Annotated in this window: 92 protein-coding genes and 1 pseudogene (2 of these 93 only partly in view); 60 read left to right on the forward strand and 33 right to left on the reverse strand. The window is 73.6% G+C overall.

The genetic code is table 11. From position 1 onward, the window contains the following. From NFS20_RS18025 to NFS20_RS18040, 4 genes are all read left to right on the forward strand, one after another. Positions 1-772: the 3' portion of a sugar kinase gene (locus NFS20_RS18025; protein ID WP_251153186.1), read on the forward strand. It extends 374 nt beyond the left edge of the window; 772 of the gene's 1146 nt are visible here — the last part of the coding sequence; the start codon falls outside the window, past its left edge; its stop codon occupies positions 770-772. 120 nt (positions 773-892) lie between these two features. Then, entirely contained in the window at positions 893-1285 is a 393-nt protein-coding gene (locus NFS20_RS18030; RefSeq protein ID WP_251153187.1) for a DUF8817 family protein, read from the forward strand. 98 nt (positions 1286-1383) lie between these two features. Then, entirely contained in the window at positions 1384-1821 is a 438-nt protein-coding gene (locus NFS20_RS18035) for a TFIIB-type zinc ribbon-containing protein (protein ID WP_251153188.1), read from the forward strand. Between the two features lie 37 nt (positions 1822-1858). Next, complete coding sequence (locus NFS20_RS18040; RefSeq protein ID WP_251153189.1) at positions 1859-2860, forward strand: bile acid:sodium symporter family protein; 1002 nt, start codon at positions 1859-1861, stop codon at positions 2858-2860. A gap of 73 nt (positions 2861-2933) precedes the next feature. Here the strand turns inward: NFS20_RS18040 and NFS20_RS18045 are convergent, their stop codons facing one another. The 4 genes from NFS20_RS18045 to NFS20_RS18060 form a co-directional block, all read right to left on the reverse strand. Next, positions 2934-7619, reverse strand: a complete 4686-nt coding sequence (locus tag NFS20_RS18045) for a ThuA domain-containing protein (protein ID WP_251153190.1) — start codon at positions 7617-7619, stop codon at positions 2934-2936. A 219-nt stretch (positions 7620-7838) separates the two neighbouring features. Next, positions 7839-8297 (reverse strand): SufE family protein, encoded by a 459-nt coding sequence (locus NFS20_RS18050; protein WP_251153191.1) that lies wholly within the window; start codon positions 8295-8297, stop codon positions 7839-7841. 127 nt (positions 8298-8424) lie between these two features. After that, positions 8425-9336: a sulfurtransferase gene (locus NFS20_RS18055; RefSeq protein WP_251153192.1), complete on the reverse strand. Its 912-nt coding sequence runs from the start codon at positions 9334-9336 to the stop codon at positions 8425-8427. A 138-nt stretch (positions 9337-9474) separates the two neighbouring features. Then, positions 9475-10833, reverse strand: a complete 1359-nt coding sequence (locus tag NFS20_RS18060) for an aspartate aminotransferase family protein (RefSeq protein WP_251153193.1) — start codon at positions 10831-10833, stop codon at positions 9475-9477. A 129-nt stretch (positions 10834-10962) separates the two neighbouring features. Here NFS20_RS18060 and NFS20_RS18065 point away from each other — a divergent pair, with 129 nt between their 5' ends. Further along, positions 10963-11970 carry a LysR family transcriptional regulator gene (locus NFS20_RS18065; RefSeq protein ID WP_251153194.1) on the forward strand — a complete coding sequence of 336 codons (1008 nt, stop codon included), beginning with the start codon at positions 10963-10965 and terminating at the stop codon, positions 11968-11970. On the opposite strand, the gene NFS20_RS18070 is transcribed toward NFS20_RS18065, so the two are convergent. Next, positions 11967-12266: a hypothetical protein gene (locus NFS20_RS18070; protein WP_251153195.1), complete on the reverse strand. Its 300-nt coding sequence runs from the start codon at positions 12264-12266 to the stop codon at positions 11967-11969. The two genes, NFS20_RS18065 and NFS20_RS18070, sit on opposite strands and share 4 nt — an antisense overlap. Before the next feature lie 609 nt (positions 12267-12875). On the opposite strand from NFS20_RS18070, the gene NFS20_RS18075 reads away from it, so the two are divergent. Continuing rightward, positions 12876-14069 carry a Fic family protein gene (locus NFS20_RS18075; RefSeq protein ID WP_251153196.1) on the forward strand — a complete coding sequence of 398 codons (1194 nt, stop codon included), beginning with the start codon at positions 12876-12878 and terminating at the stop codon, positions 14067-14069. 116 nt (positions 14070-14185) lie between these two features. Here the strand turns inward: NFS20_RS18075 and NFS20_RS22320 are convergent. The 3 genes and pseudogenes from NFS20_RS22320 to NFS20_RS18085 form a co-directional block, all read right to left on the reverse strand. Continuing rightward, a pseudogene (locus NFS20_RS22320) lies at positions 14186-14482 on the reverse strand (HepT-like ribonuclease domain-containing protein); the annotation flags it as partial. Next, the gene (locus NFS20_RS18080) at positions 14392-15141 is read right to left on the reverse strand and encodes a hypothetical protein (RefSeq protein WP_251153197.1); all 750 of its coding nucleotides are present in this window, start codon (positions 15139-15141) and stop codon (positions 14392-14394) included. The pseudogene NFS20_RS22320 and the gene NFS20_RS18080, both read right to left, overlap by 91 nt. Further along, positions 15138-16007, reverse strand: coding sequence for a hypothetical protein (locus NFS20_RS18085; RefSeq protein ID WP_251153198.1), 870 nt, complete (start codon positions 16005-16007; stop codon positions 15138-15140). Before NFS20_RS18085 ends, NFS20_RS18080 begins: the two co-directional genes overlap by 4 nt. 318 nt (positions 16008-16325) lie before the next feature. On the opposite strand from NFS20_RS18085, the gene NFS20_RS18090 reads away from it, so the two are divergent. Then, positions 16326-17189: a phosphotransferase gene (locus tag NFS20_RS18090; RefSeq protein WP_251153199.1), complete on the forward strand. Its 864-nt coding sequence runs from the start codon at positions 16326-16328 to the stop codon at positions 17187-17189. Between the two features lie 59 nt (positions 17190-17248). Here NFS20_RS18090 and NFS20_RS18095 read toward each other — a convergent pair whose 3' ends face one another. After that, the gene (locus tag NFS20_RS18095; protein ID WP_251153200.1) at positions 17249-19027 is read right to left on the reverse strand and encodes a SulP family inorganic anion transporter; all 1779 of its coding nucleotides are present in this window, start codon (positions 19025-19027) and stop codon (positions 17249-17251) included. 21 nt (positions 19028-19048) lie between these two features. On the opposite strand from NFS20_RS18095, the gene NFS20_RS18100 reads away from it, so the two are divergent. After that, entirely contained in the window at positions 19049-20248 is a 1200-nt protein-coding gene (locus NFS20_RS18100; protein WP_251153201.1) for an aromatic acid exporter family protein, read from the forward strand. Between the two features lie 130 nt (positions 20249-20378). Here NFS20_RS18100 and aceB read toward each other — a convergent pair whose 3' ends face one another. After that, positions 20379-22145 carry a malate synthase A gene (gene aceB / locus NFS20_RS18105; RefSeq protein ID WP_251153202.1) on the reverse strand — a complete coding sequence of 589 codons (1767 nt, stop codon included), beginning with the start codon at positions 22143-22145 and terminating at the stop codon, positions 20379-20381. 132 nt (positions 22146-22277) lie between these two features. Continuing rightward, on the reverse strand, positions 22278-23747 hold the full coding sequence (aceA, locus tag NFS20_RS18110) for an isocitrate lyase (protein WP_251153203.1): 1470 nt from the start codon (positions 23745-23747) through the stop codon (positions 22278-22280). 191 nt (positions 23748-23938) lie between these two features. Between aceA and NFS20_RS18115 the strand changes: the two genes are divergently transcribed. Continuing rightward, positions 23939-25432 carry a helix-turn-helix domain-containing protein gene (locus NFS20_RS18115; RefSeq protein WP_251153204.1) on the forward strand — a complete coding sequence of 498 codons (1494 nt, stop codon included), beginning with the start codon at positions 23939-23941 and terminating at the stop codon, positions 25430-25432. Between the two features lie 73 nt (positions 25433-25505). After that, positions 25506-26072 carry a DUF3060 domain-containing protein gene (locus NFS20_RS18120; RefSeq protein ID WP_251153205.1) on the forward strand — a complete coding sequence of 189 codons (567 nt, stop codon included), beginning with the start codon at positions 25506-25508 and terminating at the stop codon, positions 26070-26072. A 63-nt stretch (positions 26073-26135) separates the two neighbouring features. Here NFS20_RS18120 and NFS20_RS18125 read toward each other — a convergent pair whose 3' ends face one another. From NFS20_RS18125 to NFS20_RS18155, 7 genes are all read right to left on the reverse strand, one after another. Further along, on the reverse strand, positions 26136-27896 hold the full coding sequence (locus tag NFS20_RS18125; protein ID WP_251153206.1) for an alpha/beta hydrolase: 1761 nt from the start codon (positions 27894-27896) through the stop codon (positions 26136-26138). A gap of 100 nt (positions 27897-27996) precedes the next feature. Then, positions 27997-29220: an acetyl-CoA C-acyltransferase gene (locus NFS20_RS18130; protein ID WP_251153207.1), complete on the reverse strand. Its 1224-nt coding sequence runs from the start codon at positions 29218-29220 to the stop codon at positions 27997-27999. A 91-nt stretch (positions 29221-29311) separates the two neighbouring features. Further along, on the reverse strand, positions 29312-29971 hold the full coding sequence (locus NFS20_RS18135) for a CoA transferase subunit B (protein WP_285821152.1): 660 nt from the start codon (positions 29969-29971) through the stop codon (positions 29312-29314). Between the two features lie 3 nt (positions 29972-29974). Beyond that, positions 29975-30901, reverse strand: a complete 927-nt coding sequence (locus NFS20_RS18140; RefSeq protein ID WP_251153208.1) for a CoA transferase subunit A — start codon at positions 30899-30901, stop codon at positions 29975-29977. 158 nt (positions 30902-31059) lie between these two features. Further along, positions 31060-32355 (reverse strand): Na+/H+ antiporter NhaA, encoded by a 1296-nt coding sequence (gene nhaA / locus NFS20_RS18145; protein WP_251153209.1) that lies wholly within the window; start codon positions 32353-32355, stop codon positions 31060-31062. Between the two features lie 142 nt (positions 32356-32497). Next, positions 32498-33076, reverse strand: coding sequence for a DUF1697 domain-containing protein (locus NFS20_RS18150; protein WP_251153210.1), 579 nt, complete (start codon positions 33074-33076; stop codon positions 32498-32500). Next, a complete protein-coding gene (locus NFS20_RS18155) occupies positions 33073-34617 on the reverse strand; it encodes an amidase (RefSeq protein ID WP_251153211.1) in 1545 nt (514 codons plus the stop codon). The genes NFS20_RS18150 and NFS20_RS18155 overlap by 4 nt, the downstream gene beginning before the upstream one ends. A 148-nt stretch (positions 34618-34765) precedes the next feature. On the opposite strand from NFS20_RS18155, the gene NFS20_RS18160 reads away from it, so the two are divergent. Together NFS20_RS18160 and phoH2 are read left to right on the forward strand one after the other, a co-directional pair. Further along, positions 34766-36343, forward strand: a complete 1578-nt coding sequence (locus NFS20_RS18160) for a DHA2 family efflux MFS transporter permease subunit (protein ID WP_251153212.1) — start codon at positions 34766-34768, stop codon at positions 36341-36343. Positions 36344-36604: 261 nt separating this feature from the next. Then, positions 36605-37963 (forward strand): RNA 5'-3' helicase PhoH2, encoded by a 1359-nt coding sequence (gene phoH2, locus NFS20_RS18165; protein WP_251153213.1) that lies wholly within the window; start codon positions 36605-36607, stop codon positions 37961-37963. Here phoH2 and NFS20_RS18170 read toward each other — a convergent pair. Further along, complete coding sequence (locus tag NFS20_RS18170) at positions 37896-39380, reverse strand: FUSC family protein (protein ID WP_251153214.1); 1485 nt, start codon at positions 39378-39380, stop codon at positions 37896-37898. The genes phoH2 and NFS20_RS18170 overlap by 68 nt on opposite strands. Positions 39381-39454: 74 nt before the next feature. Between NFS20_RS18170 and NFS20_RS18175 the strand changes: the two genes are divergently transcribed. Together NFS20_RS18175 and NFS20_RS18180 are read left to right on the forward strand one after the other, a co-directional pair. Next, positions 39455-39943, forward strand: a complete 489-nt coding sequence (locus NFS20_RS18175) for a MarR family winged helix-turn-helix transcriptional regulator (RefSeq protein ID WP_251153215.1) — start codon at positions 39455-39457, stop codon at positions 39941-39943. Between the two features lie 191 nt (positions 39944-40134). Beyond that, positions 40135-41646, forward strand: coding sequence for an MFS transporter (locus NFS20_RS18180; protein ID WP_251153216.1), 1512 nt, complete (start codon positions 40135-40137; stop codon positions 41644-41646). Positions 41647-41833: 187 nt separating this feature from the next. On the opposite strand, the gene NFS20_RS18185 is transcribed toward NFS20_RS18180, so the two are convergent. Beyond that, complete coding sequence (locus NFS20_RS18185; protein WP_251153217.1) at positions 41834-43273, reverse strand: class II fumarate hydratase; 1440 nt, start codon at positions 43271-43273, stop codon at positions 41834-41836. Positions 43274-43369: 96 nt separating this feature from the next. Then, positions 43370-44038, reverse strand: coding sequence for a carbonic anhydrase (locus NFS20_RS18190; RefSeq protein WP_251153218.1), 669 nt, complete (start codon positions 44036-44038; stop codon positions 43370-43372). Between the two features lie 127 nt (positions 44039-44165). Here NFS20_RS18190 and NFS20_RS18195 point away from each other — a divergent pair, with 127 nt between their 5' ends. The 4 genes from NFS20_RS18195 to NFS20_RS18210 are packed head-to-tail and all read left to right on the forward strand — an operon-like array spanning position 44166 to position 48595. Further along, positions 44166-45458, forward strand: a complete 1293-nt coding sequence (locus NFS20_RS18195; RefSeq protein WP_251153219.1) for an extracellular solute-binding protein — start codon at positions 44166-44168, stop codon at positions 45456-45458. Positions 45459-45493: 35 nt separating this feature from the next. Then, positions 45494-46444 (forward strand): carbohydrate ABC transporter permease, encoded by a 951-nt coding sequence (locus tag NFS20_RS18200; protein ID WP_251153355.1) that lies wholly within the window; start codon positions 45494-45496, stop codon positions 46442-46444. Then, positions 46444-47295, forward strand: a complete 852-nt coding sequence (locus tag NFS20_RS18205; RefSeq protein ID WP_251153220.1) for a carbohydrate ABC transporter permease — start codon at positions 46444-46446, stop codon at positions 47293-47295. Before NFS20_RS18200 ends, NFS20_RS18205 begins: the two co-directional genes overlap by 1 nt. A 46-nt stretch (positions 47296-47341) precedes the next feature. After that, a complete protein-coding gene (locus tag NFS20_RS18210) occupies positions 47342-48595 on the forward strand; it encodes an ABC transporter ATP-binding protein (protein WP_251153221.1) in 1254 nt (417 codons plus the stop codon). A gap of 39 nt (positions 48596-48634) precedes the next feature. On the opposite strand, the gene NFS20_RS18215 is transcribed toward NFS20_RS18210, so the two are convergent. The 3 genes from NFS20_RS18215 to xseA all read right to left on the reverse strand — a co-directional run bounded on the left by NFS20_RS18215 (position 48635) and on the right by xseA (position 51334). Beyond that, the gene (locus tag NFS20_RS18215) at positions 48635-49612 is read right to left on the reverse strand and encodes a carbohydrate kinase family protein (protein WP_251153222.1); all 978 of its coding nucleotides are present in this window, start codon (positions 49610-49612) and stop codon (positions 48635-48637) included. Then, positions 49609-49917 (reverse strand): exodeoxyribonuclease VII small subunit, encoded by a 309-nt coding sequence (locus NFS20_RS18220; protein WP_502800834.1) that lies wholly within the window; start codon positions 49915-49917, stop codon positions 49609-49611. The genes NFS20_RS18215 and NFS20_RS18220 overlap by 4 nt, the downstream gene beginning before the upstream one ends. Before the next feature lie 112 nt (positions 49918-50029). Beyond that, positions 50030-51334, reverse strand: a complete 1305-nt coding sequence (xseA, locus tag NFS20_RS18225; protein WP_251153224.1) for an exodeoxyribonuclease VII large subunit — start codon at positions 51332-51334, stop codon at positions 50030-50032. A 169-nt stretch (positions 51335-51503) separates the two neighbouring features. Here xseA and NFS20_RS18230 point away from each other — a divergent pair, with 169 nt between their 5' ends. After that, positions 51504-52574, forward strand: coding sequence for a 4-hydroxy-3-methylbut-2-enyl diphosphate reductase (locus tag NFS20_RS18230; RefSeq protein ID WP_251153356.1), 1071 nt, complete (start codon positions 51504-51506; stop codon positions 52572-52574). Between the two features lie 4 nt (positions 52575-52578). Here NFS20_RS18230 and NFS20_RS18235 read toward each other — a convergent pair whose 3' ends face one another. Continuing rightward, a complete protein-coding gene (locus NFS20_RS18235; RefSeq protein ID WP_251153225.1) occupies positions 52579-54111 on the reverse strand; it encodes a DNA recombination protein RmuC in 1533 nt (510 codons plus the stop codon). Between the two features lie 87 nt (positions 54112-54198). Here NFS20_RS18235 and NFS20_RS18240 point away from each other — a divergent pair, with 87 nt between their 5' ends. The 19 genes from NFS20_RS18240 to NFS20_RS18330 all read left to right on the forward strand — a co-directional run bounded on the left by NFS20_RS18240 (position 54199) and on the right by NFS20_RS18330 (position 83978). After that, the gene (locus NFS20_RS18240) at positions 54199-55098 is read left to right on the forward strand and encodes an ABC transporter ATP-binding protein (RefSeq protein WP_251153226.1); all 900 of its coding nucleotides are present in this window, start codon (positions 54199-54201) and stop codon (positions 55096-55098) included. Then, entirely contained in the window at positions 55080-56666 is a 1587-nt protein-coding gene (locus NFS20_RS18245; RefSeq protein WP_251153227.1) for a hypothetical protein, read from the forward strand. The genes NFS20_RS18240 and NFS20_RS18245 overlap by 19 nt, the downstream gene beginning before the upstream one ends. A 61-nt stretch (positions 56667-56727) precedes the next feature. Continuing rightward, positions 56728-57813: a redox-regulated ATPase YchF gene (gene ychF, locus NFS20_RS18250; protein WP_251153228.1), complete on the forward strand. Its 1086-nt coding sequence runs from the start codon at positions 56728-56730 to the stop codon at positions 57811-57813. 395 nt (positions 57814-58208) lie between these two features. Then, complete coding sequence (locus NFS20_RS18255) at positions 58209-60014, forward strand: ABC transporter family substrate-binding protein (protein ID WP_251153229.1); 1806 nt, start codon at positions 58209-58211, stop codon at positions 60012-60014. A 196-nt stretch (positions 60015-60210) separates the two neighbouring features. After that, on the forward strand, positions 60211-61731 hold the full coding sequence (locus NFS20_RS18260; protein ID WP_251153230.1) for an ABC transporter permease: 1521 nt from the start codon (positions 60211-60213) through the stop codon (positions 61729-61731). 111 nt (positions 61732-61842) lie between these two features. Beyond that, entirely contained in the window at positions 61843-62841 is a 999-nt protein-coding gene (locus tag NFS20_RS18265; protein WP_251153231.1) for an ABC transporter permease, read from the forward strand. After that, positions 62841-64664, forward strand: coding sequence for an ABC transporter ATP-binding protein (locus tag NFS20_RS18270; RefSeq protein ID WP_251153232.1), 1824 nt, complete (start codon positions 62841-62843; stop codon positions 64662-64664). The genes NFS20_RS18265 and NFS20_RS18270 overlap by 1 nt, the downstream gene beginning before the upstream one ends. A 73-nt stretch (positions 64665-64737) precedes the next feature. Continuing rightward, positions 64738-67968, forward strand: coding sequence for an FtsX-like permease family protein (locus tag NFS20_RS18275; RefSeq protein WP_251153233.1), 3231 nt, complete (start codon positions 64738-64740; stop codon positions 67966-67968). Continuing rightward, entirely contained in the window at positions 67965-70781 is a 2817-nt protein-coding gene (locus NFS20_RS18280) for an FtsX-like permease family protein (RefSeq protein WP_251153234.1), read from the forward strand. Before NFS20_RS18275 ends, NFS20_RS18280 begins: the two co-directional genes overlap by 4 nt. A gap of 1 nt (position 70782) precedes the next feature. Next, entirely contained in the window at positions 70783-71823 is a 1041-nt protein-coding gene (locus NFS20_RS18285) for an ABC transporter ATP-binding protein (RefSeq protein ID WP_251153235.1), read from the forward strand. After that, entirely contained in the window at positions 71820-72551 is a 732-nt protein-coding gene (locus tag NFS20_RS18290; protein ID WP_251153236.1) for an ABC transporter ATP-binding protein, read from the forward strand. The genes NFS20_RS18285 and NFS20_RS18290 overlap by 4 nt, the downstream gene beginning before the upstream one ends. Before the next feature lie 43 nt (positions 72552-72594). Next, positions 72595-74340, forward strand: a complete 1746-nt coding sequence (locus NFS20_RS18295; protein WP_251153237.1) for a BCCT family transporter — start codon at positions 72595-72597, stop codon at positions 74338-74340. Positions 74341-74576: 236 nt separating this feature from the next. Further along, entirely contained in the window at positions 74577-76487 is a 1911-nt protein-coding gene (gene typA, locus NFS20_RS18300) for a translational GTPase TypA (RefSeq protein ID WP_251153238.1), read from the forward strand. Positions 76488-76495: 8 nt separating this feature from the next. Continuing rightward, positions 76496-77596, forward strand: coding sequence for a PIG-L family deacetylase (locus NFS20_RS18305; RefSeq protein WP_251153239.1), 1101 nt, complete (start codon positions 76496-76498; stop codon positions 77594-77596). Between the two features lie 9 nt (positions 77597-77605). Then, on the forward strand, positions 77606-78031 hold the full coding sequence (locus NFS20_RS18310; protein WP_251153240.1) for a DUF6113 family protein: 426 nt from the start codon (positions 77606-77608) through the stop codon (positions 78029-78031). An 89-nt stretch (positions 78032-78120) separates the two neighbouring features. Next, complete coding sequence (locus NFS20_RS22325) at positions 78121-81048, forward strand: VanW family protein (RefSeq protein ID WP_502800835.1); 2928 nt, start codon at positions 78121-78123, stop codon at positions 81046-81048. 25 nt (positions 81049-81073) lie between these two features. Beyond that, complete coding sequence (locus NFS20_RS18320) at positions 81074-82039, forward strand: ACT domain-containing protein (protein WP_251153241.1); 966 nt, start codon at positions 81074-81076, stop codon at positions 82037-82039. Further along, positions 82036-82983, forward strand: a complete 948-nt coding sequence (locus tag NFS20_RS18325; RefSeq protein ID WP_251153242.1) for a prephenate dehydratase — start codon at positions 82036-82038, stop codon at positions 82981-82983. The genes NFS20_RS18320 and NFS20_RS18325 overlap by 4 nt, the downstream gene beginning before the upstream one ends. Further along, positions 82980-83978, forward strand: coding sequence for a prephenate dehydrogenase (locus NFS20_RS18330; RefSeq protein WP_251153243.1), 999 nt, complete (start codon positions 82980-82982; stop codon positions 83976-83978). Before NFS20_RS18325 ends, NFS20_RS18330 begins: the two co-directional genes overlap by 4 nt. Positions 83979-84037: 59 nt before the next feature. On the opposite strand, the gene NFS20_RS18335 is transcribed toward NFS20_RS18330, so the two are convergent. Continuing rightward, on the reverse strand, positions 84038-84361 hold the full coding sequence (locus NFS20_RS18335) for a hypothetical protein (protein WP_251153244.1): 324 nt from the start codon (positions 84359-84361) through the stop codon (positions 84038-84040). Between the two features lie 174 nt (positions 84362-84535). Here NFS20_RS18335 and fdxA point away from each other — a divergent pair, with 174 nt between their 5' ends. From fdxA to NFS20_RS18350, 3 genes are all read left to right on the forward strand, one after another. Then, on the forward strand, positions 84536-84853 hold the full coding sequence (gene fdxA, locus NFS20_RS18340) for a ferredoxin (RefSeq protein ID WP_251153245.1): 318 nt from the start codon (positions 84536-84538) through the stop codon (positions 84851-84853). Between the two features lie 14 nt (positions 84854-84867). Beyond that, positions 84868-86016: a succinyldiaminopimelate transaminase gene (gene dapC, locus NFS20_RS18345; protein ID WP_251153246.1), complete on the forward strand. Its 1149-nt coding sequence runs from the start codon at positions 84868-84870 to the stop codon at positions 86014-86016. Positions 86017-86130: 114 nt separating this feature from the next. Further along, entirely contained in the window at positions 86131-87429 is a 1299-nt protein-coding gene (locus NFS20_RS18350; protein WP_251153247.1) for a citrate synthase, read from the forward strand. Between the two features lie 811 nt (positions 87430-88240). On the opposite strand, the gene NFS20_RS18355 is transcribed toward NFS20_RS18350, so the two are convergent. Together NFS20_RS18355 and dapD are read right to left on the reverse strand one after the other, a co-directional pair. Further along, positions 88241-89206 carry a hypothetical protein gene (locus NFS20_RS18355; protein ID WP_251153248.1) on the reverse strand — a complete coding sequence of 322 codons (966 nt, stop codon included), beginning with the start codon at positions 89204-89206 and terminating at the stop codon, positions 88241-88243. A gap of 32 nt (positions 89207-89238) precedes the next feature. After that, complete coding sequence (dapD, locus tag NFS20_RS18360) at positions 89239-90231, reverse strand: 2,3,4,5-tetrahydropyridine-2,6-dicarboxylate N-succinyltransferase (protein WP_251153249.1); 993 nt, start codon at positions 90229-90231, stop codon at positions 89239-89241. 36 nt (positions 90232-90267) lie between these two features. Here dapD and dapE point away from each other — a divergent pair, with 36 nt between their 5' ends. The 6 genes from dapE (at position 90268) to NFS20_RS18390 (ending at position 96481) form a co-directional block, all read left to right on the forward strand. After that, positions 90268-91419, forward strand: a complete 1152-nt coding sequence (gene dapE / locus NFS20_RS18365) for a succinyl-diaminopimelate desuccinylase (RefSeq protein ID WP_502800836.1) — start codon at positions 90268-90270, stop codon at positions 91417-91419. Between the two features lie 9 nt (positions 91420-91428). Next, positions 91429-92295: an LOG family protein gene (locus tag NFS20_RS18370; RefSeq protein ID WP_463105865.1), complete on the forward strand. Its 867-nt coding sequence runs from the start codon at positions 91429-91431 to the stop codon at positions 92293-92295. Then, positions 92292-93230, forward strand: coding sequence for a dihydropteroate synthase (folP, locus tag NFS20_RS18375; RefSeq protein ID WP_502800839.1), 939 nt, complete (start codon positions 92292-92294; stop codon positions 93228-93230). Before NFS20_RS18370 ends, folP begins: the two co-directional genes overlap by 4 nt. After that, a complete protein-coding gene (locus NFS20_RS18380) occupies positions 93227-94471 on the forward strand; it encodes a putative hexosyltransferase (protein WP_251153251.1) in 1245 nt (414 codons plus the stop codon). Before folP ends, NFS20_RS18380 begins: the two co-directional genes overlap by 4 nt. 171 nt (positions 94472-94642) lie before the next feature. Further along, positions 94643-94810 carry a DUF3117 domain-containing protein gene (locus NFS20_RS18385; RefSeq protein ID WP_069387794.1) on the forward strand — a complete coding sequence of 56 codons (168 nt, stop codon included), beginning with the start codon at positions 94643-94645 and terminating at the stop codon, positions 94808-94810. Continuing rightward, a complete protein-coding gene (locus NFS20_RS18390) occupies positions 94811-96481 on the forward strand; it encodes a leucyl aminopeptidase family protein (protein WP_251153252.1) in 1671 nt (556 codons plus the stop codon). A gap of 10 nt (positions 96482-96491) precedes the next feature. On the opposite strand, the gene NFS20_RS18395 is transcribed toward NFS20_RS18390, so the two are convergent. Beyond that, positions 96492-97145: an O-methyltransferase gene (locus tag NFS20_RS18395; RefSeq protein WP_251153360.1), complete on the reverse strand. Its 654-nt coding sequence runs from the start codon at positions 97143-97145 to the stop codon at positions 96492-96494. A 262-nt stretch (positions 97146-97407) separates the two neighbouring features. Between NFS20_RS18395 and sigE the strand changes: the two genes are divergently transcribed. From sigE to NFS20_RS18430, 7 genes are all read left to right on the forward strand, one after another. Then, entirely contained in the window at positions 97408-98031 is a 624-nt protein-coding gene (sigE, locus tag NFS20_RS18400) for an RNA polymerase sigma factor SigE (protein WP_251153253.1), read from the forward strand. After that, the gene (locus NFS20_RS18405; protein WP_251153254.1) at positions 98028-98954 is read left to right on the forward strand and encodes a zf-HC2 domain-containing protein; all 927 of its coding nucleotides are present in this window, start codon (positions 98028-98030) and stop codon (positions 98952-98954) included. Before sigE ends, NFS20_RS18405 begins: the two co-directional genes overlap by 4 nt. Next, positions 98951-100489 (forward strand): S1C family serine protease, encoded by a 1539-nt coding sequence (locus NFS20_RS18410; RefSeq protein ID WP_251153255.1) that lies wholly within the window; start codon positions 98951-98953, stop codon positions 100487-100489. Before NFS20_RS18405 ends, NFS20_RS18410 begins: the two co-directional genes overlap by 4 nt. Before the next feature lie 9 nt (positions 100490-100498). Continuing rightward, positions 100499-100840, forward strand: coding sequence for a twin-arginine translocase TatA/TatE family subunit (locus NFS20_RS18415; RefSeq protein ID WP_251153256.1), 342 nt, complete (start codon positions 100499-100501; stop codon positions 100838-100840). 86 nt (positions 100841-100926) lie between these two features. After that, positions 100927-102012 (forward strand): tryptophan--tRNA ligase, encoded by a 1086-nt coding sequence (gene trpS / locus NFS20_RS18420; RefSeq protein WP_285821153.1) that lies wholly within the window; start codon positions 100927-100929, stop codon positions 102010-102012. Continuing rightward, on the forward strand, positions 102009-102572 hold the full coding sequence (locus NFS20_RS18425; RefSeq protein ID WP_251153257.1) for a 2'-5' RNA ligase family protein: 564 nt from the start codon (positions 102009-102011) through the stop codon (positions 102570-102572). Before trpS ends, NFS20_RS18425 begins: the two co-directional genes overlap by 4 nt. 9 nt (positions 102573-102581) lie before the next feature. Then, complete coding sequence (locus tag NFS20_RS18430) at positions 102582-103697, forward strand: YihY/virulence factor BrkB family protein (protein WP_251153258.1); 1116 nt, start codon at positions 102582-102584, stop codon at positions 103695-103697. Between the two features lie 102 nt (positions 103698-103799). Here the strand turns inward: NFS20_RS18430 and NFS20_RS18435 are convergent, their stop codons facing one another. The 4 genes from NFS20_RS18435 to sdhC form a co-directional block, all read right to left on the reverse strand. After that, the gene (locus NFS20_RS18435) at positions 103800-104576 is read right to left on the reverse strand and encodes a succinate dehydrogenase iron-sulfur subunit (protein ID WP_251153259.1); all 777 of its coding nucleotides are present in this window, start codon (positions 104574-104576) and stop codon (positions 103800-103802) included. Further along, complete coding sequence (gene sdhA / locus NFS20_RS18440; RefSeq protein WP_251153260.1) at positions 104576-106408, reverse strand: succinate dehydrogenase flavoprotein subunit; 1833 nt, start codon at positions 106406-106408, stop codon at positions 104576-104578. The genes NFS20_RS18435 and sdhA overlap by 1 nt, the downstream gene beginning before the upstream one ends. Positions 106409-106482: 74 nt before the next feature. Beyond that, on the reverse strand, positions 106483-106941 hold the full coding sequence (locus NFS20_RS18445) for a succinate dehydrogenase hydrophobic membrane anchor subunit (RefSeq protein ID WP_251153261.1): 459 nt from the start codon (positions 106939-106941) through the stop codon (positions 106483-106485). Then, on the reverse strand, positions 106941-107324 hold the full coding sequence (gene sdhC / locus NFS20_RS18450; protein WP_081772373.1) for a succinate dehydrogenase, cytochrome b556 subunit: 384 nt from the start codon (positions 107322-107324) through the stop codon (positions 106941-106943). The genes NFS20_RS18445 and sdhC overlap by 1 nt, the downstream gene beginning before the upstream one ends. Positions 107325-107558: 234 nt before the next feature. Here sdhC and NFS20_RS18455 point away from each other — a divergent pair, with 234 nt between their 5' ends. The 6 genes from NFS20_RS18455 to NFS20_RS18480 all read left to right on the forward strand — a co-directional run. After that, positions 107559-108728, forward strand: coding sequence for a mannose-1-phosphate guanylyltransferase (locus tag NFS20_RS18455; protein ID WP_251153262.1), 1170 nt, complete (start codon positions 107559-107561; stop codon positions 108726-108728). Further along, a complete protein-coding gene (locus NFS20_RS18460; RefSeq protein WP_502800837.1) occupies positions 108725-109948 on the forward strand; it encodes an amidohydrolase in 1224 nt (407 codons plus the stop codon). Before NFS20_RS18455 ends, NFS20_RS18460 begins: the two co-directional genes overlap by 4 nt. Before the next feature lie 262 nt (positions 109949-110210). Then, positions 110211-111305: a BMP family lipoprotein gene (locus NFS20_RS18465; RefSeq protein WP_251153263.1), complete on the forward strand. Its 1095-nt coding sequence runs from the start codon at positions 110211-110213 to the stop codon at positions 111303-111305. 114 nt (positions 111306-111419) lie between these two features. Beyond that, positions 111420-113021: an ABC transporter ATP-binding protein gene (locus NFS20_RS18470; RefSeq protein ID WP_251153264.1), complete on the forward strand. Its 1602-nt coding sequence runs from the start codon at positions 111420-111422 to the stop codon at positions 113019-113021. A gap of 11 nt (positions 113022-113032) precedes the next feature. Continuing rightward, complete coding sequence (locus NFS20_RS18475; protein WP_502800840.1) at positions 113033-114343, forward strand: ABC transporter permease; 1311 nt, start codon at positions 113033-113035, stop codon at positions 114341-114343. Continuing rightward, positions 114340-115343 carry the 5' portion of an ABC transporter permease gene (locus NFS20_RS18480; RefSeq protein WP_251153266.1) on the forward strand. It continues 304 nt past the right edge of the window, so 1004 of the gene's 1308 nt are visible here — the first part of the coding sequence; its start codon is at positions 114340-114342; the stop codon falls past the right edge of the window. The genes NFS20_RS18475 and NFS20_RS18480 overlap by 4 nt, the downstream gene beginning before the upstream one ends.

The following is a 115343-nucleotide window of genomic DNA, read 5'->3' on the forward strand; positions in this document are numbered from 1 at the left end:
CGAGCGCGGCTTCGGCGTGCGCGGCGCGGTCGGCGTCTCCGACCGCGGCAACACCGCGATCGCCCAGCTCCGGCCCGACGACGTCGACTGGGACGCGCTGTTCGGGCGCGGCGTGCGCTGGTTCCACACGGGCGGCATCTTCGCCGCGCTGTCGGAGTCGAGCGCCGACGTCGCCGAGGCCGCGATGGCCGCCGCACGCCGCCACGGCACGATCGTGTCCTACGACCTCAACTACCGCCCGTCGCTGTGGCAGGGGATCGGCGGCGTCGAGCGCGCGCAGGAGGTCAACCGTCGCCTCGCGCGCTACGTCGACGTGATGATCGGGAACGAGGAGGACTTCACGGCGTCGCTCGGCTTCGAGGTCGAGGGCGTCGACGAGAACCTCACCGACCTCGACACGGGGGCGTTCCGAGCGATGATCGGCCGCGCTGCCGAGGAGTACCCGAACTTCCAGGTCATCGCGACGACGCTGCGCGGCGTGAAGACCGCGACCGTCAACGACTGGGGCGCCATCGCGTGGTCCCGCGTGCAGGGCTTCGCCGAGGCGACGCACCGCCCGGGCCTCGAGATCCTCGACCGCGTCGGCGGCGGCGACTCGTTCGCGTCCGGCCTCGCGTACGGACTCATGGAGCTCGGGTCGATCGCGGAGGCCGTCGAGTACGGCGCCGCGCACGGCGCGCTCGCGATGACCACGCCCGGCGACACGTCGACGGCGTCGCTCGCCGAGGTCCGCAAGCTCGCCTCGGGCGGCAGCGCGCGCGTCCAGCGCTGACCTCGCGTCCACCGTCGGGCCGGTCCGGGACGTCGTCCCGGGCCGGCCCCACGCGTTCGGGCTGCCGGCAGGAACCACCCGGTCTAGGGTGGTCGGGCTGTCGAGGCTCGGAGGTGCGGCGTGGCTGGTGAGGCACCCCTTCCCGGGCTGCCGCGCCGTCGTGCCGCGGAACCGCCCGACCTGGCGCGCGCCGTCGAGCACGCGCGGATCCTGCGCGGCGCGGGGGACGCGGTCGGGGCGGCGCGCGTCCTGGACGAGGCGTTCGCGGCCGAGGGGGTCCGCACGCGCACCGTCTCCGAGCGGGTGCGCTTCCGCGCGCTCGTGCTCCGCGCGGACCTGGCGCTCGCACTGCACGACGACGTCGCCGCCGCACGGTTCCTCGAAGGGGTCGAGTGGTTCCTCGCGGGTGCGGACTTCCTGCCCCGCGTCGCGGAGGCGCTCGCGTCGCTCGACGACGAGCGCCACCGCGTCGAGGAGCTGCGCGAGCACCTCGTGCCCGACGACGCGACGTGAGGCGCGCGGGAACCATCCCGGGCCGGCCGGCGTTGGACTCCGCAGCATCCCGGCCACACGTCCCGGCCATACGTCCCGGTCATACCAGGAGGACCCGCATGCTGTGCCCGACCGACCAGACCGTGCTCGTGATGACCGAGCGCAAGGGCGTCGAGATCGACTACTGCCCGACGTGCCGTGGCGTGTGGCTCGACCGTGGTGAGCTCGACAAGATCATCGACCGTTCCGTCGAGGGCGAGATCGCGGCCGAGGCCGCGGGGCCGGCGGCGACCGCTGCTCCAGCCCCTGCACCCGTGCCGCCCGGACCCACGGCGTACCCGGCCGCGCAGCCGGCCGACTACGGGTCACCGCGGGGCTACGACGACCGCCGCGACGACCGCTACCGGGACGAGCGCCGCTACGACGACCGGGACCGCCGGTACGACGGCGACCGCCGGTACGACGGCGACCGTCGCTACGAGGGTGACCGCTACGACCCGCGCTACGCCAAGCGCAAGAAGAAGGAGTCGTGGCTCGGGGACCTCTTCGACTTCTGACCGGGGCCCCGCGGGTCGCGCCCTAGACTCGACCCTCGTGCGCGCAGTCCTGAGCCGGTGGGTCGACCCGTTCGTCGTGACGCTGCTGGTCGTCCTCGTCCTCGGTCTCGTCGTGCCGGTGGGCCCGGACGCGCAGCGCGTCGTGGACGTCGTCGCCGACGTCGCGGTCACGGTCCTGTTCCTCGTCTACGGCATGCGGCTCTCGACCCGGGAGGTCTGGGCAGGGCTGCGGAACTGGCGGCTGCAGGGCGGGATCCTCGCCTCGACGTACGTGGTCTTCCCGCTGCTCGGCCTCCTCGTCGCGTGGGCCGTCGCACCGGTGGTCGGGGAGGGGCTCGCCGTCGGCGTGCTCTTCCTCGCGCTCCTGCCGTCCACGGTCCAGTCCTCGGTCGCGTTCACGTCCGTGGCCCGCGGCAACGTCGCGGGCGCGATCTGCGGCGCGACGGTGTCGAACGTGCTCGGGATGGTCGTCACCCCGCTGCTCGTGCTGTGGCTGCTCTCCGACGCGTCGGGCGCCACGGCCGGCGCGTCCGGCGGTGCCGACGACGGTGCGCTCGGCGGGCTGGGCGGTCTGCGGACGGTTCTCCTGCAGCTCCTCGTCCCGTTCGTCGTCGGCCAGCTCCTGCAGCCGTGGGTCGGCGACTGGATCCGCGCGCGGCGCTGGCTCACGCTCGGCGTGGACCGGGGCACGATCCTCGTCGTCGTGTTCGGCGCGGTCGCGGCGGCGACGTCGGCGGGCGTGTGGTCCAGCGTGTCGGGGTGGGCGATCGTCGCGCTGCTCGGCGTGAGCGCGCTGCTCCTCGCGGCGATGCTCGCCATCACGTGGTGGGGCGGGGCGGCCCTGCGGCTGTCGACCGAGGACCGCGTCGCGCTGCTCATGTGCGGCTCGAAGAAGTCGCTCGCGACCGGCCTGCCGATGGCCAGCGTGCTCTTCCCGGTCGCCGTGGCGGGCGTGGTCGCCGTCCCGGTGATCGTCTTCCACCAGCTGCAGCTCGTGGTGTGCGCGGTGCTGGCCCGGCGCCTCGCCCTGCGCGACTGAGTGGGCGCGCGGGTGAGGCCCGGGAGGCGACGTCGGACGGCCGCCTCCCGGGCCTCACCTCAGGACGGTGACGTCACCCGCAGGACACCGCCGCGTGCTCGACGTCGGCCGCGAACGTGCGACCCTCGCCCTCCGCGCTCACCTGCGCCGTCCCTGCCGGGACCGAGGCCGACCGGGTGGCGAACGCCTGGTAGGCGCTCTTGCCCGGCGCGACGTCGGCGACCGTGCGGGTCCCGAACGGCGTCGTGAGGGTGATGTCCGCCGGGACGGTGTCGTCGTTCGTCGCCCGCACCGCCACGTAGACCTTGCCCGCGAGGCAGCGCGGCTCGACCACGGTCGAGATCGCGAGCTCCTCGGGGGCCGGCTCGGTGGAGACGCCGTCCCCGACGAGCTCGAACAGGTTGACGTTGGCGATGTAGTGCGTGCCCGTCGCCCGGAACACCAGGACGAGCGTGTTCGGGCCGCCCGGGTCGGTCACCGGCACCTCGAACCACTGGTACGACTGGCCGCCGCCCGTGTTCGTGATCGGGACCGAGCCGATCAGCGCCCCGCTCGCCGTCCCCGCGCGCAGCTCGAGCGTGCCGCCGATGCTGCTCGACGCCATCCGGAAGCGGATCGTCGAGATCCCCGCGAGGTTGACGTCCTCGTAGCTGATCGTGGCGTTGTCACGCAGCCAGCCGACGTTGAGACCGCCGCCGATCGAGTCGCCGGTCGGCTCGGTCCGGACCGTCGAGTCGGCGTGCTCCGCCTCGATCAGCGCCGGCTGCAGCCTCACGGTCGCGCGCGCCTGCGCGAGGTTGCGGACCTCGCCGTCGTGACCGCCGCGGGCGTACAGGACCTCGAGCTCGTAGCGCAGGCGGTCCGTCGGGCCGGCGTCCGCCGGGCGCTCCATCGTGACGAGGCCAGTGCAGCCGTCGGTCGGCTCGCCGCGCCAGACCTGGTCGCCGCGCGTGACGACGAGCCGGGCCCGGACGTCGGCGCAGTCGGCGGACGGGTCCGCGACCGCGGCCTCGTACCGCACGGCCTTGCCGAACGGGACGACGCCCCCGAGCGGCGGGTCGCTCAGCGAGATCTCCGGGCGCTGCCCGCTCGGGCTCTCGAACCGGACAGTCTCCCACGGCTCGACGTTGCCGGCGGCGTCGGAGGTGCGGAACTCGACGCTGTGGTCGCCGTCCCCGCTCACCGTGAACGCGCCGTCGTAGGCGACCTCGTCGCCACCGTCGACCCGCACCGTCGTCGCGTCGACGCCGGACGTGGCGTCCGTCGCCTCCAGCACGACCGAGACGTCGCCCGTGAAGGTGTCACCCTCGGTCAGGGCGGTCAGGGCGGTCAGGGCGGTGAGGTCGGCGGTCGTCGTCGGCGCCGTGCCGTCGACCTGGACCACGACGCTGCCCCGGTTGGACGTGCTCTCGCCCCGCACCGCCCGGAAGGCGACCTCGTAGCGGCCGTCCTCGGTGAACGGCACGGGAGCCGTGTAGGGCGTCCACGCACCGGTGGGGCCCACCTGGTACTCGATGGCGTCGTCCTCCTCGGCGGTGAGCGACAGGCTGACCGCGTCGTGGTACCAGCCGCTCTCCTCCGGCTCGGCCGGCGAGAGCTCGGCGGTCGGCGTCGGCACGACGAGCGGCGGACCGCCCGCGGCGCCGTCGCCCACGACGTCGAACCAGTTGAGGTTGAGCAGGTACCCGTCGGCGCCGCGGAACAGCAGGACGAGGTCGAACGTGTCCCCCGGGTCGTCGACGGCCGCCTCGACCCAGTCCCAGGCCTGGAAGCCACCGGTGCGCGGCACGGCGGCGGTCCCGAGGAGCTCGCCGTCGGCCGTGTCCTTCCGGATCTCGATCCGGCTCGTGTCGTTCGGCGACGCGACCCGGAAGCGCAGGGCGTCGACGTTGGCGAAGTTGAAGTCCTCGTACGTCATCGCGCTGTTGTTGCGGATGAAGCCGACGTTGAGGTCCCCGCCGAGCGGGTCGGCCGTCGCCTCGGCACGGACCTCGGTCCCGAGGGTGTAGTGCTCGGCCTGCTTGCGTGACGGCTGCATCGCGACGACGTCGCGGCCGGTGAGCGGCGCGACGACGCCCGCGGGGGAGCCGTCGTCGGTGTACCGGGCCTCGATCGCGTACGTGATGCGGTCGGTGTCCGTGTGGCCGCTGTCGGGCTCGAGGACGAACGAGCCGGTGCAGCCGGTCGCCTCCTTCATCGGGTGACCGTGGTCGTCGTGGCCGAGGATGAGCTCGACCGTGACGTCCGCGCAGTCGATGTCGCCCGCGGCCGTGGAGCCCTGCTCCGCGTCGGTCACGGACACCTCGAAGTCGACCGTGTCCCCGTAGGTGAAGACCGTGCCGTTCGCGGGCCACAGGATCTCGACCTCGGGCTCGGTGTTGCCGACCGAGATCGTCGCGTTCGCGGTCCCCGTCCGTCCCTGGACGTCGGACACCGTCAGGACGGCGGTGTAGTCGCCCTCGGCGGTGTAGGTGTGCGTGGGGTTCGGCTCCGTCGACGTGCCGCCGTCACCGAAGTCCCACGCGTACGTCAGGTCGCCGCCCTGCGGGTGCGCCGTGCCGGCGCTGGAGAACTCCACGACGAGCGGGACGCCGCCCGACCGCGGGGTCGCGGACACCTTCGCGAGCGGCCGGTCGTTGCCGCCGGTGTAGTCGATGCGCACGACCTGGGCGTCGGGGTTGTTCCCGCCGAAGCCCGAGCCCCACTCGATGAGATACATCGCGCCGTCGTGCTCGCCGAAGACCATCGCGTGCGGCCGCGTGAGCTGCATCGAGGCCAGGACCCGCGTGATGTCGGCCTTCGCGCCGTCCTCGTCGAGGTGGAGCTGGTAGAGGCGGTTCTGACCCCACTCGTAGAAGAAGGGCTTGTCCGCCATCGAGCGCGGCCACTTGCGGTCGGACTCGAGCTCCTCGTCGAACGTGTACGCCGGGCCGCCCATCGGCGCGCCGCCGGTGCCGACGTCGGGGTCACGCAGCGAGCGGCCGTAGGAGGTCAGCGGCTCGATGACCGGGGGCAGGGTGGTGACGCCGGTGTTGTTGGGGGAGTCGTTCACCGGGCCGGAGCAGTCGAACTCGGCGCCGGGCTGGTTCGTCGCGTAGTCGAAGTCGACGTACGCGCCACCGCCGTGGCAGTAGGGCCAGCCGTAGTTGCCGGGCTCGGTGATGACGTTCCACTCGACGCGACCGTCGATGCCGCGCTGGTCCGCGACGCTCGCGTCGGGGCCGTAGTCACCGAGGTAGACCGCTCCGGTGGTCTGGTCGACGGCGAAGCGGAACGGGTTGCGCAGCCCCATGGCGAAGATCTCGGGCCGGATCTTGCTCGTGTCCTGGCCCGCGGCCCACTCCGTGTCGACGAGGTTGCCCTCCGGGACCGTGTAGGAGCCGTCGTCGGTCGGGGTGATCTGCAGCAGCTTGCCGCGCAGGTCGTTCGTGTTGCCCGACGAGCGCTGGGCGTCGAACGCCTCGCTGCCCGGGCGCTCGTCGATCGGCGCGTAGCCGCCCGGGGCGCCGCCGGGCGACGTGTCGTCCCCGACGGAGACCCAGAGGTCGCCCTCGGCGTCGAAGTCGAGGTAGCCCCCGGAGTGGCAGCACTCCACGCGCTGGTGCGGGATCTGGAGGAGGATCTGCTCGCTCGCGAGATCGAGCGTGTCGCCCTCGAGAGTGAAACGCGAGAGGCGCTGGTGGGGCTCGTCGACGAGGTCGCCGTGCGGCGTGTAGAAGAGGTAGACCCAGCCGTTCTCGGCGAAGTCGGGGTCGAGCTCGATGCCCAGCAGGCCGTTCTCCTGCGCGGTGTGGACCTGGAGGCGGCCGACCGTGGACGTCGTCGAGGTGTCGGGGTCGATGACGCGGACCTGGCCGGCGCGCTCGATGTAGAGCACGCGCCCGTCGTCGGCGACCTGGAGGCCCATGGGGCTCGCGACCTCGTCGTCGAGGACGACCTTCTGGTAGTTGGCGTCGACCGTGCCGCCGCAGTCGTCCGACGCCGCGCCGGTCGCCCAGAGGACGCCCCCGGTGAGGTGCTCGACGAAGGCCGGCTCGACGAAGCTCTCGGGCGTGTGGCCGAGCCCGGTGTACCAGGACCGCCCGCCCTCGTGGTACTGGCACCACGCGATGGGGTGGTCGGCACCCATCCCGCCGCCCTGGTACGAGGTCTCGTCGAGCGTCATGAGGACGTGGACGTCACCGCGCGGGTTCTCGCCGAAGTTGTACCACTCGTCCGTCCGCTCCCAGCGCTGGGGGAGGTGGGACGTCGACGGGTGCGTGCGGTCCTCGACGTGGATCCCGGCCTCCTGCACCGCCGGGTGGCCGCTGAAGTAGGCGCCGACGAGCTCGCCGTACCAGGGCCAGGTGTACTCGGTGTCGCTCGCCGCGTGGACGCCGACGTAGCCGCCGCCCCCGCGGATGTAGTCCTCGAACGCGGCCTGCTGGCCGTCGTCGAGGACGTCGCCGGTCGTGGACATGAAGACCACCGCGTCGTACGTCGCGAGGTTCTCGGGCGTGAAGGCCGCCGCGTCCTCGGTCGTGTCCACGACGAGGCCGTGCTGGTCGCCGATGGCCTGGACGGCCGCGATGCCCTGCGGGATCGAGCCGTGCCGGAAGGCCGCCGTCTTCGAGAAGACGAGCACGCGCCCGCTCTCCTCCTCGACGGCGGGTGGTGGTGGGGGATCCTCCGCGGCGGACGCCGGGGGCGCGAGGAGCGCGCCGACGGCCACGAGCGAGATGGCCGTGGTCAGGGAGAGCAGACGCCGGACAGGAGACATGCGATCGACACCTTTGTGATCGAGCGAGTCGGACGCCCCGATAATGTCAATCGGCTGAACTATCGACAAGAGGCATTCTGCGCAACGGGCGAACTATTTGTGCGATAACGATGTCGAATTCTGATCGATATCGATGTCGAGCCGTTCCTGCGAGGTCGACGGCGTCGGCCCGGGCGGGTTGCGACGCTGTATCACGCGCGGTTCGGACGCGCGGAGCGCTCAGCCGCGCGCGCTGACCTGCTCGCGCACCTGGCGCTTGGCACGCGTGAGCATGCCGTTCATCCCGCCGATGCGCAGCGGGCTCACGGCCCGCGTGAGCCCGATCGACATCGGGAAGTCGTCCGGGACGTCGAGGACCTCCTGCACGGTCAGGCCCGACAGGCCCTGCGCGAGGATCGACGCGAACCCGCGCGTCGTCGGCGCCTCGGCCGGAGCCGTCGCGTAGAAGTGCACGACGCCGTCGCCGTCCACCTCGGCGAAGGCCCGGACGGGGGACTGGCACTCCTCGATCCGTTCGAGCATGCCGGGGGCGCTCGCGTAGCGCTCCGGCAGGTCCGGCAGCTCGTTCGCGAACTCGAGCAGGAGCTGCAGGCGCTCGCGCTCGGGGAGCGCGAGGAAGTCCTCGCGGATCTCCGCGAGGGTCGCGGGGAGTGCGGCGTCAGGGGTAGGAGCGCTCATGGTTCCGATCCTCGCACCGTCGCGCGGCTGGTGGCACTGCGGTCCCAGCGTGCGGAACGACGACGGCGCGTGGCCCGGTCCCCGTCCAGGGAGACCCGGCCACGCGCCGTCGGGCACAGGCGTCCGGTCAGTTGAGCGACGCGGGCGCCTCGCCCGGCTGGTCGCCCTTGACGATGGGCACGCGCACCGCGTTGCCCCACTCGGTCCACGAGCCGTCGTAGTTGCGGACCTTGTCGAAGCCCAGCAGGTAGGTCAGCGCGAACCAGGTGTGGCTCGAGCGCTCGCCGATGCGGCAGTACGTGACGACCTCGTCGTCCGCCGCGAGGCCGAGGCCGCCCTCCTGGTAGATCGCCTCGAGCTCGGCGCGCGACTTGTACGTGCCGTCCTCGGCGACCGCGGTCGCCCACGGGACGTTGCGCGCCGTCGGGATGTGGCCGCCGCGCAGCACGCCCTCCTCCGGGTAGTCCGGGATGTGCAGGCGCTCGCCCGTGAACTCCTGCGGGGAGCGGATGTCGACGAGCGGGCCGTTGCCGATGTGCGCGAGGACGTCCTCCTTGAAGGCGCGGATCGTCACGTCGTCGCGCTCGACGACCGGGTACTCGACGGCGTCGGGCGCCGGCACGTCGGTCGTCGTCTCGCGGCCCTCGGCGATCCACTTGCCGCGGCCGCCGTCGAGCAGGCGCACGTCCTCGTGGCCGAACAGCGTGAACACCCACGCGGCGTACGCGGCCCACCAGTTGTTCTTGTCGCCGTAGACGACGATCGTCGTGTCGCGGCCGATGCCCTTCGAGCCGAGCAGCTGGGCGAAGCCCTTGCCGTCGATGTAGTCGCGCGTGTCCGGGTCGTTGAGGTCCGTGTGCCAGTCGATCTTCACGGCGCCGGGGATGTGACCGGTCTCGTAGAGCAGCACGTCCTCGTCGGACTCGACGACGACGACGCCCGGCTGGCCGAGGTGCTCCGCGAGCCAGTCGGTGCTGACGAGACGGTCGGGGTGGGCGTACTGCGTGATCTTCTCGGTGGTGTCGAGCGGTGCGGGCATGGTGTCCTCCAGGGGCTGGCGTGCCGGGGTGTGCGCGCGACAGGCCGCGCGGCTCTCCGCTCGTCAGGCTAGGCGGCGTGTCCGGTCCGTGGAAGGGCCGTTGCGCATGCTGAGACGGTGTTACACCGGGTGTCACCGCTACCCCAGGAGCTCGCGCGTCGCTTCCGCAAGGGCCTCGTCGAGGAGCTGCAGGCCGAGGTCGAGCTCGTCGTCGGCGATCGTCAGCGGCGGGGCGATGCGGAAGACACCGCCCATGCCGCGGAGCTGCACCACGTTCATGTGCAGGCCGCGCTCGAGGGCGCGGCGGGTCACGAGAGCGCCGAGCGCGTCGGCGCCCTCCTTCGTCCCGCGGTCGAGCACGAGCTCGATGCCTTGCAGCAGCCCGCGACCGCGGACGTCGCCGACGACCTCGTGCCGGGACTGCAGCGCGAGGAGCCCGGTACGCAGGCGGTCGCCGAGGACGCGCACGCGGGCGTCGAGCTGCTCGGCCTCGAGGACGTCGAGCACGGTGCTGCCCACCGCGGCGACCAGGGGGTCGGACACGTGGGTCGTGAAGAACAGGAAGCCGCGCTCGTGCGCACGCTCCTCGATCTCCGCGCTCGTGACCACCGCGGCGAGCGGAAGCCCCGCCCCGAGCGTCTTCGAGAGCGTGAGGATGTCGGGGACCACCGGCTCCTCGCCGGGCCGTCCCTCGAACGCGTACCAGGAGCCGGTGCGGCACAGCGCGGTCTGCGCCTCGTCGAGGATCAGCAGCATCCCGCGCTCGTGGCACTTGTCCCGCAGCGCCGCGAGGTAGCCCTGCGGGAGCTCGACGATCCCGCCCGAGCTGAGGATCGGCTCGACGATGCACGCCGCGAGGCTCCCCGTCGACTGCACGTCGACGAGGTCGAACGCGAGGTCGAGCTGACGACGCCAGTCGTGCCCGCCGTCGGGCGTGAGGTGGTCGGGACGGTAGGCGTTCGGCGCCGGGATCACGACGTTGCCGGGTGCCGTCGGGCCGTAGCCTCGTCGCCCCGCACTGTTGGTCGCCGCAGCCGCGGCGTGCGTCATCCCGTGCCACGACCCCGCGAGGGAGACGATCTCGTGCCCGCCCGTGACGAGCTTCGCCATCCGGATCGCGGCCTCGTTCGACTCCGCACCCGTCGTGAGGAGCAGGACCCTCTCCAGCGGGTCGGGGAGCGTGCCCGCCAGACGTCGCGCGAGGTCGACGACCGGTCGCGAGAGCATCCCGCTGAAGAGATGGTCGAGCGTGCCGATCTGCCGCCGCACCGTCTCGACGACGGCGGGGTGGCCGTGCCCGAGGATCGCGCTCATCTGACCCGACGTGAAGTCGAGGATGCGCCGTCCCTCAGCCGTCGTGACGTAGCTGCCCGACGCGCTCTCGACGATCTCGGGCGTGAACGGACCGCCGTAGCGCACGAGGTGACGGTCGGCGTCGGCCCAGAACCGGGCGGCGTCCTCGGCGGGGACGGTGGCGGAGGACGGGGCGGCGGTCATGTGCCGAGCCTAGGGACGAGCGTTGTGCGCGTACAGCACGAGTTCTCGTACAGTCTGTGCGGAGGAACCGCACAGCACCGCACAACGCCGTAGGGCGCCGCCCCACGCCCGCCGACCCCGGAGGAGCCCGTGCTCAACGCCGCCCGGCTGCAGGTCCTGGCCCGGCTCGACGGCCTCGGCACCGTGCGCGCCGTCGGCGCCTCCCTGCACCTCAGCCCTTCCGCGGTCTCGGCACAGCTCGCCGCGCTCGAGGCGGAGACCGGTGCTCGTCTCCTCGAACGGACCGGGCGGCGCGTGCGGCTCACCCCCGCGGGCCGCGCCCTCGCCCGGCACGCGCGGGTCATCCTCGACCAGATGGCGCTCGCGGAGGCGGAGCTCGCGCACCCCGACGGGCAGCCGGCCGGGGTCGTCCGCGTCGCCGCGTTCTCCAGCGCGGTGCGTGAGCTCGTGATCCCCCTGACGCTCCGGCTCGCGACCGAGCACCCTCGCGTCGAGGTCGACGTCGTCGAGCTCGACCCGCGGGAGAGCGGTCCGGCACTGCGGCGCGCAGACGTCGACCTGGCCGTCACGGCCGACCTGCTCGACGGCGCGCCGCTCGCCGGTCCTGACGTCGCGACCGTGCCGCTGCTCGAGGACCCGGTCGTGCTCGTGACCCCGGCTGCGACGTCGAGGGACGGCGCCGCCGGCGCGCCGTCGCACGGCGTTGCCGACGCGCCGCCGCCGGCCTCGTCCGGTCCGGTGGACCTCGCGGGCCTCGCCGACGCGCGCTGGGCGGCGGACCTGGCCGGGACCTACCTGTCGACGCTCCTGGACGGCGCCTGCCGCGACGCGGGGTTCGAGCCCCGCGTCGTTGCCCGCCTCCCGAGCTACGAGCTCCTGCTCGCGCACGTCGAGGCCGGGCTCTCCGTCGCGCTCCTGCCCGGGCTCGCCGTCGACCGCCGGTACGACGTCGCGGTGCGACCCCTGACGGCACCCCGGACACGCCAGGTCTACGCCGCCGTGCGGCGCGGAGCACCGCCGACCGCGGCCACCGCCGCGGTCCTGGGAGCGTTGCGCCGGGTCGCGAGCGAGCGGGGTTCCGACGAGGGCGCCGTGGCCTCCGAGGGGCAGCCCGTTCGCGCCGTCGACGTGGACTAGAAGGTCCACGCGTCCTGGACCGTCGTGTAGACGACGTCGACGTGGTCGAAGTCGACGGACACGTTCATCGTGAGGTCTGCCGGGTCGTTGACGCCGAACCCCTGCTTCCACGTGATCGACTGTCCGGGCAGCACCGGCGCGTCGGGCGCCCCGCCGTAGCCCTGCTCCGAGTCGTACACCTCGTCACCGGCGACGCGGGCGCTCGTGATCTGCGTGGAGCTGAACGACGTCCACGTCGTGGTCGTGCCCTTCGTGACCGTGAACGTGAAGCCGAGGTAGGTGGGGAACTCACCCACCGACGCCCACTCGCCGGGCGTGAACGGCCCGTCGCTCGTGGCTCATGTCGGGCCGGCTGCGAGCTCGCGACGCCGTGGCGTCTGTCAGGGCGTCGGGGTTGTCCAACGCCTCGACAGTCTCGGACTGGCGTCGTCGGGAAGGCCTCGCCCAGCGGGAATGTCAGGGCCTCGCCCGTGCCCCGCGTGCGGGCGCCGGCTCGCACCGAGCCTGGACGGTTCGTGCCGCCGCATCTGAGCGCTGCAGGCACCTCGCCATGCGGCGGCGCCGGGCGACGCCGGGCACCTGCCGACACCGCGCCGTCGGGCACTGTCGAACGTGAGGCACGCGCGGAGACGCCACGCCGTCGCGGCGAGGACCGGCCGTCGTACCTCGAGCGCGTGAGTCGCGCTTTCGCGAGCGCGCGCTGCTCGACCTCGAGGACGCTCCGGCCGCCGAGGACCTCGACGACACGCTCTACCGCGCCAGCGAGTCCCGCGGCGGTCTCCCCACCCTCCGCCGGGGGCGCCGCTGATCGAGACGGGAAGCGACGACCGCGAACCGCCGATCAACCGAGGCGACATCCCGGCGTTAGCATCGAATATTACTATTTCCAATGCTAACGTGGTCGCGTGGCTTCGGAAGCGGAGTGGCCGACGTTCGGGTCGGAGGTGCTCGTCTGGGAGCCCTCGGATGCCGAGTACGGACCTCGTGCGGGCCGGAGCCGCCGCCGGGGATCCTTTGAGGCCGCCGTGCCGGCTCGTATCGCGCGGGCGGAGCTCCGGCTCGACGGCTCGACGATGGCTCTGGTCGCCGAGGCGAGTGCCGAGATCGCCCGCCTCGACGGCGAGTCGCTGGGCTCCCCGATGTCGTACGCGTCGTTGCTGCTCCGGACCGAAGCCGCCTCGTCGTCGCAGATCGAGAACCTGACCTCGTCGCCAAGAGCCATCGCCCTTGCCGAGCTTGGTCGCCGAGGCAGAGCCAACGCGGACGAGATCATCGCGAACGTCGCCGCCATGAAACGGGCGCTCGACGGCTCCGAAAGGTTGGACGCTGACGCCGTCCTGGCCATGCATCAGGTCCTGATGCGCGACCACATGCCCGGTGCTGCGGGACGGTGGCGCGACTCGGCGGTGTGGATCGGCGGTTCGGCGCAGAGTCCGCACGGGGCCGACTACGTGGCGCCACGAGCCGGGCTGGTGCCGCAGGCCATGGACGATCTCGCAGAGTTCATGGCCCGCGACGACCTGCCGGCCCTGGCGCAGACGGCGGTCTCGCACGCACAGCTCGAGAACATCCACCCCTTCCCTGACGGCAACGGGCGCACCGGGCGCGCGCTGATGCACGCTCAGCTCCGCCACGCGGGTCTGACCCGCCACGTCGTCGTCCCGATCTCCGCCGGCCTCCTCGCCGAGACCGAGAGGTACTTCGCAGCCCTCACGGCGTACCGCTCGGGGGACGACCCGCAGCCCATCGTGGTGCAGGTGTGCGAGGCGGTATTTCCCGCGCTGCGCAACGCCCGCACCTTGATCGCCGAGGTCTCCGAGGCGCGTGACCGGTGGGCGGGGGCCATCCGCGCACGCCGGGGTGCGTCGGCGTGGCGCCTCGCGGACCTCCTCGTCGAGCGTCCGGTCCTCGACGCGCGGCTCGCGGCGGAGCGCCTCGGCGTCACGACGGCGAACGCCCAGGTCGCGATCGACCGGCTGGTCGAGGACGGCGTCCTCGACCAGATCGGCAGAGGGGCTCGCGATCGCGTCTGGCAGGCGGTCGAGGTCATCGAGGCGATGGAACGGTTCGCCGAGCGCTCCCACCACCGCATCGTGTGACGGCTGATCGTGCACGCCGCGGCCTTCTGCGATAACTCCTGACGTGGATGCGTCACCCGTCGTCGCACTCGGCGTCGGGGCTCATCGGCCGCGCCACCGAGCCGCTCGAACAGATCGGGAAGATGGATCCGCAGGGTGTCCCAGACGATCTCGTCGCCGACGCCGTCGTCCTGGTGCGCGATACGGTTCCGCGTCGCGCGGATCTCTCGCCACGGGACGTCGGGTTTGCACTGACACGAAGGCTGCGGGGAACCTGTCGGCGGCCGCCGCAACGTCGATGATGACGCTGCGACCCGCGGCGCAGGATCTCGTCGTCGGCGCCTCAGCCGTCGTCGACCGCGAGGTACACCGGTTCGACGGCACCGGACGTGAGCCGCCACGTGCCGTCGGCCCTGGCGGGAACGGCGACGCACAGGTTCCCGACCAGGGTCGCGCCGACCGGGACCCGACCCACCGTGAGCAGCTCCCCGGGCACGGCGCCGCACGGCGCGGAGTGCACGGCACCGTCCGCGCCGACGAACGCCAGCGCGACCGACTCCGCCGTCTTGACGCCGCTGCCGGGGCCCCAGTGGTAGGCCGAGGCCGGGACGACCCAGTACTCGGTCCCGTCCTCGGGGGCGGTCGCGGCCGGGTCGGCGGCGAGGATCTCGGCGGTCGCGTCGCGCGGGGTCCCGAGGGTGACGTCCCAGCGCGGTCCGTAGACGGTGGCTCCCACGGGCCACGGGTCGGCGGCGGTGCCGCTGCCCGGGGCCTCCGACCAGACCTCGTCGTCCGACCAGTCGTCGCCGTACCAGTCCTCCTCGTACCACCCGTCGTCGGAGAGGTCGCTCGGGGAGGCGAGCAGGGCCTCCCCGTTGCTGGCGAGATAGCTGCCCGCGAAGGCGACGACCCCTCCGACGACGAGCGCCGTCGAGCCGCTGACGACGCCGACGACGACGCGGCGTCGCGTCGTCGTCGCGCCGCCGACCGGACGAGGAGCCGTGGCGCGGTCGGGGCCGCCTGCCGGTGCGTACGGTGACGGGCGGCGGGTGTCTTCGTGCACGCGGGGGAGCAGGCCGGGGGGCAGCGTCATCGTCCCGCCTCCGGGGCCAGGTACATCGGGGCGGAGGTACCGAGTGTGACCTTCCAGAGGCCCTCGGCGCCCGCGGGCACCGCGACGCACACGACCCCGTGGGCGGTCTCGCCGGACGCCACGTCGGGCGCTGCGGCGAGGTCGTCGGGGACGGCGCCGCAGGGGGTCGTGTGCACGACCCCGGACCCGTCGACGAACGCGACCTTCACCTGCCGCCACGCCGTGCCGGTCGGGAGCGTCCCGGTGTACGTCGCCTCGAGCGGGACCACCCAGAACTCGTCGCCGTGGCGGGGTGCGGCGTTCGACGCGTCGTGCGCGAGGACGGCCGCCGTGGCGTCGTGCGGCGGCTCGACCGTCACCTCCCACCGGTCGGTCCAGTAGGTGTCGCCGAAGGGCCACGGGTTCGTGGGTCCGCCGCCGTCGGGGTAGTCGGCGGGATCGGCGTGGTCGACGACGACGCCGGGCTCCGACGGCGCCCGCGACGACCCTTCCTCGGGCGCCGCGGTCGTGCTGCCCGACGGCCCGGCTCCTCGGTCGGTGGCCACCGAGTCGTCCGTGGCCACCGAGTCGTCCGTGGCCACCGAGTCGTCCGTGGTCACCGCGTCGTCCGGGGCAGGTTGCTCCTCGGGGCTGTCGGGCCCGGCGAGCTCGCTGCCGTCGGTGGTCCCACCGCCGGTGTCGCCGGTCTCGGCCTGCGCGGTGTCGGGGCCGGGGACCGTCCGGCCGAGCGCCGTCCCCCCGGTCACGCCCAGCGCCAGCCCGACGACGGCGGCCACGACGCCGACCGTCACGGCCGAGGGGCCGCGCGACGGCAGGGGTCCCGGCACGTGGACCTGCGGCGGCGACCCAGGCGGCGTGAAGGACACGAGCGGGACCTGACCTCCCGGCCCGGCGTGGCCCGGCAGCACGGCGGGAGGGGCGACGGGGGCCGGTAGTGGCGTCGTCGGGGCGCGGTGCGCGGCACGTCACCGCGCCGGGGTGTGGGCGGGGCGAAGAGGTCGCTCACGTGCGGCTCCGGGTGGCTCGTCGTCGGGCTCGGCTCGCCCGGTCCTCGATGACGTGCCGTGCGCGAGCGGATCTTCGCACATCGCCGGGAGCCATCACCAGAACGCCCGGCGGAGCGCGTCTCGCGCCGACCGCGCGGGGTCTGGCCCGCGCCGACGTCTCGTGCAAGGGTGTCCGGTATGAGCCAGACCACCCGGTTCGTCGACCGCACGACCGACGAGGTCGAGGTACCGCTCCTCGGGGGCGACGTGTCCGACGGCCTCGTGCGCCGCGGTGACACGGTGCGTCGCCCGCGCGGCCCGCACAGCCCGGCCGTCGAGGCGTACCTGCTGCACCTCGAGCGCGTCGGGTTCGAGCGCGCGCCGCGCTTCCTCGGGGTCGACGACGACGGCCGCGAGGTCGTGACATTCCTGCCGGGGGAGATGGGCGGGCGGCCGCCGCAGGCCTGGGCGACCGACGAGGAGATCCTCGGGCAGCTCGGCGAGTGGCAGCGGGCCCTGCACGACGTGTCGACGGACGTGGTCCTCCCCGACGGGGTCGCGTGGCCCGAGCGTGCCCAGTTCCCCGAAGTGCCGGACGTGTTCGACGCGCCGGACGTCGTCGGGCACAACGACGTGACGGTCGAGAACGCGCTCTTCCTCCCCGTCGGCGAGGACCCGCAGGGGCCGCACCGCCTGGTCGGTGTCGTCGACTTCGACCTCGCGGCGCCCACGACCCGGCTCCTGGACGTGGCGACCACGCTCCTCTACTGGGCGCCGATCAGCCCTCCGGACGCGCGTCCCGCCGTCACCCGGGACCTCGACGCCGGACGACGCACGCGCCTCTTCGCGGAGGCGTACGGCCTCGACCGGTCCGAGCGGCTCGCCCTCCTCGACGTGCTCGCCCGGCGGTTCGCGCGGAGCTGGTACGCGATGCGGCACGCCGCCGCGACGCGCGGCGGAGGGTGGCAGCGGATGTGGGACGACGGGGTCGGCGACCGCATCCGGGAGAACGAGGCGTGGTTGGCCGCCCAGCGTCCCGAGCTCGTGCGCGCGCTGTCCTGACGCCGGCGACCCGGCGACCCGGCGACCCGGCGACCCGGCGTCGGCCGAGGCCCCTGACGTCAGTCGCGCCGCATGCCGCGCCGCGCCCGTGACCACAGGCGCCGCAGCGGTCCGGGGCCCCGCACGACGGGGATCTCCTGCGTCTCGACGCCGTGGACCAACCACGCCTCCGCGTGCCGGCGCGCCTCGGCGGTCGACTCGCCGATCACCGGACGCGCGGGGAACACGGCGATGCGCTCGTGCTCGCGCAGGTCGATGACGTGGCGGAACAGGTCCGCGAGCGCCGGGTCCACCCCGCTGACGAACAGACGGCCCCCGTCCGCGCCGAGCCGGTCGGCGTAGGCCGCGAGGACCGTGAACGCGGTGGCGCCGAGGCTCGCGCGGCCGCGCAGACGGAGCACGACCACCGCCTCGCGCGCCCCCGACGGGTCGGGCAGCGCGGCCTCGAGGGACCGCGCCCCGGCGTAGAACAGGCTCCCGTGCACGTCGAGCACGGTCACCTCCCGCCCGGGCAGACGGCGCGGCGCGGGCTCCTCGCGGACGCGGCCGTCGTCCTGCCGCACGAGCCGCACGATCCGCAGGTCCTGCGACTCGCGGTTGGCCTGGAGCAGGATCGACAGCGCGGCACCGATGCCGACGGCGGCCGCGACGGGGAGCAGGAGCGTCGCGAGGAACGTCGTCGCCATGGCGATCTGCGACTGGTTGCCGGTCCGCCACGCCGTCGCCATCGCCGACAGGCGGATCGAGCCCGCCGACGCGACCACGAGGACGGCGGCGAGCGTCGCGGAGGGCACCGCACCGACCGGCCCGGACAGCGCCACGAGCACGACGAGCACCCACACGCCCGACATGATCCCTGCCCAGCGGTCGCGCGCTCCGGCCGCGGTGGCGACCGCCGTCTGGCCCACGGACCCCCCGACGGGGATGCCGCGGAACACGCCGACGGCGATGTTCGCGACGCCCTGGCCGACGAAGTTCCTGTCGGAGTCCGCCCGCCGGCCGCCGGGGTTCGGCACGGACTCGGCGACGCCCGCGCCCTGGACCAGCACGATCGCGGCGACGGCGAGCGCCCCGACGACCACGTCGGTGGAGATGAGGCCGAGCTGCGGCACGGCCGGAGCGGGCAGGCCGACGGGGATCGCCCCGGAGTCGGCGACCAGCTCGACCGAGCCGGCCTGCAGGGCCCACACCCCGACGGCGGTGACGACGAGCGCCACGACGGCGGCGAACGGCGCGATCCGCGTGCGGGCGAGCAGGAGGAGCAGGAGGACCGCGCTCGCCCCGACGACGACGGTGGGCAGGTCCCACGTCCCCGGCGACGTGATCACCTGGTAGGCGTCGCCGACCGCCACGGGAGACGTCGGGTGCACGCCGGTGAGCGCCGCGAGCTGCCCGAGGAGGATGTTGACGGCCACACCGGTGAGGAACCCCGTCATGACCGAGTGGGAGACGAAACCCGTGAGCCGTCCCAGCCGCGCCGCGCCGGCGAGGACCATGAGCACGCCGGCGAGCGTCGTCATGAGGACGAGCGCGCCGAGCCGGTCGTCCGGGTCTACGGCCCCGACCGCCGAGCCGGCGGCGAGGGCGGCCGCGCCCGTCGTCGTGACGATCATGCGCTGCGAGTCGACGGTGAGCCCGCCCGCGATCCGGCCGACGGCCGTCGCGTACAGCCCGTGGATCGGGTTGACGCCGACGAGGGTCGCCGCGGCCATGCCGTCCGGCACGCCGCCGACCGCCCCGGGCACCCCGGCGCTCGCGGAGGACCAGAAGGTCCCGCGCGCGGGGCGCACGCCCTGCCACCATGCGCGCGCCGCCCGCAGCGGACGGAACCCGCTCACCGGTGCCCCGAGGCGTGTCGCATGGCGACGACTCTGGCACGGCCCGGCAGGCTCGACCAGGCGAGCACGGCGCTGTCGACCGAGGATGTCGACATGCCCGACACGTCGTCCCCAGCCCCCCGGCTCGTCGTGCGTCGCCGCGCGTCCCGGACGGTGCGGTGGATGGCGACGCACCCCGCCTGGGCGGTCGCGCTGCGCTCCGGGATCGCGGCCGGCCTGGCGTGGTGGGTCGCGTGGGTGATCGGTCTCGCGTTCCCCGACCCGTTCGCCGAGTACCGCTACTACGCGCCGCTCGGCGCGGTCGTCGCGACGTCCTCGACCGCCGCACGGTCGGTGAGCCAGTCGGTGCGCGCGACCCTCGCCATCGTCGTCGGCGCGGCGGTCGCGGGAACGCTCGACCTGCTGCTGCCGACCGACTCGCTCACCGTCGCGGTCGTCGTCGTCGTGGCGAGCCTCCTCGCGGGGTGGCGCACCCTCGGCGACATGGGCCAGTGGACCGTGACGTCGGCGCTCTTCGTCCTCGTGATCGGAGGCGCCCGGGACCAGTCGGAGTTCGTCGTCGCCTACATCGGGCTCGTGGTCGTCGGGGCGGGGGTCGGCGTGCTCGTGAACCTCGTCGCGCCGCCGTTGCCGCTCGCGCCGTCGGAGGCTGCGCTCGACGAGCTCGGGGAGGTCCTCGCCGACCAGCTCGAGGCCCTCGCCGACGGCCTGTACGGCGACCGCGCCCCCCGCAAGGAGGAGTGGGAGGAGCGGCGTCGGGCCGTCGCGCCGGCGGTCGACGGGGCACGCCGCGCCGCGGACGAGGCCCGCGACGCGCAGCGGCTCAACGTCCGGGCGCGCCGACAACGCGTGCGCCTCCACGAGCAGGAGCTGAAGTCCGAGCGGCTGTCCGTGACGACCGCCGTCGTCACCGACCTGGTGCGCATCCTCACGGAGGGGGAGCGGGACGACGTGGAGCCGGACCGCCGGGTGCTCGGCGCGGAGCTGCGCAACCCGGTCGCCGAGGCGCTCGGCGCGCTCGCCGCCGTGGTCCGCGAGGGCCCCGACGCGGACCGGGAGCCGGCGCTCCTCGCCGTCCGCGAGCTGCGTGCCGCGCTGGCGCGCGAGCGGGAGCAGGGCACCGGCGACGACTACCTCGCCGCCGGCGCGATCGTGCTGGAGATCGAGCGCGCGCTCGAGGCGAACCGGGGGACGACCGACGCAGTCGTCGACGAGGCCTGACTGGCGGGCGGCTGCGGCACGGTGCCTCCGCGGGCGCACGCTGACGCACGCGGTCGTGGCCCGCCCGGGGATCCGGACGGGCCACGACCACGGCCGCGTCGACGTCGGCCCACGTCGGACGGTCGTCAGCTCACCGCGGCTGGTCGACGTCCGAGCCGACGAGGAACTGCGAGTACGCCCCGATGGTGAGGAACGTCGGGAAGTCCTCGGCGAGCGCGACGGCGCGGAACACGGAGGCCGCGTCGTCGACCCTGTTCCCGGGCGTGCGGGGCAGGTCGTCGACGATCTCGGCGAGCAGCGCCTCGACGCGCTCGCGCGTGATCGGCACGCCGTTCTCCGTGCGCGTCCCGGACGCGATCCACTGCCACACCTGCGAGCGCGAGATCTCGGCGGTCGCGGCGTCCTCCATGAGGTGGTCGATCGCCGCGGCGCCGACCCCGCGCAGCCACGACTCGACGTAGCGCACGCCGACCGACACGTTCGCGCGGAGCCCGGCCGCGGTGACGGTGGCCCCCGCGCGCCGCGCCGAGCCGATGTCGAGCAGCTCGTGCTGGCCCACGCGCACGTCCTCCCGCAGACGCGACACCTGGTTCGGCCTGTCGCCGAGCACCGCGTCGAGCTCGGCGCGCGCGACCTCGATGAGGTCGGGGTGCGCGACCCACGTGCCGTCGAACCCGTCCGTCGCCTCGCGCCGCTTGTCGGCCCGCACCTGCTCGAGCGCGCGCTCCGTGACGTCGGGCCGGCGCCGGTCGGGGATGAACGCGCTCATCCCGCCGATCGCGTGCGCCCCGCGCCGGTGGCACGTGGACACGAGGAGCTCGGTGTACGCGCGCATGAACGGGGCCGTCATGGTGACCTGCGCGCGGTCGGGCAGCACGTACTGGTCGCCGCGCGTGCGGAAGGCCTTGATCACCGAGAACAGGTAGTCCCAGCGTCCCGCGTTGAGCCCGGCGCAGTGGTCGCGCAGCTCGTGGAGGATCTCCTCCATCTCGAACGCCGCGGGCAGCGTCTCGACCAGCACCGTGGCCCGGATCGTCCCCTGCTCGATCCCGACCCACTCCTGGGCGAACTCGAAGACGTCGTTCCACAGCCGCGCCTCGCGGTAGCCCTCGAGCTTCGGCAGGTAGAAGTACGGCCCGCGGCCGCGCTCGACGAGCTCGTGGGCGTTGTGGAAGAGGTACAGGCCGAAGTCCACGAGCGACGCGGACGCCGAGACGCTCACACCCGCCCTGTCGACGTACCGCATGTGCTTCTCGATGAGGTGCCACCCGCGCGGACGGAACACGATCGTCGGGAGGTCGGTCAGCGTCGTCGAGCGCAGGCGGTACTGCTTGCCCTCCGCGCTCGTGTGCTCGAGCGTGCCGCGGATCGCGTCGTGCAGCGCGAGCTGGCCCTCGACCACGTTGCGCCACGTGGGCGACGACGCGTCCTCGGCGTCGGCGAGCCACACCTTGGCGCCGGAGTTGAGGGCGTTGATCGCCATCTTGGGATCGGTGGGTCCGGTGATCTCGACGCGCCGGTCCTCGAGGCCGGGCGCCCCGGTCGAGCCGGCGACGCGCCACGACGGGTCGTCACGGACCGGTCGGGTCTCGGCGCGGAAGTCGGGGTCGATCCCGTCGGCGACGTCCTGCCGGCGCTGCTGGCGGTCCATGAGCAGCTCGTGGCGGCGCGCCACGAACCGGTCGTGCAGCGCGGTGAGGAAGTCGAGCGCCTCGGGCGTGAGGATCTCGCGGTACCGCTCGCCGAGCGTACCGGTCACGCGCAGCGTGCCCTGCGGCGCGCGGCTCGTGGTGCCCGACGGCGCGGGGCGGGCCGGTGCGCCCCGGTGCGGGCCGCCGTCGGGCAGTCCGCCGGACGTGCGCGGGGGAGAGGTGGTGGACGTGGTCGTGGTGGTCATGGCGGGCTCCGGAGATCGTGGACGCGAGGTAGTACAGGGGTCCGGCCAGGTAGTACCGGGGTCCGCCGAGGTAGTACCGCGGTCGGAGACCGGGGTACTACCTCGCGGACTGCGGTACTACCTCGCGGGGGTCTAGTGGAACTGGGCGGTCTCGGTGGACCCGGCGAGCGCGAGGGTGGCGGCGTCGGGGTTGAGAGCCGTGGCGACCCGGTCGAAGTAGCCGGTGCCGACCTCCCGCTGGTGGCGGGTGGCGGTGTAGCCGTCGGCCTCGGAGGCGAGCTCGGCCTCCTGCAGCTCGACGTAGGCGCTCATCGCACGGTCCTTGTAGCCGCGCGCGAGCTCGAACATGGAGTGCGAGACGGCGTGGAAGCCGGCGAGGGTGATGAACTGGAACGCGTAGCCCATCGCGGCGAGCTCCTTCTGGAAGCTCGCGATCTGCGCGTCGTCGAGGTGCTTGCGCCAGTTGAACGACGGCGAGCAGTTGTACGCGAGCTTCTTGCCGGGGTGCTCCGCGTGGACCGCCTCGGCGAAGCGCCGGGCCAGCCCGAGGTCGGGCGTCCCCGTCTCGACCCAGAGCAGGTCGGCGTACGGCGCGTACGCGAGGCCGCGTGCGACCACCGCGTCCTCGCCCGGCCGGACCCGGTAGAAGCCCTCGGCCGTGCGCTCGCCCGTGAGGAACGGCTGGTCCCGCTCGTCGACGTCGGACGTCAGCAGGTCCGCGGCGAGCGAGTCGGTCCGCGCGACGATCACCGACGGCACGCCCGCGACGTCGGCGGCGAGCCGGGCCGCGTTGAGCGTGCGGACGTGCTGCGCCGTCGGCACGAGCACCTTGCCGCCCAGGTGCCCGCACTTCTTCTCCGACGCGAGCTGGTCCTCCCAGTGCACGCCCGCGGCGCCGGCCGCGATCATCGCGTGCATGAGCTCGTAGGCGTTGAGCGGACCGCCGAAGCCGGCCTCGGCGTCGGCGACGATCGGGGCGAGCCAGTCGCGGTCCGGCGCGGCGGCGGGATCAGCGTTCCCGGCCCGCTCCGCCGTCTCCACCTGGTCCGCGCGCAGCAGCGCGTTGTTGATACGGCGCACGACGGCGGGCACGGAGTTCGCCGGGTAGAGCGACTGGTCGGGGTAGGTCTGGCCGGACAGGTTGGCGTCCGCTGCGACCTGCCAACCCGACAGGTAGATGGCCTGCAGGCCGGCGCGCACCTGCTGCACGGCCTGGTTGCCGGTGTACGCGCCGAGCGCGGCGACCCACTCCTCGGTGTGGAGCTGCTCCCAGAGGCGCTCGGCGCCGCGGCGTGCGAGCGTGTGCTCCTCGCGCACCGAGCCGCGCAGCGCGACGACGTCCTGCGCGGTGTAGTCGCGGGCGATCCCGTCCCAGCGGACGTCCTCGGCCCAGGACCGGGCGAGGTTGGCGGCGGTCTGGGTCTGGTCTCCCGGGCGGGCCGTGTCGCGTCCCGCGCTCGCGGCGTCGTGCCCGACCTGCTGCGACGACCCGCCTGCCCGGACACCCGCCGTGCCGTCCGCGGGGAGGACGGTGCCGAGCGTGCGGGGACCGCCGACGTACTCGGTCGCGGACCGGCGGCTGACGATGGTGGGCCTGTTCACGGGGTGCCTCCTGTGGTGAGTCGTCGGTGACGCGTGTGCTCGTCCGACGTCCTGCGGATCGATCGTCGGCCTCGCGGTGAGGCCGTGTTTCGACCTTCGTGCCTCCGCAAGCGCGTTCTCAAGCCAGATCGAGCGAAAGATTCGCTGTTCTTCTGTTGTGCGCAAGGAGTGGCGTGTGTCACTCTCGGGTCATGGCTATCCCGACGACGCGACCGGCCGGAATCGCGGAACATGCGGAGATCCCGCTCGAGAGCGAGCCCGACGCCCTGACGATCGGCCGGCGCATCCGCCACCTGCGGACCGAGCGGGGCATGACGCTCGACGAGCTCGGCGCCGCGATCGGCCGCGCGCCGTCGCAGGTGTCGCTGCTCGAGAACGGGCGGCGCGAGCCCCGGTTCGCGCAGCTCCAGGCCGTCGCGCGCGCCCTCGGCGCGAGCCTCGACGACCTGCTCTCCGCCGAGCCGCCGTCACGGCGCGACGCGCTGGAGATCGAGCTCGAGCGCGCGCAGCGCGGCCCGCTCTTCGACGCGCTCGGCCTGCGGCCGGTGCGCGTCGGCAAGTCGCTGCCGACCGACGCGCTCGAGACGATCGTCGCGCTGCGGCGGGAGCTCGAGCGCCTGCACACCGAGCGCGCGGCGACGCCGGAGGAGGCGCGTCGCGCCAACGCCGAGCTGCGCGCCACGATGCGCGCGCAGGACAACTACTTCCCCGAGCTGGAGGACGCCGCGGCGGAGCTGCTCGACGGCGTCGGCCACGCCGGCGGTCCGCTGCCGCAGCGTGTGGCGGCCGAGATCGCGTCCCACCTGGGCTTCACGCTGCACTACGTCGGCGACCTGCCGCACTCGACGCGCTCCGTGCTCGACCTGCGGCACCGCCGGGTCTACCTGCCGAGCAACGGGATGCGCGGGCGGTCCAACGCGACGTCGGCGCTCCTGCAGGCCCTGGCGCCCCACGTCCTGGGGCACGCCGAGCCGGGTGACTACCGCGAGTTCCTGCGCCAGCGCGTGGAGGCGAACTACCTCGCCGCGGCGCTGCTGCTGCCCGAGCGTCACGCCGTCAAGGCGCTGCGGACCGCGAAGGAGGCGCGCGAGATCTCCATCGAGGACCTGCGCGACGCGTTCGCGGTCTCGTACGAGACCGCGGCGCACCGGTTCACGAACCTGGCGTCCAAGCACCTGGGCATCCCGGTGCACTTCATGAAGGTCCACGAGTCCGGCGTCATCCACAAGGCCTACGAGAACGACGGCGTCCGCTTCCCCGCCGACCCGCTCGGCGCGGTCGAGGGCCAGTACGTGTGCCGCAGCTGGACCGCGCGCACGGTGTTCGCCGTCGAGGACCGGCTCAGCCCGTTCAGCCAGTACACCGACACCCCGAGCGGCACGTACTGGTGCACGTCCCGGGTCCAGGGCTCCGCGGACGGCGACTTCTCGGTGAGCGTCGGGGTGCCGTTCGCGCACGTGAAGTGGTTCCTCGGGCGCGACACCACCGAGCGCCTCGTCTCCCGCTGTCCCGACGGCGCGTGCTGCCGCCGTCCGCCCGACGCCCTCTCGGACCGGTGGTCCGGTCAGGCGTGGCCGAGCGCGCGACCGCACGCGTCGATGCTCGCGGCGATGCCGGCGGGAGCGTTCCCGGGCGTCGACCAGACGGAGGTCTTCAGCTTCCTCGATCGGCACGCGCCGGCGTAGCGTGCCGGACGTCACCGCCAGCAGGAGCCGCTCCCGGTTGCCCGGTCGGCACCCCCTCCCGACGATGGAGGGCATGACCCCGCGCCGACTCGCCCTCCTCGCCGTGCCCGCCGTCCTCGTCCTGGGCCTCGCCGCCTGCGGTGGTGACCCCGAGGACCCGGAGACGGTCACCGAGACGGTGACGGCGCCGGCGGACGGCGGTGCGGACGACGGGAACGCGGACGACGGGGACGCGGGCGGCGGGACGGCCGACGACGCGACGGACCGTCAGGTGTTCGCCGAGCACGGTGCCCGCGACGCCCGGGTCGACTGCGCGGGCGGCGCGGTCGAGATCAGCGCGGACGGCGCGGAGGTCGACGTCGTGGGCGGGTGCTCGACCGTGCTCCTCACGGGCCACGGCACGGAGGTGGACGTCGAGGCCAGCGACCTCGAGAGCCTCGAGATCTCCGGGAACGACGCGCGCGTGGACGTCGACGGTCACGTCGAGGCCGTCGTCGTCTCCGGTCACGGCGCCCGCGTCGAGGTCGGCAGCGTGGCGACGGTCGAGGTCAGCGGCAACGGCGTGCGCATCTCGTACGAGAGCGGCGACGCCCCGACGGTCGACGACGGCGGTGAGGGGACCTCGGTCGTCAGGGACTGACTCCCCGCCAGGCGCCGACACCTGCACGACGTCAGCCGCGGGACGGCCGAGGTGTACTCGGGCTCAGCCGATCGAGCCGCCCTGGACCGGCGCGTCCATCGCGGCCTTGAGCCGCGTGGTGTCGGCCTCCGTCCAGCCGTCCGGCGCGTGCAGGACCGCGAAGCCGTCGGCGTACTCCAGCTCGTAGACGTGGCCGTGGCCGGACGGGATGTCCGAGGCCGCCGCGACGAACAGGTCGCCCGTGAGCTGCCAGAACGTGACGAACGGGTACCACCGCACGTCGCCGAGCACGTCCGGGCCGCGGGGCTCGCGCAGCCAGTCGGGCTCCGACCACAGCGTCTCGGGCGACCACCACGTGACGCCGTCGGACGCGTGCTGCAGGTAGACGACGCGCGGGTCCTCCCAGCGAGGGCCCGGACCCCACACGTCCGCGACCCCGGTGCGGACCGGATCGCCCCAGCGGACCTGCCGACCGCCGTCGAGCATGGGCGCGTACTCGAGCGACCCGGGGTCGCGCGCGTCCGTGAGCTCGCGCCACAGCGGCGTGAACCCGGGCGTCCCGGTGAACATCGCGCCGTCGGTGCGGGCCTCGAGGTCCTGGACGCCGCTGAACGCGCCCTGCATGCCGAACGACCCGAGGGAGATGCCGGACGCGAGCAGGCGTGGGCGGTCGTCCTCGGGCAGCTCGGACCACCGGTCGTACACGGCCTCGAAGAGCGCCTTGCCCGCGGCGGGCGGGGTGGACCGGTCGCCGACGAAGCTGATCCAGCTCGGCAGGTACGAGTACTGCATGCTCGCGATCGCGGTGTCACCGCCGTGCATGAGCTCGAGCGCCTCGGTCATCGCCGGGTCGACCCAGCCGGTGCCGGTCGTCGTCACGACGACGAGGACGGACCTGTCCCAGGCGTCCGTCCGGTCGAGCTCGTCGACGACGCGGGCGGCTGTCGCGTCGAGGTCGCCGTCCGCGTCGAGGCCCGCGTACGCGTGGATGGGCTCGAGCACGTCCGCGGGGTCGACGACGTCGCCCGCCTGCGCGAACGCCCGCAGCTCGTCGAGGGTCGGCCCGGAGACGACGAACTTGCGGCCCTCCGCACCGAGCGACTCCCACGTCTCGGGGGAGGCCTCGGACCCGGACCGTTCGGGCCGGGCCGGTGGGGTGAGCCGGGGACTGATCTCGTCGTTCGCCGTCGCGAAGATCCCGTTGAGGGCACTGAGCACCCCGGACCAGATCACGCCGTTGACGACGAGCACGACGACGACCGCGACGATCACGCCGCTGGCGAACCGTGCGACGGGCACGGGGACGACGTTGTCGACGAGCAGGCTCAACCAGTGCGCGAGCCGGCGCAGCCCGCGCGCCGTCTGGAGGACGAGCAGCGCGACGAGCAGCGCGAGGAGGAGCGTCACGACCTCGCGGCCCGGGACGTCCTCGGACATGCCGAACAGGTGCCTCAGCTCGATCTGCCGCCGCGCGCCGAGGACGAGCGAGAGCGGCACGAGCACCGCCGCCGCCCCGGCGAGCACCCACCACGCGACGCGGCTCGCGCGTGCGGACCACCGGATCCGCAGCCCGACCTTCACCGCGAACCACTCGACGAGCGCGCCGAGCCCGTACCCGCCGATCGCGCTCACGCCCGAGATCACGGCCTGGTAGTACCAGGCGCGCGGGATGAGCGACGGCGTGAACGACACGCAGAACCACACGAGCGCGAGCACCAGCCCGGTCGCCGAGAACCGCCGCAACCACCGTCCCCACGCCCCGCGCCGCCGCGGCGCCTCGTCGACGGGTTCGGGGACGCGGATCTCCGCGACGGTGGCGTGCACAACGGCGAGCGTAGGGGAGCGGTCCCGCGTCGTCCCCTCGAACAGGTACCGGTCCGTCGTGGGCTGCTCGACGAGATCTCGGGCCCGGTCCCGGGACGAGCTACGCCTCGAGCAGCAGCGCCTCGCCCTGGCCGCCGCCGCCGCACAGCCCGACGGCGGCCCGGCCGCCCCCGCGCCGCGCGAGCTCGTGCGCCGCGTGGACGGCGAGCCGCGCGCCGGACGCGCCGATCGGGTGCCCGAGCGAGATCCCGCCACCGTGCACGTTGACGATCTCGGGGTCGACGCCGAGGACGCGCGTCGAGACGGCGACCACCGTCGCGAACGCCTCGTTGATCTCGACGAGGTCGAGGTCGGTGACGTCCCACCCGGCGCGGTCGAGCGCCTGGCGGATCGCCCGCGCGGGCTGGGAGTGCAGCGAGGTGTCCGGCCCGGCCACCTGGCCCCACGTGCGGACCGTCGCGAGCACCGTCGACCCCGCCGCCTCGGCGCGGGCGCGCGTGGTGAGGACCAGCGCTGCGGCGCCGTCGGAGATCTGCGACGCGTTGCCGGCGGTGATGGTGCCCTCGGGGTCGAACGCGGGGCGCAGCCGGGCGAGGCCGTCGGCCGTCGTGTCGGGGCGCACGCCCTCGTCGTCACGGACCTCGACGGGCTCGCCGCGACGCTGCGGCACGCTCACGGGCGCGAGCTCGGCGTCGAACAGGCCGTCCTTCGCCGCGTCCGCGGCGCGCTGGTGCGACGCGGCGGCGACGGCGTCCTGCTCCTCGCGCGAGACGAACACGTCGCCCGTGTTGGTCCGCTCGGTGGAGACGCCCATGGACGCCCGGTCGAACGCGTCGGTGAGCCCGTCGCGCGCGACCGCGTCGACGAGCGTCGCGTCGCCGAACGCGAACCCGGCGCGCGCGCCCGGCAACAGGTGCGGCGCGTTCGTCATCGACTCCTGGCCGCCGACGAGCACGACCTCGGCCTCGCCCGACCGGATCATCCGCGTCCCGTCGATCACCGCCGTGAGCCCGGACAGGCACACCTTGTTGACGGTCACCGCGGGGACCTCCCAGCCGACGCCTGCGGCGGCCGCCGTCTGGCGCGCCGGGTTCTGGCCGGCGCCCGCCTGGACCACCTGCCCGAAGACCACGGCGTCGACCGCGTCGGCGCCCAGCCCGGAGCGCTCGACCGCGGCGCGCGCGGCCACGGCGCCGAGATCCACCGCGCTCAGCGCGGCGAGCGAGCCCTTGAGCCGCCCCTGGGGCGTGCGGGCGGCGGCGACCACGACGACGTCCTCGGCGCGGTCGGGGGAGCGGTCGGGGGAGAAGCCGGTGGTGCTCACTGCGGGACCTCCAGGGGTGCGGACGGCGGTGTCTGCGCGGGCGTCGGGGGTGTGGCGCCGCTGTCTCCCACGCTACCCCGGGCGCGCGCGGTCACGACGCGGCGAGCGGTGCGTCGTCGAGCGCGACGGTGAGCTCCGGCCCGGTCGCCGAGCGCACCTCGTCGACGCTCACGCCGGGCGCGGTCTCGCGCAGCACGAGCCCGTGCCGGGTCACGTCGATGACGGCGAGGTCGGTGATGACCCGGTGCACGACGCCCCGCCCGGTCAGGGGGAGGGAGCACGACCGCAGGATCTTCGGCGACCCGTCGCGCGCGACGTGCTCCATGAGCACGATCACCCGGGCTGCGCCGTGCACGAGGTCCATCGCGCCACCTGGGCCCTTGACCATCTTGCCGGGGATCATCCAGTTGGCGAGGTCGCCGCCCTCGGAGACCTGCATGCCCCCGAGGATCGCGGCGTCGATCTTGCCGCCGCGGATCATGCCGAAGCTCAGGGCGGAGTCGAAGAACGCCGCGCCGGGCAGGACGGTCACGGTCTCCTTCCCGGCGTTGATGAGGTCGGGGTCGACCGCGTCCTCGGTCGGGTAGGGCCCCACGCCGAGGATCCCGTTCTCCGACTGCAGCACGAGGTGCCTGTCGGCGGGGACATGGTTGGGCACGAGGGTCGGCAGACCGATCCCGAGGTTGACGTACCAGCCGTCCTGCAGCTCGCGCGCTGCGCGCGCGGCCATCTCGTCACGCGTGAGCGGCACGTCTCAGCCCTCCTTCGGGGTGGGGACGGCGGGAGCGGTGCCCGACGCCGCGGGCGCGGGCCGGCCGGTCTCCGCAGCGGGCCGGACCGTGCGTCGCTCGATGCGCTTCGGCGCGTCGGTCCCGACCTCGACCACGCGGTGCACGAACACGCCGGGCAGGTGGACGGCGTCGGGGTCGATCGCGCCGGGCTCGACGAGCTCCTCGACCTGCGCGACGCACACGCGCCCGGCCATCGCGGCGAGCGGGGAGAAGTTGCGGGCCGAGCGGTGGAACGCGAGGTTGCCGTGCCGGTCCCCGCGCTGTGCGTGGACGAGCGCGAAGTCGGTGGTGATCGCCTCCTCGAGGACGAACTCGGCCTCGTCCGCGAAGGTGCCGTCCAGCCCGCGCGGGCCCACGCCGAACGCGCGCACCTCCTTCGGCGAGCTCGCCCGGGCGACCCCGCCCGCGCCGTCGTACCGCTGGGGCAGGCCGCCCTCGGCGACCTGCGTGCCGACGCCGGTGCGTGTCCAGAAGCCTGCGATCCCGGACCCGCCGGCGCGCAGCTTCTCCGCGAGGGTGCCCTGCGGCGTGAGCTCGAGCTCGAGCTCCCCGGAGAGGAACTGACGCTCGAACTCCTTGTTCTCGCCGACGTACGAGCTCGTCATCCGCCGGATCCGCCCGGCCCGCAGGAGCAGTCCGAGACCCCAGTCGTCGACGCCGCAGTTGTTGCTCACGACCCACAGGTCGCGCGTCCCCTGCGCGAGCAGCGCCTCGATGAGCGCGACCGGGTTGCCGCACAGGCCGAACCCGCCGACGGCGAGCGACGCGCCGTCGGGCACGTCGGCCACGGCCTCGGCGGCCGACGCGACGACCTTGTCCAGGCCCGGTCGCCCGTCCGGGCGGGGGAGCCCGGGAGCGGGCGGGGGAACGGGTGGGCTCGTCAGGCTCATGGCGCGACCTCCTCGTCACGGCCGTCGCCGAGGGGTGGTGGACGACGGCGCACCGGCCGCGCGGCGACCGTGCCGCGCGGGATCTCGTGGGTCGATCATCCCGCGCCGCGCGGTGTCCGGGCGACCGGTGCCCTCGGGCGCGCGTCGCGCGCCGGGCGTCAGTGCTCGAGCCGGTCCTTCTCGTCGCCGATGAGGTCGGTGACCTCGTCGGGCAGGTCGTCGCGGTTCATGTCGTCGGAGCGGGCCTTGCGCGCGTCCCACCGCAGCGAGAACGCGGCGAGCACCGCGGCGATCGTCGAGGCGGCGAGGATCGCGATCTTCGCGCCGTCGGTGTGCTCGGCGTCGGGGAAGGAGAGCTCGGCGATGAGGAGCGACACCGTGAAGCCGATCCCCGCGAGGAGACCGACCGGCAACAGGTCGCGCACCCCGATCCCGGCGGCGAGACGCAGCGGGGTGAAGCGCGTGACGAGCGCGGTGACCCCGAGGACGCCGATGAGCTTGCCGAGGACGAGGCCGAGCACGATGGCGAGCACGACGGGCTGGGCGAGGACCTCGGAGACCGGGGTCTCGCCGCCGACGATCGACACGCCCGCGGCGAAGAACGCGAAGAGGGGGAGGGCGATGCCCTGCGAGACCGGCCGGACCGTGCGCTCGAAGCGGTGCGTGCGCGACTCGCTCTCACCGTGGACGACGAGCGCCGGGACCGCGAAGCCGAGGAGGACGCCGGCGATGGTCGCGTGGACGCCCGACTCGTGCATGAACGCCCACGCGACGGCGGCGACGGGGAGCAGGAGCCACCAGTGCGTGCGCCGGGCACGGACGAGCACCGCGTACAGCGCGACGGCGACCAGCGAGAGACCGAGGAAGAGCCAGTCGAGGTCCTCGGTGTAGAAGATCGCGATGATGACGATCGCGAGCAGGTCGTCGACGACCGCGAGCGTGAGGAGGAACGTGCGGATCGCGACGGGCAGCCCGCGCCCGAAGACGGCGAGCACGCCGAGGGCGAACGCGATGTCGGTCGCGGTCGGGATCGCCCACCCGTGCAGCGCGCTCGGGTCGCCCAGGACGAGCAGCACGACGACGAAGATCGCCGCCGGGACCGCCATGCCACCGACGGCGGCGAGCATCGGGACCCCGGCCTGCTTCGGGTTGCGCAGGCTCCCGGCGACGAACTCCTGCTTGAGCTCGACCCCGACGACGAAGAAGAAGACGGCGAGCAGCCCGTCCGCCGCCCACGTCGCGAGCGTGAGGTCGAGGTGCAGCGGGGCCGAGGGGCCGAGGACGGCGTTCGACAGCGTGAAGTACGCGTCGCGCCACGGGGAGTTCGCCCAGAGGAGCGCGACGAGGGCGGCGCCGATGAGCAGCGCGCCTCCCGTCGTCTCGCGGCTCGCCCAGCGGCGCAGCGGGCCGGGTGCGGACGAGGAAGGCGCGGTGGACGGGGACGCAGCAGTCATGGTTCTCCTGGGGAGGTCGGTGGCGGGAGGGCGACACGAGGGGTCGCTGAACGCGTCGCCGACCAGACTTCCCGGCACACCGGGGACGATCCTACGCGGCGGTCGGGCACCGCGCCCGCGCGCCCGCGAACGACGAGCGGGGTCAGGTGGGCGGCGTCGTCGCCCCGTCGCCGTCGACCTCTCGCGCCAGCTCGAGCAGCCGCGTGACGGTGTTCCAGTTCCGGCCCGTCACGGGCGTTCCCGCGGCGCGCGACAGCACGGTCGTCGTGAGCGGCGACCGGCCGATGCCGTCGGGGTACCGCGCGTAGAGCACGCCGTGCGCGACGGCGAGGCTCTCGCGCCCCGCGGTGGACAGGTCCAGCCGTGCGATCCCCGCGGCGTCGACCGGCTCCGCCCCGACGAGCACGAGCACGTGCGACGGGTCCTCGCGCGCGGCCTTCGGCCAGGGGACGTCGGCGACGATCCGCTCGAGCTGCGCGGTCGTCAGCACGACGACGGTCGCGTCGACGCCGAACTCCTCGACCACGCCGTCGTGGACGAGACGCGCCACGTCCGCGGCCGACCTCGCGCCCGAGCCGCCGGCCGCCACCACGAGGTTGCCGCTGTTGACGATCGTGCGGGGCGCGGCGAACCCGAGCTCGCCGGCCAGGGCGCGCAGCCGCGTCGACGGGACCTTGCGTCCGCCGACGTTCACGGCGAACAGCAGCGCGGCGTAGCTCATGGCACCTCCGGGGGACGGCGGTCGGACCAGGGCGCCGCCTGCTCCAGCAGCGCGGCGAGGCACAGCAGCAGCGCGTCGTCGCCGTGGGCTGCGCCGAGCATCACGCCGACGGGGACCGTTCGCGCGGTGCCGTCGGCGTCCTCGACGCGCGCCTCGCCGAGCGGCAGCGAGATCGCCGGTCGGCCGGTGAGGTTGTACAGGCTCGTCCACGGGGTGAACGCGGTCTGCGCCGCGAAGTCGGCGGCGGGGTCGTCGTCGAGCCGCTGGGTGCCGACGAGCGCGGGCGGCTGGGCGAGCGTCGGGGACACGACGACGTCGACGCCGGCCCACGCCGCGGCGACCTCGCGCGCGAGGGCCTGCACCCCGGCGAGCGCCGTCGCGTGCTCGAGACCCGTGACCGCGCGTCCGCGCTCCCGCAGCCAGCGCGTGAGCGGGACGAGGAGGCGCTCGCGGTCCGCCGGTACGGGCGCCTGGAGCGCGCCGACCGACCACAGGGCCGCGAACGCGTCCCAGCGCTCGGCCGGGAACGGGGGAGCGACCTCGACGACCTCGTGGCCGGCGTCCGCGAGGAGCACCGCGACGGTCCGGGCCGCAGCCGCGCACGCCGGGTGCACCGGGCCGTCGGCGGCGATCACGGGGTCGAGGAGCAGCCCGACCCGCAGGGTTCTTCCTCGCGAGCCGTGCGGGACGGTCGCGCCGAGCGCCGCGACGAACGACCGCGGCGGGCCGTCCGCGCCGGTGAGGAGCTCGCGCGAGCGCGTGCCCGACGGCGCGACGTCGCCACCCGTGAACGTGTCGCCCGGCCACGGCCGCGCGAGCACGTCGAGGAAGGCTGCCGTGTCCCGGACGGACCGGGTGAGGACGCCGTGCGTGGCGAGCCCGGCGCCGTCGACCCCGGACGGTCCCGGGCTCACGCGGCCCCGCGAGGGCTTGAGGCCGACCAGGCCGCACGCGCTCGCGGGGATGCGCAGCGAACCGCCGCCGTCGCTGCCGTGCGCGACGGGCACGACGCGCCCCGCGACGGCCGCGGCGGCGCCTCCGCTCGACCCGCCGGCGGACCGCGCGAGGTCCCACGGCGTGCGTGCCGGAGGGCCGGTGTCGGGCTCGGTGTAGCAGGGGAGGCCGAGCTCGGGCGTCGAGGTCTTGCCGACGAGCACCGTGCCCGCGGCGCGCAGGAGCGTCACGACGCCGTCGTCGACCGCGGGCAGGAACGGGTCGAGCGCCCCGGACCCGGCGCGCATCGGCACCCCGGCGACCATCGTGAGGTCCTTGACCGGGCACGGGACACCGAGGAACGGGGGGAGCGCGCCCGGCACGTCGGCGGTCCGGTCACGGCGCGCCGCGACGAGCGCGGCCTCCGCCGCCTCGGCCTGCGCGCTCGAGAGACCGGGCGCCAGCACCGCGAAGGCGCCGAGCGCCGCGCCCGTCTGCTCGGCCGCCTCGAGGGTGGCGGCGAGCACCTCGGTCGGCGAGACGTCGCCGACCCGGAGCGCCTCCGCGAGCGCGGTCGCGTCGAGGTCGTGCAGGTCGGGGAGGCCCATGCGCCCGACGCTACCGGGGCGGCCGTGTCGCCACCGCGCGGGGACGCTCCTATGATCGCTTGTGCCCACTCCTCCCGCTGGAACCGGTCCGTCCGAACGTGCCGCCGCCCCGACCTCCGTCGAGGCGCCCGCGCCCCGGACCGGTGTCGTGCCCCTCGTGGACCTGCACGGCCGCAGCGCGTGGAGCATCCTGCCGCCGTTGATCCTCGGCTTCTTCATGATCATGGTCGACACGACGATCGTGAACATCGCCGTGCCGACGCTCCAGCGCGAGCTCGACGCGAGCCTCGTCGCGGTCGGCTGGGTCAACAGCGCCTACCTGCTCTCGTACGCCGTGCTCCTCCTCCTGGCCGGGCGCCTCGGCGACCGGTACGGGCCCAAGCCCGTGTTCGTCGCGGGGCTCGTCGTCTTCACGCTCGCCTCGGCGTGGTGCGGGCTGTCGGGGTCGATCGGGATGCTCATCGCCGCGCGCGTCGTCCAGGGCGTCGGCGCGGCTCTCATGACGCCGCAGACCATGGCGATGATCACGCGCGTCTTCCCGGCGACCCAGCGCGGCGCGGCCATGGGCCTGTGGGGCGCGACCGCCGGCGTCGCGACGATCGCCGGCCCGCTGCTCGGCGGCGTGTTCGTCGAGACGTGGGGCTGGGAGTGGATCTTCTTCGTCAACGTCCCGGTGGGCGTCGTCGCGCTGTGGCTCGGGCTCACGCGGCTGCCGCGGCTCGCGACCAACAAGCGCACGTTCGACGTCCTGGGCGTCGTGCTGTCGGTCGTCGGGCTGTTCGCCGTCGTGTTCGGTCTCCAGGAGGGCGAGACGTACGACTGGGGCACCATCACGGGCTTCGTCACCGTGTGGGGCATGATCGGGCTCGGGCTGGCGGTTCTCGTCGTGTTCGTCTGGTGGCAGCACCGGCTCGGCGACGGGGCGCTCCTGCCGCTGAAGCTGTTCCGCTCGCGCACCTTCTCGCTCGCGAACGTCGCGGGCATGTCCGTGTCGTTCGCGATGATCGGGATCTTCTTCCCGCTCACGATCTTCCTGCAGTCGATCCTCGGCCTGTCGCCGCTGCACGCGGCGCTGATCAACCTGCCCGGCTCGCTCGTGTCCGGGATCGTCGCGCCGCTCGCGGGACGCCTCTCGGACCGCGTGCCCGCGAAGTGGGTCGTCGCGACGGGCTTCGGCGTCCTCGCCGTGGCGGTGGCGTGGCTCGCGGCCGTCGTCGCGCCCGGGGTGTCGGTCGCGGCGATCATCGCGCCGATGACGCTGTTCGGCATCGGGACCGGGTGCGTCTTCTCGCCGCTCGCCAACCTCGCGACGTCGGGCCTGGACGGCCGCACCGCCGGGGCCGGGGCGGGCGCGTTCAACACGACGCGCCAGGTGGGCGGCGTGATCGGGTCGGCCGCGGTCGTCGCGACCCTCACCGCGCGCCTCGCCGTGACCCTCCCTGCCGCGGCGCAGGACGCCGCGGCGTCCCTGCCCGAGGCGGTCCGTCAGCCGTTCCTCGACGGCTTCGCGGGCGCGGGCGGGTCGCTCGAGGGCGGCTCCGGCATGCCGGACCTCCCGGCGGGCGTGCCCGACGACGTCGCGCGCCAGGTCGGCGAGGCCGCCACGACCGCGTTCCACGCCGGTTTCGCGACGGCGGCCGGCCAGACGCTCGCGGTCACGGCCGCGGTGCTCGTGGTGGGCCTCGCGTGCGCGCTCGCCATGCCGCGCCGGCACGTCGAGCACTGACGGTCGCGGGCTCGACGTGAACGGCGGGTTAAACCTCGGCGACACGGGGGCGCAGGGCTGGTGATCGGAATCACACGGGCGTAGTTTCGCGAGGGACGGACGGCACCATCGCCGTCCTCCGGGAGGCCAGCCGATGGGGTTCATGCTCCGCTCAGGAGGGCCGGCACCGGCACTGCTGAGCCGTCGCACCCACGGCCCGGAAGCCGGTCGCCTGCCACACCCTGGAAGAGCACGGCGTTCGCGCGCCGGAGGGGAGCCCTCGTGGTCCACACCTCACCCACCCCCGGTCCTGCCCCGGACGACGACGGACGCCGGACGTTCGTCGTCGACACCTCGGTCCTCCTGAGCGACCCGCGCGCCATCGGGCGGTTCGCCGAGCACGACGTCGTCCTCCCGGTCGTCGTCATCACGGAGCTCGAGGCCAAGCGGCACCACGCGGAGCTCGGGTACTTCGCCCGCAGCGCGCTGCGCATGCTCGACGAGCTGCGGGTGAAGCACGGCCGCCTCGACGCGCCGATCCCGGTCGGCGACGTGGGCGGCACGTTGCGCGTCGAGCTCAACCACACGGATCCCACGGTGCTGCCGGCCGGCTTCCGCCTGGGGGACAACGACACACGCATCCTGTCCGTCGCGGCGAACCTCGCGACCGAGGGTCACGACGTGACGGTCGTGTCGAAGGACCTGCCGATGCGCGTCAAGGCGTCGGCCGTCGGGCTGCGCGCCGAGGAGTACCGCGCGGAGCTCGCCGTGGACTCCGGCTGGACGGGGATGAGCGAGATCTCGTTCACCGACGAGGAGACCGCGTCCCTGTGGGAGCACGAGTCCGTCGAGATCGCGAGCCTCGACCCCGCGGTCGTCGAGGCCGCCGGCCCCCTGCACTGCCACACGGGCCTCGTGGTGCACTCGCCGCGCGGGTCGGCGCTCGGCAGGGTCACGGCCGACAAGCACGTGCAGCTCGTGCGCGGCGACCGCGACCTGTTCGGCCTGCACGGGCGGTCCGCCGAGCAGCGGGTCGCGATCGACCTGCTCCTCGACGACAGCGTCGGGATCCTCTCGCTCGGCGGTCGCGCGGGGACGGGCAAGTCGGCGCTCGCGCTGTGCGCCGGTCTCGAGGCCGTGATGGAGCGCCGTCAGCACCGCAAGGTCATGGTGTTCCGGCCGCTCTACGCCGTGGGGGGCCAGGAGCTCGGGTACCTGCCCGGCTCCGAGGCCGAGAAGATGAACCCCTGGGCGCAGGCGGTGTACGACACCCTCGGTGCTCTCGTCTCCCCGCAGGTCCTCGACGAGGTGATCGACCGCGACATGCTCGAGGTCCTGCCGCTCACGCACATCCGCGGCAGGTCCCTGCACGACGCGTTCGTCATCGTCGACGAGGCCCAGTCGCTCGAGCGCAACGTTCTCCTGACCGTGCTCTCGCGCATCGGGCAGTCGTCGCGCGTCGTGCTCACGCACGACGTCGCGCAGCGGGACAACCTGCGCGTCGGGCGGCACGACGGCGTCGCCGCGGTGATCGAGGCGCTCAAGGGGCACCCGCTGTTCGCGCACGTGACGCTCACGCGCTCCGAGCGGTCGCCCGTCGCTGCGCTCGTGACGGAGATGCTGGAGTCGATCGAGGTCTGACGGCCGAGGGCGCGAGCCCCGGTCCTGCGGGGGAGGAGCCGGCCGCGACCGGGACCTCCCCCGTCGGACCGGGGTCGTCGCTCCCGGGGTCCGATGCCGTCGGCCGGGCGTGCAGGAGGACCACGGCGAGCAGGCCGACGGCGGCGCCGACCACGGTGTCGAGGGCGCGGTCGAGCGCGAGCGAGGCGGGCTCCGCGGGGTGCGCGAGGGACGTCATGAGCAGCGCCATCGGCGTGATGGTGAGCATCGCGAGGCCGTAGTGGCGGCCGACGACCACCTCCGTGACGGTCTGGAGGACCACCACGACGGCGGCCGTCGCCCAGAACCCGAGGTGGGCGGCGAGCAGGGGCCACGCGAGGAGCGCCCCGACGACCGTCCCGGCACCGCGCTGGAGCGCACGCACGACCGCGTTCCGGTCGGAGTCGCCCTGGAGCACCGCGGTCGACCCCATCGTCGCCCAAGCGGCGTGCCCGAGGCCCGCGAGCGACGCCACGCCTCCGGCGACGACACCCGCGACCGCGACGCGCGCGGTCGGCAGCCGCCAGCGCCCGGAGAGGTTCCGGCGCGCCTGGTCCCGCAGCGTGGTGCGCCGCTCGACGGGCGCGTCCCGGACGCCCGCGCCGGACGTCCCGAGCGTGCGCTCCACGAGGTCGAGCTCCGCCGAGAGCTCGAGGGCCGCCGCCCGGGGGAGACGCCACGACAGGTCGTCGGCGAGCACCTCGCGGGCCCGGGCGACGGCGCGGCGGGCGGCGTCGGAGCCGGGGCCGGCCGCCGCGTCGGAGGCGGGCCCTGCCGTCGCGTCGGAGGACGCGGCGGCGGCGCGTGTCGCGTCGAGGGCCCGTCGCACGGCAAGCCGCGCCGGGCCGGACGGCCGGACGACGGCACCGGCCGTGCACACGACCCAGGCGAGCAGCGCACCCAGCGCGGCGGCGACGGCACGCGGCCCGACGTCCTCGAGACCGGGCGCTCCCGCGAGCCCGGCGCCGGCGGCGAAGACGACGATCGTCGCCCCGGGCGGCCCGGTGCGCAGTAGTGCGCACAGCGCCGTGGAGCCCGCGGCCAGCGCAGCGACGCCCGCGAGCAGCACGGCCGGGGGGACCGCGAGCGCGGCGAGCGCCGTGAAGAGCGCGATGCTCGCGGTCATCACGACGCCGACGCCCGCGAGGAGCGACGCGCGCCGACGGTACGGGTCGTACCGGCCGTACAGGGACGTGAGGGCGCCGAGCGACGCGAACGCGGCGAGGTCCGTGCGGCCGAGCAGGCCGGGCACGGCGAGCGCGAGGGCGACGGCCGCGCCGCACCTCAGCGCCGCGGCGACAGTCGCGTCCGCGGGGCTCGCGCGCAGGGCCGCGGAGAGGTGGGACGGGTCCAGGACGGTCCGTGCGGTGCTGCGGACGGGGGCGAGGGAGAGGGGCATCGCGACCAGGGTATCGATGATTCCCCGATGTTTCACCGGTGAAATACTGTGAGCCGCGCCCTATCCTGGACACCGTGGACTACGTCGAGCGCCTCCGGGAGCAGTGGGCAGAGCAGCTGCCCGAGGTGGACACGTCGGTCGCCGACGTGACCGCGCGGCTGCGCCGCATCGCCGGGCTCCTCGACGCCCGGGTCGACGCGGCGCTGGACGAGCGCGAGGTCTCCCGTCCCGAGCTGGACGTGCTCACGGCCCTGCGTCGCACGGGCCGGCCGCTGCGCGCCGGGGAGGTGACGACCCTGACCGGCGCGCCCGGGGCGTCGATCACCAAGCGTCTCGACCGCCTCGAACGCGCGGGGCTCGTCGCGCGGACGGTCCTCGAGCGCGACCGCCGGGGGGTCGTCGTGGAGCTCACCGACGCCGGCCGGGCGCTCGTCGACGACGTGTTCCCGCGCCAGCTCGCCCTCGAGGAAGACGCCCTCGCCGGCCTGTCGGCCGACGACCGCGCGACTCTCGCGGCCCTCCTCGCCCCGGTCCTGCGGCGGCTCGACCCGGTGGAGCGCTGACGGTCCGCCCGACGGTGTGCCATCGGTCACGATCAGGCGCGGGGCGCCGCTGTGCGGGGGTGCGCGTGCGCTAGGGTGGCACGTCTGTCCGACCCCGCGGTTGGAGCGGCCGGGTGCCAGCGCAGCGCGCAGGGCACGACCGGTCCGGGCTGGAAACCCCACGATCCCCCCTCCGCGCCCGAAGGTCGCTCATGCCCTCACCGCCCCCCCCCGCTCCCGCCGCGCCCGGCACTGCTGCCGCCGCGACGCCGGACTCCTCCGCGACGGACCCGGGTGCGCCGCGCGACGCGCGCCGATGGTGGGTCCTCGTCGTCCTCGCCCTCACCCAGCTCCTCGTCGTGCTCGACGGCACGATCGTGAGCATCGCGCTGCCGCAGGCGCAGGCCGAGCTCGGCTTGAGCGACGCGCAGAGGCAGTGGGTCGTCACCGCGTACGCGCTCGCGTTCGGCGCGCTGCTCCTGCTCGGCGGCCGGATCGCCGACTACTGGGGACGCAAGCGCACGTTCCTGCTCGGCATGGCCGGGTTCGGCGTCGCGTCGCTGCTCGCGGGCTTCGCGCCGACGGGCGTCGCCCTCATCGCGACCCGCGGTCTCCAGGGCGCGTTCGCCGCGCTCCTCGCGCCGGCGGCGCTCGCGCTGCTCACCGTCTCGTTCCCGAGCGGGAAGGAGCGCAACACCGCGTTCGCGGTCTTCGGGTCGGTCGCGGGCGTCGGTGCCGCCGTCGGTCTCGTGCTCGGCGGGCTCCTCACCGAGCTCGCCGACTGGCGCTGGTGCCTGTGGGTCAACGTGCCGGTCACGGTCGCCGGCCTCGTCGCGGCAGCGCTGCTCGTCCGCGAGAGCCGCGCGGACGGCGACAACCGCTACGACGTCGTGGGCACCGTCCTCGTCGTCCTCGGCCTCGGCGCCCTCGTCTACGGGCTCACGCTGGCCGAGCACTCCTGGACGTCGCCCGCGACCGTCGCGCTCCTCGTCCTCGGGGTCGTGCTGCTCGCCGCCTTCGTCGTCGTCGAGTCGCGCGTGGACCAGCCGCTCCTGCCGCTGCGGATCGTGCGCGACCCGGTCCGCGCCGGTGCGTTCCTCCTCCAGGCGATCGTCGGCACGCTCATGATCGGCGCCCTGCTCTACCTGTCGTTCCACCTGCAGGTCGTCATGGGCCTCCCGCCGCTGCGCGCGGGCCTGGGCTCCGTGCCGATGACGCTCGTCATCCTGGTCCTCGCGCCGGTCGTCACCACGGTCCTGCTGCCCCGCGTCGGCCCGCGACCGCTCATGATCGCGGGCCCGCTCGTCGCCGCGGCAGGGCTGCTCCTGCTCAGCAGGGTCACGGTCGACGGCTCGTACGCCGCGGAGATCCTGCCGTCGCAGCTCGTGCTCGGCGTCGGGCTCGCGCTCGTCCTCGTCCCGCTCCAGAACGTCGCCCTCGCGGGCGTCGCCCCGCACGACGCCGGTGCCGCGAGCGCGACCGTCAACGCGGCGATGCAGATCGGGGGATCGATCGGCCTCTCGGTCTTCACGACGATCTACGCGAGCGCGCTGCCCGCGGCGGGCGCACCCACCCCGGCCGACCTGGTGGACGGCTATTCCGCCGTCTTCGTCGCCGCGGCCGTCACCATGGCGCTCGGCGCCGTCCTCGCGTTCGCCCTGGTCCGCGGCCCAAAGGAACGCCTCCTCCCGACCGGTGACGCGCAGGCCGTCCACCTCGGCTGATTGGCTGGGTCGGGCTCGCAGGACCTGCGCTGGGCGGCGAGGCACCAGGAGGACAGACCATCCTCGGACGGCGTGCCGACCGTTTGCGGACCCGCGCTCCGCAAGAGGTGACATGACGAGGCCGGGTGGGGTGGGGCCCCCCACCCACCCGGCCTACCAGGATGAGCAAGAGAGCGTGAGACGAACCTCAGCCCTGCGGCGGACGCGTCATCGACAGCACGTCCAGCGCCTCGTCGAGCTGCGCCTCGGTGACCTCGCCGCGCTCGACGAAGCCGAGGTCGACGACGGCCTGGCGCACCGTCAGGCCCTCCTTCACGGAGTGCTTCGCGACCTTCGCCGCGGCCTCGTACCCGATGACGCGGTTGAGCGGCGTGACGATGGACGGCGACGACTCGGCGAACGCGCGCGCCTTCTCGACGTTGGCGGTGATGCCCGCGACGGTCCGGTCCGCGAGGACCCTGGACGCGTTCGCGAGGAGGCGCACCGACTCGAGCACGCCCTGCGCGATGACGGGGATCTGCACGTTGAGCTCGAAGCTGCCCGACGCCCCGGCCCACGCGACGGTCGCGTCGTTGCCGATCACGCGCGCCGCGACCATGAGCACGGCCTCGGGGACCACGGGGTTGACCTTGCCCGGCATGATCGAGCTGCCCGGCTGCAGGTCGGGGATGAAGATCTCGCCGAGCCCCGTGTTGGGACCGGAGCCCATCCAGCGCAGGTCGTTGCAGATCTTCGTGAGGGACACGGCGATCGTGCGCAGCGCGCCCGACAGCTCGACGAGGCCGTCGCGCGCGGACTGCGCCTCGAAGTGGTCGCGCGCCTCGGTGAGCGGCAGGCCGGTGTCCTCGACGAGCAGGGCGATGACGCGCTGTGGGAACCCGGCCGGGGTGTTGATGCCCGTGCCGACCGCGGTGCCGCCGAGCGGGACCTCCGCGGCCCGGGGGAGCGCGGCCTGGAGCCGCTCGATCCCGTAGCGGATCGCGGCCGCGTACCCGCCGAACTCCTGGCCCAGCGTCACGGGGGTCGCGTCCATGAGGTGCGTGCGGCCCGACTTGACGACCGTCGCGAACTCGGTGGCCTTCGCCCCGAGCTCGCCCGCGAGGTGCTCGAGCGCGGGCACGAGGTCACGGACCACGCCGGCGGTCGCGGCGACGTGCACCGACGTCGGGAAGACGTCGTTGGACGACTGCGACGCGTTGACGTGGTCGTTCGGGTGGACGTCGCGGCCGAGCGAGCGCGTCGCGAGCGTCGCGAGCACCTCGTTGGTGTTCATGTTCGACGACGTCCCGGAGCCGGTCTGGAAGACGTCGACGGGGAAGTGCTCGTCGTGGGCGCCGGAGGCCACCTCGTCGGCGGCGGCGACGATCGCGGCGGCGACGTCCTCGTCGAGGACGCCCAGCTCGGCGTTCGCGCGTGCGGCGGCCTTCTTGACGCGGGCGAGCGCCTCGATGTGCCCTCGCTCGAGCGGGGTGCCGGAGATGGGGAAGTTCTCGACCGCGCGCTGGGTCTGCGCGCGGTAGAGGGCGTGCGCAGGGACGCGCACCTCGCCCATCGTGTCGTGCTCGATGCGGTACTCGGTCGCGGCGTCGCCGGCGACGGCGCCGGGTGCCTCGGGGGATGCAGTCATGGGACCATCCTGCCGCACCGCGACGGGCTGTCGGCAGGCCGGGTGAGCGACGTCACGCGTGCCCGTCCCGTGCGGCGAGGACGCGCCGACGGCCGGTCAGGCGCCGACGTGGGGCTGCTCGCCCACGTCGCCCACGACGTCGACCAGGCGCGCGCGACCCTCGGTGAAGTCGTACTCCACGCCGACGATCGCACAGCGGCCCTCGGCGACCGCCGCGGCGAGCCCGGCCGAGTACGAGTGCAGCATGTCGACCGTGTTGCGCACGTGCTCGCGGCGCAGGACGTCCGGGTCGATGCTCTCGAGCGAGCCGCCGCCCGCGCTCGTGATCTTGGCGATCGACGGGATGACCCGGTCGACGACGGCGCGGACGAACCCGTCGGCCTGCGCGCCCGTCGTGAGCGTGTTCACGGCGGCGGCCACGGCGCCGCACGAGTCGTGCCCGAGGACCACCACGAGCGGCGCGGACAGGATGTCGACGCCGTACTCGATCGAGCCGAGCACCGTGGTGTCCACGACGTGGCCCGCCGTCCGCACGACGAACATGTCGCCGAGACCCTGGTCGAAGACGATCTCCGCGGCGACGCGCGAGTCGGAGCACCCGAAGAGGACGGTGTGGGGGTGCTGCGCCGCCGACGTCTCCCGGCGTCGGTCCGCGCCCTGGGAGGGGTGCAACGGCGCGTCGGCGACGAACCGGTCGTTGCCGGCCCGCAGCGTCGCCCACGCCTCGGCGGGGGTGAGGAGTCGCTGGTCCACGGGGGTGCTCATGCGCCCATGATGACCGATGGCGACGACGCTGGCCGGAGGTGTTCACGTGGCGAACCGCGGGGCTGGGGTGTAGCCATGGGGAGAGGAGCCGCACCACATCTCGACCTCGCGACGAAGGGAGCCCGACGTGCGCCGACGCACCCGACCGCTCGCCGCCCTCGCCGCCCTGGCGGTGCTCGCACCGCTCGCGGCGTGCGGACCGGGCGACGAGGGGACACCGGTCCTCACGTGGTACATCAACCCGGACGCCGGGGGCCAGGCGGAGATCGCGGCGTCGTGCACCGAGGCGGCCGACGGCGCGTACCGGATCGAGACGGAGCTGCTCCCGCGCGACGCCGCCGCGCAGCGCGAGCAGCTCGCGCGTCGCCTCGCGGCGAAGGACTCCTCGATCGACCTCATGAGCCTCGACCCGGTGTTCATCGCCGAGTTCGCCGAGGCCGACTTCCTCGCCCCCGTCCCCGACGACGTCGCCGACGCGACGACGCAGGACGTGGTGCAGGGCGCGATCGACGCGTCGACGTGGAAGGACGAGCTCGTCGCGGTCCCGTTCTGGGCGAACACCCAGCTGCTCTGGTACCGCAAGTCGGTCGCGGAGGCCGCCGGGCTGGACATGAGCGGGCCGGTCACGTGGGACCAGATCATCGAGGCGGCGCAGGACCAGGACGCGCTGCTCGCCGTGCAGGGCGCCAAGGCCGAGTCGCTCACGGTCTGGATCAACGCGCTCGTCGCCGGAGCCGGCGGCGAGATCCTCGAGAACCCGGAGGCCCCGCCCGAGGACATCCAGCTCGGGCTCGAGTCGGAGGCGGGGACCGAGGCGGCCCGGATCATCGGCGACATCGGGACGTCGGGCGTCGGCGGCCCGGGACTGCCGAGCGAGGACGAGCCGGCGTCGCTGACCCTGTTCCAGGGGGACCGCGGGTCGTTCATGGTCAACTGGCCGTTCGTCTGGTCGTCCACGCAGGGCGCCGTCGAGGCCGGGTCGCTCGACCAGGGGCTCCTCGACGACATCGGCTGGGCGCTGTACCCGCAGACGATCGAGGGGGAGGACGCCCGACCGCCCTACGGCGGGATCAGCCTCGGCGTCGGGGCGTTCGGCGCGCACACCGACCTCGCCTACCAGGCGACGGAGTGCATCGTCAGCCCCGAGAACCAGGCGGAGTACTTCGTCACGAACGGCAACCCCGCGGCCAGCATCGAGGCCTACGAGGACCCGGACGTGCAGGAGGCCTTCCCGATGTACGACGTGATCCGGGACTCCCTCGACCAGGCGGCCCCCCGGCCGCAGACCCCGTTCTACAACGAGGTCTCGACGGGTCTGCAGCAGACCTGGTACGCGCCGGCCGACGTCGACCCCGAGACGACGCCGCAGGAGTCCACCGAGTTCATCACCGCCGTCCTGCGAGGGGAGCGACTGCTGTGAGCACCACGATCCCGGGAAGTGCGAAGGACGTCGAGATCGACGACGGCGACGACGGGTCGGGTCGGGACCGCCGGGCGAAGGCGGCGCGGAGCGACCGCGCCCGGTCGGAGGCGCGACTCGGCTGGCTCCTGGCCGGCCCCGCGTTCGTCGTCATGCTCGCCGTGACGCTCTACCCGATCCTCCAGGCCGTCTACGACTCGCTCTTCAACTACAAGCTCACCGCGCCGGACGACCGGTCGTTCGTGGGGATCAACAACTACGTCGTGATCCTCACCGACTCTGTCTGGTGGCGCGACCTCGGCGTGACGCTCTTCATCACCGTGGTGACGGTGGCCGTCGAGCTGGTCCTCGGGTTCGCGCTCGCGCTCGTCATGCACCGCGCGATCCGGCGTCTGCGCGGACTGCTGCGCACGGCGATCCTCGTGCCGTACGGCATCATCACGGTCGTCTCGGCGTTCGCGTGGTTCTACGCGTTCGACATCACGTCCGGCTACGTCAACCACTGGTTCGACTGGGTGCCGGGCGTCGGCCCCGACCTCAACTGGTTCGCGCAGCAGGGCACGAGCCTGTTCGTCATCATCGCGTCCGAGGTCTGGAAGACGACGCCGTTCATCTCGCTGCTGCTCCTCGCCGGCCTGGCCCAGGTGCCCGGCGACCTCGAGGAGGCCGCCAAGGTCGACGGCGCCACCGCGTGGCAGCGGTTCACGCGCGTCATCGTGCCGAACATGAAGGCCGCGATCATGGTCGCCGTGCTGTTCCGCGCGCTCGACGCGTTCCGCATCTTCGACAACGTCTTCATCATGACGAACGGCGCGAACGGGACCGAGGTGCTCTCCCTGCTCACCTACCGCACGGCGATCGGGCAGCTGCAGATCGGCATGGGCTCGGCCATCTCCGTCCTGCTGTTCCTGTGCGTCGTGCTCATCTGCTTCGTGGCGATCAAGCTCTTCAAGGTCGACCTGGCCGGCGCGAGAGGGGAGAAGTGATGGGTAGCGTGCTGAGCACCCGGGCGAAGGTCTGGTGGGCCGTCATCTCCGTCGTGGTCCTCGTCGGGGCGCTGTTCCCGATCGTGTCGATCTTCATGACGAGCTTCAAGTCGTCGTCCGACATCAACTCCGGGACGTTCCTGCCGCCGCAGTGGAGCAGCGAGAACTACGAGCAGATCCTCGCGTCGGGCGGCTCCGCGCAGGAGCTGTTCCTGTCCGCGCTGCGGAACTCGATCGGCATCTCGCTCATCGCGACGGTGATCGCCGTCGTCCTCGCGACGCTGTGCGCCTACGCGATCGCGCGCCTCGACTTCCCGGGCAAGCGGCTCATCCTCACGACGGCGCTCGGGGTCTCGATCTTCCCCGTCGTCGCGATCGTCACGCCGCTGTTCAACCTGTGGCGCAACATCGGCCTGTACGACACGTGGCTCGGGCTCATCATCCCGTACCTGTCGCTCACGCTCCCGATCTCCATCTGGACGCTGACCGCCTTCTTCCGCCAGATCCCGTGGGAGCTGGAGCAGGCGGCCCAGGTCGACGGCGCGACCCCGTGGCAGGCGTTCCGCAAGGCGATCGTGCCGCTCGCGGCACCCGGCGTCTTCACCACGGCGCTCATCGCCTTCTTCATCGCGTGGAACGACTTCGTCTACGGGATCTCGCTCACCTCCACGAGCGCCGCCCGGCCGGTCCCGGCCGCGCTCGCGTTCTTCACCGGGGCCTCGTACTTCGAGGAGCCGACCGGGGCGATCTCCGCCGCGGCCGTCGTCGTGACGATCCCCGTCGTCGTGCTCGTCGTCCTCTTCCAGCGCCAGATCGTCTCCGGTCTGACGCAGGGGGCGGTGAAGGGATGAGCACGTCCATCGCACCCCGAACCCGCCGACACCGAGGAGACAGCTGATGGCGTCGATCACCCTCAAGGACATCGTCAAGCGCTACGGCGACGGCTTCCTCGCCGTGGACAAGGTCGACCTGGACATCGCGGACGGCGAGTTCGTCATCCTCGTCGGGCCGTCCGGGTCGGGGAAGTCGACGGTGCTGCGCATGATCGTCGGCCTCGAGGACATCACGGCCGGTGACCTCGAGATCGACGGGGTGCGCGTCAACGAGAAGGCGCCGCGCGACCGCGACCTCGCGATGGTGTTCCAGAACTACGCGCTCTACCCGCACCTCACCGTCGCCGAGAACATCGCGTTCCCGCTGCGGCTCGCCAAGGGCAAGCACTCCGAGGAGGAGATCCGCGGGAAGGTCGAGCGGGCGGCGGACATGCTCGACCTGCGCGAGCACCTCGACCGGAAGCCCGCGAACCTCTCGGGCGGGCAGCGGCAGCGCGTCGCGATGGGCCGCGCGATCGTGCGCGACGCCAAGGCCTTCCTCTTCGACGAGCCGTTGTCGAACCTCGACGCGAAGCTCCGCGGCCAGACCCGCACCGAGATCGCCCGCCTGCAGCGCCGCCTCGGGACGACGACCGTCTACGTGACGCACGACCAGACCGAGGCCATGACGCTCGGCGACCGCGTCGCGGTGCTGCGCCGCGGCGTCCTGCAGCAGGTCGCGAGCCCCCGCGGCCTGTACGAGCAGCCCGTCAACCTCTTCGTCGCGGGCTTCATCGGCACGCCGCCGATGAACTTCCTGCCGGGCGAGGTGTCGGGCGGCCGGATCTCGCTGCCGTTCGGCGAGTTCGACCTGCCGGACCGCGTGCGCAAGGCCGTGGGCGACCGCGACCTCGTGATCGTGGGGCTGCGGCCCGAGCACTTCGAGGACGCCCGCCTCGTGGACCCGTCCAAGAAGGACCGCGGGCACACGTTCGAGGCGCAGATCGACGTCACGGAGTGGCTCGGCGCCGAGCTCTACGCGTACGTCCCCTTCGACATGCACGAGTCGGTGAAGGGCAAGCTGGACGAGCTCGACCGCGAGCTCGACGGCGAGGGGCAGCGCTCCCAGTTCGTCGTCGCGCTCGACTCGCAGTCCCGGGTGCGCGACGGCGACGTGACGGACCTGTGGTTCGACCCGACGAAGATGATGGTCTTCGACCCCGAGACGAGCGAGAACCTCACGCGCGACGACTCCGAGGCCCAGCGGATCGAGCAGGAGAACCAGGAGGACCGCAAGCGGTCGCTCGAGCGCGCGCAGAAGCAGGAGGCGCAGGTCTGACCTGCGACCTCGGGTCCACCCTCGCGTCCGCCTCCGCCGTCAGGCGGGGGAGAGCTCGGCGCGGCGCGGCGGGTTCGCGCCCGCGCGCGAGACGGTGATCGCCGCCACGGCGACGCAGCGCTCGAGCAGTCCCGCCAGCGTGGCGCCGTCGATCGCGCGCAGCGCCTCCCGGCGGTCCGCGCCGAGCAGGCCCGCGTCCCACAGCCCGTCGACCAGGGCGCCCATGAACGAGTCGCCGGCCCCGACGGTGTCGACGACGTCGACGCGCGGTGCCGCGACGCGCTGCTCGCCGGCGGCGGTCACCGCGACCGCGCCCTCGCCGCCGAGGGTCACGACGACGACCGCCGGGCCGAGGGCGAGCCAGTCCCGGGCGACCGAGACGGGGTCGGAGGCCGGGGCGAGCCACGCGAGGTCCTCGTCGCTGACCTTCACGACGTCGGCGAGCGCGACGAGCGCCTCGATGCGCGTCCGCGCGTCGGCCGGGTCGCCCATGAGGGCGGGCCGGGCGTTCGGGTCGTACGTGACGGTCGCCGTCGAGCGCGCCGAGGCGACGAGCTCGCGGACCGCGGCCGCGCCCGGCTCGAGCACCGCGGCGATCGAGCCGGTGTGCACGGCCAGCGTGCCCGCGTCGATGGCCGTGCCCGGCGGCACCTGCCACTCGAGGTCGAAGTCGTAGGTCGCCGCACCGTGCGCGTCGAGGTGGGCGGTCGCGACGCTGGTCCGTTCCGCGGCCGTGCTTCCCGGCGCCAGGGTCACGCCGGACTCGCCGAGCCAGCCCTGCAGCGCCGTGCCGCGCGCGTCGTCGCCGATCCACGTGACGAGCCGCGCGTCGCGGCCCAGGCGCCCGAGGGTCAGCGCGACGTTGGCCAGGCTCCCGCCGGGCAGCTCGTCGACGCTCCCGTCGGCGCGGTGCACGACGTCGACGAGCGCCTCGCCGACGGCGAGCACGTGCTCGCCGTGGGGGGCGTGCGGGGAGGGCTCGCGGTCGGACGAGGTGTGCTCGGGCGTCGTGCTCATCGGTCTCCTCCGGACGGGCGGTCGGGCGCGACGCCGGACGCGTCGTCGGGTTCGTCGGTCGCCGCGTCGTCGCGGGCGCGCGCGGCGTCGAGCCGGGCACGTGCGCCGTCGAGCCACTGCTGGCACCGGGCGGCGAGGGCCTCGCCGCGCTCCCAGAGCGCGAGGGAGTCCTCGAGCGGCTCGCCCCCGGTCTCGAGGCGTGCGACGACCTGGACGAGCTCGTCCCGCGCCTGCTCGTACGTGAGCCCGGAGACGTCCTGGCTGACAGCGTTGTCGGAATCGGTCACGGCGCTAGTGAACCCCATCTGTGCGGTGTCGTGGTCATGGTCCGTCCGGTGGGACGGTGGCCGAGCGCGGGCCGGACGCGACCCAACCCGCCGGAGCGCGTCGCCGTCGGGCCGCACGGCGTGGCGTGCGTCACGACGCGGCCTCTCGGTCGGCCCGCAGCACATGCGCGGAGAGCTCGCCGTGGGCGAGCCGCACGCGCAGCTCGGCACCGACCGCCGCGTCGTCCGGGGAGCGCACCACGTGGCCGTCGGCGCGCTGCACGACGGCGTAGCCGCGCTCGAGCGTCGACGCCGGCGAGAGCGCGCGCACCTGGCCCTCGAGCCGGCCGACCTCGCCCGCGGCGCGCACGAGCCGGGTGTCGAGCGCGCGGCGCGCACGGTCGCGAAGGGCCGCGACCCTCTCGGCCCGGTCGACGAGCATCACCTCGGGCGACGCGAGCACGGGTCGCGAGCGCACGGCGTCGAGCCCCGACTGCTCGCGCGCGACGCGGCCCTCGATCGCGGCGCGGATCCGGGTGCGCGCCTGTCCGACCCGCGCGCGCTCCTCGGACACGTCCGGGACGATGCGCTTCGCCGCGTCGGTCGGCGTGGACGCACGGTGGTCGGCGACGAGGTCGAGCAGGGGACTGTCCGTCTCGTGCCCGATCGCGCTGACGAGGGGCGTGCGGCAGGCGGCCGCCGTGCGGACGAGCGTCTCGTTGGAGAAGGGGAGCAGGTCCTCGACCGACCCGCCACCGCGCGCGACGACGATCACGTCGACCTCCGGTCGCGCGTCGAGCTCGCGGATCGCGTCGCCCACCTGCTGCACGGCGTGGGGACCCTGGACGGCGACCTCGCGGATCTCGAACCGCACCTGGGGCCAGCGCTCGCGCGCGTTGACGACGACGTCGTGCTCGGCCTTCGACTCGCGCCCGCACACGAGGCCCACCACGCCGGGCAGGAACGGGAGCGGGGCCTTGCGCGCGGCGTCGAACAGGCCCTCGGCGGCGAGGACGCGCCGCAGGTGCTCGATGCGGGCGAGCAGCTCGCCCACGCCCACCGGCCGGATCTCGCGCGCCTGGAGCTGGAGGGTGCCGCGCCGCGACCAGAAGACCGGCTTCGCGTGCACGACGACGTGCGCACCCTCCTCGACCAGCTTCCCGTCGAGGACGCGCACGGCTGCCGAGACGGGCAGCGACATGTCCTGGTCGGTGTCGCGCAGCGTGAGGAACGCCGTCGACGTGCCGGGGCGCCGGTTGAGCTGGACGACCTGGCCCTCGACCCACACGGGCGCCATGCGGTCGACGTACTGCTCGATCTTGCGCGCGAGCAGACGCACGGGCCACGGGTGCTCCGCGCTCGTGTCGAGCGCCCGCGCGGGGAGCTCGTGCCACGCCCTGGCGCGCGGGACGTCCGCCGACGGGGCGTCGTCGGGCAGCGGGAGCGAGGCGACCATGGGTCCAGCCTGCCGCATGCCACCGACGACCGGTCCCGTCCGGCTCCCGTCGCGGCGTGTGACGGTCCTGTGCAGGGGGCGGGAAGCCTCGGGGTACCGCCCCGGGCCGCCCCGGGCGGACGCCCGACGGTCACCTAGACTGACGGGCGTGAGCACCACCCCGTCCACCATGCCCGACGCGTCGTCCGCCACGCCGACGGCAGCGTCCGTCGCCTCCGCATCCGCCGCCCCCGCTGCCGGGAAGCGCGTGCTGCTGGCCGCACCCCGTGGCTACTGCGCGGGCGTCGACCGCGCCGTCGTCGCGGTGGAGAAGGCGCTCGAGCACTACGGCGCGCCGGTGTACGTGCGCAAGGAGATCGTCCACAACAAGTACGTCGTCGAGACCCTGAGCGAGCGCGGCGCGATCTTCGTGGACGAGACCGACGAGGTGCCCGAGGGCGCGCGCGTCGTGTTCTCCGCGCACGGCGTCTCGCCCGCGGTCAAGGCCGCGGCCGCGGAGCGCAACCTCGACACGATCGACGCCACGTGCCCGCTCGTGACGAAGGTGCACAAGGAGGCAGTGCGCTTCGCGAAGGACGACTACGACATCCTGCTCATCGGTCACGACGGCCACGAGGAGGTCGAGGGGACCGCGGGCGAGGCCCCCGACCACGTCCAGGTCGTCAACTCGCCCGACGCCGTCGACGACGTCGTCGTCCGCGACCCGTCCAAGGTCGTGTGGATCTCGCAGACCACGCTCTCGGTCGACGAGACGATGGAGACGGTGCGCCGCCTGCGCGAGAAGTTCCCGACGCTCCAGGACCCGCCGAGCGACGACATCTGCTACGCGACGCAGAACCGTCAGGTCGCGGTGAAGAAGCTCGCGCCGGACGCGGACGTGGTCATCGTCGTCGGCTCGGCGAACTCGTCGAACTCCGTGCGGCTGGTCGAGGTCGCGCTCCAGGCCGGTGCCCGCGCGTCCTACCGCGTGGACCACGCCAAGGAGATCGACGAGACCTGGCTCGAGGGCGCGACGTCCGTCGGTGTGACCTCGGGAGCGTCCGTGCCGGAGATCCTCGTCGACGACGTCCTCGCCTACCTCGCCGCGCGCGGGTTCGGGGAGGTCCAGGAGGTCCGGACGGCGACGGAGGACCTCATGTTCTCCCTGCCGCGCGAGCTGCGTGCCGACCTCGGTGCCACCGGGCCCGGCGCCCGGCCGGGCCGCGGCGGGCGACGCTCGCTGTCCGTCCAGCCGGTCTGACGCCTCAGGCGAACGCCTGGCGCCCGCGGTCCTCGTCGTCGTCGCCGGGGCGGTCGTCGATCGCGACCACCGCGTCGCTCGCCGCCGCCACGAGCTCGGGCTGGGTGACCGGCCGCGGCACGTCGTCGACCACGCGGACCTGACCGATGCGCTCGGCCTCGTCGACCACGTTCAGGTCGACCAGGCGCCGGGCCTGGGGGAGCACGCGCGTCTCGAGCGACCCGACGAACACGTTGAAGTCCTTCGTCGCGGCGCTCAGCGACCGGCCCAGCTTGGTCACGTGCCGCGCCGTGGTGACGAGCCGGGAGTGCAGCTCCTTGCCCGTCCGCAGCACCTCGTGCGCGTTGTCGGTCACGGCGTCCTGCTGCCACGCGTACGCGACCGTCCGCAGCAGGGCCATCAGCGTCATGGGTGTCGCGACGATGACGTTGCGCCGCATGGCGTACTCGAGGAGGTCGCCGCGCCGCTCGACCGCGGCGGCGAGGAACGGCTCGGCCGGGACGAACATGACGACGAACTCCGGCGCCGGGCTGAACTGCGACCAGTAGCGCTTCGACGCCAGGTCGTCGACGTGCTTGACCATGTGCCGCACGTGCGCGTCGAGCCGCGTCTCGCGCACCGCGGGGTCGGTCGCCTGCTGCGCCTCGAGGTAGCCGAGGAACGCGACCTTCGAGTCGACGACGACGTTCTTCCCGCCGGCGAGGTGCACCACCATGTCGGGACGCAGCGCGCCGTCCTCCGTCTCGACGTGCGCCTGCTCGGTGAAGTCGACGCGCGACAGCATCCCCGCCGCCTCGACCACGCGCCGCAGCTGCAGCTCTCCCCACGCGCCACGCGTCTGGGACGAGCGCAAGGCGGTGACGAGGTCCTCGGTCCCGCTGCGCAGGTCGGCGCTCGCCTGCGAGAGCTGGCGCAGATGCTCCGTGAGCGCGGCATGCCCCGCGGCCCGTGCCTGCTCCGCCGTCGCGACCTCGGTGCGCATCCGCTCGAGCGAGCGCGCGAGCGGCTCGACGAGCGTGCGGACCGCCTCCTCGCGCTTCGCGAGCTCGGCGACGCCCGACTCGTGGCTGCGGCGCAGGCGCTCCTCCGCGTGGACGAGGAACTGCTCTGACGTCGCGGCGAGGGCACGCCGCGACAGCGACTCGAACTGCGCCTCGAGCCGCCGGTGGTCGCCCTGGACCTCGCTCACGCGGCGCTCCGCGGCGCGCTGGAGCTCCGTGAGCTGCTGCTCGTGCGCGGCCTGCGCGAGGTCGAGGCGCTCGTCGGCGCTGCGCTGGGCGGCCGCGAGCTGGCGCACGAACGCGTCGCGCTCCGCGGCGACCTGCCGCTCGAACCCCGCACGCTCCGCGTCGAGACGCTCCGCGAGCCCCGCGCCGCGGGCCGCCTCCTGCTGCGCCTGGCCGAGGAGCGTGGTGAGACGACGGACCTCCGCGGCGGCGCCGTCGGGCGACGTGCGCCGCACGACGAGCACGAGCACCGCACCGACGACGAGCCCGAGGAGAAGGCCGACCGCGAACAGGAGCGTGGGCGAGTCCATGGCCGCACCTTCCCACGAGGCACCGACAGGGACACGACATGACAAAGCGCACGGCCCGCAGGCGAGACGCTCGGATAGGTTGACGGCATGGTCGAACCGACGAACGAACCACCTGCCGCTCCCGGCACGCCGGCTCCTCGCGGCACGCCGGCCCCTCCCGTCGCGGTCCCGGCGCCCGCCGCCCAGGTCCCCGGCCAGGCGCCCGGCCAGGCGCCCGCCGCGCCCCCGGACCCGTCCGCCGCGCTCTCGCTGCGCGGGCTGTGGAAGCGGTTCGGCGAGAAGGTCGCGGTCGCGGGTGTCGACCTCGACGTGCCCGCGGGCTCGTTCTACGGGCTCGTCGGGCCCAACGGCGCGGGCAAGACCACGACGCTGTCCATGGCGACGGGCCTGCTGCGCCCGGACTTCGGCAGCGCGCACGTGCACGGCACGGACCTGTGGGCCGACCCGGTCGCGGGCAAGCGGCAGCTCGGCATCCTGCCCGACGGCGTGCGGCTCTTCGACCGGCTCACGGGCGCCCAGCTCATCACCTACGCGGGCCTGCTGCGCGGCATGGACCGCGACACGGTGGCCGAGCGCACGACCGACCTCCTCGCGACGCTCGACCTCGCGCAGGACGCGAACACGTTCGTCGTCGACTACTCGGCCGGCATGACGAAGAAGGTCGCGCTCGCGACGGCCCTCATCCACGCTCCGCGCGTCCTCGTCCTCGACGAGCCGTTCGAGGCCGTCGACCCCGTGTCCGCAGCCAACATCCGCGACATCCTCGCGGGCTACGTCGCGAGCGGCGGCACGGTGGTCGTGTCGTCGCACGTCATGGACCTCGTCCAGCGCATGTGCGACCACGTCGCCGTCGTCGCCGGCGGGCACGTCCTCGCGGCGGGCACGATCGACGAGGTGCGCGGGGGACAGAGCCTCGAGGACCGCTTCGTCGAGCTCGTCGGCGGCCGCCAGACCTCGGAGGGCCTCGCATGGTTGCGCAGTTCGTAAGGCTCAAGCTCACCCTGATGGCGAACGCGTTCCGGCGCAGCACGTGGCAGACCATCGGGTTCGTCCTGGGGTCGCTGTACGGGCTGTTCGTCGTCGGCATGGTCGTCGTCGGGATGGTCGCGCTCGGCACGAACGACCCGACCCTGGCGGGCGCGGTGGCGATCCTGCTCGGCACGCTCGTCGTGCTCGGCTGGTGGATCGTGCCGCTCTTCGCGTTCGGCGTCGACGCGACGCTCGACCCGCAGCGGTTCGTCCTGTTCGGGATCCCGCAGCGCCGGCTGCTCGCCGGTCTCGCCGTCGCGGGCGTGGTGTCGATCCCGGGCATCGCGACCACGCTCTCCGCGCTGGGTGTCTCGCTCGCGTGGTGGCGCTCACCGCTCGCGCTGGTCGCCGCGCTCGTCGGCGCGGTCCTCGCGGTCGCGCTGTGCGTCGTCGGCTCCCGGGCCACGACGACGGCCCTCGCCCCGCTGCTCGAGTCCCGTCGGTACCGCGAGGTCGTGACGATCGCGGCCTTCGTCCCGCTCGTGCTCGTCGGACCCGCGTTCGCCTGGTTCGCCTCGCAGATGGGTGACGGGCCCGTCGACGGCGACTCGGTGCGCGAGCTGGCCGTGCGGCTCGCCGACATCGCGGCCTGGACCCCGTTCGGTGCCCCGTGGGGCCTCGCCGCGGCGGTGCACGACGGCGCGTGGGGCCTCGCGCTCGCGCGGCTCGCCGTGGCCGTGGCGACGCTCGCGGTCGCGTGGGTCGTGTGGGACCGCTCGCTCGCGCGAGCCCTCGTCACCCCGCCGACGTCGGGCGCCGGGGGGAAGGCCAAGGGCCTGGGGTTCTTCTCGCGGTTCCCGGCCACCCCGACCGGCGCGGTCGCCGCGCGCACGACCACGTACTGGCTGCGCGACCCGCGCTACTCCGGCTCGATCGCGGTCGTCCCGCTCATCCCGGTCGTGCTCCTGGTTCTCGGCGGGGGGTCGGGCTCGGACGTCTTCCTGATCCTCGGCCCGATCACCGCCTGGATCCTCGGCTTCGCGATCTCCGCCGACATCGCGTACGACCACACCGCGTTCGCACTGCACGTGTCGACCGGCGTGAGCGGGCGCGCGGACCGGTGGGGCCGCGCGATCCCGGTGCTCGCGGGCGGCGTCCCGGTGACCGTGGCGTTCGTCCTCGCCTCGGTCGCGGTCGCCGGGCGGTGGGACGCGCTCCCGGCACTGCTCGGCCTGACGCTGGGGACGCTGCTCGTCTCGACGGGCGTCTCGAGCGCGTCGTCGGCCCGGCTGCTCTACCCCGTGCCCAAGCCGGGGGACAGCCCGTTCAAGTCGCCCCAGGGCGCCGCGATAGCGACCCTCGTCGCGCAGACGGTCGCCATGGTGGTCACCCTGGCGCTCACGCTGCCGTTCCTCGTCCCCGGTGTCATCGCCGTCCTCCTTCCCCAGGCGGTGCTCGGGTGGGTGACGCTCGTGGTCGGGCTCGCGGTCGGAGCGCTCGTGCTCGTGCTCGGCGTGCGGTGGGGCGCGAAGGTCTACGACCGGCGAGCGCCCGAGCTGCTCCAGCGCGTGCTGTCGTACGCCTGACGCCCGGTGCCCCGGTCCCTCCTGGAGGAGCCGGGGCACCTCACCCGTAGGATGGTGGCCCGTGGCTCTCACTATCGGCATCGTCGGCCTGCCCAACGTCGGCAAGTCCACCCTCTTCAACGCCCTGACGCGCAACCAGGTCCTCGCGGCGAACTACCCGTTCGCGACGATCGACCCCAACGTCGGCGTGGTGCCGCTCCCTGACCCGCGGCTCGACACGCTCGCGGAGATCTTCGGCAGCCAGAAGATCCTCCCGGCGACCGTGTCGTTCGTCGACATCGCGGGCATCGTCAAGGGCGCGAGCGAGGGCGAGGGCCTCGGCAACAAGTTCCTCGCGAACATCCGCGAGGCCGACGCGATCTGCCAGGTGACCCGCGTGTTCTCCGACCCGGACGTCGTGCGCGTGGACGGGTCCGTCGACGCCGAGGGTGACATGGAGACCATCAGCACCGAGCTGATCCTCGCCGACCTCCAGACGCTCGAGAAGTCGCTCCCGCGCCTCGAGAAGGAGGCGAAGATCAAGAAGGGCGACCCGGCGCTCGTCGACGCGGGGAAGAAGGCGCAGCAGATCCTCGAGGCCGGCCGCACCCTGTACCAGGGTGCCGCGGACGCAGGACTCGACCTCGCCGACGTCGCGAGCTTCCAGCTCCTGACCGCCAAGCCGTTCATCTTCGTGTTCAACACCGACGACGCGGGTCTCGCGGACACGGCGATGCAGGAGCGCCTGCGCGCCCTCGTCGCACCCGCTCAGGCCATCTTCCTCGACGCCAAGTTCGAGTCCGAGCTCGTCGAGCTCGAGCCCGACGAGGCGAAGGAGATGCTCGCCGAGTCGGGCGTGGAGGAGCCCGGGCTGGACCAGCTCGCGCGCGTCGGCTTCGGCACGCTCGGCCTGCAGACGTACCTCACCGCCGGCCCCAAGGAGTCGCGTGCGTGGACCATCCGCACGGGCTGGACCGCGCCGCAGGCCGCGGGAGTGATCCACACGGACTTCGAGCGCGGCTTCATCAAGGCCGAGGTCGTCTCGTTCGACGACCTCGTCGAGGCCGGCTCGGTCCAGGCGGCGCGCGCGGCGGGCAAGGCGCGCATCGAGGGCAAGGACTACGTCATGGCCGACGGCGACGTCGTGGAGTTCCGCTTCAACGTCTGACGACAGCCACGAGGCCGTCCGGATCCTGCGCCCGCGTGCGCCCGGACGGCCTCCGTCGTCCGTGGCGAGACGTCGGGCACCGGTCTTGCACCTCGCCACATCGTGAGAACGCGTGATGCACGTCACGGCACGTCGGCGCGTGTTTCGGGGCCATTTCCCCGCGATTTCTCCCGCGAAGCGGGGGCGTACCGCCCAGTATCAACTCGGTAACGATCGCCCTCCGCAACCGGGCACATGGGAGATCTGCCGCAACTTGGTAGGTAGCGTTGCTCGAAACCGTGGTGGGCGTCACCCGACCGCGCGCACCGGCACTACGTCCGGGCAGCGTGACGGCGGGGCGGCCGAGGGCGACATGACGATCGAGGCCGTGCTCACCATCCCTTGGAGGAGGAACATTGAAGATCAGGCGCACGAGCGCTGCCATCGCGGTGGCGGCCACGGGAGCACTGCTGTTCTCAGCGTGCTCGAGCCCCGCGGGGAACGACGAGGAGCCGGAGTCGACGGAGACTTCCGAGGCTGCCGAGGTCGACCCGGACGACCCCTGCAAGCAGGACACCGGCGTCACGGAGACCGCTGACGGCAACGTCTCGTTCTCCGTGGGCGAGGACGAGTTCCTCGGCTACAACTCGGTGACCCCCGAGACCTACTCGACGTACAACAGCGTCGTCACCGAGCGCATCCTCGGCGGCTTCTGGTACTTCGGTGTCGACGGCACCATCTGCCACGACGAGACCTTCGGCACCTACGAGGTGACGAACGAGGACCCGCTGCAGGTCACGTACACCATCGCTGACGACGCGGTCTGGTCCGACGGCACGCCCGTCACGGTCGCCGACTTCGTGCTCAGCTGGGGTGCGCAGTCCGTCCCGAGCGAGGAGGACCCCGCGACCGGGCTGTTCAACCACGTCTCCGGCCTGACCTACGGCGAGTACGTCCCCGAGGGCCCCCAGGGCGACGCGGACGGCAAGGAGTTCGTGCTCGACTACCCGACGGTCTACGCAGACTGGGAGATCCAGGTCGAGGCGCCGATGCCGGCGCACGTTGCCGCCGAGCAGGCGGGCGTCACGACCGAGGAGCTCGTCACGGCGATCCGTGACCGCGACTACACGGCGCTCGCGCCCATCGCGGAGTTCTGGAACACCGGCTGGCTCTCCGCCTCCGGCGAGCTGCCCGACGCGGCGCTCGTGCCGTCGTCCGGCCCGTACGCCTTCAAGGAGAACGGCTGGACCGCCGGCCAGTCCCTGACGCTCACGGCGAACGAGGAGTTCTGGGGCGCCCCGCCCGCGACCAAGGAGCTCACGTTCCGCTTCACGGCCGCGGACACGCACGTCCAGGCGCTGCAGAACGGTGACCTCGACGTCATCGAGCCGCAGGCGACGGTCGACACGCTCGGCCAGCTCCAGGCGATCGGCGACTCCGTCACCGTCGTCACGGGCTCGTCGCTCACGTGGGAGCACCTCGACTTCAACTTCCGCGAGGGCAACGTCTTCGCCGACAGCCTGCCGCTGCGCGAGGCGTTCGCGCTGTGCGTGCCGCGCCAGCAGATCATCGACAACCTCATCGCGCCGATCAACCCCGACGCGGTCGTCATGAACGCTCGTGAGGTCTTCCCCTTCCAGGAGAACTACGAGGCAGTCGTCTCCGAGTCGTACGACGGTCGTTACGACGAGGTCGACATCGATGCGGCGAAGGCCAAGATCGCCGAGGCCGGCGTCACGACGCCCGTCACGGTCCGCATCGGCTACTCCGCGCCGAACCCGCGCCGTACCGACCAGGTCTCCCTCATCAAGTCCAGCTGCGACCAGGCCGGCTTCGAGATCCAGGACGTCGGTGCTGCCGACTTCTTCGACAACACGCTGCCGAACGGTGACTACGAGGTCGCGCTCTTCGCGTGGGCCGGCTCGGGCCAGATCGCCTCGGGCCAGAACATCTACGCGACGGGTCAGCCGCAGAACTACGGCGAGTACAGCGACCCCGTCGTCGACGAGGCGTGGGACACCCTCGCGTCCTCGGTCGACCCCGAGGTCCACCTCGAGCAGACCAAGATCATCGAGAAGCAGCTCTGGGACACGCTGTTCGGCATCCCCGTGTTCGCTCACCCCGGTGTCGTGGCCTTCAACTCGGACCTGCAGAACGTCCGCGACACGGCGACGCAGAGCACGGTCGTCTGGAACGCGGAGCAGTGGGCCCGCGCCAGCTGAGCGTGACCCGCTCGCGGTAGCACACGCTCCGTGAGCTCGCTCCGACCGAGCACCCTGTGGGGCAGGAGGTCCTCCTCCTGCCCCACAGAGGTGCTCGGACGGGCGATGACGGAATACGTCCACCGGTGGCATACAGTGATCTGCTGTCCCACACGGAGCAGGCGCCCGACCGGCGCCAGGCTTGAAGGGTAAACCCGTGCTCAGATTCATCCTGCGGCGCATCGGGATCTCGTTCCTGGTGCTCCTCAGCGCGTCATTCCTCCTGTACATCATGGTGATCAACTCGGGCGACCCCCTCGAGGATCTCCGGGAGTCGAACGCAGAGAACCGTGACCAGCTCATCGCTGCGCGCACGGCGTTCATGGGCCTCGACGACCCGTGGTACCTGCGGTACTGGAACTGGCTGCGCGGCATCCTCGGCTGCGTGACGCTCAACTGCGACTTCGGCGTCGACCGGACCAACCGGGACGTCGGCGTCCTCCTCGGTCAGGCCGCGAGCTCGACGTTGCGCCTCGTGGTCCTCGCGACGATCCTCGCGATCATCGTCGGCGTCGCCCTCGGCATCCTCACCGCGATCCGCCAGTACTCCGGCTTCGACTACACCGTCACGTTCGGCGCCTTCCTCTTCTTCTCGCTCCCGGTCTTCTGGGCCGCGGTGCTGCTCAAGGAGTACGGCGCGATCCGCTACAACGACTGGATCTCCGAAGGCCTGGTGAGTCCACCGGCGATCCTGCTGATCGCCGCGCTGCTCGGGTTCGTGCTGCAGGCCGTGCTCGGCGGGGACCTGCGGCGCAGGCTCCTCACCGCCGGCGCGACGTTCGTCTTCGCGACCGTCGTGATGTTCGTCTTCAACGCGATCGACTGGTACCGCAACCCGTTCATGGGCCCGGTCGTCGTCACCCTCTTCGGAGCCGGTGCGGCCGTCCTCGTCACGTCCCTCGTGACGGGCCTCGCGAACCGCCGCGTGCTCTACGCGACGCTGACGACCGTCGTCGTCGGCGTGGCCTCGTACTTCGCCTTCGCGGGGATCCTCGTGGAGCCGAGCGGCTGGCTGGTCCTCGTCGGGCTCTTCGTGCTCGCGATCGCGCTGTCGATGCTCATCGGCTACCTCTGGGGCGGCTACTCCCGCCGCCAGGCGATGTTCGCGTCCACCGTCACGGGCATCATCATGAGCGTCCTCATCGTCGCGGACGTCGCGATGGCCCACTTCGCGAGCTTCCTCGACCTCAAGTCCCGCCCGATCTCGACGATCGGCTCCGAGACGCCCAACTTCACCGGCGGGTTCTGGGAGTCGTTCCTCGACAAGGGAGCGCAGCTCCTGCTCCCCACGATCCTGCTCACCCTGATCTCGGTCGCGTCGTACAGCCGCTACACGCGCTCGTCGATGCTCGAGGTCATGGGCCAGGACTACGTGCGGACGGCCCGGTCGAAGGGCCTGTCCGAGCGCGCCGTCATCACGAAGCACGCGTTCCGCAACGCCCTCATCCCCATCACGACGATCGTCGCGTTCGACTTCGCCGGTCTCATCGGCGGCGCGGTCATCACCGAGACGGTGTTCGGGTGGAAGGGCATGGGCGAGCTGTTCAAGACCGGTCTCGACAACGTCGACCCGAACCCCGTCATGGCGTTCTTCCTCGTGACGGCGGTCGCTGCGATCTTCATGAACATGCTCGCGGACATCGCCTACGCGTACCTCGACCCGCGGATCCGGCGGTGACCGGGATGGCGACGGCACGCATGACGGACCAGCCGGCGACCACGGCCGGCACGCAGACACCGAGCGGGCGCACGACCTGCACGCCCCGCGCAGCGACACCCGGAGGCCGGGATGAGTAACGACGACCGCGCCCAGAGGGGCGACCAGTCCTTCGAGGTGATCCCCACGGTGCAGGGGATCGACGCCGAGGGGTCGAAGTCGACGGCGATCGCCGTCGGGTCGGACCCCCACGACGACAAGTCCTACAGCCAGGGCCAGCTCGTGCGCCGCCGGTTCTTCCGGCACAAGGGCGCGATGGCGTCGCTCGTCGTGCTCGCCGTGGTCTTCGTGGTGGCCTTCACGTCGATCGGCATCGGCCCGATCCCCGGCTGGTGGCCGCACGACTACTCGCTCGCGGGCACGGTCGTGGACGGCGGGCGGCCCTCGTGGGCGCACCCCTTCGGGCAGGACACCGTCGGCAAGGACTACTTCGCCCTCGTCATGCGCGGGACGCAGCAGTCGCTGATCATCGCCCTCGGCGTGGGCCTCATCTCCACGATCCTCGGCACGCTCATCGGTGCCCTCGCGGGCTACTACCGCGGGTGGATCGAGGCGCTGCTGATGCGCATCACCGACCTGTTCATCATCATCCCGCTCCTCGTCTTCGCGGCGGTGCTGGGCAAGATCGCGGGCGGCGGCATCTGGGCCCTCACCGTGGTGCTCGGCCTCGTCACCTGGACCGGGCTCGCACGGCTCGTGCGCGGCGAGGTGCTGTCCCTGCGCGAGCGCGAGTTCGTCATGGCGGCGCGCGCGGTGGGTACCGGACCGGGGCGCATCATCACGAAGCACATCCTGCCGAACGCGATCGGCGTCATCATCGTCTCGGCGACGCTGGCCATCGCGTCCGCGATCCTCCTCGAGACGTCGCTGTCGTACCTCGGCTTCGGCGTGCAGCCGCCCGACACCTCGCTCGGCCTGCTCATCTCGCAGTACCAGAACGCGTTCACCACGCGCCCGTGGCTCTTCTGGTGGCCGGGCGTCATGATCCTCACGATCGCGCTCTCGGTGAACTTCCTCGGCGACGGGCTGCGCGACGCGTTCGACCCCCGCCAGAACAGGAGCAAGGGCTGATGACGACGATCGACATCTCCGCCGAGGACTCGGCCGGCTTCCGCTCGGACGCCGTCCTGTCCTTCGAGGACCTCGACGTCCGGTTCGGCACCGAGTTCGGCACCGTCCACGCGGTCAAGGGCATCACGCTCGACGTCCGGCCGGGCGAGGTCGTCGCGCTCGTGGGCGAGTCCGGCTCGGGCAAGTCCGTCACGTCGATGACGGCTCTCGGCCTGCTGCCCAAGAACGCCAAGGTCGCGGGCACCATCCGCGTCGGGGACAAGGTCGTGAACGACCTCGACCTGCGCGGCCTGCGGCGCATGCGCGGCAACGACGTGGCCATGGTGTTCCAGGAGCCCATGACCGCGCTGAACCCGGTGCTGACGATCGGGGACCAGCTCGCCGAGGCGCTCCAGCTCCACGGGATCGCGTTCGGCAAGCAGGCCGACGCGCGCGCGGCCGAGCTGCTGCGCATGGTCGGCATCCCCGAGCCCGAGCGTCGGCTCAAGCAGTACCCGCACGAGCTCTCCGGCGGTCAGCGCCAGCGCGTCGTCATCGCCCTCGCGATCAGCTGCGACCCGAAGGTGATCATCGCCGACGAGCCGACCACCGCGCTCGACGTCACGGTGCAGGCCGAGATCCTCGACCTGCTGCGCTCGCTCAAGGACAAGCTCAACACGGGCATCCTCCTCATCACGCACAACATGGGCGTGGTGGCCGACATGGCCGACCGCGTCGCCGTGATGCTCAAGGGCGACCTCGTGGAGATGGGCACCGCGGACCAGGTGCTCAACCACCCGCAGCACGAGTACACGCGGAAGCTGCTCGGGTCGGTCCCGCACCTGGGCTCCGGCCCGGGGCAGTTCGGGACCACGACCGAGGACGTCATCGACCACGTCACGGACGCGGCCGAGGTCCCGGCGCTCGACCTGCGCAACCTCGTCATCGAGTACCAGCGCCTCGGCAAGCCGCCGTTCCGCGCCGTCGACGACGTGTCGTTCCAGGTGCGCAAGGGCGAGATCGTCGGTCTGGTCGGCGAGTCCGGCTCGGGCAAGTCGACGATCGGGCGCTGCGCCCTCGGGCTCATCCCGGCGGCGAGCGGGTCGGTGTCGATCTTCGGCGACGACTTCGGCCGCATGAGCAAGTCGCAGCTCAAGGCCATGCGCAAGCGGATCGGCGTGGTGTTCCAGGACCCCGCAGCCTCGCTCAACCCGCGCATGCCTGTCGGCGACTGCATCGCGGAACCGCTCGTCGTCCACCAGGTCGGCGACGCGAAGGCGCAGCAGGCGCGCGTCTACGAGCTGCTCGACGCCGTCGAGCTGCCCCGCAGCGCGTTCAACCGCTACCCGCACGAGCTGTCCGGCGGCCAGCGCCAGCGCGTGAGCATCGCCCGGGCGCTGACGCTCGACCCCGAGCTGCTCGTCGCGGACGAGCCGACGTCGGCCCTCGACGTGTCCGTGCAGGCGAGCGTCCTCCAGATGTTCACCAACCTGCAGGAGCGCTACCAGTTCGCGTGCCTGTTCGTGAGCCACGACCTCGCGGTGATCGACCTGCTCGCGCACCGCGTCGTCGTCCTGCAGAACGGCAGGATCGTCGAGCAGGGCCTGCGGGCAGACGTCCTGCACGACCCGCGCGAGGAGTACACCAAGCGGCTCATCGCAGCCGCCCCGGTGCCCGAGCCGGGCGAGCAGCGGCGTCGTCGCGAGGCGCGTCACGCCCTGCTGGCATCGCTGGGTGAGCAGGCCACCGAGCTGCGCGACCCCGTCACGCCGTTCGAGCCGCTCGCCCCCTCCGCGAATCCCGAGGGCAACGCGTCCCTCCGCGGGGGCGGCTTCCCCGGCTGACGCACGACCGGGCCGGCGCACCGTGCGCCGGCCCGGCCCGCCGCACGACGCCACCCGAGGAGGGGTGCCGCAGGTGAGAGCACGAGCGCTCGCGCGCCGACGCTCCCGCGCGCAGACGGGCCTGCTCACGACGATCCTGCTGCTCGCGGCGATCATCGTCGCGACGGTGGGGACGACGATCGGCTACGTCCAGTCGTCGGCCACGGCGGGCGCCCGTGACGCGCTCGACAGCGCGACGCCGAGCGCCCGCGCCGTCCAGGTCCAGACCCGTGTCGCAGCCGACGCGCAGGCGCAGGACGCCCGCGTGCGGGAGGTGGTCGCGCGCGACCTCCCCGAGGTCCCCGTCGAGGTCGAGCGGACCGTGCGCACCGAGCCCCTGCCGGTCGCGGTGCAGACGCCGGACGGCGGGGTGTCCGCGGCCGAGGAGTCCTTGCGGACCGTCCTCGAGGTCGACCCCGCGCTTCCCGAGGCAGCGGAGCTCGACGGCGCCTGGCCGTCCGCGCCGGACGAGACCGCGGTGCAGGCCGACGCCGCGGCCGCCCTCGGCGTCGTGGCCGGTGACGTCGTCGTCGTGGACCGCTCCGAGACCGACCCGGGCGCGGAGCCCGGCACGGAGCTGACCGTCGTCGGGACGTGGCGTCCCACGGACACGGGCGACTCCCGCTGGTTCGACGACCCCCTCTCCGTCGGGGGCGTCGACGGCTCCGTGCTCGGACCGCTCGTCGTGACGCCCGAGGCGCTCGACACCGTCGACACGACCCCCTTCGTGCGCTGGACCGTCGTGCCGGACGCCACGCGGGTCGACCCTGCGGACCTCGCGGAGATCGCCACCGGGGCTGCCGCGCTGCGTGGCAGCCTGCGTGACGACGACGCCGTCGCCGTGCGCGGCCTGACGGTCGCGGGGGAGCTCGGGGCGACCGCCGCGGAGGCGCGGGGCGCGCTGCGTGCGGCGAGCGCCGTCACCCTCGTCCCGGTCCTCCTCCTGCTCGTGGTGAGCGTCGTCGCTCTCGTCCAGGTCGCACGGCTGCTCGCGCAGACCCGTGCAGGCGAGACCGGGCTGCTCGTCGCGCGCGGCGCGTCCACGCGACAGCTCACCGTCGTGGCAGGGGTCGAGGCGGCCGTCGTCGTCGGCCTCGGCGCGCTCCTGGGCGGTGGTGCGGCCCAGCTCGTCCTCACCGCGAGCGACGCGGGGGCGCGGGCTACAGGCGCCCCGTGGGTCGTGGCGGGGGTGGGCGCGGTCGTCGGGACCGCGCTCGTGACGGGAGTGGCGTGGTGGCACGCGCGCGCCGTCGCGCGGCTGCGCCAGGTGGACCGGTCGGGCCGCGTGCGGGTCGCGGCCGCCGCCGGCACGCTCGTGCTCGCGCTCGTGGTCGCCGGGCTCTGCCTGTGGCAGCTCCTGCGCTACGGCTCGCCGCTCGTCGTGACGGGCACGTCGACCCAGGTGGACCTCCTCGCGGTCCTCGCGCCCGCCGCGGTGCTCGTCGCGCTGGCGATCGTGGCCACCGGTGTCCTCGGCCCGGTCGGGTCGCTGGCCGAGCGTCTCGCCGCCCGGGGGAGCGGGCTCACGGTGCCGCTCGCGGTGCGCCAGCTCGCGCGTCGGCTCGTCGTCGTCGCGGTGCCGGTCGTCCTCGTCGTCCTCGCGGCCGGGGCGGGGACGCTGGCGGGCGCGTACGCGGGGACGACCGGGGCCTTGCGGACCTCGGTGGCGGAGCTGCGCACCGGGGCCGACGTGCGCGTGGTCACCGACGGCGCGGTGACGGTCGCCGGGACGAGCAACCCGCCGCTGGTCGCGGACTACGCGGCGCTCGACGGCGCGTCGGGCGCGTCGAGCGTGCTCGACGTGCCCGGCGTGCTGGGGGAGGACCCGCTCGCCCTCCTCGCGCTCGACGCCGACGCGGCGGACGACGTGGTCGCGTCGGTCGACCCCGCCGAGCTCACGGCGGGTCTGCGGGGCGACACGGCCGACCTGGGTGTCCCGCTCCCGGACGGGACGGAACGCCTCGCGCTCGACGTCACGGCGTCGGTCGCCCCCACGGTCGAGATCACCCCCGACCAGCCGTACTACTGGTACGACGTTCACCAGGCCCGGGGGCTGCGCGCCGTCGCCTGGGTGGTCGACGGGTCCGGCGCGCTCAACCAGGTGCCGCTCGGCGAGCTGAGCGTCACCTACGCGCCCGACGTCGCGGCCGACGTGACGTCGACGCCGACGACGCACACCCTCACCGGGGAGCTGCCCGGTCCGGGGACCTGGCGCCTCGCCGCGGTCGACCTCGTGCTCGGGACGCCGGGCATGCCGGGCCAGGCCTCGGTCACGCTCGACGCCGCGCGCGCCCTCGCGCCCGCGGGCGAGGAGCACGTCGCGCTCGAGGGCGGCTGGGAACCGGTGACCGCGCTCGTGCGCGACGGGCTCGCGGAGATCGAGCCGGCGGAGCCCGCAGGGTTCTCGGCCGCCCTCACCACGAACGGGCTGCCGCTCACGCTGCGGCTCCTCCCCGGCGGCGACGAGGCACCGCCGTCCGTCCCCGTGACCGTGCCCGCACCGCTCGCGGGACGGTACGAGCTGGCGCCCGGGGACGAGTCCGTCGTCACGGTGTCCGGCATCGACGTCCCGGTGCGCGTCGCGCAGGTCGTCGACGTGATCCCCGGCGCGGTGGAGCGGACCGCCGTCGTCGCCGACCAGGCGACCCTCCTGCAGCACCTCCTGCGCGTCATGCAGGCGGTGCCCCGGGCGGACGAGGTGTGGCTCGGCGCGTCCGGCGACGCGGCGGCGCGCGACGACCTGGCCGCGGCGGCGCTGGCGCTCGCGCGCGACGAGGGCGGGGCGGACGCCACCGTCGCCGTCGCGGGCGCCGAAGTGGGACCGGACGTGTCCGCGCCGGTCCGCGTCGCCTTCTGGCTCGCGGCGGTCGGCGCGGTCGTGCTCGCGCTCGCGGGCGTCCTCGCTGTCGCGCTGGCGCTCCTGAGGTCCCGCCGCGCCGAGGTCATGGTGCTGCGCGCGCTCGGCATGCCGTCGGGGGCGCAGTCCCGGGGTCGGGCCCTCGAGCTGGTCGCCGTGACAGGGACCTCCGTGGTCCTGGGCGTGCTGGCCGGGTGGCTCGTCGCGACCCTCACCGTCCCGCCGCTCGCGCGTGCCACGCTCGGCGACGCGGCGGACGTCCTGCCCGTCCCGCTCGAGGCGTCCCTCGCACCCACGGCCCTGCTCGTCGGCGTGCTGGTCGCCGGGCTCGCCGGGGTCGCCGCCGTCGTGGCGGGGCGTGTGCGCGCCCAGGCGCTCGACGCCGAGTACCGGGAGGAGATCCGATGAGGCTCGCGCGCCTGACGTGGCGCCAGTTCGCCGCCCACCGCGCCGTCTCGGTCGCCCTCGCCGTCGTGGTCCTGCTCGTCGCGTTCGTCGTCACGGCGTGGCCGCGCGCGGTCGCCGCGACGAACACCGCGCAGGTCGAGCACGTCCTCTCGACGTCCACACCGTTGCAGCGCGACGTCATCACCGTGAGCCAGTCCCGACCGGACCTCGGCCCGGCCGAACCGAGGGGGAGCACGGGCCTCGACGCGGAGACGGAGGAGGTCTGGGGCGCGTTCGCGCAGGGGCTCACGACGTTGCGCGACGCGCAGCCCGAGCCGTTGCGCACCGCGCTGGGCGACCCGGCGTTCACGATCGAGGACGAGGCGCGCGACCTCCCGCAGATCGCCGGCAACGACGTGCGCTTTCCCTCGGGGGCGCTCAAGATCGACCCGCGCCTGGCCGACCACGTCACCCTCGTCGCGGGGGAGTGGCCGGGCCCGGTCGAGGCGCCGGCCCCTGCTGGCCCGCAGGACGGGACAGCCGCCGTCGACGCCGAGGGGTCCGTGAGCGTCCTCGGACCCCAGGTGCTCGACGTCGTGGCCTCGGCCGAGGCGGCCGACGTGCTCGGGTGGTCGGTCGGTGACGTGCACGAGCTCGACGCGCTCACGTCCGTGCGGCTGACGGGGACCTTCGAGGCCGTCGACCCGACCGACGACTACTGGCAGAACAACCCGTACTCCGCGGCCCCGCAGGTCGTGGACGACCTCAACATGGGCCGGTCCGCGAAGACCGCGCTGTACCTCGACGCGGCGACCGCCGACGAGGCGTTCCTCCTCGACCCGACGACGCGTGTCTGGTACCCCGTCACGGGCGCGGGGGTGGAGTCCGACGAGGTGGCCCCCCTCCTCGCACAGCTGCGCGGCTTCACCGCGACCCCGCACCCCGTGGTCGAGGGCGGGACCTTCGTGCTCACACCGTCGAGCGAGATGACGACCGTGCTGTCGTCGCTGCTCGCCCAGCAGCGTGCGTCGGCCGCGATCCTCGCCGTCGTCGTGGTGGGCCCGCTCGGTGTCACGCTCGCCGTCCTGCTCCTCGGCGCACGGCTCGTCGTGTCGCGACGTCGCACGTCGCTCGCGCTCCTGCGGGCGCGCGGTGCGTCGGGTGGCCAGCTGCGCGGGCTGATGGGCGCCGAAGGCCTCGCCCTCGGGCTGCCGGCGGCGGCGATCGGGGCCGCAGCGGCGGTCCTCGCGGTCCCGGCCGCCGACGGCGGCGGAGCCGTGGGTCCGAGCACGTTCGTGGCCGCCCTGCTGGCCGCGCTCGCCCCCGCGCTGCTCTTCGCGCTCACCACGTCTCCCGCCGGGCTGCGCGACACCCGGGCCGACCTCGGGACGACGCGCAGCCGGTGGCGCGGGCTCGTCGAGGTGCTCGTCGTGGCGGCAGCGGCCGTGTCCGTCGTGCTGCTCCTGCAGCGGGGCGTGACCGTCGGCGCGGCCGCCGACCCGTCCGGGTCGTCGGCCGGTGCGGCCGCCGGAGCGGTCCCGGCTGCGGCCCCGGGGATCGATCCGCTGCTCGCCGCCGCACCGCTCCTGCTCGCCCTGGCGACGTGCGTCCTCGTCCTGCGCGTCTACCCGCTGCCCGTCCGTGCGCTCGAGCGCGTGCTCCGCTCGCGGCGCGACCTCGTGCCGTTCCTCGGCGCGGCGCGGGCGGTGCGCGACCCCGCGGGCGGCGTGGTGCCCGCCCTCGCGCTCGTCGTCGGCGTGGCCGTCGCCCTCTTCTCCGGCGTGCTGTACTCCACGGTGCGGTCGGGCGTCGAGACGCTCGCGTGGGACACGGTGGGCGCCGACGTGCGCGTCAGCGGGCCGATCATGGACGACGAGGTCGTCGACGAGCTGCGGGCGGTCGACGGGGTCGCCGCGGTCGCGACCGTCACCGACGCGGGCGAGCTGCCCCTGCGCGTCGGCGTCTCGGGGGAGCGCGTCACCGTGCTCGCCGTCGACGCGGACGAGCTCGCCGCCGTCCAGGCGGACGTCCCCGGTGCGTACGGGCTGCCCGAGGGCCTGGGCGCGTCGGGTGACCTCCTGCCCGTCGTGGTGTCGGACACCCTCTCGATCCGTGCCGGCGCGCGGGACGTGACACTCGTCGCGAGCACGCCGGCCGAGGTCGACGTCCTCGCCGCGAGCGGTCCGGTGCCCGGGCTCTCGGCGCCGCGCGCCTTCGTCGTCGTGGACCGCGACCGGGCCGCCGAGGCTCTCGACGTCACGTTCCGTCCGCGCGTCGCGCTGCTCGCGCTCGACGACGGGGCGGACGTCGCCGCGGTCCGCGCGGCCGTCGCCGACGTCCTGCCGCAGTCCGCGATCACCAGTCCGCACGAGATCTCCGCGGACGCGCTCGGCTCGCCCGCCGCGCAGGGGATGAACCGCGCGTTCGTGGTCGCGATCGTCCTGTCCGGGCTGCTGTGCGCCGCCGCGGTCGTCATGACGCTCATGATCGGGGCACCCGCGCGCGACCGGCTCGTCGCCGTCCTGCGCACTCTCGGGCTCGAGCGGCGGGGGACCCGGGGGCTCGTCGCCTGGGAGATCGGCCCCTGGGCGCTCGCAGCGCTCGTCGTCGGCGCCCTGCTCGGGCTCGCCGTGCCGGCGCTCGTGCTCGCGGCGGTCGACCTGACGCCGTTCACGGGAGGCGACGCCCAGCCGTCGCTCGCCGTCGACCCGGCGCTGCTCGGGCTCGTCGCGGGCGGGTTCGTGGTCGTGGTCGTCGTGGCGGTCGCGGCGTCCACCGCCCTGAGCCGGCGGACCAACCTCGCAGCGGAGCTGCGCATCGGTGAGGAGAGGTGACATGACGACCAGGACCGGACCCGAGGCCGCGGAGCTCGCGGCGAGGAGCGGCACGGGACCCGACGAGCGCTCGTCCGCCCGGGTGCCCGGGGCGGTGGCGGAGCCGGACATCCTGTGCCAGGACCTCGTGCGGATCTTCTCCGCCGACGGCGTCGAGGTGCAGGCGCTGCAGGGGCTGAACCTGCGGGTCGACCCGGGCGAGCTCGTCGCGATCGTCGGGGCGTCGGGGTCGGGCAAGTCGACGCTGCTGACGATCCTGTCGGGGCTCGACCGCCCGACGGGCGGCTCGGCCGTCGTCGCGGGCACCGACCTGCTGACCATGGGACGTCGCGAGCGCGTGCGCTACCAGCGGCACACGGTGGGGTTCGTCTGGCAGCAGACGAGCCGCAACCTCCTGCCGTACCTCAGCGCGGCCGAGAACGTGGCCGTCCCGCTGGCGCTCGCGGGCGACCTCGGCGCCCGGGAACGGCGTGCGCGGGTCGACGCGCTGCTCGAGCTCCTCGAGGTGGGTCACGTGCGCGACCGACGGCCCGACCAGATGTCCGGCGGGGAGCAGCAGCGCACGGCGCTCGCCGTCGCCGTCGCGAACGCGCCACGCGTCCTGCTCGCGGACGAGCCGACCGGCGAGCTCGACGAGGCGACGTCCGTCGAGGTGCTCGAGGCGATGCGCGGGGTCAACGCCGAGCTGGGCGTCACGACGCTCATCGTCACGCACGACCCGACGGTGTCGGACCACGTGCTGCGCACCGTGCAGATCCGGGACGGACGCACGTCGACGGAGGTCCTGCGCCGTACGGAGGTCGACGAGCACGGGTCCGAGCGGCATGTCGCGGAGGAGTTCGCGGTGCTCGACCGCGTGGGCCGCCTCCAGCTCCCGCCGGACTTCGTCGCGAGCCTCGACCTGCGCGACCGGGTGCGGCTCGCCCTCGAGACGGACCACGTGGGGGTGTGGCCGGACGGTCGCGGCCGTCCGGTGACCGACGACGACGGAACGAGGGACGACCGCGGGGCGACGCCACCGCGCGAGGAGGGCGAGCGATGAGCGAGACGCAGGGTGCGACGCCGACCGGGTTCGCCGGGGAGCAGGGCGTCGTGCTGCGTGCCGAGGGCGTGGGCCGTGTGTTCGGGCACGGCACGACGGCGGTGCACGCCCTGACCGACGTCGGGCTCGTCGTGCACCCGGGGGAGCTGCTGGTCGTGCGCGGACCCTCGGGCTCCGGCAAGACGACGCTCCTCAACATCCTCGGCGGTCTCGACCGCCCGACGGCGGGGAGCGTGCACCTCGCGGGGGACCGCGAGCTGTCCACCATGCCCGAGCGGGACGTGCTCGAGGTCCGTCGCCGCGAGATCGGCTACGTGTTCCAGTCGTTCGGGCTCGTCCCGGTGCTCTCCGCGGCGGAGAACGTCGAGGTCCCGCTGCGGCTGCAGGGCGTGGATCCCCGCGAGCGCGGCGAGCGCGTCGCGCAGGCGCTCGCCCTGGTGGGGCTGGAGGGCCACGCGGCGCAGCGGCCGTACGAGCTGTCCGGCGGCCAGCAGCAGCGGGTCGGGATCGCCCGGGCGCTCGTCGCCGAGCCGCGGATCCTCGTGGCGGACGAGCCGACCGGGCAGCTCGACTCCGGGACCGCCGCGACGGTGATGGACCTGATCCGCGACGTCGTGCACGAGCGGGGCGTGGCCGCTGTCGTGTCGACGCACGACCCGATCCTCATGCAGCGCGCCGACCGTGTCGTCGAGCTCCACGACGGCCACGTGGTCGAGCGGACCGCCTGACGTTCCGGTTGCCGGGCCGTCCCGGCACCGCAAGCCTGGTGGGATGGCCTCCAGCGACGGACCGACGCCCGACCCTCCCACCGACGACCGTCCGGCCCGCGGACGCCCGGCGGCGGGAGGCGACGTCCGCTCGGGCCGTCCCTTCCCTCCGGTCTTCTACCCGGCGGCCGGGGTGATCCTGCTCTTCGTCCTCGCCGCGGTGCTCTTCACGGACGCCGTCTCGGAGATCATGGAGACGCTCCAGCGCGACGTCATCGGGGTGTTCGGCTGGTACTACGTGCTCCTCGTCGCGGGCTTCGTCGTGTTCGCCCTGTGGATGGGCCTGAGCCGGTTCGGCGACATCGTGCTCGGCAAGGACGAGGACGAGCCGACGTTCCGGCTCCCCGTGTGGTTCGCGATGCTCTTCGCGACGGGCATGGGCATCGGGCTCGTGTACTGGGGCGTCGCCGAGCCGCTGACCCACTACGTGACGCCCAAGCCGGGCGTCGAGGGCAGCGACGCCATGCTCGCGCAGGCCGCGATGGGGCAGAGCTACCTGCACTGGGGGATCCACGCGTGGGCGATCTACGTCGTCGCAGGCCTCTCGCTGGCCTACGCGATCCACCGCAAGGGCCGCCCGGTGTCGATCCGCTGGGCGCTCGAGCCACTCCTCGGCGACCGCGTCAAGGGCTGGCTGGGCAACGTCATCGACGTGGTGGCGATCGTGGGGACGGTCTTCGGCGTCGCGACGTCGCTCGGGTTCGGCGTCCTGCAGATCTCGGCCGGTCTCGGCTACCTCGACGTGGTCCAGCCCAGCACGGCCCTGCAGATCGGGCTCATCGCGGCGATCACGGCGATCGCGACGCTCTCGGTCGTCTCAGGCCTGGGCAAGGGCATCAAGTGGCTGTCGAACGGGAACATGGTGCTCGCCGGCGCGCTGGCCGTCGTCGTCCTCGTGCTGGGGCCCACGCTCTTCCTCCTCCGGGAGTGGGTCCAGTCGCTCGGGTACTACCTGCAGAACATCGTGCGGCTGACGTTCGACACGACGGCGTTCCAGGGCGCTGCAGGGCTCGAGTGGCAGTCGTCGTGGACGATTTTCTACTGGGGCTGGTGGATCTCCTGGGCACCGTTCGTCGGCGTCTTCATCGCGCGCATCTCGCGGGGCCGCTCGGTGCGCGAGTTCGTTCTCGGCACGCTGCTCGTCCCGACGATCGTGACGACGCTGTGGTTCTCGATCTTCGGCGGCTCCGCGCTCGAGCGCGAGCTCACGGAGCCGGGGAGCATGCTCGACGACGGCGCGGTGAACTCCGATACGGCGCTCTTCCAGCTCCTCGACGGGCTGCCGCTGTCGGCGGTCCTCTCGGTCGTCGCGATCGTGCTCATCGTCGTGTTCTTCGTGACGTCCTCCGACTCCGGCTCGCTCGTCGTGGACATGCTCGCCTCGGGGGGCAACCCGAACCCGCCGACCTGGAGCCGGATCTTCTGGGCGGCGGTGTCCGGTCTCCTCGCGATCGCGCTCCTCCTGGCGGGAGGTCTGTCCGCGCTCCAGACCGCCGCGATCCTCATCGCCCTGCCGTTCTCCGTCGTGATGATCGGCATGGCGGTGTCCACGGTGCAGGCCCTGCGCGCCGAGCACGCCGCACTCCTGCGGGCGGAGCGCCGCGCCGCACGCGCCGCGCTCACCGAGCACGTGACGACGCGCGTCTCGGAGTCGATCTCGGAGCAGTGGGAGGAGCTCTACCCGGATCCGCCGGACCGCTGGACCCCGATGCGCCGGCGCCCCGCTCGGCGCACCGACGACGGCTCGTAGGTCGTCGGCGTGCCGGCGGGCGGTGGCCCGTCGTGCGGCGCCGATGACGTGTGGTGGGCGCCACGGCCGTGGACTGGGCATGTCCCTGTAGGATGGACGTCGCCCGGTCGACGGCGTTTCCTGCCGTGCCGGACGAGCGACCCGCTCGTCCGCGCAGCGGTGTCGCGGGGGTGCCTGTCCACGACAGGCGTCCGCGCTGCGTCGTCCCGCCCCTCCTCCTGAGATGAGTAACTGACATGTCTGTGCGCTCCGACCTGCGCAACGTCGCGATCGTCGCCCACGTCGACCACGGCAAGACGACCCTGGTCGACGCGATGCTGCGGCAGTCCGGCGCCTTCTCGGCGCACCAGCAGGTCGACGACCGCGTCATGGACTCCGGCGACCTCGAGCGGGAGAAGGGCATCACGATCCTCGCGAAGAACACCGCGGTCCGGTACGCCGGTCCCGCGGCGGCCGCGGTGGGCGAGCCCGAGGGCATCACGATCAACGTCATCGACACCCCGGGCCACGCCGACTTCGGCGGCGAGGTCGAGCGCGGCCTGTCCATGGTGGACGGCGTCGTGCTGCTCGTCGACGCGAGCGAGGGCCCGCTCCCGCAGACGCGCTTCGTGCTGCGCAAGGCGCTCGCCGCGAAGCTCCCGGTGATCATCGTCGTCAACAAGGTCGACCGCCCCGACTCGCGCATCACCGAGGTCGTCGCCGAGGCGACGGACCTGCTCCTCGGCCTCGCGAGCGACCTCGCCGACGAGGTGCCGGACCTCGACCTCGACGCGATCCTCGACGTCCCGGTCGTCTACGCGTCGGCGAAGGCCGGGCGCGCGTCGCTGGACCAGCCGCTCGACGGCCAGCTCCCCGCGAACGAGGACCTCGAGCCGCTCTTCTCGACGATCCTCGAGAAGATCCCCGCGCCGACGTTCGAGGAGGGCGCGCCGCTCCAGGCCCACGTCACGAACCTCGACGCGTCGCCGTTCCTGGGGCGCCTCGCGCTGCTGCGCGTCTTCAACGGGACCCTGCGCAAGGGCCAGGTCGTCGCGTGGGCGCGCCACGACGGCACGATGCAGAACGTCAAGATCACCGAGCTGCTCGAGACCAAGGCGCTCGACCGCGTGCCCACCGACTCCGCCGCTCCCGGTGACATCGTCGCCGTCGCGGGCATCGCCGACATCACGATCGGCGAGACGCTCACCGACCCCGACGACCCGCGCCCCCTGCCGCTCATCACGGTCGACGACCCGGCGATCTCGATGACCGTCGGGATCAACACGTCGCCGCTCGCGGGCAAGGGCGGCAAGGGCCACAAGGTCACCGCGCGCCAGGTCAAGGACCGCCTCGACTCGGAGCTCGTCGGCAACGTCTCGCTGCGCGTCCTGCCGACCGACCGCCCCGACGCCTGGGAGGTCCAGGGCCGCGGCGAGCTCGCGCTCGCGATCCTCGTCGAGCAGATGCGTCGCGAGGGCTTCGAGCTCACCGTCGGCAAGCCGCAGGTCGTCACGCGCACGATCGACGGCAAGACGCACGAGCCGATGGAGCGCATGACGATCGACGTCCCGGAGGAGTACCTCGGCGCCGTCACGCAGCTCATGGCGCAGCGCAAGGGCCGCATGGAGACCATGTCGAACCACGGCACCGGCTGGATCCGCATGGAGTTCATGGTCCCCGCGCGCGGGCTCATCGGGTTCCGCACGCGCTTCCTCACGGAGACGCGCGGCACCGGCATCGCGTCGTCCATCTCCGAGGGCTACGAGCCGTGGGCGGGCCCCATCGAGACCCGCACGACCGGCTCGCTCGTCGCGGACCGCGCCGGCAAGGTCACGCCGTTCGCCATGATCAACCTCCAGGAGCGCGGCTCGTTCTTCGTCGACCCCACGCAGGAGGTCTACGAGGGCATGATCGTCGGCGAGAACTCGCGCAACGAGGACATGGACGTGAACATCACCAAGGAGAAGAAGCTCACGAACATGCGGTCCTCGACGGCCGACAACTTCGAGAACCTCATCCCGCCGCGCCACCTCACGCTCGAGGAGTCGCTCGAGTTCGCGCGCGAGGACGAGTGCGTCGAGGTCACCCCCGAGGTCGTGCGCATCCGCAAGGTCCTGCTCGACCAGACCGAGCGCGCCCGCGCGACGTCGCGGGCCAAGCGCGCCTGACCCCTCGCGTGGTCGACCCCGTCGCCCGTCCCGCCGTCGTGCCCGCCGGCACCGTCCCGGTCGTGCCCGACGGCGGGCTGCTCGCCGTCCACGCGCACCCGGACGACGAGACGCTCGCGACCGGCGCGCTCCTCGCCACCTGGGCGGCGGCGGGGGAGCGCGTCACCGTCGTGACGTGCACGCGCGGTGAGCGCGGCGAGGTCATCGACACCGCGGCGCACCCGACGGGCGTGGGGCACCTCGAGGGTGACGGGCCGGCGCTCGCGGCCCACCGCGAGGGCGAGCTCACCCGTGCGCTCGCCGCGCTGGGAGTCACCGACCACGCCTTCCTGGACACGGTGGCTCCGCTCGCGCCGGGTCCGGGCGCCGGCAGCGAGGTGCCGGACGGCGCCCCCGCGGCCCGGTACACCGACTCCGGCATGGCCTGGGCGGCCCCGGGCATCGCGCGCGCGACGGCGGAGGCCGAGCTCCCCGAGGGAGCGTTCGTCGGCGTCCCGCTCGACGAGGCGGCGTCACGCCTCGCCGCCGTGGTGCGGGCGCGGCGACCGGCCGTCGTCGTGACGTACGAGGCGGGCGGGGGCTACGGGCACCCGGACCACGTGCGCGCGCACGAGGTCACGGTCCGCGCGCTCGAGCTCCTCGCCGCCGCGGGCGAGGAGACGCCCGAGCTCTGGACCGCCGTCGTGCCCGCCGCGCTGCTGCGGTCCGCGCGGCGTGCGCTCGACGCGCGGCACGAGGTCCGGACGCTGCTCGACCGCGTCGACGGGCTCACCCTGCCCGACCCGGCCGCGCCCCTCCCGTCCGTCGCCCTGCCCGAGGAGCCTCCCGGTCCCGGCGAGCCGCGCGCGCGTTGCGACGGGCCCTCGGTCCTTGCGCTCCGCTCCGTCCCGGTCGTGCCGGTCCTCGCCGCGGTGCTCGGCGCCCTGCGCGCGCACGCGACGCAGGTGCAGCACGTCGGGGCGGCGTCGTCCGGCACCTCGGACGTGCCGCTCGCCGGCTGGTACGCCCTGAGCAACGACGTGCTCGCGCCCCTGCCTTCACACGAGTTCTACGCCGCCTCCCGCGCCGCTCTCCCGGGTCCTCGGGATTCCGGCGCGCGCGGACAGTAGCCTCTCCCTGTGGAAACCAGCACCGGACGTCTCGTGGGTCGTGGGGCGGCGTGCGCGCTGATCGGGGCGATCGTCGCTCTCGTCGGCACGGTCGCGCACCGCGCACCCGTCGTCGACCTGCCGGCGCTGCACCTCGGGCTCGTCCTCGCGCTCCTGGCCGTCCTCGCGGCGGGCGTGCTCTCGCGAGCCTGGGGTGGCTACGCCGGCCTTCTCGGCTACGGGATCGGCTGGGTCGTCGTCGTGCAGCTCCTCTCGCTCTCGGGGCCGGGGGGTGACGTCCTCGTCCCCAGCCAGGTCGTCGGGTACGTCTGGATCTACGGCGGACTGCTGGTCGTCGCGCTCGCCGCGTTCCTCCCGCGCTCGTGGTTCAGCGAGCGGCCCGTCCGGGTCGCGCTCCACGAGCGTCAGGTCGGGCAGAGCGGACATCAGGTGTAGATCCGCCCCGATAGAATCCCCGGTGCGGGCCACCGCACCCCTCGTCGTCATGCGCGCCTCGGCGCGCCCTCGCGTCACGGAGACAGTGGATGGGTCAGCCGACCGATCGAGACGAAGTTCTCGGCACGCCTCAGGACTCCTCACCGGTGCCCCCGGCGGGCGAGCCGTCGACCCCCGCCGACCCGGCGGTGGACGGCACTCCCGAAGCTCCGGCCGACGCGGCCGGACGGGGCACCCAGGCGCCGGCGGAGACCGACGACGCCCCGACGGAGGGCGCTCAGGCCGCCCCGCAGCCCCACGAGGTCGCGGAGACCGGGGACGGGTCCGGGGAGAGCCCGGTCGAGGGCGTGCACGACGGCGCGCCGGCCGTGACCGCTGAGGAGGGCCAGGCCACGCCGACGTCGGAGGGCGAGGAGCCGGGCGTCGACGCACCCGGGACGCCGGGCGCCGGGGCAGCCGAGGACCCGGACGACGACACGCCCTACGTGCCGCTCGTCTTCGCCTTCGACCCCGACGTCTCTGCCGTCGTCCGCTCCGCCGACGAGGGCGCGGACCCCGAGCGACCCGTCGCCGGGAGCACCGGGCCGGAGGAGGCAGGCGACGCACCTGCGAGCGCCGCGGAGCCGAGCCCCTCGGTCGAGCCGACCGCACCTGCCGAGCCGACCGCACCTGACGAGCCGACGCCGACCGCGCCGGCCCCCGCCGCAGCGTCTGCCGTCGGTGTGAGCGAGACCGAGCCGGGCGTGGCCGTTCCCGTCGTCGGCTCGGGCACGTCTACGGAGGCACAGCCCGAGACCGCCGAGCCGGGGCTCCGCGAGACCGTCCCGGCGGCGCCTGCGCCTGCTGCGGCCGCTTCTGCGGAGTCCGCTCCTGCCGATCCCGGTCCGGCTGAGACCGCGCCGACCGACATCGCGCCGGCCGAGACCGCGCCGGCCGGGACCGCGCCGACCGAGACCGCGCCGACCGAGACCGCGCCGACCGACATCGCACCGGCCGAGACCGCGCCGGCCGAGACCGTGCCGGCCGAGGAGGCAGCCGCCGGCGAGGTGGCGCCGACCGACGCCGCGCCGTCGGACACCGAGGTCCTGGACCGGGTTGTCGCCCCGGTCGCCGCCGTTCCCGTCGCCGCCGTCCCGGCCGCCGCTCCGGAGCGGACCGAGGTCATCCCCGCCGTCGCGCCGTGGGAGCGGCCCGCCCCGGTGCGCGTCTCCGCCCGGTCGGCCGCCACACCCGCCGCCTCGCACGCTGCGCCGGCCGAGCCTGTCGCAGCCACCGCGGTCGGTGCGTTCCCGCCGGTCCCGCCCGACGAGGAGCGCGTGACGTCGCCGTTCGACGGCTTCGACGAGGACGGCCCGCGCCGAGGGTGGGTCCGGGGCCTGATGTGGACCGGCATCGGAGTGCTCGTGCTCGGAGGCCTGTACACCGGCGCCCAGTGGTACTTCTCGGACAAGGTCCCGAGCGGCACGACCGTCGCCGGGGTGGACGTCGGCGGGAAGACGCGGACCGCGGCTCAGGACGAGCTCGAGGCCGCTCTCGGCCCGCGCGCCGCGGAGCCCGTGACGCTCGTGGCCGGGGACGCCACGACGACGCTCGACCCGGCGGCCTCCGGGCTCGCGTTCGACGCCGAGGCGACGGCGGAGGAGCTCACCGCGTTCTCGATGAACCCCGTGCGCCTGTGGGAGCACCTGGTCGGGGGCGAGGCGAAGCCGCCGGTCGTGACGGTCGACGAGGCCGCGCTCGACGCGCAGGTCGAGGCGCTGCGCGGCGGTCTCGACGTCGCGCCGGTCGACGGGACCGTCCAGTTCGTCGACGGCGCCCCGACCGCCACCCCGGCCACCGACGGCGCGTCCGTCGTCATGGACTCCGCGGTGGACGCGATCGCGACCGGCTGGCTCGTCACCGACGGCCCGATCGAGCTCGCGACGGAGCCGGTCGCTCCGGAGATCACCCAGGAGGAGACGGACGCGGCGCTCGCCGAGGCGCAGAAGGTCGTCTCCGCCCCGGTCGTCGTGACCGTGGGCGACCAGTCGCCCGAGCTGCCCGCGGAGACGCTCGCCGCGACCGCGTCCTACGCGGCCGCCGACGGCGCGCTCGCCCTGACGTTCGACGGCACCGCGCTCGTGCAGGCGGTCGTCGACCGCACGAACGACCTGCTCACCGTCCCGGACGACGCGCACTTCGTCTTCTCGAACGGGGTCCCGGTCATCGAGGGCGGCGCGCCGGGCACGACCATCGACCCGGCGGCCATCGCGACCGCGGTCACGACCGCCGCGACCGGCGACGACCGGACCGCTCCGGTGGAGCTCGTCGAGAGCGACCCCGCGCAGTCCGTCGCCGCGCTCGAGGCGCTCGGGGTCAAGGAGAAGGTCTCGGAGTTCTCGACGCCGCTGACGAGCGAGCCCGTGCGCACGGAGAACCTGCGCGTCGGGGCGAGCAAGGTCAACGGCACGCTCGTCCTGCCCGGGGAGACGTTCTCCCTCACCGAGGCGCTGTCCCCGATCACGGCCGCCGGCGGCTACCGCTCGGCCGGCATCGTGCAGGACGGCAAGCACATCGAGGGTGTCGGTGGCGGCCTGTCGCAGATGGCGACGACGACCTACAACGCGGGCTTCTTCGCCGGTCTCGAGGACGTCGAGCACCGTCAGCACAGCTACTGGTTCACGCGCTACCCGGCGGGCCGCGAGGCGACGATCTTCGTCGGGTCGCTCGACATGCGGTTCAAGAACGACACCCCCTACGGCGTGCTCATGCAGTCGTGGGTCGGCGGCGGCGAGCTGCACGTCGCGATCTGGAGCACGAAGCACTTCGAGGTCGAGACCACGGCGAGCCAGAAGTCGAACGTCGTCCAGCCGACGACCGTGACCCACACGGGCGCGGACTGCGTGCCGCAGGCCGCGGGCAACCCCGGGTTCTCGATCACGAACTACCGCAAGGTCTACCTGGACGGCGAGCTCGTCAAGGACGAGGCGGACCGGTGGACCTACAAGCCGGACAACCAGGTGGTCTGCGCTCCCTGAGCGCACCACCGGACGAGGAGTGCGCATGCTCGGACGCAGCGAACGGGAGTCGGGACCGCAGGCGCTGCTCGCCGCGACGGCGGCGGGCTGGGGTGCGGACGGCGACGACAGCGGGCGCTCGGAGCCCGACGCGCTGCTCGACCTCGGCTCGACGACCGCGACCCTGTCGACCGTCGCGAGCATCGACGGGCTGTCCGCGGTCGTGCACCTCGGGCACCCTGCGCAGCCGTCGCACGAGCTCGAGCGCGCCCTGCTCTCGGCGCCGCCCTCTCTCGTCCTCTCGGCGGCGGTGGCCGTGCCCGCCCAGTGGGTGTGGGTCGGCCGGTCGGCGAGCGCGCAGGACGCCTCGGGGCCGGTCGTGGTCGACGAGGCGGGGATGCGCGACCGGCGCCACGTGCTGCGGACGATGGGCATGAGCCCTCGGCTCGTCCCGACGCGCACGTCGCTCGAGGAGCGGGTCGCCCTGGCAGGGTCCGACGGCACGCTCGTCGTCGAGCGCTCCGTCGCGACGGCCGCGCTCGCGCCGCTCGGGTTCGGCGAGCTCCCCGGGAGCGAGGCGCTGTCCCAGGGCGCGCCCGTCTGGTACGGACTGCTCGAGTCGCGCGAGTCGGCGCCGCGCGCCGCGGGCGCGGCCCAGGTCTGGCTCGCCTTCGGCCCGCGCGACGACCACCGCGGGTCGTTGCAGCAGACCCTCGGCCTCGTCGCGGACGCCGGGATCGACCTGCAGCACGTGCGCAGCCACCGCTCGCAGGCCGGGCCGCACATCTTCTTCTCCGCGTTCTCGTGCCCGGACGCCGACGTCCTCGACCGGCTCCTGGCGGACTTCGATGACCGCGGCGTCGCGCACCGGCTCCTCGCCGTGCTCCCGGGTCAGGAGTTCGTCCCGGGGCCGGACGCCCTGGCGCCGCGCTGGTCGGCCGTCGGACCCCTGTCGCGGCCGGCCGACGCGCCGGCGGCAGAGCCCGATCTGCCCCACCTGCGGCCGGCGTGAGCGGCGTCGGCTACCTCGGGCCGCAGGGGTCGTTCACGCACCAGGCGGCCGCGGGCTGGGGACGTGACCACGCCGACGACGCGCCGCTCGTCGCCCGCGGGTCGGTCGCCGACGTCTTCACCGCGGTGGCGGACGGGACCGACGCGCGCGGCGTCGTCGCGATCGAGAACACGGTCGAGGGCTACGTCGTCCCGTCGCTCGACGCGATCGTGGGCAGCGCCACCGTGGTCGCGGTGGACGAGGTCGTGCTCGACATCTCGTTCGACGCGTTCGTCCGCCCCGACCACGGCGCGCTCACCGAGGTGAGCGCGCACCCGCACGGGCTCGCCCAGTGCCAGGAGTTCGTGGTCCGCGAGGGTCTGCGCGCGGTGCCCGCGGCGTCGAACGCGGCGGCGTGCCGTGACGCGGGGGAGCACCAGGTCGCGCTCGGCCCGAGCATCTGCGGAGAGCTCTACGGACTGGACACGTACGCGCGCGCCGTCGAGGACTTCGCCGGCGCCCGCACGCGCTTCCTCGTGCTCGCGCAGCGCTCCGCCGCGCGCGACGTGCTGGCGCGCACGCGCGCGGGGCACGACGGCGCGTGGCGGACCATGCTCGCCGTGACGCCGGTCGTCACCGGCCCGGGCGTGCTCGCTCGGATCACCCGGTCGTTCGGCGCCCGGGGCGTGAACCTGTCCAGCCTCATCACCCGCCCGCTCAAGGCGGTGGCCGGGACCTACGTCTTCGTGCTCACCGTCGACGGCGCCCCGTGGGACGCGCCCGTGCGCTCGGTCCTCGAGGACCTGGTCGCCGCGGGTGACTCCCTCAAGACCCTGGGTGTCGTTCCGGCGCGCGGCGAGCTGGACGAGTCCGTTCACGCCGACGTCGACGCGGCGCACGTCCCGGTCGGGAGCGTCGGTGCCGGATCGTCGGCGGCAGCAGTCGAGAGCGGGCTGCTGTGGTGACCGGCCGGGCTCCCGAGGACACGACACCACCGGGTTCGGTCGCGGTCGCCGGCCTGGGGCTCGTGGGCGGGTCGCTCGCGCGTCTCCTCCACGCGCGCGGCATCGCGGTCACCGGCTTCGACACGACGGCGTCGACGCGCGCGGCCGCTCGTGCGGAGGGCTTGCGCGTCGTGGACGACGTCGCGGAGCTGTGCGACCAGGAGCCGGACGTCCTCGTCCTCGCGGTTCCGCTGCGGGCGATGCGCGCCGTGACGACGGAGGTCGCGCGGCACGTGCAGGGCGCGACGGTGGTCACGGACGTGGGCAGCGTCAAGGGCGCGGTGCGCGACGCGGTCCGCGCAGCGGGCCTCGAGGCGCGCTACGTGGGTGCGCATCCGATGGCGGGCACGGAGCACTCCGGGTTCGACGCGTCGGACCCCGACCTGCTCGACGGCGCGTCCTGGGCGATGACGGTCGACCCGACGACGCGCGCCGACGCGTTCGCCGCCGTGCTGCGGCTCGTCACCGGCCCCCTGGGCGGCACGGTGCACGTCGTGACCGACGACGTGCACGACGAGTCGGCCGCCCTGATCAGCCACGTGCCGCACGTCCTCGCGACGGAGCTGCTCGGCGTCGTCGCCGACGCCCCCGTGCGCGACGTCGCCCTCGGCCTGGCGGCCGGCAGCTTCCGGGACGCGACGCGCGTGGGCCGTACGGACCCGCGCCGCACCGAGGCGATGGTGACCGAGAACGCGGCCTGGGTCGCGTCCGCGCTCCGGGTGGTGGTGCGCGACCTCGAGCGCCTCGTGCGCGCGCTCGAGTCGAACGCGCCCGTCGGGGAGTTCTTCGACCGCCCGGACCCGGTGCGCGCGCTCCTCGCGGAGCACGACATGGCGTCGACGCCGGAGCGCGTGGTGCTCGACGAGGCGGGGGACTGGCGCGCCCGCCTCACCGCGCTCGGGGCGCAGGGGCGCGTGGCCGTCGGCGTGCAGGACGGCATCGTCGTCGTCCGCTGAGGCGACGGATCCCGCCGCACCGGTGCGGCGGCGTCGGGGCCCGCGCGTCGCCCGCGTGCTCAGGCCGGTCGCCGCGGTGGACGCGGCGGCACGACCTTCCCCGCCACGATCTCGTCGAGCGGGACCACGACGAGGGGAGGGCCGGCATCGGCCGGTCCGTGGCCGCGGTGGGGCGGCCGACCGCCGCCGGCGTCCTCGCGCAGCGTGAGGGCCGCGTCGTCGCTGCCCACCACGACGCCGATGACGTCCGTCAGGGTCTTGTCGCTCGCGGCTGCCTCCGCCGCACCCAGGCGGCGGCGGACGACGACCCGGGTGCCTGCCGGCCACGTGCGCCAGGGCGCTGCACCCGGCGCGTCGTCCGGTCGGCCCTGTTCGTGGGTCATGTCACGTCCGTCCACTGGCTGGTCCCCGGTGGCCCACCACCGCCCGACCTGAGCGATACTAGACGTGCTTGCCCTCCGTGACCGCGCGCGGTCGCCGCCGGGGGCACGTGCCCCCACGTGACCCGGCACCTCTCGCCGCGCCAGGTCCGAACGCCGCCAGAAAGGTTCCCGGTCGTGACATACGTGATCGCCCAGCCGTGCGTCGACGTCAAGGACAAGGCGTGCATCGAGGAATGTCCCGTGGACTGCATCTACGAGGGCAAGCGGTCGCTGTACATCCACCCGGACGAGTGCGTCGACTGCGGTGCGTGCGAGCCGGTCTGCCCGGTCGAGGCCATCTACTACGAGGACGACGTCCCCACCGAGTGGAGCGACTACTACCGCGCGAACGTCGAGTTCTTCGACGACCTCGGCTCGCCCGGCGGTGCCGCGAAGATGGGTCTCGTCGAGAAGGACGACCCGATGATCGCGGCCCTCCCGCCGCAGGCCTGACCGGCCGGCGGGACATGGGCTTCGCCGACCTCACCGGCCTCGCCTACCCCTGGGACACGCTCGCCCCCTACGTCGAGCGGGCGAGGGCCCACCCGCGCGGCCTCGTCGACCTGTCGATCGGCACGCCGGTCGACCCGACGCCGACGGTCGTGCGCGACGCGCTCGCCGCGGCGTCCGACGCGCACGGGTACCCGACGACGCACGGCACGCCCGCGCTGCGCGAGGCCGTGGCCGCGTGGTTCGCGCGCCGGCGCGGGGTCGCCGACCTCGACCCGGACGCGGTCCTGCCCACGGTCGGCAGCAAGGAGCTCGTCGGCCTCCTGCCGTCGCTCCTGCGCCTCGGTCCGGGAGACGTCGTGGTGCACCCCGAGACCGCCTACCCGACCTACGACGTCGGCGCGCGGCTCGCCGGAGCGACGCCACTCGCGACCGACGACGTCGGCGCGTGGGCGGGGCGTCGCGACGTCCGCCTCGTGTGGGTCAACTCCCCGAGCAACCCCACCGGGCGCGTGCTCGACGCCGCCCACCTCGCACGCGTCGTCGCCGCGGCCCGGGAGATCGGCGCGGTCGTGGCGAGCGACGAGTGCTACGCCGAGCTCGCGTGGGCCGAGCCGTACGCGACCGACGGCGTCCCGAGCCTGCTCGACCCCGCGGTGAGCGGCGGGTCCCACGACGGGCTGCTCGTCACGTACTCCCTGTCCAAGCAGTCGAACGTCGCCGGGTACCGCGCCGCGTTCGTGGCGGGCGACGCCCGGCTCGTCGCCGACCTGCTCGCCACGCGCAAGCACCTGGGCATGATCGTGCCCGCTCCGGTGCAGGCGGCCATGGTCGCGGCACTGACCGACGACGCCCACGTCGCGGCGCAGCGCGAGGTCTACGCGCGGCGTCGGGAGGTCCTGCTCGCCGCGCTGCGCGGCTCGGGGCTCGACGTCGACCACTCCGAGGCGGGCCTGTACCTCTGGTCCCGCCCGGCGTCCGGCGGGGACGAGGCCGTGGACTGCTGGCAGACCGTGTCCGCGCTCGCCGACCTCGGCATACTGGTCGGACCGGGGTCGTTCTACGGCGCCGCAGGCGGCGGGCACGTCCGCGTCGCCCTCACGGCGAGCGACGAACGGGTCCACGAGGCTGCTGCGCGACTCTCCGGAGCCCGCTCGTTGGTGTGATCCGCCTCACTCTCGGGTGGGGATCTCGTGACGGTTCAGGATTGGTCACGTGCGGGTGATGCGGGGTACGGTCGACCGCGCGGCAACGGCGCGAGCAGCAGCAGGAAGGGAACCATGACCACCACACAGCAGGCGACGGTCCGCCTCCTCGTCGACGACCAGGCGCAGGACCTCCCTGTGGTCGCGGCGTCCGAGGGCAACGACGGCATCGTCGTGTCCTCCTTGCTGAAGTCCACGGGTCTCGTCACGGTCGACCCCGGCTTCATGAACACGGCGTCGTGCGAGTCGAGCGTCACGTACATCGACGGCGACGCCGGCATCCTGCGCTACCGCGGCTACCCCATCGAGCAGCTCGCCGAGCAGTCGAGCTTCCTCGAGGTCGCGTACCTCCTCATCCACGGCGAGCTGCCCGACACGCCGACGCTCGACGCGTTCGTCGAGCGCGTCAACCGGCACACCCTCGTCCACGAGGACTTCCGCACCTTCATGGGCACGTTCCCGCGGAACGCCCACCCGATGGCCGTGCTCTCCTCCGCTATCAACGCACTGTCGACGTTCTACCCCGAGTCCCTCGACCCGTTCGACGACGAGACGGTCGAGCTCGCCACGGTCCTGCTCCTCGCCAAGACGCGCACCATCACGTCGTACCTGCACCGCCGCCGCGTCGGCGAGCCGCTGCTGTACCCGGACTACTCGCGCGGCTACGTCGACGACTTCCTGCGCATGACGTTCGCGACGCCCTACCAGCAGTACGAGGCCGACCCGGTCGTCGTCGACGCGCTCGACAAGCTGCTCATCCTCCACGCCGACCACGAGCAGAACTGCTCGACGTCGACCGTGCGCGTCGTCGGCTCGTCGCACGCCAACCTCTACGCGTCCGTCGCGGCGGGCGTCAACGCCCTCTCCGGCCCGCTGCACGGCGGCGCCAACGAGGCCGTCCTGTCGATGCTCGACAAGATCGCCAGCGCGGAGTACGACGTCGACACCTTCATGAAGAAGGTGAAGAACAAGGAGGACGGCGTCCGGCTCATGGGCTTCGGGCACCGCGTCTACAAGAACTACGACCCGCGCGCCGCGATCGTCAAGAAGTCCGCCGACGCCGTGCTGTCGACCCTCGGCAAGAAGGACCAGCTCCTCGACATCGCGATGCGCCTCGAGGAGATCGCCCTCCAGGACGACTACTTCGTCGAGCGCAAGCTCTACCCGAACGTCGACTTCTACACCGGCCTCATCTACAAGGCCATGGGCTTCTCCCCGGCCATGTTCACGCCGCTCTTCGCGCTCGGCCGCATGCCCGGCTGGATCGCGCAGTGGCGCGAGATGATGAAGGACCCCCAGACGAAGATCGGCCGCCCGCGCCAGGTCTACGTCGGCGCCACCGAGCGGGACTACGTCCCCGTCGCCGACCGCTGAGGTCCGTCTTCCCCGCAGCACTCCCGGACGCCGCGTCGCCACCTCCCGGTGGGACGCGGCGTTCGTGCGTCACGACTGGTCGGATCGGGTCGGGTCGGGTCGGGTCGGGTCGGGTCGGCGGTCGTGGTCACCTCCGGGACGGGGTGGGGTGTGCGGCGCCGGTCTACCATCCGCAGGCTCGTTCCTCGCCTGCTCCCGCCAGACCCACCACGACCGGCGCCGCACACCCCACCCCCTCCCTCGTCCGGTCCGTCACCGTCCGCCACCGTCCGGCACCGTCCGGCACCGTCCGGCACCGTCCGGTCCGTCACCGTCCGCCACCGTCCGGCACCGCCCGGTCCGGCATCGTCCGGTCCGTCACCCGTCCGGTGTCTCACCCCTCCGGTCGTCGCCTCGTCGCCCCGGCAGGTCGCGCCCGCTGCGGCTGCCTCGGCGCTGCTCCCGCGGGGTCGCCTCCGGTGCCGCTCCGGCGTCACCGCACCGTCCCGCGCGTTCGCGCGTCCGCCGGTCCGTCGCCTCGTCCCCGGGAGGCGTATCGGTCGCCCTGTGTTCTCGACAGCGGGTCCTCGTCCGGCCACGTACCGGGGTGAGGTGGCCCGGGAGGGAGCGAGGGGTGCGCGCGCGGTCGTGGTGGGTCTGGCGGGAGCGCGCGAGGGACGAGCGCGCGGATGGTAGACCGCGCGCGCACCCCTCGGTCCCGACTCCCAGCCCGACGCGACCGACCAGCCCGACGCGACCGACCAGCCCGACGCGACCGACCAGCCCGACGCGACCGACCAGCCCGACGCGACGGTCGAGCACACGCAGCAGCTCAGGCGGGGTCGGGCGTCGCGACGGTGAGTCGGACGGTGCCCGGGGTGGGCGGTGCGGCGTCGTCGGGCGCGACCGTGGTCCAGGTGGGGTCGGCGCGGGTCCAGCGGCGGTCGGCGACCTCGACGGTCTCGACGTTGGTCGCGTCCGCCGATGCGACGGCCCACTGGGCGACGGCCCAGGCGGCGCGCTCCGGACCGCCGTCGCCGGCCGCCGTCGGGAGGGACGTGGCGTCGACGACGACGGTTCCCGCCGCGCCGTCCACGGGGGAGACCGGAAGGGGGCCGAGGTCGCGGGTGACGCGGTCGGTGAGGAGGGCGGCGGGGTCGGAGCCGGCCGCGGGGAGCTCGCTGTCCGCGACGGCGGCGAGGTCGCACGTGAGGGTCGCGGGGGAGAAGCCCGTGAGGGCGGACGCCCACGCGCGCGAGCGGGGCTCGTGCTGGGCGTACGCGTCGGGGAAGCCGGAGCGCTGCACGGCCTGGGCCGCGACGGTGACCTCCATGTCCTCATAGCCTTCGATCGTCGCGAGGACGTCGTAGAAGGCGTTCGTCGAGTAGACCGGGTCCATGATCTGCTCGACGCTGCCCCAGCCCTGCGACGGGCGCTGCTGGAAGAGCCCGATCGAGTCCCGGTCTCCGTAGTCGATGTTCACGAGGCGCGACTCCTGGAGCGCCGTGGCGATCCCGATGGTCCCGGCGCGCGCGGGGAACCCGCGGCGCAGGGCCGTCGCGGTGACGAGCGCGGCGTTGTCGGCCTGCACGTTCGACAGGTACCAGGTGCGGCCGTCGGCGGTGGCGGCGCAGCGCTCGGCGACGGGCGTGTCGTCGTCGAGGCGGTTGAGCGCGACGACGACCGCGCCGACCGCGACCGCGGTCACCATGAGGAGCGTGACCGCGGCGCGCAGCGGGCGCCGACGCCGCCCGGCCCGCGCCGGGGGCAGGTTCCGTGCGGTGCGGGGCGGGGACATCGTCGTCGGCTCGTCGGTTCGTCGGGCAGGGATCAGTTGGCGTGCAGCGCCGCGTTGAGCTCGACGCCCGTCCCGGTGCGCGACACCGCCTCGACGCCCCCCGTGAGCGAGTTGCGGCGGAACAGCAGGCCGGAGCTGCCAGCGAGCTCGCGCGCCTTGACCACGAGCGGCGCGCCCGTGTCGTCGGTCCGCCCGACGACCGTGACCTTCGTGCCCGCGGTGACGTACAGCCCGGACTCGACGACGCAGTCGTCCCCGAGCGGGATGCCGAGCCCCGCGTTCGCGCCGAGCAGCGAGCGGCGGCCGACGGAGATCACCTCGCGCCCACCGCCGGACAGCGTGCCCATGATGGACGCGCCGCCTCCGACGTCGGACCCGTCACCCACCACGACGCCCGCGGAGATGCGCCCCTCGACCATCGACGTGCCGAGCGTGCCGGCGTTGAAGTTGACGAAGCCCTCGTGCATGACGGTCGTGCCCGGCGCGAGGTGCGCGCCGAGCCGGACGCGGTCGGCGTCGGCGATGCGCACGCCGGACGGGACGACGTAGTCGACCATGCGGGGGAACTTGTCGACGCCGAGGACCGTCACGGAGAGGCCCGCCGCGCGCAGGCGCAGGCGCGTCTCCTCGAAGTCGGTGGTGGAGCACGGCCCGTGGTTCGTCCAGACGACGTTGGCGAGGACCCCGAAGATCCCGTCGAGCGCGAGCCCGTGCGGCTCGACGAGGCGGTGGGACAGCAGGTGCAGGCGCAGGTAGGCGTCGGCGGTGTCGGCGGGCGGGACGTCGAGGTCGATCGACGTGCGCACGACGACGACCTCGACGCGGCGGACCTCGTCCCGCTCTGCGAGCGCCTCCAGCGACGCGGGCACGCTCGCGTCCTCGGGAGCCGTGCCGAGCACGGGCGAGGGGTACCAGACGTCGAGCACGGTGCCGTCGTCGGCGACGGTCGCGAGGCCGAGGCCCCACGCCGCGCGCGTTCCGGGGGCGGCCGCGGCCGGGGAGGTCGCAGGGGTCGCAGAAGTCATGCGGACCAGCCTATCCGCCGCCGGTAGGGTGCTGGGGTGACCTCTCCCACGGCCTCCGACGAGGCGAGCCGGGCGACCGGCGTGCCTCCCGTGCTCGACCTCACCGGGGACCTCCTCGCCCTCTTCCGCGCCGTGTGCGACACACCGTCGGTGAGCGGTGACGAGCAGACCCTCGCCGACGCGGTCGAGGTCGCGCTGCGCGCGTTCGCGCACCTCGAGGTGACCCGGGACGGGGACACGGTCGTGGCGCGCACGGCTCTCGGGCGCGAGCGCCGTGTCGTGATCGCCGGGCACCTGGACACGGTCCCTCTCACCGTCACGCCGAACCTGCCGACGCGTCTCGTCGGCGAGGGCGACGCCGCGGAGGTCTGGGGTCGAGGCACGGTCGACATGAAGGGTGGGGTGGCGTTGCAGCTCGCGCTCGCCGCCGAGCTCGTGGATCCCGCGCAGGACGTCACGTGGATCTTCTACGACAACGAGGAGGTCGCGGCCGAGCTGAACGGGCTCGGGCGCCTCGTCCGCAACCGTCCCGACCTGGTGGCCGGCGACTTCGCGATCCTGGGCGAGCCCACGTCCGCGGGGCTGGAGGGCGGCTGCAACGGCACGCTGCGCGCCGACGTCCGCGTCCCTGGGGTGACCGCGCACTCGGCGCGCGCGTGGACGGGCTCCAACGCGATCCACGCCGCGCACGAGGTGCTCGACCGGCTCGCCGCGTACGTGCCGGCGGAGGTCGAGGTCGACGGGCTCGTCTACCGCGAGGGCCTCAACGCCGTCGGCATCCGTGGCGGCATCGCGGGGAACGTCGTGCCGGACGAGTGCGTCGTGACGGTCAACTACCGCTTCGCGCCGTCGCGCACGGTCGACGACGCCGCGCGCCACGTGGTGGACCTGTTCACCGGGTTCGAGGTCACGGTGACCGACGCGGCACCGGGCGCACGTCCGGGTCTCGACGACCCCCTCGCCGCCGACTTCGCGGCGAAGGTGCTCGCCGTGACCGGCGGGGCGCCCGGTCCGAAGTACGGGTGGACCGACGTCGCGCGGTTCGCCGAGCTCGGCGTCCCGGCCGTCAACTTCGGTCCTGGCGACCCCCTGCTCGCCCACAAGGACGACGAGCGGTGCCCGGTCGGGCAGCTCGCGCTGTGCCGTGACGCGTTGCGCGCATGGCTGACGGGCGACGACGCGGCATAGGCTCGTCGCATGAGCGACGACACGGGTACGGACGGACGCGCCGCGAGGCGTGAGGACGGGTCCGACGAGGGCATGCCGCAGCGCGGCACGGGGTACCGCAAGGGCCCGGTCCTCCTGCGCGGTGACCAGATCCCGCAGCAGACGACGGACCAGCGCCTGCTCGACTCGAGCCAGAGCGCGGACTGGGTGCACTCGGACCCGTGGCGCGTGATGCGGATCCAGAGCGAGTTCGTCGAGGGCTTCGGCGCGCTCGCGGAGCTCGGTCCGGCCGTCTCCGTCTTCGGCTCCGCACGGACCAGGCCGGACCACCCGGACTACGCCCTCGCCGAGGACGTCGGACGGCGACTGGTCGCCGAGGGGTTCGCCGTCATCACCGGCGGCGGTCCGGGGATCATGGAGGCGGCGAACAAGGGTGCGTACGAGGCCGGTGGCACGTCGGTCGGTCTCGGCATCGAGCTGCCGTTCGAGCAAGGGATGAACCCCTACGTGAACCTCGGCGTGAACTTCCGCTACTTCTTCGCGCGCAAGACCATGTTCGTGAAGTACGCGCGGGGCTTCGTCGTGCTCCCGGGCGGGTTCGGCACGTTCGACGAGCTGTTCGAGGCGCTGACGCTCGTCCAGACGCACAAGATCACCGAGTTCCCGCTCGCTCTGGTCGGCTCGGACTACTGGGGCGGTCTGCTCGAGTGGGCGCGCTCCGCCGTCGTCGACCGCGGCATGATCAGCGCCCAGGACGTCGACCTGCTCCACGTGTGTGACGACCCCGCCGAGGCCGTGGCCTACGTGTGCGAGCGCGGCGCGCAGCTGCGCGCCGAGGAGTTCGAGGCGGCCGCGGAGCTCGAGGCCGCACAGCTGCGCGCCGCCGACGCCGGCTGACCGGCGTGGGCGCGGACCTGCCCCCGCTCGGGGTCCCGCCGCGGGGCACCACGCTCGTCCTGCGCGGGCGTGAGCTCGGACGCCCCGCGGTGATGGCGATCGTCAACCGCACCGACGACTCGTTCTGGGCGGGGGCCCGCCAGCTCGACGACGACGCCGCGCTCGCGGCCGTCGCGCGCGCGGCCGAGGAGGGCGCGGACCTCCTCGACGTTGGCGGGGTGCGTGCGGGCGTCGGGCCCGAGGTGACGACCGCCGAGGAGATCCGGCGCGTCGTGCCGTTCGTCGCCCGGGTGCGCGAGGAGTTCCCGGACCTGCTCGTCAGCGTCGACACGTGGCGCGCCGAGGTCGCCCACGAGGCGGCGCTCGCGGGCGCCGACCTCGTCAACGACACGTGGGCCGGTCACGACCCGCGACTGGTCGAGGTCGCGGGCGCGCACGGGATCGGGGTCGTGTGCTCCCACACGGGCGGCGCGACGCCGCGGACCGACCCGTACCGCGTGGCCTACCCGGCCCTGCCCGGTGCCGCGGACGACCGTGACGGCGTCGTGCAGGACGTCGTGGCGACGCTGCGGGCAGCGGCCGAGCGGGCCGTGGCGTGCGGCGTCCCGCGAGCCTCCGTGCTCGTCGACCCGACGCACGACTTCGGCAAGAACACGTGGCACTCGCTGCACCTGCTGCGGCGCACCGAGGTGCTCGCCGGGCTCGGGTTCCCCCTCCTCATGGCGCTGTCGCGCAAGGACTTCGTCGGCGAGACCCTCGACCTGCCGCCCGACGAACGCCTCGAGGGGACCCTCGCCGCGACCGCCGTCGCGGCGTGGCTCGGCGCCCGGGTGTTCCGCGCGCACGACGTCGCGGCGACGCGCCGCGTGCTCGACCTCGTCGCGGCCGTGCGCGACGAGGCCCCGCCCGCGAGGGCGCTGCGAGGGCTCGTGTGACTGTGGCCTCCGACGAGCCCCCGGGGGTCGCGGGCCGGTCGGTGCGGCCGTCGCGCCCCGCCGGCCGCGCCCTGCAGCCGCGCACATGGCCGTGGTGGGCCCAGGCCCTCGCCGTGTACGCCCTCGCGCGCGCACTGAGCGCGGTGGTCCTCGTCGTCGTCTCCCGCGCGCAGGAGGAGAACCTCTGGACCGACGCGGCGCCGTCGTACCTGGCCTACGTGGGCCGGATGTGGGACGCGAGCTGGTACGAGCAGATCTACGCGTCGGGCTACCCCGCCGTCCTGCCCGTGGGCGAGGACGGCGCGGTCGAGCAGAACGCGTGGGCCTTCTTCCCGCTCTTCCCGGCGCTCGTGCGCGGCCTCGACGCCGTCACCGGGGCCGGGTGGGACGTCCTGGCGCCGACGCTCGCGCTCGCCTGCGGGGCGGGGGCCGTCGTCGTGATCCACCGGCTCGTCGCGACGGCGGGCGCGGCGGCCGTCGAGCGGCGGCCCGGCCTGCCGCTCGCGACCGTGCTGCTCGTGAGCGTCTTCCCGTCGAGCCCGGTGCTCCAGGTCGCCTACACGGAGTCGCTCGCCCTCCTGCTGGTCGCAGCCTCCCTGCTGCTCGTCGCGCGCCGCCGGTACGGGTGGGCTGCGCTCGTGATCCTGCTCCTCGGGCTCACGCGCGCCGTCGCGCTCCCCATGGCGGCGGTGGTGGTCTGGCACGCGTTCGTCAGGTGGCGCCGTGGTGACCTGCGGGGGCCCGACGTCGCGCGCCTGGGCGCCCTCCTCGCCGTCGCCCTGGGCAGCGGGCTGCTGTGGCCGTGGGTGTGCGGCCTGGTCACGGGCACGCACCAGGGGTACTTCCGGACGCAGGAGGCGTGGCGCGGCGGCGCGGACGTCGTCCCGTTCGTGCCGTGGGTCGACGTGTCGCGCTGGTTGTTCGACGGCACCGGACCGTGGGTCCTCGGGCTGCTGCTCGTCGTGGTGGCCGCCCTGGTGCTCAACCCCGTCGCGGCACGGCTCGGCCCCGAGATGCACGCGTGGGCCGGTGCCTACCTCGCCTATCTCGTCGCGACGGTCCAGCCGGGGACCTCGCTCGTGCGCTTCCTCCTCCTCGCGTTCCCGCTCGGCGCGGTCACCGCCGGCTGGACCCGCTCGCGCGCGTGGCTCACGGCGGTCTGCCTCGTGCTCGTCGCCGGTCAGGCGTGGTGGGTCTGGGAGCTGTGGCGGCTCGTCCCGCCGTCGGGCTGGCCGCCGTGACGCCCGGGACCTGGGCCGGGGTGAACTAGACTGTGCTGCGGGCGTCGTCGGAGGTCGGACGCGCGTCCGGGGTGCGCGGTGGTGCACGCCCGGGCGTCGGTCGGGCCCTGATGGGCGCCCCTCCCCGCGCACGCGGGGTGGACCCGGGACTACGGAAATGGAGAGCCACCAATGGCTGCGATGAAGCCGCGGACGGGTGACGGCCCGCTGGAGGTCACCAAGGAAGGGCGAGGCATCGTCATGCGCGTCCCGCTCGAGGGTGGTGGGCGGCTCGTCGTGGAGCTCAACGCGACCGAGGCCAGCGAGCTCGGCGACGCGCTCCAGGCCGTGGTGGGCTGATTGGCGGCTCGTGACCGCGCCGTGACGGGGGCGCCCGGCATCCCGCGCCCGCTGCCCGACGTGGTGGCGGCCCGGGGGACCGTGCGCGAGTCCCCGCTCCTGGTGGACGACGACGTCGCGGCGCTCGTCGTCGCCGTCGCTCCCGCCCGGGAGCCGGGGGACGGTCTCCAGCCCCGCGCCGGTACCGTCGACGCCGCGGTGCGGTACGGCGTCGACCTCGCGGAGCTGGCCGAGCGCTCCGGCGGTCCCTCGTTCGAGGGGCGGCCCGGCGACGTCGTGCGCGTCGACCTGCCGCGCGCCCACGTGGGGTCGCCCGGGAGACTGCCGTGGGCCGGGCTGCCGACGCGGCTCGTCCTCCTGGGCGTCGGGTCCGGGGACGCTGCCGCACTGCGGCGGGCCGGCGCTGCGCTCGCCCGCTCGGTCCGCGGGCTCGAACGCGTCGTGAGCGCCGTGACGTCCGAGGCGGACCCGGACGAGGTGCGCGCTTTCGTCGAGGGCTACCTGCTCGCGGCCTACCGGCAGCAGCGCCGCTCCGGCTCGGCAGCCGTCCGGCCGTCGGCGCGGACCCCGGCGCAGGAGCCCACCGGGCGACGCGGTGCCGAGGCGCCGGCCGAGCAGCTCGTGCTCCTCACCGCGGAGTCGAGCCACGACCCGGAGCCGGCGATCGAGGCCGCCCGACGGGCCGCGCGCGCCACCTGGCTCGCCCGGGACCTGGCGAACACGCCCTCGGACCTGAAGGACCCCGCCTGGCTCGCGGAGCAGGCCCGCTCGATCGCGGAGGAGCACGGCCTGGACGTCCGCGTCCGCGGAGCGGACGAGCTCGCGACCGAGGGCTTCGGGGCGATCCTCGCCGTCGGCGCCGGCTCGGCGCGCGAGCCACGGCTCGTGACGGTCACCTACGACCCGCGCGACCACGGAACGGTCGCGGACGGCACGGGCTCGCCCCGCCACGTCGTGGTCGTCGGCAAGGGGATCACGTACGACACCGGCGGCCTGTCGATCAAGCCGCGCGAGGCCATGGTGCCGATGAAGACCGACATGGCCGGCGCAGCGGTGGCGCTCGCCGTCGTGATCGGCGCCGCGGAGACGCGGTCCGCGCACCGTGTGACGGCGGTGCTCCCTCTCGCGGAGAACCACGTCGGCGCGGCCTCGTACCGGCCCGGTGACGTGCTGCGCACCTGGTCGGGGCGCACGGTCGAGGTCGCGAACACGGACGCCGAGGGGCGTCTCGTCCTCGCGGACGCGCTCGGCTACGCGCTCGCCGAGCTCGCGCCGGACGTGCTCGTCGACGTCGCGACGCTCACCGGTGCCGCGAGCCTCGGCCTCGGGCGGGGGCACGGCGCGCTCTACGCGACCGACGACGCGCTCGCCGGGGCGATCGAGGACGCCGCGGTCGCCACCGGGGAGCGCGTGTGGCGCATGCCCCTGGTGGAGGACTACGCGCAGGCCCTGCGGTCCGAGGTGGCGGACCTGCGCCACGTCCCCCTCGAGAGCCCTGGGGGAGGGTCGATCACGGCCGCGCTGTTCCTGCGCGAGTTCGTCGGGGACGTGCCGTGGGCGCACCTCGACATCGCGGGACCGGCCCGGGCGACGTCCGACCGCCACGAGGTCACCGAGGGCGCCACGGGCTACGGCGCGCGACTGCTCCTGGCGGCGCTGGACCGGCTCTGACGGGTGGTCCTCAGCGGCGCACGGCGAGCAGCAGGCCGTCGCCGCTCGGCAGGAGCGCCGGGAGCACGCGGTCGTCGGCGCGCAGCGAACGCCCGACCTCGCGCACGATCGTGGTGACCTCGTCGCGTCGCGCCGGGTCGGCGACGCGGTCGTGCGAGAGTGCGCCGTCCACGGCCAGCACCCCGCCCGGGCGCAGGAGCCGCAGACCCTGCTCGACGAACTCGGGATAGCTGTGCTTGTCGGCCCCGACGAGGACGAGGTCGTACGCGCCGTCGGTGAGGCGGGGCAGGACGTCGCTCGCCCGGCCGGGGATCGTCCGGGTGCGTGCCGGCGGCAGCCCTTCCTCGGCGAAGGCCTCCTTCGCCGCGCGCTGGTGCTCGACCTCGACGTCGATCGTGGTGAGGACGCCGTCCGCGGGCATGCCGCGCAGCAGCCAGAGCGACGCGACGCCCGTGCCCGTGCCGATCTCCACCACGGAGCGTGCCCCGAGCGCCGCGGCGAGGACGCGCAGGACCGCGCCGGCGCCGGGCAGGATGGCCGGGCAGCCGAGCTCGGCGGCGCGGTCGCGGGCGCGCAGGAGGACCTCGTCCTCGGGGACGAAGTCCTCGCTGTACACCCAGCTGGCCGCCTTGGCGCTGCGGTTGGTGCCGACGTCGTTGCTGATCGAAGCCTCCGCGTGCTCGGGCCCTGACTTCCCTCGCACCCGGCGGGCGCGGGATGGGTGCGGGGTGGGCGCGGAGCGCACCCTGTCTCGGATGGTACCCGCGATCGCCCACGACGCCCGGGACGACGCCCCGTCCGGTGCCGGCGGCGCGCCGGGGCCCGTCCGCCCACGTGTGCGCGTGGCGTGGACGTGCGGCGCGGGTCCGGTCGGGGACCGGGAACACCGGCCGGGCACCGGGCGTTCTTCTGGGACGATGAACGGTGTGAGCGACAGACGACCGACGACCCCGGCGAGCGGACCGGAGGGCGCGGGCGCGTGGGTTCCGCCCTCCTGGGACGAGATCGTCCGCGAGCACTCGGCCCGCGTGTTCCGGCTCGCCTACCGCCTCACCGGGAACCGGCACGACGCCGAGGACCTCACCCAGGAGACGTTCGTCCGCGTGTTCCGCTCGTTGTCGAGCTACACGCCGGGCACGTTCGAGGGCTGGCTCCACCGGATCACCACGAACCTCTTCCTCGACCAGGTCCGCCGCAAGCAGCGCATCCGCATGGAGGCCATGGGCGACGACGACTCCCACTACCCGGCCCGTGGGGAGCTCGCCCAGCCCGAGCGGGGCTTCGAGCACGCGAACCTCGACCACGACGTCCAGCGCGCGCTCGACGGCCTGAGCCCCGAGTACCGCGCGGCCGTCGTGCTGTGCGACATCGAAGGGCTGTCCTACGAGGAGATCGCGCTCACGCTCGGGATCAAGCTCGGGACCGTGCGCTCCCGGATCCACCGCGCCCGCGCGCAGCTGCGCGCGGCGCTGCCGCACCGCGACCCGCACGACCGGCCGGCCTCCTCCTCCGACGAGCGGTCCGTGCGCACCGCCCAGGAGGTGGCGTGACGTCCCACCTGGGATCGCGGCTCTCCGCGCTCGTCGACGGCCAGCTCTCGCCGGCCGAGTCCGAGCGCGCTCTCAGCCACGTCGCGGGGTGCCGCCGGTGCGCCGACGAGCTCGCCGCGGCCCGGGACGCACGCCGTGCACTGAGCGCCGCCGCCCACGTCGAGCCGGCGCCCGACCTCACCGCGCGACTCCTCGCGCTCTCGGCCCAGATCCCCCCGAGCGACCAGGACCCGCTGCGCCGTGCGCCGACGGCCGCCGACCCGTGGGCGCAGCGCCCCGTCCTGCCGGCCGGGGCGTGGAGCGGCGAGCTGCGCGGCGGGATGCTCCGTCGGCGGGTCGCGATGGTGGTCGCCGGAGGTGCCGGGGTCGTGGCCGTCGGGCTGTTCGCGCTCGGCGAGAGCCCGGTCGTCACCCCGGAGCTGCACCGGTCGGACCCCCTGACAGTGCTGGCCCAGGCCGCCCCGCGCATCACCGCGGCGGGGACCGGCTCGGTGGCCGGCGGCGCCGAGACCGGTCTCGCGTCGCTCGCGGCGCAGGGTTGGACCGGGCCCACCGAGCTGCCCGACGGTGTCACGGTGGCCGCCGTGCGGGAGGACGCGGCCCGGCGGGTCCTCGAGATCGACCTCGCCACCCCGACGGGGGAGATCGTCGTCCGTGAGCAGGTCGGTCTGCTCGACGAGGCCGCGCTCGCCGGTCTCGACACCTGGGACGTCGACGGTCGCCGCGTGCACGTGCTGTCCGAGGAACCGTGGCACGTGGTGTGGCAGTCCGGTGACACGGTGGTCGACGTCGTCGCGGACACCGAGGACGAGGTGCTGGCCGATCTCGTGGCGGCGTTCCCCGACCGCGACTACGATGCCGGGGTCCCGGCGCGCATCTCCCGGGGCTGGACGACCATGACAGGAGCGCTCGGCACCTCATGACCGATCCCGCTGCATCCTCGCCCGGCGGCGACGCCCCGAAGCGCCCTGACGAGGCACCGCAGGCACCGCAGGCACCGCAGGCACCGCAGGCACCGCACAACCCCTTCGCGCCGCCGTCGGCGTACCGGTCCGTCGCCCGCGTCGCTCCGACGTCGCTCCCGGTGCCGCCGCCCCCGTCCCGGACGGACGCCTCCGCGCCGGGGACCCGTGAGCCGGGGACCCGGGAGCCTGCGGCGAGCGGGCCGGCGACGAACGGGTCGACCGTCCCCGCCGCGACCGGCACGACGGCTCTGGGACGCACCGGTGCCTCGGCGCAGGACCCGTGGGACCCGTTGCGCTCGTTCGGCGAGCCGTCCGCGACCTCGCCGGTGGGCGGTTATCCCGACCTCGGTCGGCCGACGGTGGACCCGACGCTCGTCGCGCCGCCCGTCGTCGCGGGACGACGCCGACGGCTGGGCACGGGCAGCGTCGTGAGCCTCGTCGTCCTCGCGCTCGTCGCGGGAGCGCTCGGCGGGGTGGCGGCCGACCGTCTCCTCGACGGACCGTCGCAGCGGACGGCCGTCACCCTGCCCGCGGCGAGCGTCGAGTCGGAGGTGGATCGGGCGCCCGGCTCCGTGGCGGACATCGCGGCGACCGTGCTGCCCAGCGTCGTCTCGCTCCAGGTGCGGGGCGGGGACGGTGTCGCGACGGGTTCCGGGTTCGTGCTCACGGAGGACGGCTACATCCTCACGAACAACCACGTCGTGGCCGGCGCGTCCGACGGCGGCGAGGTCGTCGTGCTCTTCGCCGACGGCCACGAGAGCCCGGCCGAGCTCGTCGGCCGGACGGTCGACTACGACCTCGCGGTCGTCAAGGTCGAGGACTCCGGCCTGACCCCGCTCGCGCTGGGCGACTCCGACGGCGTGGCCGTCGGGGACCCGGTGGTCGCCGTCGGGGCGCCCCTCGGGCTCAACGGCACCGTCACGACGGGCATCGTCAGCGCGCTCAACCGGCCCGTGCAGGCCGGGGAGGCGGCGCAGACGGCGTTCATCAACGCCATCCAGACGGACGCGGCGATCAACCCGGGCAACTCCGGGGGGCCGCTCGTCAACGGGCAGGGCGAGGTCGTCGGGATCAACTCCGCCATCGCGCAGCCGCCGGGTGCCATGGCGGCGACGGGAAGCATCGGCCTGGGTTTCGCGATCCCCTCCAACCAGGCGCGACGGACGGCGGAACAGCTCATCGGCGACGGCGTCGCGACCTACCCGGTCATCGGCGTGCTGCTCGACCAGCGGTACCAGGGCGAGGGCGTCCAGGTCTCGACCGACGAGCAGCAGGGGCAGCAGGCCGTGACCCCCGAGGGTCCCGCCGACGCCGCGGGGATCCGCCCCGGCGACGTCATCCTGTCGATCGACGGGCGCCCCGTCACGGAGTCCGACGAGCTCATCGTCGCGATCCGCGCCAAGGCACCGGGGGACGCGGTCACGCTGCGCGTGCGGACCGACGGGCAGGAGCGCGACGTGCGTGTCGTCCTCGACGAGGCGACGAGCGAGTAGTCTGACGCCGTGTTCGGGATCAACGGAGCCGAGTTCGTCGTGCTCCTCGTCGTCGCGGTGATCATCATCGGTCCCGAACGGCTGCCCCGGTACGCCGAGCAGCTCGGCGGGTTCGTGCGCTCTGCGCGCGGCTACGTGCGCGACGCCAAGGCGCGGGTCGACGCCGAGATCGGCGAGGAGATCGGTGACGTCGACTGGTCGAAGCTGGACCCGCGCCAGTACGACCCGCGCCGTATCGTGCGCGAGGCGCTGCTCGACGACGAGCCCGCACCGACGCGCGTCCAGCCGCCGCCTGCGCCTGCCCCGACGGCACCGGTCGGGCCCGCACCGTTCGACGACGAGGCGACCTGACGGCACCCGTCGCACCCGGCTCGTGCCGTGTGCCGACACCGCGGACGCGATTCGGTCGGCGCCCGTCGACCTGTCAGAATGGGCGAATGTCCATCGAGGTGACCGAGACCGGAACGGCAACCGCGTCGTCGCAGAGCGGCACGAAGCCGCCGGGGACCGCTCCCCGCATCCTGTCCGGGATGCAGCCCACCGAGGACTCGCTGCAGCTCGGCAACTACATCGGCGCGCTGACGCAGTGGGTCGCGCTGCAGGACTCCTACGACGCGCTGTACTGCGTCGTCGACCTCCACGCCCTCACGGTGAACCCGGACCCGGCGAGCCTGCGTGAGCGCACGCGGCGCACGGCGGCCCAGTACCTCGCCGGCGGCGTCGACCCGGACCGCTCCGCGCTGTTCGTCCAGTCGCACGTCCCGCAGCACGCGGAGCTGTCGTGGGTGCTCTCGTGCCAGACCGGTTTCGGCGAGGCCGGCCGGATGACGCAGTTCAAGGACAAGTCCGCGAAGCAGGGTGCCGAGGGCACGACCGTGGGCCTCTTCACGTACCCCGTGCTCATGGCCGCGGACATCCTGCTCTACGACGCCGCGCTCGTCCCCGTCGGCGAGGACCAGCGCCAGCACCTCGAGCTCGCCCGCAACCTCGCGGAGCGGCTCAACGCGCGCTTCGGCGACGGCACCGCGGTGGTCCCGGAGCCGCACATCGTGCGGTCGGTCGCGAAGATCTACGACCTGCAGGAGCCGACCGCGAAGATGAGCAAGTCCTCGTCGAACGGCAAGGGCGTCATCTGGCTGCTCGAGGACCCGAAGGTCGCCGCGAAGCGCATCCGCTCGGCCGCGACGGACTCGGAGAACGAGATCCGCTACGACCCGGTCGCCAAGCCGGGCGTGTCGAACCTCCTCACGATCTTCTCGGCGCTCACCGGCCGCGACGTCGAGGCGATCGCTGCCGAGTACGACGGCCGCGGCTACGGGCACCTCAAGGTGGACCTGGCCGACGTCGTCGTCGAGTTCCTCACGCCGTTCCAGGAGCGGGCGAACACGTATCTCGCGGACCCGGCCGAGCTCGACGCGGTCCTCGCGCGCGGCGCGCAGAAGGCCCGTGAGATCGCCGCCGGGACGCTCGCGCGGGTCTACGACCGGGTCGGCCTCCTCCCCGCCGGGGGGACGACGGCGTGAACCTCCCGGAACGCGGGCCCTCGCAGGTGCGGGTCGGCATCGCGATCGAGGTTCCCGCGCCGTTCGGGCCCGAGCTCCAGGCGGCACGGGCGCGGTTCGGGGATCCTCTCGCCGCGCTGATCCCGCCGCACATCACGCTGCTCGGGCCGACCGTGCTCGACCCGGAACAGCTCGACGGGGTCGCCGAGCACCTCGCTCGCGTCGCGGGCGGAGCGGCGCCGTTCCGGATCCACCTGCGGGGGAGCGCGACCTTCCGCCCCGTGTCACCGGTCGTGTTCATCCAGGTGGTCGAGGGCATCGCCGAGTGCGAGCACCTGGAGAGCGTCGTGCGCAGCGGACCTCTCGAGCAGGAGCTGCGCTTCAACTACCACCCGCACGTCACCGTGGCGCACGAGGTGGACGACCTGGCCCTCGACCGCGCGTTCGACGAGATGGCGGCCTACGAGGCGCAGTTCGCGGTGGACGGGTTCCACCTCTACGAGCACGGCGACGACGCCGTGTGGAGGCCTCGGCAGCTCTTCCACCTGACCGGGGATGCCCACCCCGCGGACCCCTCGTAGTCTCAGGGCGTGACCACGCAGGACCGCCCTGGGCCGACGACGCTCCGGCGTGTCACGGCCCGTGCGGCGGCGGTCGAGGAGTGGTGGAAGGACAGCCGGCCCGGCCGCGCGACGTACCGCTACCTCTACTCCCGCGGCGCCCTCCTGTGCGGCGGCATCGCGTACTCCGCGCTGTTCTCGCTCTTCGCGGCGCTCACGATCGGGTACACGATCTTCGTGCAGGTCCTGGGCGGGCGCCAGGAGCTCATGGACGCCGTCTTCGCGTGGATCAACGACCTCGTGCCGGGCCTCATCGCCGTCGACGGGTCGAGCGGTGTGATCCAGCCCGATGACCTGCTGCTCGACTCCGGGCTCAGCGTGACGAGCGCCATCGCAGGAGTCGTCCTGCTCTTCTCCGCCGTCTCGTTCATGTACCACCTCCGCGGTGCGGTGCGCACGATGTTCGGCGTGAGCGACGTAGGCCAGAGCCCGGTGCTCGCCCGCGTGCGCGCTTTCCTCGGCTTCGTCCTCCTCGCGATCATGATCCTCGTGTCGGCCGCAGCGGGCGTCGCGGTCACGACGCTGGGCAACCATGTGATGGCCGCTCTCGGCCTGTCGGGTGGCGCCGCGGTCCTCGTCGCGTTCTCGGGCCTGCTCGTCAGCGTGCTGATCGACGCGGTCGTCGTCGTGCTCGTGGTCGTCCTGCTCGCAGGCGTGGACGTGCGGCGCCGGGACCTCGTCGTCGGGTCTCTCACCGCCGCCACCGCCTTCGGGGGCCTGCGCTACCTCGGGTCGTCGTTCGTCGCGGGCAGCGCGAGCCGCAACGCCCTGCTCGCGTCGTTCGCCGTGCTGGTGACTTTGCTGCTGCTCGTGAACTTCATGGCGCGCATCCTCCTGGCGGTCTGCGCCTGGATGGCCGACCCGCCGCGCGAGCCCGAGCCGGAGCCGGGCGGTCCGCGGCACGCCCGGGACGGCCGCCCCGAGCTCCCCGTGGTCGACGGCGCGCGGACGAACCCGGGCCGCCACGTCCGAGTGGACGGCGAGGTCGGACCGGAGGAGCAGGTCCGTGCGGGCCACGGCAGGGGCAAGCCCTGGAGCCCTGTCGTCCGCGGCGTCCGCAAGGGCCGCCTCGCCCGCAGGACCTGATCACGAAGCGGGACGACGAAGGGGTGGGGGTGCTGCTGCCACGACCGGGCAGCAGCACCCCCACCCCGTCCCAGGGTGACGACGCGCCGAGTGGTGCGAGCGTCAGAAGGCGCGCGTGATCATCGCGCGCTTGACCTCCTGGATCGCCTTCGTGACCTCGATGCCGCGCGGGCACGCCTCGGTGCAGTTGAAGGTCGTGCGGCAGCGCCACACGCCCTCCTTGTCGTTGAGGATCTCGAGGCGCTGCGTGGCGCCCTCGTCGCGGCTGTCGAAGATGAACCGGTGCGCGTTGACGATCGCGGCCGGGCCGAAGTACTGCCCGTCGGTCCAGAACACGGGGCACGACGACGTGCACGCGGCGCACAGGATGCACTTCGTGGTGTCGTCGAAGCGCTCGCGCTGCTCGGCGGACTGCAGGCGCTCCTTGCTCGGCTCGTTCCCCGACGTGATGAGGAACGGCATGATCTCGCGGTAGGACGCGAAGAACGGCTCCATGTCCACGACGAGGTCCTTGACCACGGGCAGACCCTTGATGGGCTCGACCGTGATGGGCTTGTCGGGGTTGACGTCCTTGAGCAGCGTCTTGCAGGCCAGGCGGTTGCGGCCGTTGATGCGCATCGCGTCCGAGCCGCACACACCGTGCGCGCACGAGCGCCGGAAGGTGAGCGAACCGTCGTGCTCCCACTTGATCTTGTGGAGCGCGTCGAGCACGCGGTCGGTGCCGTGCGCGAGGACGGTGAACTCGTCCCAGTACGCGTCGTCGCCGTGCGCGGACTCGGGGGAGAAGCGGCGGATCCGGAGCGTGACCTCGAACGAGGGGATCTCTCCGGCCTTCGCCTCGGGTGCAGGAGCCGACGGGCTCTCGAGGGTGGCAGTCATCAGTACTTCCGCTCCATGGGCTCGTACCGGGTCTGGGTGACGGGCTTGGAGCCCAGGGCGACCTTGTACCCGTCGAACGACTCGACGTGGTCGAAGTAGCCGGTGACATGCCCGTCCGCGACGTCGGAGGCCGACGTCGGACGGCGGTACGCCATCGTGTGCAGCATGTAGTTCGCGTCGTCCCGGTTCGGGTAGTCCTCGCGGTAGTGGCCGCCGCGGGACTCCTTGCGGTTGATGGCCGCGACGACGGTGACCTCGGCGATGTCGAGGAGGAAGCCGAGCTCGATGGCCTCGAGCAGGTCGGTGTTGAACATCCGGCCCTTGTCCTGCACGGAGACGTTGCGGTACCGCTTCTGCAGCTCGCGGATGTCGGACAGCGCCTCGTTGAGCGAGTCGCCCGTGCGGAACACCTGGGCGTTCGCGTCCATCGTCTCCTGGAGCGCCTTGCGGACGTCGGCGACGCGCTCGCCGTCGGGCCGGTTGCGCATCTCCTCGAGCTGGGCGATCACGGCAGCGGCCGGGTTCTCGGGCAGCTCGGAGTACTGGGCGGTCGCCGCGTAGGCGGCGGCGGTGCGCCCGGCACGCTTGCCGAACACGTTGATGTCGAGCAGCGAGTTGGTGCCGAGGCGGTTCGAGCCGTGGACGCTCACGCACGCGACCTCGCCCGCGGCGTAGAGACCCTTGACGACGTGGCTGCTGTCGCGCAGCACCTCCGCGTCGACGTTGGTCGGGATGCCGCCCATCGCGTAGTGCGCGGTCGGGTAGACCGGGACGGGCTCGGTGTACGGCTCGATGCCGAGGTACGTCCGGGCGAACTCGGTGATGTCGGGGAGCTTCGCGTCGATGTGGGCGGGCTCGAGGTGCGTGAGGTCGAGCAGGACGTAGTCCTTGTTCGGCCCGGCGCCGCGGCCCTCCCGGACCTCGTTCGCCATCGAGCGGGCGACGATGTCGCGCGGCGCGAGGTCCTTGATCGTCGGCGCGTAGCGCTCCATGAAGCGCTCGCCGTCGGAGTTGCGCAGGATGCCGCCCTCGCCGCGCGCGGCCTCGGAGAGGAGGATGCCGAGGCCCGCGAGACCCGTCGGGTGGAACTGGAAGAACTCCATGTCCTCGAGCGGCAGGCCCCGCCGGTACGCCAGCGCCATGCCGTCGCCCGTGAGGGTGTGGGCGTTGGACGTCGTCTTGAAGATCTTGCCGGCGCCGCCCGTGGCGAAGATGATCGCCTTCGCCTGGAAGACGTGGATCTCGCCGGTCGCGAGGTCGTAGGCGACGACGCCGGTCGCGGTGACGGTCTCGTCGTCGGGGATCTCCCCGGCGGCGAGGTCGTGGTCCGTGATCAGGTCGAGCACGTAGAACTCGTTGAAGAACTCGACGTCCTGCTTGACGCACTGCTGGTAGAGCGTCTGGAGGATCATGTGCCCGGTGCGGTCCGCGGCGTAGCACGAGCGGCGGACGGCGGCCTCGCCGTGGTTGCGCGTGTGCCCGCCGAAGCGGCGCTGGTCGATGCGGCCCTCGGGCGTGCGGTTGAACGGCAGGCCCATGCGCTCGAGGTCGAGGACCGCGTCGATGGCCTCCTTGGCCATGATCTCCGCGGCGTCCTGGTCGACGAGGTAGTCGCCGCCCTTGACCGTGTCGAACGTGTGCCACTCCCAGTTGTCCTCCTCGACGTTGGCGAGCGCGGCGCACATGCCGCCCTGCGCCGCACCCGTGTGGGAGCGCGTCGGGTAGAGCTTGGAGATGACGGCCGTGCGGACCTTGCCGGACGACTCCAGCGCCGCGCGCATCCCGGCGCCGCCGGCGCCGACGATGACGACGTCGTACTGATGGGTTTGCATCGGTTCCGATGCCTCCTGGGAGAGAGCTGTGGTGCCGCGGACGGCGGGGGTGGGGGCGTGGCGTCCTGCGGGCGTCAGTCGAAGCAGAACGAGGCGAGCAGCTCGGCCGGCGCGTTCGCGGGGCACGGCTCGAAGGTGAAGATCACGAGGGTGCCGAGCACCGTGACGATCGTGAACGCGAGGTACAGCGCGAGCTTGAGCACGAGCCGGGTGCCGTCGCGCTCCGCGTAGTCGTTGATGATCGTGCGGACGCCGTTCGTGCCGTGGAACATCGCGAGCCACAGCATGAGCAGGTCCCAGACCTGCCAGAACGGCGACGCCCACTTGCCCGCGACGAAGCCGAAGTCGATCGCGTGCACGCCCTCGCCGACCATGAGGTTGACGAAGAGGTGGCCGAAGATGAGGACGATCAGCACGACGCCCGAGGCGCGCATGAAGATCCAGCTGTACAGCTCGTAGTTGCTGCGCGTCGACTTCCTGCGCCGGTACGGGTCGCGCGGCGAGGCGACCTCTACCGTGGGTGCGGCGGCCATCAGTGCCCCCCTCCGAAGACGTTCATCAGGTGGCGCGGGAGGAAGCCCGCCATCGTCACGACGAACAGGCCGACGACGATCCACAGCATCGTGCGCTGGTAGCGCGGTCCCTTGGCCCAGAAGTCGACGAGGATGATCCGGATGCCGTTGAACGCGTGGAAGACGATCGCGGCCACGAGGCCCGCCTCGCCCAGCCCCATGATCGGCGTCTGGTAGGTGCCGATGACGGCGTTGTACGCCTCGGGCGAGACTCGTACCAGTGCCGTGTCGAGCACGTGGACGAGGAGGAAGAAGAAGATGAGCACGCCGGTCACGCGGTGCGCGACCCACGACCACATGCCTTCACGGCCGCGGTAGAGCGTGCCAGCTGGTGCACTGGGCACTTTGGGGGCCTCCTGTGGCGAGATCAGGGGGAGATGCCGGGCGGACCCGGTGCGGACGGGACCATGGTCCCGGGCCGCGGAGAGCCCTCGTCGGCATCAGTCTCTGGGCTTCCACCATAGTGACATCGGCGTCATGCTGCGGACCGCCGAGGGCCGCGCGAGGGCCTCGTGCGGGGTGTTTGTGACTGATCCCACAGCCGACGGGGGAACCGGGGCCCTCACTATGCTGCCTTCATGGTCCCTTCTCCCGCCCTGCCCTCCGCCACGCCGTCGACCGCCTCCCGGGGGCCCGGCTCGCCGATCGACGGGTTCTACGCGGTCGTCCCGGCGGGTGGCGCCGGGACGCGGCTGTGGCCGTTGTCGCGGGCCACGGCGCCCAAGTTCCTGCTCGACCTCACGGGGTCCGGGCGCACGCTGCTCCAGGCGACGGTCGACCGGCTGACGCCGCTGACCGGCGACGAGGGTGTCGTCCTCGTCACGGGGGAGCGGCACGTGGCCGCGGCGCGGAGCCAGCTGCCCGCTCTGCCGGCGCAGAACGTCCTCGCCGAGCCGTCGCCGCGCGACTCCATGGCGGCGATCGGGCTCGCCGCCGCCGTGCTCGAGCGCCGGCACGGCGACGTGGTCATCGGCTCCTTCGCGGCGGACCAGGTCATCACCGGGCACGACGCGTTCGAGGCGTCGGTGCGGGAGGCGGTCGAGGCCGCGCGCGCCGGATACGTCGTGACGATCGGGATCGCGGCCTCCCGGCCCTCCACGGCGTTCGGCTACGTGCACAGCGGCGAGCCGCTCGGGGTCGAGGGGGCGCCGAGCGCCCTGCACGTGAAGGGCTTCACCGAGAAGCCGGACGCGGCGACGGCGCAGCAGTACATCGCGTCGGGCGAGTACCGGTGGAACGCGGGCATGTTCATCGTCCGCGCGTCGGTCCTGCTGGCCCACCTCGCGGACCAGCGCCCGGAGCTGCACGACGGGCTGCGCACGGTCGCCGCGGCGTGGGACGGGCCGGACCGTGACCGGGTGCTCGCCGAGACGTGGCCGGCGCTCGAGAAGATCGCGATCGACCACGCCGTCGCCGAGCCGGTCGCGGCCGTCGGGGGCGTCGCCGTCGTGCCGGGCACGTTCGGCTGGGACGACGTGGGCGACTTCAACTCGCTCGCCGCGCTGCTCCCGTCGGTGGACGATGCGGGCTCGAAGGTGCTCGGCGACACGGGCAAGGTCGTGCGCCGGGACAGCGCGGGCTCCGTCGTCGTGCCGGCCGGCGACCGCGTGGTGACGGTGCTGGGTCTGGACGACGTCGTCGTCGTCGACACTCCCGACGCCCTCCTCGTCACCACGAGGGCGCGGGCGCAGCAGGTGAAGTCGATGGTCGACGCCGTGCGCGAGCTGGGGTTGGACGAGCTGCTGTGAGCGCCCGGCAGGACGACCTCGCGGACCTGCTCGGGCCCACCGCGGCGCGCCACGCCGCCGAGCTCGTCGGGATCCGCCGTGACCTCCACCAGCACCCGGAGGTGTCGCGCGCCGAGACGCGCACGACGGCGCTCCTCGCCGAGCGCCTGAGGACCGCCGGGCTCGACCCGCGGCCGCTGCCCGGCACCGGGCTCGTGTGCGACGTCGGCCCTGCGCCGGGCGACCTCGTCCCGGGCCCGGACGGCGTGCCGGCGCCCGCCCCGGGTCGCGTCGCGCTGCGCGCGGACCTCGACGCGCTGCCGCTGCAGGACCGCTGCGGGCTGCCGTGGGCGTCGACCGTGAGCGGCGTCGCGCACGCGTGCGGCCACGACGTGCACACCGCGGCGGTGCTCGGTGCCGGGCTCGTGCTCGCGGACCTGCACGCCGAGGTCGGCCTCCGTCGTGGGGTCCGCCTGATCTTCCAGCCGGCCGAGGAGGTGCAGCCGGGCGGGTCGCTCGACGTGCTCGCGGCGGGCGGCCTCGACGGCGTGGACGAGATCTTCGCGATCCACTGCGACCCGAAGGTCGACGTCGGTCACATCGGGACGCGGATCGGGCCGATCACGTCGGCGTCCGACGAGGTCTCCGTGACGATCGCGTCGCCGGGTGGTCACACGTCCCGACCCCACCTGACGGGTGACGTCGTGTACGCACTCGGGCAGGTCATCACGCAGGTCCCCGCGGTGCTCGGGCGCCGGCTCGACCCGCGCTCCGGGGTCAACCTCACGTGGGGCGCCGTGCACGCAGGCTCGGCGCACAACGCGATCCCGAGCACCGGGACGGTGCGCGGCACGCTGCGCTGCCTCGACGTGCGCGCGTGGGAGTTCGCCGGGCAGGTGCTGCACGACGCCGTCGAGCAGGTCGTCGCGCCGTACGAGGTCGAGGTGACCGTGCACCACACGCGCGGCGTCCCACCGGTCGAGAACGACGAGCGGTGCACGGGTCTGCTCGAGGCCGCGGCGCGCGACGTGCTCGGCCCCGGCTCGGTGCTGCTCACGGAGCAGTCGCTCGGCGGCGAGGACTTCGCGTGGTATCTCACGAAGGTGCCGGGCGCGATGGCCCGGCTCGGGACGCGCACGCCGGGCGGCCGCGCGTACGACATCCACCAGGGCGATCTCCAGGTCGACGAGCGCGCGATCGACGCGGGGACGAGACTGCTCGCGCGCGTCGCGCTCGGCTGACGGACAACGGGCGGATCGCCCGGCTCACCCTGCCGCGCCCGCGGTCCCGACCCGTGGACCGGGGTGTGTCACGCCTCAGACGCAAAGTGACGCTTGCATAACGAAGCAGCGGCGTTACCGGCAAGTAACGTCCGGGACGCATCCGGCTGATTAGTCTTCGGTCCATAGAGGTCGACGGACCCCGTGGTCCTCCCGCGCAACGGCGCCCGGGGGGATCCCGGTCAAGACGGCGGCCAGCGACGGACATCGACAGGAGCTCATCGTGAAGAGAGCAATGCAGTTCTCCGCGCTCGCGGCTGCGGCCGCGCTCGCGCTGGCCGCGTGCGGCGCGGCCCCGGAGGACGACGAGACCACGGGCGGCGGCGAGGACACGGCCGGAGGCAACACCGACTTCTCGGCGTGCATGGTCTCCGACGCGGGCGGCTTCGACGACCAGTCGTTCAACCAGGCCGGCTTCGAGGGCCTGGAGCAGGCGGAGTCCGAGCTCGGGATCACGGCGACCGAGGTCGAGTCGTCCGCGGACACGGACTACGGGCCCAACATCGACAACCTCGTGCAGCAGGGCTGCAACCTCGTCATCGGCGTGGGCTTCCTCCTCGAGGACCCGATCCAGGCCGCGGCGGAGGCGAACCCCGACACGAACTTCGCCCTCATCGACTCCTCGTTCTCCGACGCGGACTTCAACCCGGTCGAGCTCGACAACGCGAAGCCGATCCTCTTCAACACGGCCGAGGCCGCGTTCCTCGCGGGCTACCTCGCCGCGGGCATGAGCGAGACGGGCACGGTCGCGACGTTCGGCGGCATCCAGATCCCGTCGGTCGCGATCTTCATGGACGGCTTCGTCGACGGCGTCGCGAAGTACAACGAGGACAACGGCACGGACGTCAAGACGCTCGGCTGGGACAAGGAGGCCCAGACGGGTTCCTTCACCGGCGACTTCGAGAACCAGGCGAACGGCCAGAACCTCGCCCAGGGCTTCATCGACCAGGGTGCCGACATCATCATGCCGGTCGCCGGCCCGGTGGGCCTCGGCGCGGCCGCGGCCGCCCAGAGCGGTGACGCCAAGATCATCTGGGTCGACTCCGACGGGTTCCTCACCACGGAGTACGGCGACATCATCATCACGTCCGTGATGAAGGAGATCGGCCCGGCCGTCTTCGACACGGTGAGCGAGTCGGTCGACGGCAACTTCACCAACGAGCCGTACGTCGGCACGCTCGAGAACGAGGGCGTGGGCCTGGCCCCGTTCCACGACTTCGAGGACGCGGTGCCCACCGAGCTGCAGGACAAGCTCGCGGAGTACCAGGAGCAGATCATCGCGGGCGACCTCGTCGTGGAGTCGACGAACACCCCGTGACGACAGGCTGAGACGGTGGCCCGGGCGAGCCCGCCCGGGCCACCGTCGCCATGTTGCGCCGGGACGGCGGAAGTACGGTTCGATGGAGTTCCCTGTTCGGAGAGAGGGCAGCCGGTGAAGCTGGAGCTGCGCGGGATCACGAAGGTCTTCGGGTCCCTGGTCGCCAACGACCACATCGACCTGGTCATCGAGCCGGGCGAGATCCACGCCCTGCTGGGGGAGAACGGGGCCGGGAAGAGCACGCTCATGAACGTGCTCTACGGCCTGTACGACCCCGACGACGGAGAGATCCTCGTCGACGACGTCCCGGTGACCTTCACGGGTCCGGGCGACGCGATGGCCGCCGGCATCGGCATGGTGCACCAGCACTTCATGCTCGTCCCAGTCTTCACGGTCGCCGAGAACGTCGCCCTGGGGCACGAGCCCGTCAAGGGCGCCGGGCTCATCGACGCCCGGCGCGCACGCACCCTGGTCCGCGAGATCTCCGACCGGTTCGGCTTCGAGGTCGACCCGGACGCGATGGTCGAGGACATCCCCGTGGGCGTGCAGCAGCGCGTCGAGATCATCAAGGCGCTCTCGCGCGACGCGCGCGTGCTCATCCTCGACGAGCCCACCGCGGTGCTGACCCCGCAGGAGACCGACGAGCTCATCGCGATCATGCGCCAGCTCAAGGCCGCCGGCACCTCGATCGTCTTCATCACGCACAAGCTGCGCGAGGTCCGCGCGGTCGCCGACCGGATCACGGTCATCCGCCGCGGCAAGGTCGTCGGGACGGCGGACCCGAGCGCGAGCGAGACCGAGCTCGCGTCGCTCATGGTCGGACGGTCCGTGTCGCTCGGCGTGGACAAGAGCCCGGCCGAGCCCGGCGACGCCACCTTCAGCATCACCGACCTCACGGTGATGGACGAGCTCGGGACGCCGGTCGTCGACCGGGTCAGCCTCGACGTCGCGCGCGGGGAGATCCTCGTCGTCGCCGGGGTGCAGGGCAACGGGCAGACGGAGCTCACCGAGACGATCGTCGGCCTGCGCCGGCCCGTCGCGGGCTCCATCTCGCTCGACGGCACGGAGCTCGTGGGTCGTGGGGTCGCCGACGTCCTCGGCGCCGGCGTCGGCTACGTGCCCGAGGACCGCAGCACCGACGGGATCATCGGGACCTTCTCGGTCCAGGAGAACCTCGTGCTCGACCTCTTCACGTCCGCGCCCTACTCGAGCGCCGGGGCGCTGAACAAGGGCGCGATCCGGTCCAACGCCGAGCAGCGCGTCGTCGAGTTCGACGTGCGCACCCAGACCGTCGAGGCGCCCGCGGGCACCCTGTCCGGCGGCAACCAGCAGAAGGTCGTGCTCGCGCGCGAGATGTCGCGCCCGCTCCGGCTGCTCATCGCGTCCCAGCCGACGCGCGGCCTCGACGTCGGCTCGATCGAGTTCGTGCACAGCCGGGTCGTGCAGGAGCGCGACAACGGCACCCCGGTGATCATCGTGTCGACCGAGCTCGACGAGGTGCTGGCGCTCGCCGACCGCATCGCGGTGATGTACCGCGGCCGGGTGGTCGGGGTCGTCCCCGGCGACACCGACCGCGACGTGCTCGGCCTCATGATGGCCGGCGTCCCGCTCGACGAGGCGGTCGCCCAGGCCGCGGAGCACCACACGACCCTCGGCGGGGCCGACCTCGAGGCCGACGCCGTCCCGCGCGACCAGCGCGAGGAGGAGGACCAGTGACCCAGCAGGCCATGCCGGACGACGAGGGGACGCCCGTCGCCCCGCCGACCCCCGCACCGCCGAGCGACGTGCCGAAGCCCGAGCGGCCCGCCGGGCAGGGCGTCCTGCGCGAGATCCTCGAGAGCAGCTGGCTCGTCTCGCTGCTCGCGATCGTCGCGGCCCTCGTGATCGGCGGCGTCCTCATCGCCGCTGCCGACCCGGAGGTCCAGGAGGCGGCGACGTACTTCTTCGCGCGCCCGGCCGACTTCTTCTCGGCCGTGTGGGACGCGGTGTTCGGCGCCTACAGCGCGCTGTTCCAGGGCGCGGTGATCAACTTCCAGGCGACGGACCTGCAGCGCGCGCTGCGTCCGCTCACGGAGACGATGACCGTGTCGGTGCCGCTGATCCTCGCGGGGCTCGGGCTCGGCATCGGCTTCCGAGCCGGCCTGTTCAACATCGGCGCGCAGGGGCAGATCATCCTCGGCGGCATCTTCGCCGCCTTCATCGGCTTCACGTTCTCGCTCCCGCCGGGCCTGCACCTGGCCCTCGCGGTCCTCGGCGCTGCGCTCGGCGGTGCGATCTGGGCCGGCATCGCGGGCGTGCTCAAGGCACGCACGGGTGCGCACGAGGTGATCGTCACGATCATGCTCAACAACATCGCGGTGTACCTCGTGGCGTACCTGCTCACGACGCCCGCCTTCCAGCGACCGGGCAGCTCCAACCCGATCAGCCCGCCCATCCCCGGCAGCGCGACCTTCCCGCTCCTGCTCGGCGAGGGCTACCGGCTGCACCTCGGGTTCGTCCTCGCGCTCCTGGTCGCCGTCGGCGTCTGGTGGCTCATGGAGCGCTCGACGCTCGGCTTCCGCTTCCGCGCCGTCGGGGAGAACCCGAACGCGGCACGGACCGCGGGCATCTCGGTCCCGTGGGTCACGGTCTGGGTCATGGCCATCGCCGGCGCCCTCGCCGGTCTGGGCGGCGCCGCCCAGGTGCTCGGCACGGAGAAGGTGCTCACGGCCGGCGTCGCGGCGAGCTTCGGCTTCGACGCGATCACCGTCGCCCTCCTGGGCCGCTCGCGGCCGCTCGGCACGGTCCTCGCGGGCCTGCTGTTCGGCGCGCTCCGCGCCGGCGGGTTCGCCATGCAGGCCCGGACGGGTACGCCGATCGACATCGTCCTCGTCGTCCAGTCGCTCATCGTGCTGTTCATCGCGGCACCCCCGCTGGTCCGGGCGATCTTCCGCCTCCCGACGCCGGGCGGACCGACGCGGGCCGAGCGGCAGGCCGCACGCCGCCGCGACCGCGCGACGACCCCGACCACCCTGACGACGCAGGAGGCGGGCGCATGAGCACCGCGACCACCCCGGCCCCGACCGTGCCCGGCGAGCCCGCCGCGCCGCGGTCGACCGCGAAGCCGCTGCCGCCGATCAGCTGGCGCGCACCGATCGCGTACGCCGTCATCGGCCTGATCTCGCTCGTCGTCTTCGCGCTCCTCCCGCCCGGCGGGCGCGAGACCACGTTCCGTCTCTCCACGGCGGACGACTTCTTCCAGATCGAGCCGATCACCGTCAGCTCGAGCGGCGCGGCCCTCTTCCTGTCGATCCTCGCCCTCCTGCTCGCCGGTCTCTCCTTCTGGGCCGCGCGCGACCGTCGCAAGGTCGGCATCTGGCTGCCCATCGTGTTCGGCGTCCTGGTCGTCTTCGCCTTCCTGTGCTGGGCCGGCGCCGGCAAGTCGTCGATCCCGCTGACGGGCCTGCTGCAGGGTTCGCTGTTCCTCGCGGTGCCGCTGGTCTTCGGCGCGCTCTCGGGCGTGCTGTGCGAGCGGGTCGGCATCATCAACATCGCGATCGAGGGCCAGCTCCTCGCCGGGGCGTTCCTCGCCGCGGTCGTCGCGTCGCTCACCTCGAGCGCGTACGCCGGGCTCGTGGCCGCGCCGATCGCGGGTGCGCTCGTGGGCGTGCTCCTGGTGATCTTCTCCGTCAAGTACTGGGTCAACCAGATCATCGTCGGCGTCGTGCTCAACGTGCTGGTGGTCGGGGTGACGAGCTACCTCTACTCGACGGTCCTCACCGCGGACTCCGCGACCTGGAACACGCGCACGCCCCTGCCCGTCCTCGAGATCCCCGTCCTGTCGCAGATCCCCGTGATCGGGCCGGTGCTGTTCCGGCAGACGCTGCTCGTGTACCTCATGTACGTCGTCGTGATCCTGCTCCAGGTCTTCCTCTTCAAGAGCCGGTGGGGTCTGCGCCTGCGCGCGGTGGGGGAGCACCCCAAGGCGGCCGACACCGTGGGCATCAAGGTCAACGCGACGCGCGTGCGCAACACCATCCTGGGTGGCGCCGTCGCCGG

The organism is Cellulosimicrobium sp. Marseille-Q4280 (assembly GCF_943181405.1).
GTDB lineage: Bacteria > Actinomycetota > Actinomycetes > Actinomycetales > Cellulomonadaceae > Cellulosimicrobium.

Bases quoted from the DNA above. Each gene is read 5' to 3' on its own strand.
- NFS20_RS18035 (WP_251153188.1), top strand. From the start codon at position 1,384: ATGCTGTGCCCGACCGACCAGACCGTGCTCGTGATGACCGAGCGCAAG.
- NFS20_RS18045 (WP_251153190.1), bottom strand. From the start codon at position 7,619: ATGTCTCCTGTCCGGCGTCTGCTCTCCCTGACCACGGCCATCTCGCTC.
- NFS20_RS18050 (WP_251153191.1), bottom strand. From the start codon at position 8,297: ATGAGCGCTCCTACCCCTGACGCCGCACTCCCCGCGACCCTCGCGGAG.
- NFS20_RS18055 (WP_251153192.1), bottom strand. From the start codon at position 9,336: ATGCCCGCACCGCTCGACACCACCGAGAAGATCACGCAGTACGCCCAC.
- NFS20_RS18060 (WP_251153193.1), bottom strand. From the start codon at position 10,833: ATGACCGCCGCCCCGTCCTCCGCCACCGTCCCCGCCGAGGACGCCGCC.
- NFS20_RS18080 (WP_251153197.1), bottom strand. From the start codon at position 15,141: ATGACGCTGCCCCCCGGCCTGCTCCCCCGCGTGCACGAAGACACCCGC.
- NFS20_RS18090 (WP_251153199.1), top strand. From the start codon at position 16,326: ATGAGCCAGACCACCCGGTTCGTCGACCGCACGACCGACGAGGTCGAG.
- NFS20_RS18100 (WP_251153201.1), top strand. From the start codon at position 19,049: ATGGCGACGACTCTGGCACGGCCCGGCAGGCTCGACCAGGCGAGCACG.
- aceB (WP_251153202.1), bottom strand. From the start codon at position 22,145: ATGACCACCACGACCACGTCCACCACCTCTCCCCCGCGCACGTCCGGC.
- NFS20_RS18115 (WP_251153204.1), top strand. From the start codon at position 23,939: ATGGCTATCCCGACGACGCGACCGGCCGGAATCGCGGAACATGCGGAG.
- NFS20_RS18120 (WP_251153205.1), top strand. From the start codon at position 25,506: ATGACCCCGCGCCGACTCGCCCTCCTCGCCGTGCCCGCCGTCCTCGTC.
- NFS20_RS18140 (WP_251153208.1), bottom strand. From the start codon at position 30,901: ATGAGCCTGACGAGCCCACCCGTTCCCCCGCCCGCTCCCGGGCTCCCC.
- nhaA (WP_251153209.1), bottom strand. From the start codon at position 32,355: ATGACTGCTGCGTCCCCGTCCACCGCGCCTTCCTCGTCCGCACCCGGC.
- NFS20_RS18150 (WP_251153210.1), bottom strand. From the start codon at position 33,076: ATGAGCTACGCCGCGCTGCTGTTCGCCGTGAACGTCGGCGGACGCAAG.
- NFS20_RS18155 (WP_251153211.1), bottom strand. From the start codon at position 34,617: ATGGGCCTCCCCGACCTGCACGACCTCGACGCGACCGCGCTCGCGGAG.
- NFS20_RS18170 (WP_251153214.1), bottom strand. From the start codon at position 39,380: ATGCCCCTCTCCCTCGCCCCCGTCCGCAGCACCGCACGGACCGTCCTG.
- NFS20_RS18180 (WP_251153216.1), top strand. From the start codon at position 40,135: ATGCCCTCACCGCCCCCCCCCGCTCCCGCCGCGCCCGGCACTGCTGCC.
- NFS20_RS18185 (WP_251153217.1), bottom strand. From the start codon at position 43,273: ATGACTGCATCCCCCGAGGCACCCGGCGCCGTCGCCGGCGACGCCGCG.
- NFS20_RS18190 (WP_251153218.1), bottom strand. From the start codon at position 44,038: ATGAGCACCCCCGTGGACCAGCGACTCCTCACCCCCGCCGAGGCGTGG.
- NFS20_RS18205 (WP_251153220.1), top strand. From the start codon at position 46,444: ATGGGTAGCGTGCTGAGCACCCGGGCGAAGGTCTGGTGGGCCGTCATC.
- NFS20_RS18210 (WP_251153221.1), top strand. From the start codon at position 47,342: ATGGCGTCGATCACCCTCAAGGACATCGTCAAGCGCTACGGCGACGGC.
- NFS20_RS18215 (WP_251153222.1), bottom strand. From the start codon at position 49,612: ATGAGCACGACGCCCGAGCACACCTCGTCCGACCGCGAGCCCTCCCCG.
- NFS20_RS18220 (WP_502800834.1), bottom strand. From the start codon at position 49,917: ATGGGGTTCACTAGCGCCGTGACCGATTCCGACAACGCTGTCAGCCAG.
- xseA (WP_251153224.1), bottom strand. From the start codon at position 51,334: ATGGTCGCCTCGCTCCCGCTGCCCGACGACGCCCCGTCGGCGGACGTC.
- NFS20_RS18230 (WP_251153356.1), top strand. From the start codon at position 51,504: ATGCCCGACGCGTCGTCCGCCACGCCGACGGCAGCGTCCGTCGCCTCC.
- NFS20_RS18235 (WP_251153225.1), bottom strand. From the start codon at position 54,111: ATGGACTCGCCCACGCTCCTGTTCGCGGTCGGCCTTCTCCTCGGGCTC.
- NFS20_RS18240 (WP_251153226.1), top strand. From the start codon at position 54,199: ATGGTCGAACCGACGAACGAACCACCTGCCGCTCCCGGCACGCCGGCT.
- NFS20_RS18245 (WP_251153227.1), top strand. From the start codon at position 55,080: ATGGTTGCGCAGTTCGTAAGGCTCAAGCTCACCCTGATGGCGAACGCG.
- NFS20_RS18265 (WP_251153231.1), top strand. From the start codon at position 61,843: ATGAGTAACGACGACCGCGCCCAGAGGGGCGACCAGTCCTTCGAGGTG.
- NFS20_RS18270 (WP_251153232.1), top strand. From the start codon at position 62,841: ATGACGACGATCGACATCTCCGCCGAGGACTCGGCCGGCTTCCGCTCG.
- NFS20_RS18280 (WP_251153234.1), top strand. From the start codon at position 67,965: ATGAGGCTCGCGCGCCTGACGTGGCGCCAGTTCGCCGCCCACCGCGCC.
- NFS20_RS18285 (WP_251153235.1), top strand. From the start codon at position 70,783: ATGACGACCAGGACCGGACCCGAGGCCGCGGAGCTCGCGGCGAGGAGC.
- NFS20_RS18290 (WP_251153236.1), top strand. From the start codon at position 71,820: ATGAGCGAGACGCAGGGTGCGACGCCGACCGGGTTCGCCGGGGAGCAG.
- NFS20_RS18295 (WP_251153237.1), top strand. From the start codon at position 72,595: ATGGCCTCCAGCGACGGACCGACGCCCGACCCTCCCACCGACGACCGT.
- typA (WP_251153238.1), top strand. From the start codon at position 74,577: ATGTCTGTGCGCTCCGACCTGCGCAACGTCGCGATCGTCGCCCACGTC.
- NFS20_RS22325 (WP_502800835.1), top strand. From the start codon at position 78,121: ATGGGTCAGCCGACCGATCGAGACGAAGTTCTCGGCACGCCTCAGGAC.
- NFS20_RS18320 (WP_251153241.1), top strand. From the start codon at position 81,074: ATGCTCGGACGCAGCGAACGGGAGTCGGGACCGCAGGCGCTGCTCGCC.
- NFS20_RS18335 (WP_251153244.1), bottom strand. From the start codon at position 84,361: ATGACCCACGAACAGGGCCGACCGGACGACGCGCCGGGTGCAGCGCCC.
- dapC (WP_251153246.1), top strand. From the start codon at position 84,868: ATGGGCTTCGCCGACCTCACCGGCCTCGCCTACCCCTGGGACACGCTC.
- NFS20_RS18350 (WP_251153247.1), top strand. From the start codon at position 86,131: ATGACCACCACACAGCAGGCGACGGTCCGCCTCCTCGTCGACGACCAG.
- NFS20_RS18355 (WP_251153248.1), bottom strand. From the start codon at position 89,206: ATGTCCCCGCCCCGCACCGCACGGAACCTGCCCCCGGCGCGGGCCGGG.
- dapD (WP_251153249.1), bottom strand. From the start codon at position 90,231: ATGACTTCTGCGACCCCTGCGACCTCCCCGGCCGCGGCCGCCCCCGGA.
- NFS20_RS18370 (WP_463105865.1), top strand. From the start codon at position 91,429: ATGAGCGACGACACGGGTACGGACGGACGCGCCGCGAGGCGTGAGGAC.
- NFS20_RS18385 (WP_069387794.1), top strand. From the start codon at position 94,643: ATGGCTGCGATGAAGCCGCGGACGGGTGACGGCCCGCTGGAGGTCACC.
- NFS20_RS18410 (WP_251153255.1), top strand. From the start codon at position 98,951: ATGACCGATCCCGCTGCATCCTCGCCCGGCGGCGACGCCCCGAAGCGC.
- trpS (WP_285821153.1), top strand. From the start codon at position 100,927: ATGTCCATCGAGGTGACCGAGACCGGAACGGCAACCGCGTCGTCGCAG.
- NFS20_RS18435 (WP_251153259.1), bottom strand. From the start codon at position 104,576: ATGACTGCCACCCTCGAGAGCCCGTCGGCTCCTGCACCCGAGGCGAAG.
- sdhA (WP_251153260.1), bottom strand. From the start codon at position 106,408: ATGCAAACCCATCAGTACGACGTCGTCATCGTCGGCGCCGGCGGCGCC.
- NFS20_RS18445 (WP_251153261.1), bottom strand. From the start codon at position 106,941: ATGGCCGCCGCACCCACGGTAGAGGTCGCCTCGCCGCGCGACCCGTAC.
- NFS20_RS18455 (WP_251153262.1), top strand. From the start codon at position 107,559: ATGGTCCCTTCTCCCGCCCTGCCCTCCGCCACGCCGTCGACCGCCTCC.
- NFS20_RS18475 (WP_502800840.1), top strand. From the start codon at position 113,033: ATGCCGGACGACGAGGGGACGCCCGTCGCCCCGCCGACCCCCGCACCG.